This is a genomic window from Roseibium aestuarii (assembly GCF_008477545.1).
Lineage (GTDB): Bacteria > Pseudomonadota > Alphaproteobacteria > Rhizobiales > Stappiaceae > Roseibium > Roseibium aestuarii.
In genome coordinates this window covers 800380-915722 of record NZ_VORA01000001.1, presented here as the reverse complement: position 1 = coordinate 915722, position 115343 = coordinate 800380, and the positions used below count along the sequence as shown (strand labels likewise).

The 115343-nt window shown below is 63.7% G+C and carries 99 protein-coding genes, 2 tRNA genes and 1 pseudogene (2 of these 102 only partly in view); 54 read left to right on the top strand and 48 right to left on the bottom strand.

Features of this window, described 5'->3' with window-relative positions:
* The 4 genes in view from FR728_RS03930 to FR728_RS03915 are tightly spaced (at most 5 nt apart) and all read right to left on the bottom strand, a layout consistent with a single transcriptional unit that may run on beyond the window.
* On the bottom strand, positions 1 to 1105 hold the 5' portion of the coding sequence (locus FR728_RS03930) for a Na+/H+ antiporter subunit D (RefSeq protein WP_149891317.1). It extends 485 nt beyond the left edge of the window; the window shows 1105 of its 1590 coding nt (coding positions 1–1105); the start codon lies at positions 1103 to 1105; its stop codon lies off the left edge, out of view.
* A gap of 5 nt (positions 1106 to 1110) precedes the next feature.
* Positions 1111 to 1488, bottom strand: coding sequence for a Na+/H+ antiporter subunit C (locus tag FR728_RS03925; protein WP_149891316.1), 378 nt, complete (start codon positions 1486 to 1488; stop codon positions 1111 to 1113).
* Entirely contained in the window at positions 1488 to 1907 is a 420-nt protein-coding gene (locus FR728_RS03920; RefSeq protein WP_149891315.1) for a Na+/H+ antiporter subunit B, read from the bottom strand. Before FR728_RS03920 ends, FR728_RS03925 begins: the two co-directional genes overlap by 1 nt.
* Complete coding sequence (locus tag FR728_RS03915; RefSeq protein WP_149891314.1) at positions 1904 to 4321, bottom strand: putative monovalent cation/H+ antiporter subunit A; 2418 nt, start codon at positions 4319 to 4321, stop codon at positions 1904 to 1906. The genes FR728_RS03920 and FR728_RS03915 overlap by 4 nt, the downstream gene beginning before the upstream one ends.
* A 429-nt stretch (positions 4322 to 4750) precedes the next feature.
* Here FR728_RS03915 and FR728_RS03910 point away from each other — a divergent pair, with 429 nt between their 5' ends.
* Together FR728_RS03910 and msrB are read left to right on the top strand one after the other, a co-directional pair.
* Complete coding sequence (locus FR728_RS03910) at positions 4751 to 5725, top strand: diguanylate cyclase (protein WP_149891313.1); 975 nt, start codon at positions 4751 to 4753, stop codon at positions 5723 to 5725.
* A gap of 148 nt (positions 5726 to 5873) precedes the next feature.
* Positions 5874 to 6281, top strand: a complete 408-nt coding sequence (gene msrB / locus FR728_RS03905; protein WP_149891312.1) for a peptide-methionine (R)-S-oxide reductase MsrB — start codon at positions 5874 to 5876, stop codon at positions 6279 to 6281.
* Positions 6282 to 6361: 80 nt separating this feature from the next.
* Here the strand turns inward: msrB and FR728_RS03900 are convergent, their stop codons facing one another.
* Entirely contained in the window at positions 6362 to 8068 is a 1707-nt protein-coding gene (locus tag FR728_RS03900; protein ID WP_149891311.1) for a methyl-accepting chemotaxis protein, read from the bottom strand.
* Positions 8069 to 8204: 136 nt separating this feature from the next.
* The gene (locus tag FR728_RS03895; RefSeq protein ID WP_149891310.1) at positions 8205 to 8630 is read right to left on the bottom strand and encodes a winged helix-turn-helix transcriptional regulator; all 426 of its coding nucleotides are present in this window, start codon (positions 8628 to 8630) and stop codon (positions 8205 to 8207) included.
* A gap of 170 nt (positions 8631 to 8800) precedes the next feature.
* Between FR728_RS03895 and FR728_RS03890 the strand changes: the two genes are divergently transcribed.
* From FR728_RS03890 to FR728_RS03875, 4 genes are all read left to right on the top strand, one after another.
* Positions 8801 to 9655 (top strand): NAD(P)H-binding protein, encoded by an 855-nt coding sequence (locus FR728_RS03890; protein ID WP_149891309.1) that lies wholly within the window; start codon positions 8801 to 8803, stop codon positions 9653 to 9655.
* Positions 9656 to 9737: 82 nt separating this feature from the next.
* Complete coding sequence (locus FR728_RS03885; protein ID WP_149891308.1) at positions 9738 to 11825, top strand: S9 family peptidase; 2088 nt, start codon at positions 9738 to 9740, stop codon at positions 11823 to 11825.
* Positions 11826 to 11924: 99 nt separating this feature from the next.
* On the top strand, positions 11925 to 12308 hold the full coding sequence (locus tag FR728_RS03880; RefSeq protein ID WP_149891307.1) for a hypothetical protein: 384 nt from the start codon (positions 11925 to 11927) through the stop codon (positions 12306 to 12308).
* A 276-nt stretch (positions 12309 to 12584) separates the two neighbouring features.
* Positions 12585 to 14093 carry a succinate CoA transferase gene (locus FR728_RS03875; RefSeq protein ID WP_149891306.1) on the top strand — a complete coding sequence of 503 codons (1509 nt, stop codon included), beginning with the start codon at positions 12585 to 12587 and terminating at the stop codon, positions 14091 to 14093.
* A 349-nt stretch (positions 14094 to 14442) separates the two neighbouring features.
* On the opposite strand, the gene FR728_RS03870 is transcribed toward FR728_RS03875, so the two are convergent.
* On the bottom strand, positions 14443 to 15381 hold the full coding sequence (locus FR728_RS03870) for a cytochrome c (RefSeq protein ID WP_149891305.1): 939 nt from the start codon (positions 15379 to 15381) through the stop codon (positions 14443 to 14445).
* Positions 15382 to 15497: 116 nt separating this feature from the next.
* Positions 15498 to 15947 carry a c-type cytochrome gene (locus FR728_RS03865; RefSeq protein WP_149891304.1) on the bottom strand — a complete coding sequence of 150 codons (450 nt, stop codon included), beginning with the start codon at positions 15945 to 15947 and terminating at the stop codon, positions 15498 to 15500.
* A gap of 252 nt (positions 15948 to 16199) precedes the next feature.
* Between FR728_RS03865 and FR728_RS03860 the strand changes: the two genes are divergently transcribed.
* Positions 16200 to 17222, top strand: a complete 1023-nt coding sequence (locus FR728_RS03860; RefSeq protein ID WP_149891303.1) for a zinc-dependent alcohol dehydrogenase — start codon at positions 16200 to 16202, stop codon at positions 17220 to 17222.
* Between the two features lie 282 nt (positions 17223 to 17504).
* Here FR728_RS03860 and FR728_RS03855 read toward each other — a convergent pair whose 3' ends face one another.
* Positions 17505 to 18104, bottom strand: a complete 600-nt coding sequence (locus tag FR728_RS03855) for a superoxide dismutase (RefSeq protein WP_149891302.1) — start codon at positions 18102 to 18104, stop codon at positions 17505 to 17507.
* A gap of 220 nt (positions 18105 to 18324) precedes the next feature.
* Positions 18325 to 19194: a DUF6159 family protein gene (locus FR728_RS03850; protein WP_149891301.1), complete on the bottom strand. Its 870-nt coding sequence runs from the start codon at positions 19192 to 19194 to the stop codon at positions 18325 to 18327.
* A gap of 310 nt (positions 19195 to 19504) precedes the next feature.
* Between FR728_RS03850 and FR728_RS03845 the strand changes: the two genes are divergently transcribed.
* Both FR728_RS03845 and FR728_RS03840 read left to right on the top strand, forming a co-directional pair.
* Positions 19505 to 20167: a thermonuclease family protein gene (locus FR728_RS03845; protein WP_208998640.1), complete on the top strand. Its 663-nt coding sequence runs from the start codon at positions 19505 to 19507 to the stop codon at positions 20165 to 20167.
* Between the two features lie 146 nt (positions 20168 to 20313).
* Positions 20314 to 20646, top strand: a complete 333-nt coding sequence (locus FR728_RS03840; protein WP_149891300.1) for a hypothetical protein — start codon at positions 20314 to 20316, stop codon at positions 20644 to 20646.
* A gap of 129 nt (positions 20647 to 20775) precedes the next feature.
* Here the strand turns inward: FR728_RS03840 and FR728_RS03835 are convergent, their stop codons facing one another.
* Complete coding sequence (locus FR728_RS03835; protein ID WP_149891299.1) at positions 20776 to 21633, bottom strand: branched-chain amino acid aminotransferase; 858 nt, start codon at positions 21631 to 21633, stop codon at positions 20776 to 20778.
* A gap of 356 nt (positions 21634 to 21989) precedes the next feature.
* On the opposite strand from FR728_RS03835, the gene FR728_RS03830 reads away from it, so the two are divergent.
* The 3 genes from FR728_RS03830 (at position 21990) to FR728_RS03820 (ending at position 23703) form a co-directional block, all read left to right on the top strand.
* On the top strand, positions 21990 to 22418 hold the full coding sequence (locus tag FR728_RS03830) for a VOC family protein (protein ID WP_149891298.1): 429 nt from the start codon (positions 21990 to 21992) through the stop codon (positions 22416 to 22418).
* 126 nt (positions 22419 to 22544) lie between these two features.
* On the top strand, positions 22545 to 23207 hold the full coding sequence (locus tag FR728_RS03825) for a haloacid dehalogenase type II (protein WP_149891297.1): 663 nt from the start codon (positions 22545 to 22547) through the stop codon (positions 23205 to 23207).
* A gap of 115 nt (positions 23208 to 23322) precedes the next feature.
* Positions 23323 to 23703: a PilZ domain-containing protein gene (locus FR728_RS03820; protein ID WP_208998639.1), complete on the top strand. Its 381-nt coding sequence runs from the start codon at positions 23323 to 23325 to the stop codon at positions 23701 to 23703.
* A 9-nt stretch (positions 23704 to 23712) separates the two neighbouring features.
* Here FR728_RS03820 and FR728_RS03815 read toward each other — a convergent pair whose 3' ends face one another.
* Positions 23713 to 24480, bottom strand: a complete 768-nt coding sequence (locus FR728_RS03815) for an outer membrane protein (RefSeq protein WP_208998638.1) — start codon at positions 24478 to 24480, stop codon at positions 23713 to 23715.
* A gap of 189 nt (positions 24481 to 24669) precedes the next feature.
* On the opposite strand from FR728_RS03815, the gene FR728_RS03810 reads away from it, so the two are divergent.
* Together FR728_RS03810 and FR728_RS03805 are read left to right on the top strand one after the other, a co-directional pair.
* Positions 24670 to 25284, top strand: coding sequence for a DUF2975 domain-containing protein (locus FR728_RS03810; RefSeq protein ID WP_149891296.1), 615 nt, complete (start codon positions 24670 to 24672; stop codon positions 25282 to 25284).
* 32 nt (positions 25285 to 25316) lie between these two features.
* The gene (locus FR728_RS03805) at positions 25317 to 25526 is read left to right on the top strand and encodes a helix-turn-helix domain-containing protein (protein ID WP_149891295.1); all 210 of its coding nucleotides are present in this window, start codon (positions 25317 to 25319) and stop codon (positions 25524 to 25526) included.
* 182 nt (positions 25527 to 25708) lie between these two features.
* Here the strand turns inward: FR728_RS03805 and scpA are convergent, their stop codons facing one another.
* Together scpA and FR728_RS03795 are read right to left on the bottom strand one after the other, a co-directional pair.
* Positions 25709 to 27874, bottom strand: a complete 2166-nt coding sequence (scpA, locus tag FR728_RS03800) for a methylmalonyl-CoA mutase (RefSeq protein ID WP_149891294.1) — start codon at positions 27872 to 27874, stop codon at positions 25709 to 25711.
* Positions 27871 to 29727 (bottom strand): methylmalonyl-CoA mutase family protein, encoded by a 1857-nt coding sequence (locus FR728_RS03795; RefSeq protein WP_149891293.1) that lies wholly within the window; start codon positions 29725 to 29727, stop codon positions 27871 to 27873. The genes scpA and FR728_RS03795 overlap by 4 nt, the downstream gene beginning before the upstream one ends.
* A gap of 1267 nt (positions 29728 to 30994) precedes the next feature.
* Between FR728_RS03795 and FR728_RS03790 the strand changes: the two genes are divergently transcribed.
* A complete protein-coding gene (locus FR728_RS03790) occupies positions 30995 to 31696 on the top strand; it encodes a helix-turn-helix transcriptional regulator (protein WP_149891292.1) in 702 nt (233 codons plus the stop codon).
* Positions 31697 to 31902: 206 nt separating this feature from the next.
* Here FR728_RS03790 and FR728_RS03785 read toward each other — a convergent pair whose 3' ends face one another.
* Positions 31903 to 32310 carry a DUF4332 domain-containing protein gene (locus FR728_RS03785; protein WP_149891291.1) on the bottom strand — a complete coding sequence of 136 codons (408 nt, stop codon included), beginning with the start codon at positions 32308 to 32310 and terminating at the stop codon, positions 31903 to 31905.
* 44 nt (positions 32311 to 32354) lie between these two features.
* On the bottom strand, positions 32355 to 32747 hold the full coding sequence (locus FR728_RS03780; RefSeq protein ID WP_149891290.1) for a DUF2267 domain-containing protein: 393 nt from the start codon (positions 32745 to 32747) through the stop codon (positions 32355 to 32357).
* A gap of 276 nt (positions 32748 to 33023) precedes the next feature.
* Here FR728_RS03780 and FR728_RS03775 point away from each other — a divergent pair, with 276 nt between their 5' ends.
* Positions 33024 to 34631 carry a helicase HerA-like domain-containing protein gene (locus FR728_RS03775; protein WP_149891289.1) on the top strand — a complete coding sequence of 536 codons (1608 nt, stop codon included), beginning with the start codon at positions 33024 to 33026 and terminating at the stop codon, positions 34629 to 34631.
* 22 nt (positions 34632 to 34653) lie between these two features.
* The gene (locus tag FR728_RS03770; RefSeq protein WP_149891288.1) at positions 34654 to 35787 is read left to right on the top strand and encodes a helix-turn-helix transcriptional regulator; all 1134 of its coding nucleotides are present in this window, start codon (positions 34654 to 34656) and stop codon (positions 35785 to 35787) included.
* Between the two features lie 41 nt (positions 35788 to 35828).
* Here the strand turns inward: FR728_RS03770 and FR728_RS03765 are convergent, their stop codons facing one another.
* Both FR728_RS03765 and FR728_RS03760 read right to left on the bottom strand, forming a co-directional pair.
* Entirely contained in the window at positions 35829 to 37421 is a 1593-nt protein-coding gene (locus FR728_RS03765; RefSeq protein WP_149891287.1) for a pyruvate kinase, read from the bottom strand.
* A 278-nt stretch (positions 37422 to 37699) separates the two neighbouring features.
* Positions 37700 to 40138 carry a methyl-accepting chemotaxis protein gene (locus tag FR728_RS03760; protein ID WP_149891286.1) on the bottom strand — a complete coding sequence of 813 codons (2439 nt, stop codon included), beginning with the start codon at positions 40136 to 40138 and terminating at the stop codon, positions 37700 to 37702.
* A gap of 545 nt (positions 40139 to 40683) precedes the next feature.
* Here FR728_RS03760 and FR728_RS03755 point away from each other — a divergent pair.
* The gene (locus FR728_RS03755) at positions 40684 to 42072 is read left to right on the top strand and encodes a dipeptidase (protein WP_149891285.1); all 1389 of its coding nucleotides are present in this window, start codon (positions 40684 to 40686) and stop codon (positions 42070 to 42072) included.
* A 236-nt stretch (positions 42073 to 42308) separates the two neighbouring features.
* Complete coding sequence (locus FR728_RS03750; RefSeq protein WP_149891284.1) at positions 42309 to 42914, top strand: DUF1131 family protein; 606 nt, start codon at positions 42309 to 42311, stop codon at positions 42912 to 42914.
* A 68-nt stretch (positions 42915 to 42982) separates the two neighbouring features.
* On the opposite strand, the gene FR728_RS03745 is transcribed toward FR728_RS03750, so the two are convergent.
* Positions 42983 to 44017 (bottom strand): phytanoyl-CoA dioxygenase family protein, encoded by a 1035-nt coding sequence (locus FR728_RS03745; protein WP_149891283.1) that lies wholly within the window; start codon positions 44015 to 44017, stop codon positions 42983 to 42985.
* A gap of 155 nt (positions 44018 to 44172) precedes the next feature.
* Here FR728_RS03745 and meaB point away from each other — a divergent pair, with 155 nt between their 5' ends.
* On the top strand, positions 44173 to 45207 hold the full coding sequence (meaB, locus tag FR728_RS03740; RefSeq protein ID WP_149891282.1) for a methylmalonyl Co-A mutase-associated GTPase MeaB: 1035 nt from the start codon (positions 44173 to 44175) through the stop codon (positions 45205 to 45207).
* Between the two features lie 80 nt (positions 45208 to 45287).
* The gene (locus tag FR728_RS03735) at positions 45288 to 46700 is read left to right on the top strand and encodes a TIGR03808 family TAT-translocated repetitive protein (RefSeq protein WP_188318777.1); all 1413 of its coding nucleotides are present in this window, start codon (positions 45288 to 45290) and stop codon (positions 46698 to 46700) included.
* Positions 46701 to 46724: 24 nt separating this feature from the next.
* Here FR728_RS03735 and FR728_RS03730 read toward each other — a convergent pair whose 3' ends face one another.
* From FR728_RS03730 to FR728_RS03715, 4 genes are all read right to left on the bottom strand, one after another.
* Positions 46725 to 47525 carry a dimethylarginine dimethylaminohydrolase family protein gene (locus FR728_RS03730; RefSeq protein ID WP_149891281.1) on the bottom strand — a complete coding sequence of 267 codons (801 nt, stop codon included), beginning with the start codon at positions 47523 to 47525 and terminating at the stop codon, positions 46725 to 46727.
* Positions 47526 to 47561: 36 nt separating this feature from the next.
* Positions 47562 to 48605, bottom strand: a complete 1044-nt coding sequence (locus tag FR728_RS03725; protein ID WP_149891280.1) for an asparaginase — start codon at positions 48603 to 48605, stop codon at positions 47562 to 47564.
* Between the two features lie 165 nt (positions 48606 to 48770).
* On the bottom strand, positions 48771 to 49997 hold the full coding sequence (locus FR728_RS03720; RefSeq protein WP_149891279.1) for an aminotransferase: 1227 nt from the start codon (positions 49995 to 49997) through the stop codon (positions 48771 to 48773).
* 135 nt (positions 49998 to 50132) lie between these two features.
* On the bottom strand, positions 50133 to 50984 hold the full coding sequence (locus tag FR728_RS03715) for a LysR family transcriptional regulator (protein WP_149891278.1): 852 nt from the start codon (positions 50982 to 50984) through the stop codon (positions 50133 to 50135).
* A 484-nt stretch (positions 50985 to 51468) separates the two neighbouring features.
* On the opposite strand from FR728_RS03715, the gene FR728_RS03710 reads away from it, so the two are divergent.
* The gene (locus FR728_RS03710) at positions 51469 to 53070 is read left to right on the top strand and encodes a SulP family inorganic anion transporter (RefSeq protein WP_188318776.1); all 1602 of its coding nucleotides are present in this window, start codon (positions 51469 to 51471) and stop codon (positions 53068 to 53070) included.
* 79 nt (positions 53071 to 53149) lie between these two features.
* On the opposite strand, the gene FR728_RS03705 is transcribed toward FR728_RS03710, so the two are convergent.
* The 5 genes from FR728_RS03705 to FR728_RS03685 form a co-directional block, all read right to left on the bottom strand.
* On the bottom strand, positions 53150 to 53926 hold the full coding sequence (locus FR728_RS03705; protein WP_149891277.1) for an RES family NAD+ phosphorylase: 777 nt from the start codon (positions 53924 to 53926) through the stop codon (positions 53150 to 53152).
* On the bottom strand, positions 53886 to 54263 hold the full coding sequence (locus FR728_RS03700) for an antitoxin Xre/MbcA/ParS toxin-binding domain-containing protein (RefSeq protein WP_149891276.1): 378 nt from the start codon (positions 54261 to 54263) through the stop codon (positions 53886 to 53888). The genes FR728_RS03705 and FR728_RS03700 overlap by 41 nt, the downstream gene beginning before the upstream one ends.
* Positions 54264 to 54477: 214 nt before the next feature.
* On the bottom strand, positions 54478 to 55029 hold the full coding sequence (locus FR728_RS03695) for a GNAT family N-acetyltransferase (protein ID WP_149891275.1): 552 nt from the start codon (positions 55027 to 55029) through the stop codon (positions 54478 to 54480).
* Positions 55030 to 55060: 31 nt separating this feature from the next.
* Positions 55061 to 56191 carry a type III PLP-dependent enzyme gene (locus FR728_RS03690; RefSeq protein WP_149891274.1) on the bottom strand — a complete coding sequence of 377 codons (1131 nt, stop codon included), beginning with the start codon at positions 56189 to 56191 and terminating at the stop codon, positions 55061 to 55063.
* A 769-nt stretch (positions 56192 to 56960) separates the two neighbouring features.
* The gene (locus FR728_RS03685; RefSeq protein WP_149891273.1) at positions 56961 to 58106 is read right to left on the bottom strand and encodes an EF-hand domain-containing protein; all 1146 of its coding nucleotides are present in this window, start codon (positions 58104 to 58106) and stop codon (positions 56961 to 56963) included.
* A gap of 283 nt (positions 58107 to 58389) precedes the next feature.
* Between FR728_RS03685 and FR728_RS03680 the strand changes: the two genes are divergently transcribed.
* Both FR728_RS03680 and FR728_RS03675 read left to right on the top strand, forming a co-directional pair.
* Positions 58390 to 59115 (top strand): response regulator, encoded by a 726-nt coding sequence (locus FR728_RS03680; protein ID WP_149891272.1) that lies wholly within the window; start codon positions 58390 to 58392, stop codon positions 59113 to 59115.
* Between the two features lies 1 nt (position 59116).
* Positions 59117 to 60676 carry an ATP-binding protein gene (locus FR728_RS03675; protein WP_149891271.1) on the top strand — a complete coding sequence of 520 codons (1560 nt, stop codon included), beginning with the start codon at positions 59117 to 59119 and terminating at the stop codon, positions 60674 to 60676.
* Positions 60677 to 60688: 12 nt separating this feature from the next.
* Here the strand turns inward: FR728_RS03675 and FR728_RS03670 are convergent, their stop codons facing one another.
* The 4 genes from FR728_RS03670 to FR728_RS03660 all read right to left on the bottom strand — a co-directional run bounded on the left by FR728_RS03670 (position 60689) and on the right by FR728_RS03660 (position 64821).
* Positions 60689 to 61024 (bottom strand): antibiotic biosynthesis monooxygenase family protein, encoded by a 336-nt coding sequence (locus tag FR728_RS03670; RefSeq protein ID WP_149891270.1) that lies wholly within the window; start codon positions 61022 to 61024, stop codon positions 60689 to 60691.
* A gap of 129 nt (positions 61025 to 61153) precedes the next feature.
* Positions 61154 to 61984 (bottom strand): TolB family protein, encoded by an 831-nt coding sequence (locus FR728_RS03665; protein WP_149891269.1) that lies wholly within the window; start codon positions 61982 to 61984, stop codon positions 61154 to 61156.
* Positions 61985 to 62275: 291 nt separating this feature from the next.
* Positions 62276 to 62401 (bottom strand): hypothetical protein, encoded by a 126-nt coding sequence (locus FR728_RS19680; RefSeq protein WP_280115322.1) that lies wholly within the window; start codon positions 62399 to 62401, stop codon positions 62276 to 62278.
* A gap of 254 nt (positions 62402 to 62655) precedes the next feature.
* Positions 62656 to 64821, bottom strand: coding sequence for a malate synthase G (locus FR728_RS03660; RefSeq protein ID WP_149891268.1), 2166 nt, complete (start codon positions 64819 to 64821; stop codon positions 62656 to 62658).
* 370 nt (positions 64822 to 65191) lie between these two features.
* Between FR728_RS03660 and FR728_RS03655 the strand changes: the two genes are divergently transcribed.
* The 3 genes and pseudogenes from FR728_RS03655 to FR728_RS19770 all read left to right on the top strand — a co-directional run bounded on the left by FR728_RS03655 (position 65192) and on the right by FR728_RS19770 (position 68878).
* Positions 65192 to 66109 (top strand): DMT family transporter, encoded by a 918-nt coding sequence (locus FR728_RS03655; RefSeq protein WP_149891267.1) that lies wholly within the window; start codon positions 65192 to 65194, stop codon positions 66107 to 66109.
* 111 nt (positions 66110 to 66220) lie between these two features.
* A pseudogene (locus FR728_RS19775) lies at positions 66221 to 67408 on the top strand (cation:proton antiporter); the annotation flags it as partial.
* A gap of 741 nt (positions 67409 to 68149) precedes the next feature.
* Positions 68150 to 68878, top strand: coding sequence for a cyclic nucleotide-binding domain-containing protein (locus FR728_RS19770; RefSeq protein ID WP_425280844.1), 729 nt, complete (start codon positions 68150 to 68152; stop codon positions 68876 to 68878).
* A gap of 61 nt (positions 68879 to 68939) precedes the next feature.
* On the opposite strand, the gene FR728_RS03645 is transcribed toward FR728_RS19770, so the two are convergent.
* The 3 genes from FR728_RS03645 to mnmC2 form a co-directional block, all read right to left on the bottom strand.
* Positions 68940 to 69485 (bottom strand): SRPBCC family protein, encoded by a 546-nt coding sequence (locus tag FR728_RS03645; RefSeq protein WP_149891265.1) that lies wholly within the window; start codon positions 69483 to 69485, stop codon positions 68940 to 68942.
* A gap of 127 nt (positions 69486 to 69612) precedes the next feature.
* Positions 69613 to 69921, bottom strand: a complete 309-nt coding sequence (locus FR728_RS03640; protein WP_149891264.1) for an EthD family reductase — start codon at positions 69919 to 69921, stop codon at positions 69613 to 69615.
* Between the two features lie 167 nt (positions 69922 to 70088).
* Positions 70089 to 70844, bottom strand: coding sequence for a tRNA (5-methylaminomethyl-2-thiouridine)(34)-methyltransferase MnmC2 (gene mnmC2 / locus FR728_RS03635; RefSeq protein ID WP_149891263.1), 756 nt, complete (start codon positions 70842 to 70844; stop codon positions 70089 to 70091).
* Between the two features lie 136 nt (positions 70845 to 70980).
* On the opposite strand from mnmC2, the gene FR728_RS03630 reads away from it, so the two are divergent.
* A complete protein-coding gene (locus FR728_RS03630; protein ID WP_149891262.1) occupies positions 70981 to 72153 on the top strand; it encodes an NAD(P)/FAD-dependent oxidoreductase in 1173 nt (390 codons plus the stop codon).
* 29 nt (positions 72154 to 72182) lie between these two features.
* Here the strand turns inward: FR728_RS03630 and FR728_RS19295 are convergent, their stop codons facing one another.
* Complete coding sequence (locus FR728_RS19295) at positions 72183 to 72335, bottom strand: hypothetical protein (RefSeq protein ID WP_188318775.1); 153 nt, start codon at positions 72333 to 72335, stop codon at positions 72183 to 72185.
* Between the two features lie 233 nt (positions 72336 to 72568).
* On the opposite strand from FR728_RS19295, the gene FR728_RS03625 reads away from it, so the two are divergent.
* A complete protein-coding gene (locus FR728_RS03625) occupies positions 72569 to 73042 on the top strand; it encodes a YbaK/EbsC family protein (protein WP_149891261.1) in 474 nt (157 codons plus the stop codon).
* 179 nt (positions 73043 to 73221) lie between these two features.
* Here the strand turns inward: FR728_RS03625 and FR728_RS03620 are convergent, their stop codons facing one another.
* The 3 genes from FR728_RS03620 to FR728_RS03610 form a co-directional block, all read right to left on the bottom strand.
* Positions 73222 to 74532: a TRAP transporter large permease gene (locus FR728_RS03620; RefSeq protein WP_149891260.1), complete on the bottom strand. Its 1311-nt coding sequence runs from the start codon at positions 74530 to 74532 to the stop codon at positions 73222 to 73224.
* 1 nt (position 74533) lies between these two features.
* Positions 74534 to 75142 (bottom strand): TRAP transporter small permease subunit, encoded by a 609-nt coding sequence (locus FR728_RS03615; protein ID WP_149891259.1) that lies wholly within the window; start codon positions 75140 to 75142, stop codon positions 74534 to 74536.
* Between the two features lie 93 nt (positions 75143 to 75235).
* Positions 75236 to 76255 (bottom strand): TRAP transporter substrate-binding protein, encoded by a 1020-nt coding sequence (locus FR728_RS03610; RefSeq protein WP_149891258.1) that lies wholly within the window; start codon positions 76253 to 76255, stop codon positions 75236 to 75238.
* 359 nt (positions 76256 to 76614) lie between these two features.
* On the opposite strand from FR728_RS03610, the gene FR728_RS03605 reads away from it, so the two are divergent.
* Positions 76615 to 77331, top strand: a complete 717-nt coding sequence (locus FR728_RS03605) for a 3'-5' exonuclease (protein ID WP_244304371.1) — start codon at positions 76615 to 76617, stop codon at positions 77329 to 77331.
* A 105-nt stretch (positions 77332 to 77436) separates the two neighbouring features.
* On the opposite strand, the gene FR728_RS03600 is transcribed toward FR728_RS03605, so the two are convergent.
* Positions 77437 to 77511 (bottom strand) — tRNA-Gln (locus FR728_RS03600).
* Positions 77512 to 78141: 630 nt separating this feature from the next.
* Here FR728_RS03600 and FR728_RS03595 point away from each other — a divergent pair.
* Positions 78142 to 78218 (top strand) — tRNA-Pro (locus FR728_RS03595).
* Between the two features lie 216 nt (positions 78219 to 78434).
* Here FR728_RS03595 and FR728_RS03590 read toward each other — a convergent pair.
* The 3 genes from FR728_RS03590 to FR728_RS03580 are packed head-to-tail and all read right to left on the bottom strand — an operon-like array spanning position 78435 to position 85023.
* The gene (locus tag FR728_RS03590; RefSeq protein ID WP_149891257.1) at positions 78435 to 79754 is read right to left on the bottom strand and encodes an McrC family protein; all 1320 of its coding nucleotides are present in this window, start codon (positions 79752 to 79754) and stop codon (positions 78435 to 78437) included.
* Entirely contained in the window at positions 79751 to 81733 is a 1983-nt protein-coding gene (locus FR728_RS03585; RefSeq protein ID WP_188318774.1) for an AAA family ATPase, read from the bottom strand. Before FR728_RS03585 ends, FR728_RS03590 begins: the two co-directional genes overlap by 4 nt.
* Positions 81730 to 85023 carry a TM0106 family RecB-like putative nuclease gene (locus FR728_RS03580; protein WP_244304370.1) on the bottom strand — a complete coding sequence of 1098 codons (3294 nt, stop codon included), beginning with the start codon at positions 85021 to 85023 and terminating at the stop codon, positions 81730 to 81732. The genes FR728_RS03585 and FR728_RS03580 overlap by 4 nt, the downstream gene beginning before the upstream one ends.
* 103 nt (positions 85024 to 85126) lie before the next feature.
* On the opposite strand from FR728_RS03580, the gene FR728_RS03575 reads away from it, so the two are divergent.
* The 9 genes from FR728_RS03575 (at position 85127) to FR728_RS03535 (ending at position 95533) form a co-directional block, all read left to right on the top strand.
* The gene (locus tag FR728_RS03575) at positions 85127 to 86110 is read left to right on the top strand and encodes a helix-turn-helix transcriptional regulator (RefSeq protein ID WP_149891255.1); all 984 of its coding nucleotides are present in this window, start codon (positions 85127 to 85129) and stop codon (positions 86108 to 86110) included.
* 22 nt (positions 86111 to 86132) lie between these two features.
* Entirely contained in the window at positions 86133 to 86798 is a 666-nt protein-coding gene (locus FR728_RS03570) for a HEPN domain-containing protein (protein ID WP_244304369.1), read from the top strand.
* Between the two features lie 138 nt (positions 86799 to 86936).
* Positions 86937 to 87119 carry a hypothetical protein gene (locus tag FR728_RS03565; protein WP_149891254.1) on the top strand — a complete coding sequence of 61 codons (183 nt, stop codon included), beginning with the start codon at positions 86937 to 86939 and terminating at the stop codon, positions 87117 to 87119.
* Positions 87120 to 87207: 88 nt separating this feature from the next.
* The gene (locus tag FR728_RS03560) at positions 87208 to 87666 is read left to right on the top strand and encodes a hypothetical protein (RefSeq protein WP_149891253.1); all 459 of its coding nucleotides are present in this window, start codon (positions 87208 to 87210) and stop codon (positions 87664 to 87666) included.
* Between the two features lie 132 nt (positions 87667 to 87798).
* Complete coding sequence (locus FR728_RS03555) at positions 87799 to 88050, top strand: hypothetical protein (protein WP_149891252.1); 252 nt, start codon at positions 87799 to 87801, stop codon at positions 88048 to 88050.
* A 194-nt stretch (positions 88051 to 88244) separates the two neighbouring features.
* Complete coding sequence (locus FR728_RS03550; protein ID WP_149891251.1) at positions 88245 to 89762, top strand: ATP-binding protein; 1518 nt, start codon at positions 88245 to 88247, stop codon at positions 89760 to 89762.
* On the top strand, positions 89762 to 92503 hold the full coding sequence (locus FR728_RS03545; protein WP_244304368.1) for a Z1 domain-containing protein: 2742 nt from the start codon (positions 89762 to 89764) through the stop codon (positions 92501 to 92503). Before FR728_RS03550 ends, FR728_RS03545 begins: the two co-directional genes overlap by 1 nt.
* Complete coding sequence (locus FR728_RS03540; RefSeq protein ID WP_208998635.1) at positions 92490 to 93449, top strand: PD-(D/E)XK motif protein; 960 nt, start codon at positions 92490 to 92492, stop codon at positions 93447 to 93449. Before FR728_RS03545 ends, FR728_RS03540 begins: the two co-directional genes overlap by 14 nt.
* Entirely contained in the window at positions 93446 to 95533 is a 2088-nt protein-coding gene (locus FR728_RS03535) for an AIPR family protein (RefSeq protein ID WP_149891249.1), read from the top strand. Before FR728_RS03540 ends, FR728_RS03535 begins: the two co-directional genes overlap by 4 nt.
* A 56-nt stretch (positions 95534 to 95589) precedes the next feature.
* Here FR728_RS03535 and FR728_RS03530 read toward each other — a convergent pair whose 3' ends face one another.
* On the bottom strand, positions 95590 to 97125 hold the full coding sequence (locus tag FR728_RS03530; protein ID WP_149891248.1) for a DNA cytosine methyltransferase: 1536 nt from the start codon (positions 97123 to 97125) through the stop codon (positions 95590 to 95592).
* Between the two features lie 68 nt (positions 97126 to 97193).
* On the opposite strand from FR728_RS03530, the gene FR728_RS03525 reads away from it, so the two are divergent.
* Positions 97194 to 97682: a very short patch repair endonuclease gene (locus tag FR728_RS03525; protein WP_149891247.1), complete on the top strand. Its 489-nt coding sequence runs from the start codon at positions 97194 to 97196 to the stop codon at positions 97680 to 97682.
* A gap of 9 nt (positions 97683 to 97691) precedes the next feature.
* On the opposite strand, the gene FR728_RS03520 is transcribed toward FR728_RS03525, so the two are convergent.
* Entirely contained in the window at positions 97692 to 99629 is a 1938-nt protein-coding gene (locus FR728_RS03520) for an AAA family ATPase (RefSeq protein ID WP_188318773.1), read from the bottom strand.
* Positions 99630 to 99743: 114 nt separating this feature from the next.
* Positions 99744 to 100649, bottom strand: coding sequence for a hypothetical protein (locus FR728_RS03515; protein ID WP_149891245.1), 906 nt, complete (start codon positions 100647 to 100649; stop codon positions 99744 to 99746).
* Between the two features lie 89 nt (positions 100650 to 100738).
* Here FR728_RS03515 and FR728_RS19675 point away from each other — a divergent pair, with 89 nt between their 5' ends.
* The 13 genes from FR728_RS19675 (at position 100739) to FR728_RS03450 (ending at position 113698) form a co-directional block, all read left to right on the top strand.
* Positions 100739 to 100969 (top strand): helix-turn-helix domain-containing protein, encoded by a 231-nt coding sequence (locus FR728_RS19675; RefSeq protein WP_149891244.1) that lies wholly within the window; start codon positions 100739 to 100741, stop codon positions 100967 to 100969.
* A gap of 163 nt (positions 100970 to 101132) precedes the next feature.
* On the top strand, positions 101133 to 101501 hold the full coding sequence (locus FR728_RS03505; protein WP_149891243.1) for a hypothetical protein: 369 nt from the start codon (positions 101133 to 101135) through the stop codon (positions 101499 to 101501).
* A 252-nt stretch (positions 101502 to 101753) separates the two neighbouring features.
* Positions 101754 to 102185: a DNA-binding protein gene (locus FR728_RS03500; RefSeq protein WP_149891242.1), complete on the top strand. Its 432-nt coding sequence runs from the start codon at positions 101754 to 101756 to the stop codon at positions 102183 to 102185.
* Between the two features lie 233 nt (positions 102186 to 102418).
* The gene (locus tag FR728_RS03495) at positions 102419 to 103261 is read left to right on the top strand and encodes a tyrosine-type recombinase/integrase (protein WP_149891241.1); all 843 of its coding nucleotides are present in this window, start codon (positions 102419 to 102421) and stop codon (positions 103259 to 103261) included.
* A gap of 428 nt (positions 103262 to 103689) precedes the next feature.
* Positions 103690 to 105066 carry an MHYT domain-containing protein gene (locus FR728_RS03490; protein WP_149891240.1) on the top strand — a complete coding sequence of 459 codons (1377 nt, stop codon included), beginning with the start codon at positions 103690 to 103692 and terminating at the stop codon, positions 105064 to 105066.
* Positions 105067 to 105898: 832 nt separating this feature from the next.
* Complete coding sequence (locus FR728_RS03485) at positions 105899 to 106765, top strand: FAD binding domain-containing protein (protein WP_149891239.1); 867 nt, start codon at positions 105899 to 105901, stop codon at positions 106763 to 106765.
* Positions 106766 to 106778: 13 nt separating this feature from the next.
* Entirely contained in the window at positions 106779 to 107288 is a 510-nt protein-coding gene (locus FR728_RS03480; protein WP_377174963.1) for a (2Fe-2S)-binding protein, read from the top strand.
* Positions 107285 to 109705 (top strand): aerobic carbon-monoxide dehydrogenase large subunit, encoded by a 2421-nt coding sequence (locus FR728_RS03475; protein WP_149891238.1) that lies wholly within the window; start codon positions 107285 to 107287, stop codon positions 109703 to 109705. Before FR728_RS03480 ends, FR728_RS03475 begins: the two co-directional genes overlap by 4 nt.
* A gap of 144 nt (positions 109706 to 109849) precedes the next feature.
* Positions 109850 to 110731, top strand: coding sequence for an AAA family ATPase (locus tag FR728_RS03470; protein WP_149891237.1), 882 nt, complete (start codon positions 109850 to 109852; stop codon positions 110729 to 110731).
* Positions 110731 to 111948: a vWA domain-containing protein gene (locus FR728_RS03465; RefSeq protein WP_149891236.1), complete on the top strand. Its 1218-nt coding sequence runs from the start codon at positions 110731 to 110733 to the stop codon at positions 111946 to 111948. Before FR728_RS03470 ends, FR728_RS03465 begins: the two co-directional genes overlap by 1 nt.
* Before the next feature lie 11 nt (positions 111949 to 111959).
* Positions 111960 to 112826 (top strand): XdhC family protein, encoded by an 867-nt coding sequence (locus tag FR728_RS03460; RefSeq protein ID WP_377174966.1) that lies wholly within the window; start codon positions 111960 to 111962, stop codon positions 112824 to 112826.
* Positions 112827 to 112856: 30 nt separating this feature from the next.
* Positions 112857 to 113411 carry an SRPBCC family protein gene (locus FR728_RS03455; protein ID WP_149891235.1) on the top strand — a complete coding sequence of 185 codons (555 nt, stop codon included), beginning with the start codon at positions 112857 to 112859 and terminating at the stop codon, positions 113409 to 113411.
* An 80-nt stretch (positions 113412 to 113491) separates the two neighbouring features.
* Entirely contained in the window at positions 113492 to 113698 is a 207-nt protein-coding gene (locus tag FR728_RS03450) for a hypothetical protein (protein ID WP_149891234.1), read from the top strand.
* Positions 113699 to 113719: 21 nt separating this feature from the next.
* Here the strand turns inward: FR728_RS03450 and FR728_RS03445 are convergent, their stop codons facing one another.
* A complete protein-coding gene (locus FR728_RS03445; protein ID WP_149891233.1) occupies positions 113720 to 114421 on the bottom strand; it encodes a GntR family transcriptional regulator in 702 nt (233 codons plus the stop codon).
* On the bottom strand, positions 114418 to 115343 hold the 3' portion of the coding sequence (locus FR728_RS03440) for a formimidoylglutamate deiminase (RefSeq protein WP_377175299.1). The gene runs 478 nt beyond the window's last position; 926 of the gene's 1404 nt are visible here — the last part of the coding sequence; the start codon falls outside the window, past its right edge; the stop codon is at positions 114418 to 114420. The genes FR728_RS03445 and FR728_RS03440 overlap by 4 nt, the downstream gene beginning before the upstream one ends.

Sequence of the window (115343 nt, the reverse complement as noted above, 5' to 3'; positions counted from 1 at the left end):
CGGCCAGATAGAGCGCCGTCATGACGATGATCGAGTGGATGGCGTAGAAGATCGCGCCCGCCACGCCCTGGAGGGAGCCCACTGCGATGCCGGCCAGCATGGCGCCGATACCGACGATGACCAGATAGCCGAAGACGCGGCGCACCTCCGCCTGGGCAAGGGCCCCAAGCCCGCCGGTGATCATGGTCAGGATGGCGACGACGGCAATCAGATCGGCGAAATAGTCGCGCGCTCCAGGCATGATCAGCACGAAGACGCGGATCAGCGCATAGACGCCGACCTTGGTCAGCAGACCGGCAAAGACCGCCGATACCGCCACATTCGGCGTGTGATAGGAGGCCGGCAGCCAGAAGTTGACCGGGAAGGCCGCCGCCTTCATGGCGAAGGCAAGGAAATAGAGCGCGGCGACCGCCGCCAGCGGGCCGACGCTGCCGCCAGCCTCGAGTTCCCGCATCTTCATGGCGATATCGGCCATGTTCAGGGTGCCGAAGTGGCCGTAGAGCAGGCCGGTGGCGATCAGGAACAGGTTCGTGCCGATCAGGTTGAGGATGCCGTATTTCACCGTGCCGTCGAGCTGGATGCGGTCATTGCCTAGCACCAGAAGCCCGTAGGACGAGATCAGCAGCACCTCGAACCAGACATAGAGGTTGAAGATGTCGCCGGTGAGGAACGCCCCGCTCACCCCGGTCATCAGCAGGAGCAGGAAGGGATAGAAGCCGTAGCGCCGTCCCGTGCCGTCGATGGTGACGGCCCCGTAGAGCCCGGCGCACCAGGCCACGATCGAGGCAATGAGCGACAGGCTCGCGCCCAGCGCATCGGCGGTAAAGGCAATGCCGAAGGGCGGCAGCCAGTTGCCCATCACCATGGTGACGACGCCCTTCTGCAGCACATGCAGGAGCAGCGCGCCATTGGCGCCGACCAGCAGGGTGAGGAAGAGCATGGCCACCTTGGGCTGGGCATCGGTGTTCTTGCGCGCCATCAGGGCGATGGTGCCGCCCAGGATGGTGATGATGGAGGGCGCGACGATCAGCCAGTCGGCAGCCGAGACCGGCGCCGTGGTCATGGCCTGGGAAAGGTCGACGTGAGGTGCGTTGGATCCGGCCATGTGTGTCAGTATCCCTGGGGCGGCAGCGGGTCGTCCTCGGGCTCGGCGACGCGCATCTCGTTGGCGTCATCGGTCCCCAGCTCCTGATAGGCGCGGAAGGCCAGCACCAGGAGGAAGGCGAAGAAGGAGAAGGAAATCACGATGGCCGTCAGCACGAGGGCCTGAGGCAGCGGATTGGCCGTCTCGGTCACCAGCGTGTAGAGGTGCTCAGGGATGAGCGGCGGCACCTCGCGGGTCAGGCGACCGGCGGTGAAAATGAGCAGATTGACCGCATTGCCGAGGATGGCGATGCCGAGCAGGATGCGCACCAGATGCCGTGACAGCATCAGATAGACCGAGACCGCGAAGAACAGCCCGATCAGGACGGAGAGGCCGGTTTCCATCAGTCGCTCTCCCTTTCTTCCAGCGCCAGCGCAATGGAGGAGATGGCCCCCACCACGACGAAATAGACGCCCAGGTCGAAGAGCATCGGGGTCAGCAGGTCGATTTGCGTGCCGAAGGCATGAAGCTCCACGAACTGGGTCGTCATGTAGGACTGCTTCAGGACCAGGGACGGCAGACCGGCCAGGGCGGCGATGAAGAGGCCGAAGGCGGCAAGGCTCATGGGGTGTACGCGGATGGCCCGGCGCACCGAGGTGACACCGCAGGCAATGCCGTAGATCGCCAGCGCCGAGGCCGCGATCAGCCCGCCGATGAAGCCGCCACCGGGCTCATTGTGGCCGCGCAGCAGCACAAAGATCGAGAACAGGATCATCAGCGCGGCGAGATAGGGCGCGATGGTGCGGAAGATGATGGTGTTCATCCCTTGGCCTCCAGAACCGGAGCGTGAACGGCGCGATTGGACAGGTCCTGCGGCTTGGCGAGCGCCTCCTCCCCTGCCCCGTCGTCAAACTCGGAGGTGGTGCGGGTGCGCACGCGGATCAGGGCCAGGACGCAAAGCCCGGTCAGCACGACCACGGCGATCTCGCCGAGCGTATCGAAGCCGCGGAAGTCGACGATGATCACGTTCACGATGTTGCGGCCGTGGGCGATCACCCGCGAATATTCGGCGAAGAACTCGGAGAGCCGCGTGTCGAAGGGCCGCTGGGTGATCGACATGAGCGTCAGCATGAATCCGGCGCCGACGGCAGACGCGATGATCGCCGTCGCCACCTTGGCGGCAAAGGGACGGTGATCGGCGGGCGTCAGGTCGAGGCGGGTCATCACGAGGGCGAGGATCACCACCGACAGGGTCTCCACCATGAACTGGGTGAAGGACAGGTCGGGGGCGCCGAAGAGCATGAAGATCAGCGCGACCGCAAAGCCCTGGATGCCGAGCGAGACGATGGCGGTGAGCCTGTTGGCCGCCGTCAGCACGGCAGCCAGCCCCACCACGGCGATGGCGAAAATGCCCCACTCGTAGAACCGGAACTCGGGGAAGGACGGCATCTCGGGCAGGCCGTCGGCAAGGGCCAGCGGCAGCAGCAGGCTGAGCGCGGTGATGGCGAAGACGGCCGTCATGTAGGTCTGCATGCGGCCGCGCTGGACGCCGCGGGTCACGGCGGTCGCGATCATCACCAGACCGGCGACGAACTGGTCGAAGCCCTTGTCTGGGCCCCAGCCGATGGCGGTGAGCGCACCGGCAATGGCGCCGCGCACCCGGGCCAGCGAGAGATAGAACCCGACGCCCAGCGCCACGGTCACAAGCGACAGCAGCAGGGGCATGCCGACATGGGCCGGGACCAGGTGCAGCTCGACATGGGCGGCCTCGCCCAGCAGGGAGGACAGGGTCGGCGCGACGAAGAGCTCGCCTGTGGTGTGGGCCAGAAGGGCGGCCACAAGACCGGTCACCGACAGGGCAACCGGTCCGGCAAAGAGCAGCACCGGGCCTTCATGGGCGTGTTTCGGGGTCTCGACCTTGGGGCCGAAGAAGGGCTTGAGCACCACGGCGGCGGCGATGGCGAACATCAGTGCGTTGCCAAGGACGGCGACGGCCGTCACGACCAGGCCGCTGCCCACCTCAAGCGTTCCCTCGTAGAGGATTTCCTTGGCGATGAAGCCGATGAAGGGCGGCAGGCCGCACATGGAGAGGGCCGCGAGGCTGGCCGCGACAAAGGTCACGGGCATGGCGCCGCGAAGCCCGCCGAGCCTGGTGATGTCGCGGGTGCCGGCCTCGTGGTCGATGGTGCCGGCGACCATGAAGAGCGCGCCCTTGAACAGGGAATGGGCCAGAAGATAGAGCACCGCGCCTTCCAGCGCCTTGTTGACACTGGTGCCGGTGAGCATGACGAGCAGACCGAGGGAGGCCACCGTCGTATAGGCGAGCATCAGCTTCAGGTCGGTCTGGCGCATGCCGAGGATGGTGCCGACCAGCAGGGTCGCGCCGCCGAAGAGCGGCAGCACCGTGGTCCAGAGCTCCGTATCCCCCAGCACCGGATGCAGGCGCATGAGCAGATAGACACCGGCCTTCACCATGGTTGCGGAGTGAAGGAAGGCGGAGACCGGGGTCGGCGCCTCCATGGCGTTGGGCAGCCAGAAATGGAAGGGGAACTGGGCCGACTTGGTGAAGGCACCGCCAAGCACCAGAAGGAAGATCGGCAGATAGAACTCGCTGCCGCGCAGGGCTTCCGGATCGGAGAGCAGCTCGGTCAGGGACATGTGGCCCGTGACGGTGATGATGGTGACGAAGCCGGCAAGCAGGGCCAGTCCACCCCCGCCGGTCACCACCAGTGCCTGCAGGGCGGCCCGGCGCGAGGCGGCGCGCAGATGGTCGAAGCCGATCAGCAGGAAGGAGGTGATCGAGGTAAGCTCCCAGTAGATGAAGAGGGTGATCAGGTTGTCGGCCGTCACCACGCCCAGCATCGCCCCCATGAAGAGGAAGAGGAACGAGAAGAAGCGGCCCTGCTGGGGGTGCCCCTTCAGATAGCCGCCGGCATAGAGGATGATGAAGGTGCCGATGCCGGAGATCAGCAGGGCAAACGTCAGGGCGAGACCGTCGATCAGATAGGAAAGATCCACCCCGTAGCTCGGAACCCAGTGCAGGGCGGGCAGGATCTTCGCGCCTTCGGACACCGGTCCGATCATGGTCGCGAACTGGAGGAAGATCAGCGCCGGAACCACGGCCAGGAGCCAGGCCGCGTTGTGCTTCAGATATCGGGTCAGCACGGGGGCAATGGCGGCGGCGGCGAAAGGCGACAGAAGGGCCAGGATGGTCAGGTCGGTCGATGCAGGCGTCATTCGGGCTCGGTCACTTTGCGGGCTGGAAGGGCGTCAGGCAGGCATGTCGGCGGCCGCGCCGACCTCGCATCAAGGTTTCGCGACAGGAATAATTAGAATGATTGATAAGGGAAGAAGAGTTAGGAAACCCTTTCCGCATCACTCTTGTTGAGTGATCCAGTCTTGGGACCGACAAAGCGCGCCCGTGACAAAATGAAGCGCATAACTGACCATGCGCTTTTTCTACCGCACTGCAAAACAACTGCCCTCTTCGCTTTAGGACAGATGAACTTCGCCAGGTGGAGATCTCTCCCCGAGCCGCCATGAAACCCCTCCCCGGGCTCTAAGCACTTCTACTAGGAAACAGCTGAAATAGTGCTCTTTCCGTCTTTGTCGTTACCTCTTGGAAACGTTTTTCACTCTCACACTTGCAGTGAACCCGAGGGACACATGCCACACGATCCTGCAATCAGAGGTGCCTTGATGGCAACCGCCCGGACAAAACCTGAAGTCGACTACAAGGCTCTAACCGAGTGTTCTTCCGATGTAGTGATGCAAGTCGGCCCGGACAATGATCTGATTTACGTTTCTCCTTCGGCCCGTCCGGTTCTGGGGTGGTCGGCAGAGGAGTTGTACCTGCATTTCACCGAGCTTCTGCACGAGGACGACCGGGACCGGATCCTCGGAAAGGCCGAGGCCTTGCAGAGCGGGAGGACGGAGCGCAGCATGTCCGCGTTCCGGGTCTACCGGAAGGACGGATCCATCCTCTGGGTGGAAGGGGCGGCCCATCGCCTTGTCGATGCGCAGGGCAATCCCAACGGGATCGTCATCAACATGCGCGACATTTCCCAGCGCATGAAGCTCAAGGAAGATCTGGAAGCTTTGGCGCGCACCGACGGGCTGACAGGGCTTGCCAACCGGCGCAGCTTCGACGAGATGCTCGAGAAGGAATGGGCGATTGCCCGGCGCGAGAAAAGCCATCTGAGCCTGCTCGTCATCGATCTCGACTATTTCAAGTCGGTCAATGACAGCTATGGCCATCAGGTGGGCGACGAATGCCTGAGGGCGGTGGGCGACATCCTGCGCTCCACGGCGCGGCGCCCGGCCGATCTGGTGGCCCGCTACGGCGGGGAAGAACTGGCCGTCATCCTGCCGCGCACCCATGAGGACGGGGCCCAGACCCTGGCCGAATACATCCGCCTTGCCCTTCAGGACCTGAAGATCCCCAACGAGATGAACGAGGCGCACGGCCGGGTTCTGACCTTGTCGGTGGGGGTTGCCACCGCGCTCTGCCTGAACAGCGCCACCCACAGCACCAAGGAAAGCCTGATCAGTTGCGCCGATCAGGCGCTCTACAAGGCCAAGATGGGCGGCCGGAACCGGGTGGAATTCTCGCGGCTGATCATCCGCGAGACCGATCCGTAAGCGCCGGGTCCGCTCTGCCGCCTCCCCTCACACCCGATTGATTTCCCGTCGCGCAACGCTCTCTTGCCGACCTGCGCGCCCGTGCCTATCTAGGGGCCTGACCCGGGCCTGACCTTCGCGCAGGCGCCGCAAACCCCAGGAGATGGCCATGAGCGACACGTCCCCCAAGCTGCGCAAGTCCGACGCGGAATGGCAGGAGCAGCTGACGCCCGAACAATTCCACGTGACCCGCCGGTCGGGCACGGAGCGGCCCTTCACCGGCCCCTACTGGGACAGTTTCGACCACGGCCGCTATGACTGCGTGTGCTGCGGCCAGCATCTTTTCCTGTCCGACACGAAATTCGACGCGGGCTGCGGCTGGCCGAGCTTCTTCAAGGCCGCGTCGCCGGACGCGATCACCGAGATCGTTGACCGGAGCCACGGCATGGTGCGGACCGAGATCCGCTGCTCCAGCTGTGATGCGCATCTGGGCCACGTCTTCCCGGACGGCCCGCCGCCCACGGGCCTGCGCTATTGCCTCAATGGCACGGCGATGACCTTCACGCCGGAAGACTGAAAGACGCCAGAAGATCGAGAGCGCCGAACCGGCGCTCTCTTTTTGTGTGAGGTCACTCTCTGGCGGCCCTCAGGCCGCGCTCAGGCCGCGTTCAGGCGTTCGAGGAAGCTGTTCATGGCCTCGCGCAGGGAGCGGGACTGATCTGCCACGTCCTGCGAGGAGTGGCGCACCCGGCCGGTGCTCTGCGCCACGCTCTCGATGGAGCGGGCCATGTCCTGCATGTTGCTGGAGACCTGACGGGTCTGACGGGAGGTGTTCTGGGCGTTGGAGGCAATTTCTCCGGTCGCAGCCCCCTGCTCGGTCACGGCCGAGGCGATGGCCGAGGTGTTGGTGTCGATGGTCGCCATGGTGGAGAGGATCTTTTCGATGGCCTCCACCGCCTCGTCGGTCTGGGTCTGGATCGCGGTGATATGACCGCCGATCTCGTCGGTGGCCTTGGCGGTCTGGTTCGCCAGCTCCTTGACCTCGGCCGCGACAACGGCGAAGCCCTTGCCCATCTCCCCGGCCCGTGCCGCCTCTATGGTCGCGTTGAGGGCGAGAAGATTGGTCTGCTCGGCAATTTCCTGAATGAGGGTGACCACCTCGCCGATGCGCCCGACCGCGCCGGCGAGCGACGTGATCTTCTCGCTGGTCTCTCGGGTCTGGCCGGCGGCCGCCCCCACCACATTGGCCGTGGTGTCGACCTGCCGGTTGATCTCGCCGATGGAGGCACTCAGCTCTTCGGCCGCCGCCGCCACGGTCTCCACGTTGCTGGAAGCATCATCGGAGGCGCCGACCGTGGCCTCGACCAGCCGCTGGGACTGATCCGCCGCCTCGCTCATGGAGCCGATGACCTGCTCGAGATCGCGGGACGCCCGGTCGAGCGCCTCGAAACTGCCGGAGGTCGTCTGGCGCAGGTCCTGCGAGATCTCGCGCAGCACGCGGATCCTCTCGGATTTTGCCTCCTCGTCCTTGGCCGCCATGTCCCGGCTCAGCTTTTCCTGCTCCCGCAGGGACCGGCGGAAGCCTTCCAGGGCATCCTTCAGGTCTCCGAGCTCGTCCCTGGAGGTCCATTCCGGCAGGCGGGCACTGGTGTTGCCCGCGGCCAGTTCCCGTGCCGCGCCGGACAGAATGGCCGCCCGGACCGCGATCTGACGGCGGAAATAGAACCATCCGCCGATGCAGACAAGAATCACGAGAGCCGCGCCAGCCGACTGCATCTTGTTGATGAGGTCCCGGGTGTCCTGCAATTCGCGCAGGCCTTCGGCCATGTCGTCGTGGATGACTTCTTCGGCCTCATCGGCCAGTGAAATGAAGCTGTCGAAAGCAGCATCGAAGACCACGTCGGCGCTGGATCCGGCCGCTTGTGACCCGTCCGATGCCTGATCGAGCCCGGCATGGCGCTCCTGGGCGGAGGCGAGGAAGGCATCGAGCGACGCCTGTACCTTCTTCATGATGTCCTGGACCTCCGGCGACCGGGAGGCGACAAAGGTGCCTTCATCGTTCGTCCCGCCGCTCTGGATGGCCTTGATGTAGAATTGCGCCTCGTCGAGAAGGGTCCAGACTTCGTTGATGTCCTCGCCGGTGTCGCCGGACATGATCTCCTCGAATTTCAGATGAGCCGTTGTCGCCGTCAGCTTGATTTCCATGGCCGCATCGCCGAGCGGCGCAAGCTCTGCCCCGACGGTCTCGCCGAGTGCGCCCAGCCGGTCGGTTGCCAGGAAGGACCCGACCGCCAGCGCCGACGTAAATCCGATGATGACAAGAAAGACAAAGAGCAACTTTGCGGAAATTCTGAGATTCTTCACCGGGCAAATCCTCCGATTGACCGAATCGCAGACTATTGACCTTAAGTTTATTCGAACTTAATCGACATACTAGTCAGTTAAGACAAGTGTAAAAACTTGCAATGCCTCGACATACGCTTCCGAAAGACAGATTTTTCTAGTCCTGAAGCTCAGCCCGTTTCGCGCGCGCCTGGAGGATGCGGCCTGTATTGTCGGCCACCCAATCGGCAAAGACGCGCACCTGGTGGGCGGCTTCGCGTCCCAAGGGCGTCAGGGTGTAGTCCACATGGGGCGGAACGACGGGACGTGAATGGCGGTCGAGGATCCCGTCTGCCTCCAGCGTCTGAAGCGTCTGGGCGAGCATCTTCTCGCTGACCCCATCGACACGACGGCGCAGATCCGAGAAGCGCATGGAGCCCTCTTCCAGGGCCATGAGCACCAGAACGCCCCAGCGGCTGGTGAGATGACGCAGGATTTCCCGCGACGGACAGTTCTGGTCCAGCGGCTCGCCGCGGCGCACGAGATCGGAGAGCGAGCCCTCGATGGCGGCAACCGGCCGTTCCTTCACATCTGCGTCTTCCATGTCGAAGCCTCCTGCCGTGCGATCTGGCGGATGTCGTGTCCTTCCGTCTCCTGCCGTCCCGCGCCAAGGCAAAACGGCATCTCAAAACTAACCTTTTTGTATGTACTTACCAAACGAAAGTTTTCAAGCCATATGTCATTCATCGAAGCCTGAAGACAAGGAAATGTCTCATGATTGCCATCACCGGCGCCAATGGCCAGCTCGGCCGTCTCGTCCTCAAGAGCCTGGCGGAAAAGGGTGTCACCGACATCCGCGCCCTCGTGCGCTCCCCCGAAAAGGCCAGTGACCTCGCCTCCGCCACCGTCAGCGTGGTCGAGGCGGACTATGACCGGCCGGAAACGCTGTCGGCCGCGCTTGAGGGCGTGGACCGGCTGCTGCTGATCTCCGGTTCCGAAATCGGCAAGCGGACCGTCCAGCACGCCGCCGTCATCTCGGCCGCGAAGGCCGCCGGGGTCCGGTTCATCGCCTATTCCAGCCTGCTGCATGCAGACAGCTCGCCGATGATCCTTGCGGAAGAGCACAAGGCGACCGAGGCGCTTCTGGCCGAGGCGGGCATTGCCCACGCCCTGCTGCGCAACGGCTGGTATCTGGAGAACTTCGCCGGATCGATCGGCGGCGCGCTGGCCCATGGGGCCGTTGTGGGCGCGGCCGGCGAGGGCAGGATTTCGGCCGCCGGGCGCGCCGACTATGCGGAGGCCGCCGCCGCCGTGGTGAGCGGAGACGACCTGTCGACCCGCACCTATGAGCTGGCGGGCGGCCCCGCCTTCACCCTTGGCGATCTGGCCGCCGAACTGTCGCGCCAGACCGGCCGCGACATTCCCTTCCACAACCTGCCCGGCGCGGCCTATGCGCAGGTGCTCAAGGATGCGGGCCTGCCGGAAGGCTTTGCCGAGGTGCTGGCCGACAGCGATCTTGCTGCCGCGGGCGGCGCGCTGGAAGGCTCCCCGGATCAGCTGGAGGCCCTGATCGGTCACAAGACGCGCCCCTTGAGCGCGCTGGTGGCCGAAATTCTGGCTTCGGCCTGATGCAACGGGAGGGGCGTGCCAAAGCGCGTCCCTCCCAATGTCGCCCTTGCCTAAAGGCGACAAAAAACCTACCTCCTTGATCATGACGAACACGCCCCTTCCCCCCCGCGCCGAAGCGCGCCCCCTCACCCTCGAGGCCCACGGCATCCAGCGCCAGGACGATTACGCCTGGCTGCGGGCCGACAACTGGCAGGAGGTCATGCGCGACGGCCGCGCGGCCCTTGCCGACGACATCGAGGCCTATCTGGATGCGGAGAACGCCTATCAGGAAGCCGTCATGGCCCCGACCAAGGCGCTGCAGGACTCGCTGTTTGCCGAGATGCGCGGACGCATCAAGGAAGACGACAGCTCGGTGCCGATGAAGGACGGCGCCTATGCCTATGGCATCAAGTACGTGACCGGCGGCCAGCATCCGAAATATATCCGCACCAACCGGGACGGCGGCGACGAGATCGTGCTGCTCGACGGCGACAAGGAAGCCGAGGGCAAGGCCTATTTCAAGTTCGGCTCGGCCTCTCATTCGGACGATCACGCCCTGCTCGCCTGGGCCTATGACGACAAGGGCTCTGAATATTACTCCCTGCGCTTCCGGGATGTGGCCACGGGCACCGACCGGGATGTGGTGATCGAGGACACGGCCGGTGGCGGCGTCTTCACCCGCGACGGCAAGCACCTCTTCTACGTGCGCCTCGACGACAATCACCGGCCCTCGAAACTCTTCCGCCACGAGATCGGCACCGACCCGGCTAGCGACGTGCTGATCTACGAGGAAAAGGACCCGGGCTTCTTCATGGGCGTCGGCCGCACCCAGTCCGGCGACACGATCCTCATCGACATCCACGACCACGAGACCTCGGAAGTCTGGATGATCTCGGCCGACCGGCCGCTGGACGCTCCCGTGCTTATCGCGCCGCGCGAGACCGGCATCGAATATTCCGTCGAGGACAATGGCGACACGCTCTACATCCTCACCAACGCGGACGATGCGGAAGACTTCAAGATCGTCACGGCGCCCAAATCCGCGCCCGGCCGGGACAACTGGCGGGATCTCGTCGCCCACAAGCCGGGCTGCCTGATCCTCAGCCATGAAGTCTTCAAGACGTTCATGGTGCGGCTGGAGCGGGAAAACAGCCTGCCGCGCATCGTCATCCGCCGTCTGGTCGACGGGATCGAGCATTCCATCGCCTTTGACGAGGAAGCCTATTCGCTCGGCCTGTCGGGTGGTTACGAGTTCGACACCACCGAGATCCGCTTCTCCTATTCGTCCATGACGACCCCGAGCCGGGTCTATGACTATGACGTGGAGACCCGCGAGCGGAGCCTGCGCAAGGAGCAGGAAGTGCCGTCCGGCCACAACCCGGACGACTATGTCACCCGCCGCCTGCTGGCCAAGGCCGACGATGGCGAGACCGTGCCGGTCTCGATCCTCTATCACAAGGACACGCCCCTCGACGGGAGCGCCCCCTGCCTGCTCTATGGCTATGGCTCCTACGGCATCTCCATTCCGGCGAGCTTCAACACCAACTGCCTGAGCCTGGTGGATCGCGGCTTCGTCTATGCCATCGCCCATATTCGCGGCGGCAAGGACAAGGGGTTCCGCTGGTACAAGCAGGGCCGGCGCGAGCACAAGACCAACACCTTCACCGACTTCATCGCGGCCGCTAAGCATCTGGTGGCGGAGGGCTTCACCAGCCACGAGAAGATCGTGGCCCAGGGCGGCTCCGCCGGCGGCATGCTGATGGGCGCGGTCTCCAACATGGCGCCGGAAGCCTTCGGCGGCATCATCGCGGAAGTGCCCTTCGTCGACGTTCTGTCGACCATGCTGGACGATACCCTGCCGCTGACCCCGCCGGAATGGCCGGAATGGGGCAACCCGATCGCCGACAAGTCGGCCTATGACTATATCGCCAGCTACTCGCCCTACGATAACGTGGAGGCCAAAGCCTATCCGGCGATCCTCGCGGTGGGCGGTCTGACCGACCCGCGGGTGACCTACTGGGAACCGGCCAAGTGGGTGGCCAAGCTGCGCGCCACGAAGACCGGCGACAGCCTGCTGATGCTGAAGACCAACATGGAAGCCGGCCACGGCGGCGCTTCCGGCCGATTTGACCGGCTGAAGGAAGTGGCCCTGGTGCAGGCCTTTGCCCTGATGGTGACGGGCAAGGCCTAGCCGGCAAGGCGCAGGCTTCGCGGCCCGCACCGCACGCCTGAATGACAAGCGGCCGCGCGACCTCTCGCGCGGCCAACCCCAACCGCGAGGACGACTGACATGCGCTCACAGATTTCCAATGGCTCGCGCCTTTGCCGCGCAGGCGGACGGATGACCGCCCTGATCGCTGTCGCCCTGTCGCTCGCGGCCTGCCAGCAGACCAGCGTCGAAGGGGTCGCCGAGACGGTTCTCTTCGCCCCGACCCCTTATGCCGGGCGCACCATCCCCACCACCTGGGGCACGCCACACCAGTGCGCCACCTTCCGTCAGAGCCATGCCACGGGCTGGAAGGGGATCGTTGGCGGTCGCAAGTATGATTTCGACAAGAGCTATCCGGTCTCCGACGCGGGGTGCTTCGAGACCCGCCAGGAATGCGAAGCCTATCTGACCGGCATGACCCAATATGTGACCCAGCAGGTCTATCGCCGCTGCGATCCGTTCTGAGGCCGAGCCCGGAACACCCCCGCGTTTCCCGCATGCCTCGACACCCCGTCATGCGGTGGCGGGCAATCTGCTTTGTGCCGGTTGCGGATAGTCTGCCCGCGCCTGCTGGCGGAAACGGTCTGACGCATTTCCCTGCCCTTGTCCGTGAAGTCCTGCGCCGCGCCCTTGCACGGGGCCGCGCAAGCCCTCCCCTGCCGGTCTGAGCCAGACTCTCCCCGGGCCCCTGCCGGAGTCCGTCAGAAGGAGAGCACGAGGAAACGCGACGAAGGAGAGATCATGCTGGAAGACCGGATCAGACGCCCGGATCTCAGGAACCGGGTGGTGGATGCCGCGACGGCCGCTGCCCATATCAAGGACGGAATGACCGTCGGGATGAGCGGCTTCACCCGCGCCGGAGAAGCCAAGGCCGTGCCGCTGGCGCTGGCCGAGCGCGCGCTGCGCGATCCCCTCAGCATCACCCTGATCACCGGCGCCTCTCTCGGCAACGATCTGGACCAGACGCTCGCCAAGGCCCATGTTCTGGCCCGCCGCATGCCGTTCCAGTCGGACCCGGGCCTGCGCAAGGCGATCAATGCCGGCGAGGTCATGTTCATCGACCAGCACCTTTCGGAAACGGTGGAGCTGCTGCGCACCCGCCAGATCCCGCCGGTGGACGTGGCCGTCGTGGAAGCGGTGGCCATCACCGAAAGCGGCGGCATCGTGCCCACCACCTCCGTCGGCAATTCGGCCAGTTTCGCCATCCTGGCGGAGAAGGTGATCATCGAGATCAACACCTCCCAGTCGGCCATGCTGGAAGGTCTGCACGACATCTACATCCCCTCGCACCGGCCGAGCCGCATGCCGATCCCGGTGGTGAGCCCGGAAAGCCGGGTGGGCCTGCCCTATATCGACATTCCGGCGGAGAAGATCGCCGCCATCGTGCTCAGCGACAAGCAGGACAGCTCGTCGACCGTGTTGCCGCCTGACGAGGAGACCCGCGCGATCTCCGAGCATCTGACCGAGTTCTTCCTGGGGGAAATCGCCAGGGGCCGGCTGACCAACCAGCTTCTGCCGCTGCAGGCGGGCATCGGCACCATTGCAAATGCGGTGTTGCACGGCTTCATCGACACGCCTTTCCATGACCTGAAGATGTATTCGGAGGTGCTGCAGGATTCCACCTTCGACCTGATGGACGCCGGAAAGCTGGTCTTTGCCTCCGGCTCGTCGATCACCCTGTCGGCGGAGAAGTCGCGAGACATTTTCCCCCGCATCGGCGACTACAAGTCCCGCCTGATCCTGCGGCCGCAGGAGGTGAGCAATCATCCGGAAGTGGTGCGCCGTCTCGGGATCATCGCCATCAACACGGCGCTGGAGTTCGACATCTATGGCAACATCAACTCCACCCATGTGAACGGCACCCACATGATGAACGGCATCGGCGGATCGGGCGACTTCGCCCGCAATGGCTACATGTCGATCTTCGTGACCAAGTCGCTGGCCAAGGGCGGGGCGATCTCCTCCGTCGTGCCGATGGTCGCCCATGTGGACCATACGGAACATGACGTGGATGTGGTGGTGACCGAATGCGGCCTGGCCGACCTGCGGGGTCTCGCCCCGCGCGAGCGAGCGCAGAAGATCATCGCCAATTGCGTTCACCCGACCTATCGGGATGTGCTGGCCGACTACCACGACCGGGCGCTCACGCGCGGCGGACAGACCCCGCATGTGCTGGAAGAGGCCTTTTCCTGGCACGTGGCCGCCCGCGATCATGGCGACATGCGCCGGGCCTTCACCACGGAGATCTGACGCATAGTGGGCGCGCAGTGGGCGCTCTCCTCAAGCGGACCCACGAGTGCCGCCCCTGAGCAAGCGGCCGCGGAGAGCCGAGGCCCTTCGGGTTGAGCCGAGAGGCCTCCGGCTCACCGATCCCGGGTCAAGGATGACGACGGTGGGGGGGGGGGATGACGACGGTGGAGGGAGGACGGTGGAGGGAGTGGGGACGCAGCGCGCTCGCTTCCCGGTGCTGCAGTCCCGGCCCTGCGCCGCGAGTACGGTCCGCTGACACTGGGGTTCCCGGGTCGCGCTGGCGCTTGCCCGGGAAAGCACGGAGGAGAGGCTGGCGTTTCACCAGCTCCGGAAGGCATTGCCCTCCCCGCTATCGCCCCGGCAAGGCCTTGATATAGGCGGCGATCGCCTGTCGATCGCGCGGTTCAAGCCTTGCCATGTTCTCCTGCACCGACACCATCTCGCCCCCGACGCTGTCGTAGTCGGGGGTGAAACCGCTTTCCAGATAATAGGCGATGTCCTCGGCCGACCAGCCGTCCAGATCGTGACCGGGCGACAGGCCGGGGATCTTGCCCTCGCCTGTGGGCGCTGCCGCCCCGGAGAGCCACTGGCCATAGTCGAGGCCACCCAGCGCATCGCGCGGAGTGTGGCATTCGCCGCAGTGGCCGGGCCCTTCCACCAGATACCGCCCGCGCAGCAGCAGGGAGAGAACCTCCTCTTCAGCCGGACGCCCGAGGGCCTCCACGCTCACCACCGGATCGGAGGAGAGGTTGAGGCGCTTCCACAGCCCCAGACCGCGACGCAGGTTGAAGGGGAAGGCCAGCTCGTGATCCGCCGCCCTGCCCGCCACGGCCGGCAGGGTACCGAGATAGGCGAAGAGATCGCTGATGTCGCCCAGGGTCATGCGGGCGTAGGACGTGTAGGGAAAGGCCGGGTAGTAGTGGCGCCCGTCGGGCGATGTTCCGGTGAGCATGGCATTGGCGAAGTCGGCCAGGCTCCACGCGCCGATCCCGTCGGTCTTGTCGGAGGAAATGTTGGGCGCGACGAAGGTGCCGAAATCGGTCACGAGCTTCAGTCCGCCGGAAAGGAGATGCTTGTTTTGCACTGGGATGACGCCCTTTCCGTCAGGCTGCCCGTGGCAGGACGCGCAGCCGCCGGCGAAGAACACCGCCTCGCCGCGGGCCGCATCGCCGGGCACCAGCGCGGCCAGCTCCTCGTCCGGCAAGGTGCGCGGCAGTGTGGCCACCCAGGCAAGCGCCAGAAGCGCCACGACGAGCACGAGGCCCAGCGCCAGGGTTGATCTGCTCATGAAACGTCCTTCCTCCCAGCCGTTCGGCCCGATGAACCCAGGCCACGCGGCAGTGTGCATCCTTGGGGAAGCGACCTGCCCCGGTCAAGGCCGGGACAGGTGGACGCGTTGCCGCATCAGCGGGTGCGATAGACCTGATGGCAATCGCGGCAGGTGCCCAGGACCGGGCCGACGGCGGCCTTGAAGGCCTCGACATCAGCCGGACCATCCTTGCCGCTCGCCTGCATGGCGGCCCCTGCGGCATCCGCCAGCTTGGCAACAGCCGCCTCGAAACCGGCCCGGTCTTCCCAGATCTTGGCCGCCGCCGTGGTGTCGCCCGCCTGCGAGCCTTCCGGGAAATAATCGCCGAAGGTGTGCCCGGCTGCGTTGAAGCTGGAAATCGCCGCCTTGCCGGCGGCAGGGGAATAGGCGACCTCGCCCTTCATCATGGCGCCGCTCAGCCCGGCAGCGCCGGCGACCGACTGCATGATCGCCTTGCGGGTGGCCACCGGATCTCCGGCGGCCTGGGCCGCAACCGCGCCCAGAAGGGCAAGCGCCAGAGTGCTGGCGGCAATCGTCCTGACCATGGGTCCTCTCCTCTCACGTCATTGACGCATTCATCAAACCTGCGTGAGGACGAGAGGCAAACTCAACTCGCCGTGACCGCACCGGAAAAATGTAAGATTTTGTCGCCGTTGGCACCGCTCGCCCCCACTCTCCCCGCTCTGGTTGAGGTACATCAAGGACGCACGCCAGCCACGTGGCATGGTGACCTTGTCCATTCCGACGGCGTGCCAGACCCTTCCGAGGTCAGCCGCCGAACCGCAGGAGACAGACCCATGAGCCAGCAGATGAAAGCGGCGGTGGTGCACGCCTTTGGCGCGCCCCTCGATATCCGCTCCGTGCCGCGCCCCAAGGCCACCCCGGGCAAGATCGTCGTGAAGATCGAAGCCTCAGGGGTCTGCCATACCGATCTTCATGCCGCCAGCGGCGACTGGCCGGTGAAACCCAATCCGCCCTTCATTCCCGGCCACGAGGGCGTCGGCTTCGTCTGCGAGGTCGGTGAAGGCGTCACCTCCGTCAGGGAAGACGACCGGGTGGGCGTGCCCTGGCTCTATTCGGCCTGCGGCTGCTGCCGCCATTGCGTCGGCGGCTGGGAGACCCTGTGCGAGAGCCAGCAGAACACCGGCTACAGCGTGAACGGCGGCTTTGCGGAATATGTGCTGGCCGATCCCAACTACGTGGGCCATTTGCCGGCGGGGCTGGATTTCGCCCCCGCAGCACCCGTGCTCTGCGCCGGCGTCACGGTCTACAAGGGCCTCAAGGAAACCGATACCAAGCCGGGCGACACGGTGGTGATCGTCGGCATCGGCGGGCTGGGTCACATGGCCGTGCAATATGCCAAGGCGATGGGCCGGCACGTGATTGCGGTCGACATCTCCGATGCCAAGCTGAAGCTCGCGAAGGATCTCGGCGCGGATGCCACCTTCAATGCGGCTGAGCTCGATCCGGCGGCAGAAGTCCAGAAGCTCGGCGGCGCCAACGGGGTGCTCGTCACCGCCGTTTCGCCCAAGTCCTTCAGTCAGGGCGTCAGCATGCTGGGCCGCGGCGGCACGATGGCGCTCGTCGGCCTGCCGCCCGGAGACTTCCCGCTACCGATCTTCGAGACGGTGCTCATGCGCAAGACCATCCGCGGATCCATCGTCGGCACCCGCAACGACCTGCAGGAAGCCCTGCAATTCGCGGCGGAAGGCAAGGTGGCCTCCCACTACACGGAGGACCGGCTCGACAACATCAACGCCATCTTCGACAAGATGAAGGCTGGCGAGATCGACGGCCGGATCGTCATGCGGCCGAGCTGAGAGGTTCGGCCGGATGCCCCTCCGCCTTACGAAAGGGAAGATTTACCGGAGTGATGGGCTCTCCATTCATCACTCTTGATCATACGTAGTTTCCCTGATCTATTCATCAGGCCAATGCCTGAGTGAGGGGCTCAAGCAAGGACGGCGGGGGGTGGACTGCCCGTACCACCCCCCTTTTTTTTCGCCCGCAGCGCCCTCATCTTCCCGCCCTGCTGCCTCGCGAAACGCAAACGGGGCGACCCGAAGGCCGCCCCGTCGCATGAACCGGATGGAAAGCGCTGCTTACTTGGCGGCGGCTTCGTACATTTCCAGCACGTAGTCCCAGTTCACCATGTTGTCGATGAAGGCTTCCAGGTACTTCGGGCGGGCGTTGCGGTAGTCGATGTAGTAGGAGTGTTCCCACACGTCGACGCCGAGGATCGGGGACGCACCGTGGACCAGCGGGTTTTCGCCATTCGGGGTCTTCATGATTTCCAGCTTGCCGTTCTTGACGGCGAGCCAGGCCCAGCCGGAACCGAACTGGCCAACGCCAGCGGCGATGAAATCGGCGCGGAACTTGTCATAGCCGCCGAGATCGCTGTCGATCTTCGAGGCGAGCGCACCCGGAACGGCGCCGCCGCCGTCCTTCTTCATCCACTTCCAGAAATGGATGTGGTTGTAGTGCTGACCGGCGTTGTTGAAGAGCGGAGCGTTGGTGCCGTAGCTTTCCTTGACGATCTCTTCGAGGCTCTTGCCTTCCAGACCGGTGCCGGCGAGCAGCTCGTTGCCCTTGGTCACATAGGCCTGATGATGCTTGTCGTGGTGAAACTCGAGGGTTTCAGCGGACATGTACGGCGCCAGAGCGTCATAGGCATAGGGAAGATCGGGAAGTTCAAAAGACATGAGAAAACTCCTTGGGTCTCGAGACCGGCAGCGGACAAGCGCAGATGCTGCACCCCACGGGATTGCCCGTCACGCCCGCCGCGTCACGGGCAATTTAGGAGCCATTGAAGCGGACGGCAATCCGCCTCGGCGCAAATAAAGAAATATTTTTGTTGTTTTTTTCAGGAACCCGACGGAACTCCGCGCGTTTGGGCCGATCCCGCCCGTGCCGGACAGCGCATCACTTGGGCCCGAAGGCCTCTTTCAGCACCCGCTCATCCATCAGACCGCCGGGCATGTGGCCCTTGACCGCATAGATGTAGAGTGCGGCGCGGACAATGCCGTTGAGGGTGATGCCGACGAGCGTCACCAGAAACACCAGCGCAGCACTGAGGGCGAAGTTCCAGATGGCGCGGGGCGGATCGGTCTCGATGAATTCAGACCCCGTGAAAGCCGGAATGAGGCAGAGAAAGATCACGAGACCCTGCAGGGTGCCAAGCCCCAGATGGCTGGTCAGCGCCTCCCCCCAGGTCTTGCGGATGGTGGCGGCCGACTGGCGGATGGCGTCAATCGGGCCGACCTCCTCGATCACCAGAACCGGCACCGCGAAATAGGTGGCAATGCCCCAGGCCAGGTTCATGGCGCCGGCAATCAGGCGCGAGAGAAAGTCGGAGCGGCTGGCGACAAGGTCGATCAGCAGCTTCACGGTGGAGGCAAAGAGCGCCCAGGCAAAGATCTGGGGCAGCACCCGCCAGGAGGAGCGCAAGCCGTCCATCACGGTCGGATCGCCGCCATGCAGGCGGATCATGGCGCAGAAGATCAGCGCCGCATTGAAGAAGATGACCACGAAGCTGGTCAGAACGTAGAAGATGAAGAGCACCACCCAGTAGGCGGGATCGTTCATCAGGGCCTCCGGATTCTCGAAGCGCGCCAGGAAGGTCTCCATGCCGCCGGTCAGGAGAAAGGGCGAGAGGATCCCGCCATAGACGAGGGCGAGCGCGACCAGGCTCATCAGCGGGAAAAGCAGAAGCTCCTTGTCCAGCCAGAGTACCTTGAAGCTCATGCCTGCCAGGGTGAACCCGCGCGCGATCCTGTCGACAAATCCGAACATGTGCCTTCCCTGCCCCGATGGGTCGTCTTGCACCCAAGTCTCGTCCGGCCCCACCCTAAGGGGCGAGATCTTCCGGTTTTCTGAAGATTGATCGGCAAACTTGCGGAATTTCGCCCTGCCCGTCACGACACCGGCGGCCCTGCGTCCATCCACAGGTGGGTTGGTGCTGCGGCTTGCGTGCAACCGCAAGGCTCCCCACGCTTCGATTTCGACCCAACCGATTGATTCGGCACAGATTGAGATGATGATGCGCGACGGAGCATGGCGTTCCCGCAGCGGGCGCCTTCACGCCCTCACCCTAATGATTCCGGTGCTGCTTCTCTGGCTTGCCGCGCCAGCGCAAGCCGCGTTCCGGGTGGTCGACGGGGACACGGTCGAGCTCAATGGACAGAAGATCCGGCTGGTCGGGATCGATGCCCCCGAGGACGGGCAGACCTGTCTGGATGCGGCGGGCCAGGTCTATGACTGCGGGGACACGGCGACGCGCGCCCTGCAAATGCTCTCCACCGGGCGTAACATCATCTGTGTCGGCGAAGAACGGGACCGCTACGAGCGGCGTCTGGCAACCTGCTTTGCCGATGGCAACAACCTGAATGCGGCCATGGTGCGTCTGGGTCATGCGCTGGCCTACCGCACCTATTCGCGCCTCTTCGTCCGCGACGAGGATGCGGCCCGCCAGGCAAGCCGGGGCCTCTGGGCCGGGGTCTTCGACGAACCCTGGGCCTATCGCAAGGGCGAGCGCAAGGTCGCGGCCCTGGCCTCGGCCCGGGTTGCACAGGTGGCGGCCGCCGCAAAGTCCCCGCTCGGGCGGCCCCATTGCCCCATCAAGGGGAACATTTCCTCGAACGGCCGTCTCTATCACATGCCCGGCACCCTCAATTACGAGCGCACGGAGATCAACGAAGCGCGCGGCGAGCGCTGGTTCTGTTCCGAGATCGAGGCGCTGACCGCCGGCTGGCGCAAGGCACGCTGATCCGCGCGCGCGGCACAGGGCGATACCGGTCACGGCCCCATCACGGCTGAAACGCAAAGATGTGATCGGCGGCACAGTCGCCGAAATGCCAAACGCCTAATCCTTCCCTTACGGCAATGACGCCGCATCACAAGGAAGGAAACGACATGACCACGCTCAAATCCCTCAAGATCGCCCTGATCGCCACCGGCAGCCTGATCGCCGCCTCCAGCCTCTCCGCCCAGGCCGCCAGCGGCCCCGGCATGGGAGCCTCTCTGGGCAACTGCTACGACATCTGGATCAACTACTGCAACGAGAACACCAGCGGCTACCCGAACAAGTGCTATGGCGAGAGCCTGGACATGTGCGACGCCCATTACAAGAAGTCGTCCACCCCGCTGCCGCCGAAGACCATGAAGGATCTCAAGGCCGCCAGCCTGCGCCACGTCAAACCGGCGGCAGCCAAGACCAGCTTCGCACCGGTCAAGCCGACCCGCTGAGACCCCTCCGCCTCGGACCGACAAGAGACCTGGCGAGAAGCTGCCGCCAGATCACCTGACACACAAAAAGCCCTGCCGCGGGACGCCCGGCAGGGCTTTTGTCATGCTTGGGAGATTACGCGAGGCCGATCAGGCCCTGGCAAACTCGAAATAGAGCTCGCGGGCCTTGCGGGCCACCGGGCCGGGCTCCAGCACCCGGTCCTCGATGCGGTTGACCGGCACCACCTTGTTGTAGTTGCCGGTGGAGAAGAGCTCGTCGGCGCCCAGCAGATCCTCATAGCGCAGGGTCCGCTCGTGCACCGCATAGCCGGCCTTGCGCAGCAGCTGGATGACCCGCTGACGGGTGATGCCATTGAGGAAGGTGCCGTTGGGCACCGGCGTGTGCACTTCCCCGTCCTTGACGATGAAGATGTTGGCGGCAGTCAGTTCGGCCACATGGCCCAGCATGTCGAGCATGACCGCATTGTCGAAGCCGCGGGCCTTGCACTCGCGCACGGCGCGCGCGCCATTGGGATAGAGACACCCGGCCTTGGCGTTGACCGGCATGGTCTCCAGGCTCGGCCGACGGTAGGGCGACAGGGTCACGCTGATGCTCACGTCATCACCGGCCATGGGCGCGTCGAAGATGCAGAGCGCAAAGCGGGTGCTTTCCGTGTCGCCGGCGATCACGCCGGGGCCATCCATCTCGGCCCAGTACATGGGCTTGATGTAGAGCTGCTTGTCGGAGGCGAATTTCTGCACGCCCTCACGGGTCAGCTCCATGATCTCGCCCGCCTGCATCACCGGCTTGAGATGCAGGGCTCCGGCAGAGGCATTGAAGCGGGCGCAGTGGAGATCGAGATCCGGCATGACCCCGTCGAAATAGCGCGCGCCGTCAAAGACGCTCGACCCCTGCCAGAGGGCGTGGGTGCGCGGGCCAGCGATGGCCGGGTTGCCCTCGTGCCAGGTGCCGTCGATCCAGGTCCAGGTTTCGCTCCAGGCGGTCATGACCAAATCCAGTCCTTCAAGTTCCGTTCAGGGGCGCAGAGAACCTGCTTCGATGGGCGCGGTCAACCGGCCCGGCGCCGCAGGCGATCACAAAACGCATCACCGATTGCGCCCGAAAGTCCCGATCCCGAGCAGCAATCATCCGATGCGGACCCGAATCGCGCGCGGATCGGTGATTTTCCGGAGCTCTTCGCCCGGCGGCCCGATTTGGCGTCGCGATCGTCTTTCCACCGGAAACTGTCGCAGGCGAGCGTATCGGTATGGCTGGTCCCATGAGACAGGTCGGGCAGCCCTTAACACATACAACACTGTATTTATTCCCGATGCTCCGTTACACGTCTAGGTGGAGTACAGCCATGGAACAGAGACTGAGCCTCATCACGCTTGTGGTGGACGATATCGCGACGACCCGCCGCTTCCTCACGGACGGACTGGGCTGGACCGCGCATGGACCAAGCAACGACGAGGTTGCATTCTTCCCCCTGAACGGCATGGTCCTGGGGCTTTATGCCCGGCCAAAGCTGGAGGAGGAGCTCGGCCATCCGGCACCGGCGGGCGTGCACGGCCATTCCTGCTCGATCGCCTGGAACGGACGGTCCCAGGCAGATGTGGACGAGATGTTCGAAAAAGCCCACGCGGCCGGAGCCAAGGTGATCAAGCCGCCGCATGGCACCCATTGGGGCGGCTATTCCTGCTACCTCGAGATGCCCGGCGGACACATGCTGGAACTCGCCTTCAACCCCTTCTGGACCATTGCCGAAGACGGTTCCGTGCGGCTGGACTGAGGCTGCCGCGTCGCGCCAGGCCGACCTTCGGTCAAGTTCCGCCTTCCGTCGTCTTGACGCGGCCCGGCGGGTTCGATCTTCTGGGTGTCAGACGACTGACCGCGCTGCCCTTCCGGAGATTGCCCCATGGCTTATGCCGCCTATGTTTTCGACGCCTACGGGACCCTGTTCGATGTCCACGCGGCGGTGCGCAAGCATGCGGCGCGGCTGGGACCCGATGCGGATCTCTTCTCCGCCATCTGGCGCGCCAAGCAGCTGGAATACTCCTGGGTGCGCGCGCTGATGCACCGCTACGAGGATTTCTGGGTCCTGACCGAGCAGGCGCTCGACACGTGCTTTGCCCTGGTGCCCTCCGCCGACAAGAGCCTGCGAGCGGAGCTGCTCGACGCCTACTGGAAGCTCGACTGCTACGGGGAAGTGCCGCAGGTGCTGACGGAACTGAAGGCGAAGGGCGCCAAGCTCGCGATCCTCTCCAACGGCAATCCGGCCATGCTGGAGGCGGCCGCCAAGGCTGCCGGCATCAGCGATCTGCTGGACGAGATCTTTTCCGTCGATCCGCTGAAGACCTACAAGACCGACGAGCGGGTCTACGAGATGGTGACCACCCATTTCCGCATCTATCCGGAAGCGGTCTCCTTCCAGTCCTCCAACCGGTGGGACATTGCGGGCGCGACGGCCTTCGGCTTCCGCACCGTGTGGATGAACCGCTACAAGATGCCGGACGAATACCCGGACCTGTCTCCGGCCGCCGTGCTGAAGGATCTGAACGGGCTGACCGCGCTGGTGTGATGGGGCGCGCGGCGCCCCTCCCCTGCCCCGTCCTGCCCTGCGCTTTCGGCAAGCTCCGCGCAACCTGCCTTTCCTAGCCTCCCGCGAACGGACAGATCCGTCGGGAAAGGGATACATGATGCAGGCACAAGGAGTTGCCGTGTCCGAACAGAGGACATATCCGCGACGGCGGACCCGGCTGAGAAGCGGCAAGCTGACAAGCCTGAGTGACCGGTTCCTCACCGAATGCGCCATTTTCGACGTTTCCGATGGCGGGATCGGCATGATCGTGCCCGAGCGGCTGGACCTGCCGGAAGAGCTCATCGTCTATGACGACCGGGACAAGACCCTCGCTGAAGTACGGGTCTGCTGGCGCAAGGGCCGGCAGATGGGGGTGGCCTTCGAGATCCCGCCGACGCCGGTGCGCCTGTTCCACGCCCAGCGCCTGCGCCGTCTGCAGTTTGCCCGCTACGCGGTCGACCCGGACGACAGGGGCGACCCGTCGTCCGGCGTGTAAGCCCCGCCGTCAGAAGGCGTAGGACAGACCCAGCATCAGACGATGATTGCCCGACACCCGGCTGACAGATGCGCCGCCGAGCCGGTCCTTCGTGTCCATCACGCCGGTCAGGCTGTAATCGGCGCGCAGATGCACCCGGTCGGTGGCGGCATATTCGGCGCCAGCGCCCAGCACCAGACCGATGCCTGCGGCCGAGGCCTTTCCGCCATTAGCCTTGATCTCGTGATCGCTGACCGCGACGCCGGCGCTCAGGTACGGGAGCACCCGACCGAAGGCCATGCCGACCCGGCCCTTGACGGCTCCGGTCCAGGCGGCGCGGGTCTTCACATCGCCCAGAGTCGGATGAGTGCCCTTGGCCTCTCCGCCCAGATAGGCCGCATTGGCTTCCACCCCGACGACCACCCGGTCGAACTGCCAGTTGTGACCGGCAAAGAGGCCGAAGGCCGCATCCATGCGGTCGATCGCCTTCTTCGCGCCGCCGGACTTCACATCCGTCACGGTCTGGGAAGGGCCGACCTCGACACCGGCATAGGACCCGGCCCAGGAGAAGTTTTCTCCCGCATGGGCCTGCTGCTGGCCGGCAAGAGCCGTGAGGCCCAGCAGGATGAGGGAGACGGTGACCGGCTTCCAGCCCGCCTGCAGCAGACGCCGGCGGACCGGGAGCGCGCCCCCCGAGGCAAGGCGGCGACGCAGGGCGGGGCGCAGTCCCAGCTGGGAACGGAGGCAAGGGGCGGAAACCGGGGCGGCGCGAGACGAGGATTCAATCAGGTTTTTCAAGGACATGCTCCTTCATAGGGAAATTCGCTTCGCAAATTCTTATCGCAAAACAATAATTTTCATATGTTCTATGTTTATTTTTTTGTCAATCGCATTATTTTCTGATTGCGCAACCCGATGCTGAGCCGCTAAAGACGACCCTGAGGCCCTGCGCCGGCAGGCAAGCCACTTCACGAGAGGAGACAGGAGATGAACAGTGCCACTCTTGCGAGCGCCAGCGCGCCCGCCCTGGAGGCCGCAGAAGACCGCCCGGCCCGCCTGCGCCGCATCCGGCGTCTGTCGGCCGTGATGACATGGGGAACGACGGGTCTTGCCGTGGCGATGGGGCTGATCGTGACACTGGCCGTGATCTGGCTGGCCTGGCCTGCCCTCTTCCCGCAGCTGGCGGACGAGCTCTTCGAGATTGCCGAGACCGAGCGCAACCTGCTCGATATTCCCTTCTCCCAACGGCTGGGGCTTGCCATGCTCGGCGCGGTCGGCGGCGGGCTGATCACCCTGATCCTCGTGCGGCTGCGCCAGATCTTCGCGGGCTTTCAGCGCATGGAGTTCTTCGCCGCCCGGACGCTTGGCAAGGTGATCGCACTCGGCCGCACCCTGCTGGTCTTCGGTGTCTTCGACATTTTCCACGATCCGCTGGGAACACTGCTGATGACCCTGGATTTGCCCGAGGGACAGAGGACGATGGAGCTGTCGCTGGATGGGGGCGAGATCTTCGTTCTGATCTTCGGCGCGATCATGCTGACCTTCGGCTGGATCCTGCGCGAAGCGGCCCTGACCCACGAAGAAAACCAGCAGTTCATCTAGACCCATGCCACAGCCGGAAACCGAGACACCCCATGCCGATCATCGTTGAACTGGATGTCATGCTGGCCCGCCGCAAGATGCGCTCCAAGGAACTTGCGGAGCGCATCGGCATCACGGAGCAGAACGTGTCGCTGCTGAAGTCAGGCAAGGTCAAGGGCGTGCGTTTCGACACGCTGGAGAAGATCTGCGAAGCCCTGGACTGTCAGCCCGGCGAAATTCTGATCTATCAGCCGGAGGAATAAGGCGGCAGGGCTTGTGCCCTCTCACTCTCACTCTCACCCTGCCCTCTCCCTCGAGGGAGAGGGTCTGCTGCGGCGGGCCGAGAGTCTCTCCTCCCTGCCACCTCTCCCCGGGCCAGACAGAGCTCCGGGATGGAAAGAGGTCGGCGGGAAGCGCCGGATGAGGCTTTACGCCGCCAGAAGGTTCACTCCGCCGCCTGGGCCGGTTCGTAGCCGAGCGCCGCGTTGAGTTTGGCGATCAGATCGACGGCGGCCTCCGCGATGACCGTGCCGGGGGGGAAGATCGCCACCGCACCGGCCTGATAGAGCTCGTCATAATCCTGGGGCGGAATGACCCCGCCGACGACGATGAGAATGTCCTCGCGGCCTTCGTCAGCCAGCGCCTTCTTGAGCGCCGGAACAAGCGTCAGATGACCGGCGGCGAGCGACGACACGCCGACCACATGCACGTCGTTTTCCACCGCCTGACGGGCGGCTTCTTCCGGGGTCTGGAACAGTGGGCCGATGTCCACGTCGAAGCCGAGGTCGGCAAAGGCGGAGGCAATCACCTTCTGGCCACGGTCGTGACCGTCCTGACCCATCTTGGCCACGAGGATCCGCGGCCGGCGGCCGTCATTCTCCTCGAAGGCCTCGACCAGCTTCTGGACCTTCACGATGGTGCCCGACATGGCGCCTGCCTCCCGCTTGTAGACGCCGGAGATGGACTTGATCTCCGCCTTGTGGCGTCCGAATTCCTTTTCCATCGCCAGCGAGATCTCGCCGACGGTGGCCTTGGCGCGCGCGGCCTTGACGGAGAGATCGAGCAGATTGCCCGCGCCGGTGCGGGCGCATTCGGTCAGGGCGTCGAGGGCGGCCTGGCATTCGGCCTCGTTGCGCTCGGCCCGCAGGCGGTTCAGCTTCTCGATCTGCTCGGCGCGGACCTGGGCATTGTCCACCTTGAGCACGTCGATCGGCTCTTCCCGATCCGGCTTGAAGCGGTTGACGCCGACCACGGTCTGCGCGCCGCTGTCGATGCGGGCCTGGGTCTTGGCGGCCGCTTCCTCGATCCGGAGCTTCGGAATGCCCTTCTCGATGGCCTTGGCCATGCCGCCCAGTTCCTCGACCTCGCGGATGTGAGCGAGGGCCTTTTCCGCCAGATCGTGGGTCAGCTTCTCCACCACGAAGGAGCCGCCCCAGATGTCGATGGGGGCCGTCGTGCCGCTTTCCTGCTGCAGGAAGAGCTGGGTGTTGCGGGCAATGCGGGCGGAGAAGTCGGTGGGCAGGGCCAGCGCTTCGTCGAGCGCATTGGTGTGGAGGGACTGGGTGTGGCCCTGCGTTGCGGCCATGGCCTCCACGCAGGTGCGCACCACGTTGTTGAACACGTCCTGGGCGGTCAGCGACCAGCCCGAGGTTTGGGAATGGGTGCGCAGCGACAGGGACTTCGGGTTCTTCGGCGCGAAATTCTCCTGCATGAGCTGCGACCAGATCAGCCGCGCGGCGCGCAGCTTGGCCACTTCCATGAAGAAGTTCATGCCGATGGCCCAGAAGAAGGAGAGCCGCGGAGCAAAGGTGTCGATGTCCATGCCCGCAGCCACACCGGCGCGGGCATATTCGATGCCGTCCGCGATGGTATACGCCAGCTCCAGATCCGCCGTCGCCCCGGCTTCCTGCATGTGGTAGCCGGAAATGGAGATGGAGTTGAAGCGGGGCATGTTCGCCGACGTATAGGCGAAGATGTCCGAAATGATCTTCATGGAGGAGGCAGGCGGGTAGATATAGGTGTTGCGGACCATGAACTCCTTCAGAATGTCGTTCTGAATGGTGCCCGAGAGATCCGCCTGGGCCACGCCCTGCTCTTCCGCTGCCACGATATAGAGGGCCAGAACCGGCAGAACAGCGCCGTTCATGGTCATGGACACGCTCATCTTGTCCAGCGGAATGCCGGAGAAGAGGGTGCGCATGTCGTAGATGCTGTCGATGGCCACGCCTGCCATGCCCACGTCACCGGCAACGCGTGGGTGGTCGCTGTCATAGCCGCGGTGGGTGGCCAGGTCGAAGGCGACCGACAGGCCCTTCTGACCGGCGGCCAGGTTGCGCCGGTAGAAGGCGTTGGAGGCCTCTGCCGTGGAGAAGCCCGCATATTGGCGCACGGTCCAGGGCTGCTGCACATACATGGTCGGATAGGGGCCGCGCACGAAGGGGGCAAGCCCCGGATAGGTGTCCAGCGCAGCAAGACCGTCCAGATCCTCTCCATTGGCCACGGGCGCGACGGCAATGTCTTCCGGCGTGATCCACGGCTCGGCGGCGCCCGCATGGGCCTCGCTCAGCACATCGGCAAAAGGCAGGGTCGAGAAATCGGGAAAGCGGCTCATCGGGCGGCCTCCTGGGTCTGGGCGACAAGGCCAAGTCGCGCATGGGCTTCGCGCAGCAGGGCGAGCAGATCGCAGCCGGAATAAAGCGCCGTGTCGAGACCGGCGGCCGCGAAGGCTTCTGCCATCGGGCCCGGACGACCGGCGAGATAGACATGGGTGGCTCCGGCCTGTTTCAGGGCCGCGACCAGCGCCGGCCCCTCCTCGGCATAAAGCGCATCGGAGCCGACAAGGCAGGCCATGGTGGCACCCGACGCCTTGAAGGCGGCAACCTGCGCCTCGATGGCACCTTCCGCCGGATCGGCCGTGCGCAGGCCACCGGCCGCAAGGGCGTTGGTGGCAAAGGCAGCGCGGGCCGAGAACTGGGAGAGACGCCCGAGCGCGGCCAGGAAGACATGGGGCGCAGATGCTGCCGACGCGTCCGCCGCATCGCGCAGGGCCTCGAAGGGCGCGGCGAGACGTATGAAGCCGAGGGACTGAAGATCAGGGGCCGGTGCCAGAACCTTGACCGGCGCCTCACCCAGGTTGGGGAAGCTGCTGACGCCGACAAGGGGCTGGGCCAGTTTCGCCAGTTTTGCCGCGCGCCGCGCGTTGGCCTCCTCCAGCATGGCCTTCGCCTTGGCAAGGCCTGCGGAACTCGCCAGTCCGCCAGCGGCCTCGATCTGCTGGAACAGGCCCCAGGCGGCTTCCGCCAGATCCCGGGTGCGGGCCTCGAGCGCGCCGGATCCGGCGGCCGGATCGCTGATCCGCGCCAGATGGCTCTCGTCCATGAGGATGGACTGGGTGTTGCGGGCGAGCCTGCGGGCAAAGCCGTCGGGCAGACCGAGGGCCTGGGTGTGGGGCAGGACGCAGACACTGTCGGCGCCGCCCACGGCGGCAGAGAAGCCGGCCACGGTGTTGCGCAGCATGTTCACAAAGGGATCGCGCTGGCTGAGCATGCGCCAGGAGGTTTCCATGTGCAGGCGCAGAGGCGCGGTTGCGAGGCCGCAGGCTTCCACCAGACGCGCATCGAGCAGACGGGCGGCGCGGGCCTTGGCCAGCGTCTCCTGCTGGTCCGCATCGGCGGCAAGGGTCAGGGTCGACAGGGACGTCCAGCGGTCCTCGGCGACACCGGCGGCCTCAAGCGCGCGGAACTGCGCGAGCCGTGTCGCCAGGGTGAGAGCCAGTTCCTGACCGGCGGTCGCGCCAAGATCATGCCAGACCCGGCCATCGGCGGCAGCAACCGGCCAGCTCACACCGGCGGCGGCACAAGCCTTCAGCGCGGCCGCAAGCTGCGCCTTCAGGCTCTCCGACAGGGCATCGCCCCCCTCGCGATCCGCTACATAAGCCTGGGCAAGGGTGTCCTGCACCAGGGCCACATCCAGATCACCGGCGGAAAGGCCACGCTCTGCGGCGAGCGCGGCAAGGGCCGCGATCCCGTCGGCGAGGGTCGCCGTGGCGCCTGCGGGCAGCTCAAGCCGCAGATGCACGAGGTCGAGATAGACATCCCGGAGAACGGTCGCGAGGGTTGCCTTCAACCCTTCCGCGCCCGCGCCCGTGGTCAGGCCACCACCGCGCGGGTCATCCTTGCCGGCGAGCACCAGGGAAAGACCATTGGCGCCGCCGACGAGATCCTCCAACGCCTGGGCATTGGCGGCCTCGGGCTGCGGCAAATCGATCCGGGACACCATCACCCAAGGCTGACCGACAGGGCGCAGGGAGAGCGGACGGGCCTCGCGTGCGCGGGGATAAAGCGGTGCGATCACCGCCCCATCCTCGCTGCGGCGGGCGAGGGTCTCCCGCGCGGCGCCCTTGAGGGCCTTGTCCACCTGCGCGAGCCAAGCGGCTTCGTCCGGGGTGAAATCGGTGTCAGCCATGATCGTGTTCCTGCATTCTTGTCCTCCCGGCGCCCGGTCTCGGTCGGAGGCGCCTCGGGGGCGGTGCCCCGGCGCAGCCTCCGCGCTCGAACGGGCGCGCGGTCCGGCATCGCGCGCGCGGTCCAGACCGACAGGTGTTTTAGTCCCTCGGCGGCGGCCCTTGCAACTCAACACAATGGACTAACGGCACGAGGAGCCGCGCTTCTGTCGCAGGGCCGGACGGGATGTGCCCCTCCCCCGTCCTTCGGCTCCTCTTCCAGTCCCAAGGTCAGGGCATCGCGCCGTCAGCGGGCAAGGCTCTCGGCCATGATCCTGCCACAGAGACGATGCCCAGGATGCTTCTGGCAATCAGCCCTGACAGAACTGCAGGTTTTTCGTCCTTCCCCTGCGGATCGTCCGCGACAAGACGCCATACCGCGAATCATTGGCGGAGATGCCGAGGGAAGAGGTCCGGAAATATTACCGGGCCCTGACAAAACTCCGTAATACCCCCCATCAGAACCCCATGGGAAAATCCGCGAATGGCCCTTTGGACAGGGTCAATGAAACCATTTGGCAATATTCAGACAACTAATTGGCGCGATCCGCCAAGTTTAGACACATTCTCAGTTGGTCCCCCGCATATTTCTCATGTAACTTATACAAGCTGCCGTATGGGCACCTTCAATTTCCTGCAAGGTAGGGGATCCGGAAACATCCCCACCCCATAGGGAGGAGAAGGTTCCGGTGAAAGCTGACGCAGAGACGGTGTCTCTGGTCCGCCGATCCGGAACCGCCGGAACGCTGCCGATTGCGAGTTGCCCCACTCTCCGCTCCGTCTCGGGAGGTGAGACCGGAAGGGGCTTCCTCCAGCCGACAGTCACCCGGCGCTATGGGACAGAAGAACCGAGGTTGACGGCAAGGGAAACACTTCCGCACCCCCGGCGCTCTGAGGCACCTGTAACTGGATCGCGCAGGAAAGGAGGAGTACACGCGACGCGCCATCGCCCCGCACCCGAAACAGAGTTCATGAACTCCGGTGACGCCGGTCTGGCCTCGGTTTTCTGACCGAAACAGCACCTGCTTCCAGCGGCTTCATGAAAGATCAGCGGCTTCGGGACGACGCTTGCCGCAAGGACCCTCTCGCACGGTCTCCCGGTACGGAACTGCCTCCCCATCGGCAGTCGGATTGGCCAAGACAAAAATTACAGGCCCGTCCGAAACGCAATAAAGGACCGACCAAGCCCCTCAAAAAGACAGGTCGCGTCCCAAATAACGGATGTGCACAATGCTTGATCATACTGAATTGAAGAACAAACTGAGAGCAATCTCGGAAGCCAATGCCGCTCACCACGTCCTGGACATTCTGGAGTCCAACCTGCGACGCATGGGGGCCACCCACATTCTCGTCACCGGCCTGCCCATGCCCAACCGGCCGATCGACAGCCTCGTGCATCGTTTCCGCTGGCCCGACCAGCGCAATGACGGGATCGAAAGCACGTCCCTTTCGGCAAATGACAGCGCCCTCATGCTCGGTCTCACGTCAAACCGTGCCCGCGTGTGGACGATTACCGAAGGGGATGCCCAGCACTCGGAACTTCTCGCCGCTGCCGGCGCCGGATCTGAAATGGTGATCGTTCCCGTGACGGAACTGCATCCGTTCCAGGCCTTCGTCTATGCCGCCGGCCCGTCCCTTCAGGCCAGCAAGCTCGACCTGTCCGGTCTGGAAGCCCTGTCCGCCGCGGCCTTCGCCCGGCTTCGGGATCTGGGCATCATTTCCGGTCAGCGCCCGGGGGCCCTGTCCAACCGGGAACGGCGCGTGCTGGAGCTGACCGCCTTCGGCAAGACCGCCGGGGAAATCGCGGAAGTGCTCGACATTTCCCAGCGCACGGTGCACGCCCACCTGCAGAACGCCAGCGTCAAGCTGAACGCCTCGAACAAGACGCATACGGTCGTCGAGGCCCTGCGCTACGGGCAGATCCGGGTCTGACACGGGTCTGACACGCGATGCCCCTCAGCAAGCATCCGCCAGCCCCGCGTCGAGGCTGGCGGGTTTTTTGTGAGCACCGGAACCCGATAGAGTGTGCGATCAGGCCGCTGGCAGCAGGCACCATCCAGCGCTTCGGCTGCGTGCAACGAAAAACGGCCGCCGGATAAGCCCCGACGGCCGATGGAATTGATCGCTGCTGACGCGGCTCAGTAGGAGAGCATGGGCTCGAGGCTCTTGGCCTGTTCCACCCACTTGATCACCTGCGCCTCGCCGGGCACCTGACGCACGAGCTTGCGCTCGGCGTTGACCTCTGCCATGCGCGCTGCCAGGTTTTCCGGCTTGCGCATCTTCAATTCCTTCACCGTGTCGACGCCAGCGGCCTCGAGCAGCTCGGAATATTCCTCGCCCACGCCGCTGATGCGCATGAGATCGGCCATGTTGGCCCAGCGCAGGATTCGCGACTTGTCGATACCCGTCGCCTCCTCCAGAGCCTTGCGGCCCTTGGGATCCTTCGCCTTTTCCAGATAGGCCTCAGTGGTCTTGATCCCCTGCTCCGCCAGCTTGGCAGCATAGGCAGGGCCGATCCCCTCGATTTCCGAAATTGAATAGCTCATGACATCCATCCTTCCCCAGGGTCAGAGGAGGTCATTAGGCAAGATCAGAGGATCTGTTTCAAGATCGGGATGGAGGAAATCACTTCGTCGACTGCCTCATCGCCGGCCTTCTCGCGGGCCACGCCCACCAGACGCTTGATGATGCGCTGAACGTCGGCCATCTCCAGCCCGGCGGAATTGAGTTCCCCGAGCACCGCCATGGCGCCCATGCCCGGAACCATTCCGGCCAGACCACCGAACAGGCCCTTGCCGGAGGATTTGGTCGCCAGATACTCGGTCACCGCCTCGCGGGTGCCCGGAAGCGCGTCAAAAACCTCTTGCATCCGCTCCGCCGGGGCTTCCTTATTGAGGAAATTGAGAATGATCGTCACGCCCTTGCGCGCGGCATCCTCGTCAATTCCCGTGGTGGCTACGATGTGCTGGATGAGGTCTTCCATCTCTGGCTCCCGGATCTCGATGTGGCTGTCTCCCGCGCTGCGGCAGCGGCGTCGCGCCCCGATCCGTCGCCGGAAATTGACGAGGGCAGGCAGCGACCGGAAGGTGTGGTGCAGCAATACAGGGAAATGCTGCAGCGCGACAGGGGAAAGACCCACCTTCCGATGGGGGATGTCGACGAAAGACTAAGTCGCCGGCCGTGCAGCCTGCCCGGCCCCGGAACCACACCGCGCCGCCCCGCTCCGGGAGGCGAGACTCAACAGCCAGGACAGGACGCAATGGACGAGCCGCAGCACATTTTCATCGGTCGCAGCTTTCTGGGCGAGGACAGCCGGGCGGAAACCCTGACCCTGAAGCTTGCCAACCGGCACGGGCTGATTGCCGGAGCCACGGGCACCGGCAAGACCGTCTCCCTGCAGATCCTGGCGGAAGGGTTTTCCGCTGCCGGCGTCCCCGTCTTCTGCGCCGACGTGAAGGGGGATCTCTCCGGCATCGCCATGCCCGGCGTCTCCAAGGACTTCCTGGAAAAGCGCGCCCGCGACATTGCGCTGGAAGACTATGGTTATGACGCCTTTCCCGCCATCTTCTGGGATCTCTTCGGGGAACAGGGCCACCCCATCCGCACCACCGTGTCCGAGATCGGACCGCTGCTGCTCTCGCGCCTGCTGGAGCTGAACGAGACGCAGGAAGGCGTGCTCACCATTGCCTTCGAGCTGGCCGACGACGAAGGTCTCCTCCTCCTCGACATGAAGGATCTGCGCGCGCTTCTGGCGCTGGTTGCCGAGCGGGCCGACGAGCTGACCAACACCTATGGCAACGTGTCCAAGGCCTCCGTCGGGGCAATCCAGCGGCGGCTGCTGATTCTGGAACGCCAGGGCGCGGAAGCCTTCTTCGGCGAGCCCGCCCTCGACATCCGCGACTTCATGCGCACCAGCCGGGACGGCCGGGGCGTCATCAACGTGCTGGCAGCCGACAAGCTGATGATGTCGCCCAAGCTCTACGCCATCTTCCTGCTCTGGCTGCTGTCAGAGCTCTTCGAGGAGCTGCCCGAGGTGGGCGATCTGCCGAAGCCGAAGCTGGTCTTCTTCTTCGACGAGGCCCATCTGCTCTTCAATGACGCTCCGCCCGCGCTGGTGGAGCGGATCGAGCAGGTAGTGCGCCTCATCCGCTCCAAGGGAGTGGGTGTCTATTTCGTCACCCAGAGCCCGTCGGATGTGCCCGACACGGTTCTCTCCCAGCTCGGCAACCGGATCCAGCATGCGCTGCGGGCCTTCACCCCGCGGGACCAGAAGGCGGTGCGTTCGGCCGCCCAGACCTTCCGGCCCAATCCGGCCCTCGACACGGAACAGGTGATCACGGAACTGGGCGTCGGCGAGGCGCTGGTCTCCACCCTGGAGGGCAAGGGCGCTCCATCCATTGTCCAGCGCACGCTGATCCGCCCGCCCGCCTCGCGGCTCGGTCCGGTTACCGTGGAGGAACGGCAGGAGATCATGGCCTCCAGCCCGGTGGGACATCTCTATGACCGGATGACCGACCGGGATTCCGCCTTCGAGATGCTGGCGCGCCGCGCGGAAGACAAGCTGCGGCTGGAGGAAGAGCAGCGGGCGCGGGAAGAGGAGATGAAGGCACGGGAGAAGCAGGAGGCCGAGGACGATCGTCGGCGAACCCGCACCGGCTTCCAGCTTCCGGATTTTGACGACCGCTCGTCCGGGCGCAGCCGTGGCGGATCGGTGCCCCGATCGGGCAGCCGCAGCCGGACAAGCCGGTCCAGCCGCAGCGACAGCGTGATCGAGGCCGGCATGAAGTCGGCCGCCCGCAGCCTTGGCTCGTCGCTGGGCCGGGCGCTGGTGCGCGGCATCCTCGGCTCGATCAAGCGCGGCTTCTGAGACGGCAAGACGCGACGGACCGATGACCACCGCACTGGAAGATCACGAACAGGGATTGCGAGACGGCTTCTTCGAGGCGGCGCTCGATGCCGACCAGTGGGAAGGTGCGCTGGCAAGGTTTTCCGAACATCTGAACGGCGGCGCGGTCAATCTGATCCTGCTGGAGAAGGCGGGCGCCCTGCCCGTCGACCTCCATTACGAGCGGGTGGATGAACATGCCTATACCCGTTACATCAGCGACTATATCGAGACGGACCCGCGCGTTCCGCGCGTCCTGAATGCGCCGGTGAACACGGTGCTGCTGGAGCGGGACGTGCTGACGGAGGGGGAGCGGCGTCACAGCGCCATCTACAACGACCTGATGGCCCGCAGCGGCATGCGCAACCAGGCGATCTCGCTACTGGCCTCCGACACGCTCTTTGCCGGTTTCGGCATCGCGCCGCGCGACGACAGCCAGCCCTTTGCGACAGAGGACCTCGCCCGGCTGACCCGGCTTCTGCCGAGCCTCAAGCAGGCGGTGCGCCTGCATACGGCCAACCAGAGCCTGCAGATGCAGCGCAGCTCGCTGGGCGACCTCTGGGGTCTCTCCGGCAAGGGGATTGTGCTTCTGGGGGCAAGCCGGCAGTTGCTCTATGCCAACAGCCTGGCGGATGACCTCCTGCGCGCAGGTGTCTTGCGCCGGGTCCATGGACAGGTGTCCTTCGGGGACCGGGCGAGCGAGCAACGCTGGCAGCACGCCTGGCAAGAGCTGCGCAAGCGCGGCGGAACCAGCAGCGACCAGTTTCTGACTGAGCCAACGCCCGGTGGCACGACCTTCGGCGTGCGGCTCTTTTCCTCCCCCGGCATGCTCGGACGCCTGGCCTGGGCCGGTGCGCCGGCGGTGGTGATGCTGCTGACCCCGCTCAGCGACATGACGGTGATTTCGGCGGCGGAGATCCAGCGGTTCTGCGCGCTGTTTTCCATCACCCCCGCAGAGGCGCGGGTCGTGGAAGCGGTCTGCCAGGGCCAGCAGCTTTCCGATCTGGCGCAGGAGCGACAGGTCGCGGTGGACACGCTGCGCAAGCAGCTCAAGTCCGCGATGGCCAAATGCGGCGTCAGCTCCCAGAAGGATCTGATCTCCCGGCTGGAGCGCTTCTGCTTCCTGACGTCAGGCTGACACTCACGTCTGGCTGAAACTCAGGACGCGTACCCGCGCGCCTACCAGCTTGTGAGGGCCCGCAGGGTCGGCGCCTTCTTGTAACCGTGGTCCTGCATGCGGGTGAGCAGCCGGTCGAGGGTTTCCACCCCATCCAGCACGGCGGGGCCCTTGTTCAGCATCACGCAATCGGCCCGGGCCGACATGGCGGCATCGGTCATCTCGCCCCGCGAGGGGGTGCCGCGCTTGACCAGGGTCTCCAGCACCTGGGTCGCCCAGATCACCGGCACGTTGGCCGCCTCGCAGAGCCAGAGCAGCTCTTCCTGCATTTCCGCCAGACGCTCAAAGCCGATTTCGGCCGCCAGATCGCCACGGGCGATCATGATGCCGAAGGGGCGGCGATGGGCGGCGCGGGCAATGAGCGCCGGCAGGGCACGCACCGCCTCGGGTCTTTCGATCTTGGCCACCAGCCCGATGGGCTTGTCGGCCGCACCGATGCGATCCAGACAGGTTTCCAGAAGATCGATGTCCTCCGGCTGGCTGACGAAGGAATAGCCGATCATGTCGGCGCATTCGATGACGCAGGCCAGATCGTCCTCGTCCTTGGCGGTGAGCGGGGCAAGTCCCAGTTCGGTGTCGGGCAGGTTCAGCCCCTTCTCCGGGCGGATCTTCGTGCCGCCCTCCTCCGTGCGGCGCACGCGCAAGACGGCTTCCCCGTCCGCCACAGCGTCGACCACAGCCTCAAGGCGTCCGTCGTCATAGAGAACCCTTTGGCCGGGCCGCAGGCAGGACACGAGCGTGCTCAGGGTCGACGTTGCCGTGACCATGTCCTGACGCCCGCTCCGCTCCCCCGGGTCCTGCACGAGGCGGACGCTGTCGCCGGCGGCAAGGCGCCGGCCGTTCGGCCCCTTCAGCACCTCGGCCGTTCGGATCTTCGGCCCGGCAATGTCCATCAGGATGCGCAAGGGGCGCCCGGCCTCAAGGGCGGCCTGACGCAGATGGGCGGTCATGGCGCGCCATTCGTCCGACGTGTCATGGGCGCAGTTGATCCGGGCGATGTCCATGCCGCGAGCGATCAGGGCGCGCGCCAATTCGGGCGTGCGGGCGGCGTCCGAGGGCATGGTGACCATGATCCGGCTCTTGCGGGCGGCCGCACCGCCACGACGCGACGTGGCCGGGCCGAAGAGACGCTCGGACGCCCGCGCAAGCCGCGCCTCGCCTTCGAAGAAGGCGGTTCGGGGAAGCCCGCTGATCCGCTCGGGCTGACCGGTGAGGGCTGCCAGCACCTGCTCCACGGCCGCAAGGGTCGGCATGACCCGGCTCTCCAGACGCCCGAGGGAGGAGAGGCCGCAGGCCATCAGACGCCGTTGCAGGGGGCGAATGTCGTGGTGACGCAGGGCGAGATAATCCGCCAGATTGCGCAGACCCTCGGTGGCATCGGCTGCCAGAAGATCCAATTCGGCGGCCGGCTTGCCGAACCGTTCGGGCAGAATGCCGCCATGCCAGGCTTCCAGCAGCACGCGGGCCTGTTCGCCCAGCTCCAGACGCAGGGTTGCGACTTCGCCCAGCAGACTGTCGAGCGTGTCGGCAGCATCCGGACCGGATGCGGCCTCAGCTGCGGAAAGGCTGGGGCTTGCAGAATTGGCAGGGGTCATGATGCAGGATCTCCGGCGACTGGTCGCGCTCATGGAGCGGACTATCGCCGGATTGTGCAACGGCGCCATGACGGCGTGTGAGAGAGACACCCCGGTGCCGCGTGCGACCGTGTCCCCTACCCCCGGTCATGCTCGGGCTCGTCCCGAGCCTCCAGTGCACCGAGCCTCGCTGGAAGAAGGCTGGATTCTCGGCACAAGGCCGAGAAGGACGGCGCACCCGGGCGGTTGATGACGGCGCCCCATGTGCGGGTCCCCGAGGGCACCCGCAGGGTATCGCATCAGGCAGCGATCAGGGCGTCGGCCTCGGCAAGCCGGGTCGGGAAGGTCAGGTCATAGCCGTCCTCGGTCGCGGCGGTCACCTTGGCGATGAGTTCGCGCTTGTCGGGCAGGACGAGGGTCACCGTGCTGGACACCTCGAGCCCTTCGGCCCCCAGCAGCTGACCGCCGCTGACGGTGACGCCGAGGAGGCGCGCAGGCTGGCGCCGGCCGTCTTCTGACTTGGCCAGAACCTCGTGGTTCACCGCCCCGCGCAGGCTCTGGCGGCGGGCTTCAACGTCGGCGACGACGCCTTTCAGGAAATCCTCCACCTCCGAGGTCAGGCCCCGGCTGGCGATGGTGACCAGATCGGCGACCGAGTTCACGGACCCGGCCTCCCGCGAGGTGTGGCGCACGGAATCGGCGATGCTGTCCATATTGCGGGTGACGGCGCCCGTACCATCGGAGGCCGAGCGGGCAGACTGGGCGATCTCGCTGATGGCTGCATGCTGCTCTTCCACCGCACCGGCCACGCTGGAGGTCAGGGTCTGAACCTCGGTGATGCGCTCGGCGATCTCGGCGATGGAATCGGCGGCGTCGCGCACAGAGTCCTGAATGCCGGCAATCTGGCTGGAAATCTCGTCGGTCGCCCTGGAGGTCTGCTCGGCCAGCTGCTTGACCTCGGAGGCCACGACCGCGAAGCCCCGGCCCGCTTCACCGGCGCGCGCGGCCTCGATGGTGGCGTTGAGGGCCAGGAGGTTGGTCTGTTCGGCAATGTCACGGATCAGGTTGATGACCGAGCCGATGTGCTCGGCCGCCTGGGACAGGGCCGCCACCTTCTCGTCGGAGGCGCGGGCGGTCTCTGCCGTCCGGTCAACGATCTCGCGGGCGCTGCCGGTTTGCTTGGCGATCTCCTGCACCGTCGCCGTCATCTCCTCGGTGGCCGAGGCAACGGTCGCCACGTATTGCGAGGCCTCGTTGGTGGAAAGCGTCGCCTCGCCGGACTGGGTCGCAGCAGAACTCGCCACATCCTCCAGGGTCGCGGCGCTGTCCTTCATGCGCGACATCTGCTCGTTCACCGTGTCGAGGCTGGAGGCCATGGTTCCCCGGAAGCGGGCGATCGTTTCTTCCATGGCTTCCTGACGCTTGCGCTCTCGCGCCCGCTCCTTCGTGGCCACGGTTTCCAGAAGCTCGCGCTGGACCGCATTCTGCCGGAAGATCTCGACGGCCTGGAACATCTCGCCGATTTCGTCGTGGGTCCGGTTGAGATCGAGCGCCACGTTCACGTCGCCCCTTGCCAGGTCCCCCATGGCCTTGACGATGCGATTGATCGGGCCGGTGATGGACCGGGACGCCCAGAGGCCGATTGCCGAGGCGATGACGAGGAGCAGCGCGCCCACGATGAGCATGCGATTGCGCAGGTCGACGACAGGGGCCGCCATTTCCTCAAGGGATTCAGAGGCGACAAGCGCGTAGGTATGACCGAAATAGTCAAAGGTCTCCACGTCCATGAGAACTTCGGTTCCGCCGAAGAATACGGTCTCTCCGACCGCCTTGCCCTTGGCGAAGGCTTCGCTGACAATCGGATCATCGAGCTTGGTCTTGAGAACGTCGCCGTCCGTGCCAGAAGACCTGCTCTCGGAGCGCAGATATCGGTCCTGACCGACAAGCAGCAGCTCGCCGGACGCGCCCAGGCCGCTGACCTGCGAAATCACGTTGTTGATCCGATCCACCGGCATCTGGAAGGCCAGAACACCCACCGTCTCGCCGTTGCCATTGGCAACCCGGGTCGCCATGAAGCTGGCCGGGGCATCGTTGCTGGGGCCGTAGAAGGCGAAGTCGGAATAGACCACGTTGCCAGGCTCCGACATCTCCATCGCTCGCCGGTAGACATCACCGAGGCCGGTCATAGCCCAGGGACCACCGCCGTCCGCGTTGAAGTTCGTCGCGAAGTCGGTCTCCTTGAAGACGCTGTAGATCAGGTTGCCCCTGGCATCGAAAAGGAAGACGTCATAGTAGCCGCGTGTCTCCTGCAGGCTGCGGAACCACGGGTGATACTTGGCGTGAATGGCGTCATAACCGGACCCGGTGTTGCCCTTGTCGAGCTTCTGGCGCTCGCCGACGGGGAACGGGTTCTCGGTGACATAGCCCTTGACCAGCTCGACTTCCGGATTGCCGCCGAACTGAGCCCACAGGGTCCAGGCACCGGTCAGGTCGCCGATGGCAGATGCCGTGCCCGGATTCTCCGCCACGAGCAGCAGGTCCTGCCGGATCGCGTCGAGATACTCCACCAGGTCGTCGCGCCCCTGAACCGCGGCCGATTGCAACCGGCTCTTCGTCAGGCTGACCACGCTGGACGCAGAGGTCAGATAGCTGGCCGCGCCGATGCCGACAGCCACGAGGGCGGACACGGCCACGAACAGAATCGGAACCTTGCGGGATAGTCTCAGGGCTGGGAGCATTGCGGACTGCCTTCGGTATCAAGACCTCTTTTGTCCAAGACTTAATCACGCGAGACTCTATAAAACCTTAAGATATCATATCGGTATGACCTCCTATTTATTGCAGTGCAACGTAGGGGCGCAATCTGTCTTTCCAAACAAAAGGATCGTCAATTCTTGCAGGTCACAGTTGCAGAGCATAACCTCTTCCATCCGCTGCTCCGCAGTGCCGCAAGACACGCCTTCCGTAAACGAGACGCAGAACGGAAAATCGGCGATTCGCGACGGCGGAAAGGGAGAAGGCTGCGCGCGCGTCAAAAGGCGGCGGAGGGCCTGACCCAAGCGCGAGACCGCCCCCGTGAGGCTCAGTCCAGACATGCGCATCCATCGGGACCTGTCCCCAATCCATTCCGGATTTGAATTTGCGCTTTCACCGCCGATATGAACAATGGCGACAGCCTTGGCAGCAGGTGCGCCGGCGACAGCCCGCCTGCCCAGCCCCGCTGCCCCGTCATTTTCCAGGGCCCCGCGCACCGGCGCCGGGCCCCCAGCCCCAAGGACGCCCGATGAGCACCATCGACAAGGTTCTGGCCCGGATCGACGCCGATCTCGACCAGTCCCTCGACCGCCTGTTCGATCTTCTGAAGATCAAGAGCATCTCGACCGATCCGGCCTACAAGGCCGACTGCGCCGAAGCCGCCGCATGGCTGGCCAAGGAACTGACCTCCATCGGCATCGAGGCCAGCGTGCGCGAGACCAAGGGACATCCGATGGTCGTGGGCCATCGCAAGTCCGGCAAGCCCGGCCCCCATGTCCTCTTCTACGGCCACTATGACGTTCAGCCGGTCGACCCGCTGGAGCTGTGGAACCAGGATCCGTTCGAGCCGACCATCGTGACCAGGGCCGACGGCACGAAGATGATCGTGGCCCGGGGCTCGGCGGACGACAAGGGTCAGCTGATGACCTTCGTCGAGGCAGCGCGTGCCTTCATCGCAGAGACCGGCGACCTTCCGGTCGACGTGAGCGTGCTCTTTGAAGGCGAAGAGGAAAGCGGCTCGCCGTCCCTGCGTCCGTTCCTGAAGGCCAATCACGACGAGCTGGCCTGCGATCTGGCGCTGGTCTGCGACACGGGCATGTGGGACGCGGAAACCCCGGCCATTTCCGTCATGCTGCGCGGCATGGTGGGCGACGAGATCATCGTGAAGGCTGCCAGCCGCGACCTTCACTCGGGCATGTATGGTGGCGCGGCCCAGAACCCGAACCACATCATCGCCAACATCATCGCCGGACTGCACGACGAAGATGGCCGTATCACCCTCCCCGGCTTCTACGACGGGGTCATCGAGGTTCCCGCTGAAGTGACCGCCATGTGGGAAAAGCTCGGTTTCTCGGCCGAAGCCTTCCTCGGCGAGATCGGCCTGAAATATCCGCGCGGGGAAAAGGGCCGTCTGCCGCTCGAGCACATCTGGACCCGTCCGACCTGTGAAGTGAACGGCATGTGGGGCGGCTATCAGGGCGCCGGCTCCAAGACCGTCATCCCGGCGGAAGCCCACGCGAAGTTCACCTTCCGCCTCGTGGGCGATCAGGATCCGGTCAAGGTGCAGGAAGCCTTCCGGGCCTATGTCCGCTCCAAGGTTCCGGCCGACTGCACGGTCGACTTCATCGCCAAGGAAGGCTCCCCGGCCCTGCGCCTCGACTTCGACCATCCGGCCCTGAAGAAGGGCGAGAAGGCCCTGACCGACGAGTGGGGCAAGACCGCCGCGCTCGTGGGCTGCGGCGGCTCGATCCCGATCGTCGGCGACTTCAAGCGCATGCTCGACATGGACAGCCTGCTGATCGGCTTCGGCCTGGATGACGACTGCATCCACTCGCCGAACGAGAAGTACAACCTGACCTCGTTCCACAAGGGCATCCGCTCCTGGGCCCGTGTTCTGGAAGAGCTGGCCAAGGACTGAGCCGCGCAAGGCGCCTCATGACGCGATTGCAAGGGCCCCGGAGGACACTCCGGGGCCTCTTGCGTTTCACTCCCCGCTCACCACAGGCCATCCCCATGATGCCGCAACGTCAGGAAAGCGACCTGCCGACAAGGCCTTAACCATTATTTGCAGGCAAACCTCACCGGTGGTATCAGCAATTCCTGCCTGCACCGCCCGGTGCGCCGAAGACATGAATTCCGGAGTTGATTGGTCTCATGGGTTTGCCGCTGAACGGCCTGAACGTCGCTTGTCTCGCCCTCGCCGCCGGTCTCGTTGCCGCCTGCTCCCCTTCTGCCGATTTCCAGAGCGCCTCGGGCAGCTCGGCCGCTCTCGTCTCGAATGTCACGCTCATCCAGATCAGCAATGATGCGGTTGGCGGCATCACGCCCGACACGCCCTACAATGCCAAGGCCATCGAGGCCGCCCTGCCGGGCATGACCACCGAAGGCGTCCAGACCGCCGTGGAAAGCAACACGGAATGGGTGACGGCCGCCTTCAACTCCGACGGGTTCCAGGTGCTGCAGGTGTTCAAGGGAGCCGACGGCAAGGTGCGGGAAGTGCATGGCGTGACCCACCATCTGGCGGGCCCCAATGGCGAGCGCATTGGCCAGAGCTTCTACCAGATCGGCATGAACCGCCGGGATTGCCGGGTCGGCAAGGATCTGTGGCGCGGCATGGCCATCTGCAACGCGAAGAAGGCGCCGAACGTGAAGCTGGTCTTCGCCATCCCCGAGTACACCGGCCCCTGGGACCAGCTTCCGCCGGATATCGCCCTGCAGGATTCCCAGCTCCAGCGCATCCTCTGGCAGCCCCAGGGCTGACGGGGGAAACACTCCCCAATCCTTAACTGATCGTCTGCGCCAGGCCCTCGGGGCCCGGCGTCGCATGCTCACACGTGGGCTTGCGAGCGCAGGGCGACCGCTCCCACATCCCTCCAGATGTGCTGCTGACGGAGATAGCGCTCCTGCAGGTCCGAGATCGCGAGGAAGAGGTTCATTTCCCTCTCCCGCAGGCCCGGCAGGGCGATCGGATCCAGCCCCGTCCAGGGCAGGAAGGGATTGCGGCGGTGGTGCCAGTGCACCTCGGCGCGGATCGTGGGCCGCTCGCTCGGCGTGCGGCCGTGGAAGGCGTGGGTGTCGGCGACGATCAGCGTGTTGCCCTTGACCGCCATGCGCACCGGGGCCGGCAGACCCAGACCCGCCAGTGCATCTAGCCCGATGCGGAAGGAGCCTGAGGCATGATGCCCGTCCTTTGCCGAGCTGGCCGAAAGGGATTGCTCGTATTCCCAGGCCAGCCGTTCGGGCGTCATGCGGTGGGAGCCAGGCACGAAGCAGAAGGGACCATCCTCCTCGCCCACATCCTGCAGGAAGAGCCAGGCCTTGGCGGTAGCGTGGAACGTGTCGGAGTGGACATCCGTCTGGGGATCCTTCGCCTTCCGGCTCGGCTCGGCGATCACGGTCTGCAGGAAACAATGGGGCTGGCCGCCCTGGCTCGCCGCATAGCGGATCATCGCCTTAGCGCGCGGATCGCGGGCGGCGGCCGCAAGGCCAGGATTGTGGTCGAGCACCTCCGGCGGCAGGGGCGTCATGCGGGTCACCGTCTGGCCCTGGCGCATCTCGCGGGCCGGAAAGATCTTTTCCGAGGTCTCGCGCAGGAGCGCGGCATAGGTCTCGGGCTCAAGGAAATTCTCGATCACCATGTAGCCGTTGGCGTCGAAGAAACTGCGCTGCTGCGGGTCGAGGCTGGCCGCCAACCTCTGCCGGCGGAAGGCGGCGAGCGCCTCGGCGATCTCCACCCGCTTGCGATGGAGGCCCCAGCGGTTGAGGGTCGGCGATCCGAGGATCGGGTTCTTGCGATAGGATTTCTCGGCTCCGAACACGCCGAGCACCCAAAGGGGCGCGTTCAGATAACTCAAGGCCTTCATTCCCGATCTTCCCCGACCTGCTTGCGATGCCAAAGGGTAGCACGGCGCGGGCTGGCTCCAAGCCCCTTCTTGCATGCCGGCTTGAACCAAAGTGTCATCGCGCACCGGTCTGTTCCGGGTGACAAGCGCATCGCGGATCGGCTAAGTCTCGGGTCATGCAGGAGACACCAGCGACCCCCGCCAGACCATTGCCCGCCACCGCTCGCCCCAGGGGCCTGCCGGACGTGGCGACGCTTGCCGCAGGCATCCGGGCCGGCGACAGGGCGCTGCTCGCCCGCGCCATCACGCTGGTAGAATCCCGCAAGGCCGAACACCGAGCGCTGGCCCGCGAACTGGTGCAGGAGATCCTGCCACTCACCGGCAACGCGCATCGCATCGGCATTACCGGCGTGCCCGGGGTCGGCAAGTCGACCACCATCGACACGTTCGGCTCCAATCTGACGGCCGCCGGCCACAAGGTCGCCGTGCTGGCGGTCGACCCGTCCTCGACGCGCACCGGCGGCTCCATTCTGGGCGACAAGACCCGCATGGCGCAGCTGGCGGTGGACCGGAACGCCTTCATCCGCCCCTCCCCTTCGGCGGGCACGCTGGGCGGGGTCGCCGCCAAGACCCGCGAGACCATGCTCCTGTGCGAGGCGGCGGGCTTCGACGTGATCCTGGTGGAGACGGTCGGCATCGGCCAGTCGGAAACCACCGTGGCCGATATGGTGGATTTCTTCCTCGTGCTCATGCTGCCGGGCGCCGGAGACGAGCTTCAAGGCATCAAGAAGGGCGTGCTGGAAATCGCCGACATGATCGCCGTGAACAAGGCCGATGGCGACGGAGCAGTCCGGGCCCGCTCCGCCGCGTCCGACTATCGCGCGGCGCTGCATATTCTCGCACCGCGCTCGCCCGACTGGTCGCCCCCGGTCATCACCATCTCGGGGCTCGCCAACGAGGGGCTCGACGTGATGTGGCAGCAGATCTGCCTGCACCGGGACCGCCTGACCGCGACGGGCGCCTGGCAGGAGCGGCGCGCCGGACAGCAGGTCGCCTGGATGTGGGATCTCCTGCGGTTGCGCCTCACCGAAGCCCTCACCTCCACGCCCGAGCGCAGCGCCCGGCTGCACGCTCTGGAAGACGCCGTGCGCCGGGGAGACATGGCCACCTCCACCGCAGTGGAGGATATCGCCGCCCTGATCGGGCTCTGACGCGCTTCAGGCCGGCCGCCCCAGATCACAGCCCCAAATCACGGCCCCAATGACGGCATGGCGCTTGCTCCGATTGGGGCATGAACCGGATCCTGCCCCTTCTGCGCACCGCCCGCGCGTCCGACCGTCCCGCCGTGAGCCGGCGTCTGTTCCTTACCGGGACAGCCGCGTGCCTTTTCGGGACAGGCCTCTCCGCCCCCGCCGGAGCCGCCTTCCGGATCGCGGATCTGCGCGGCTCCCTGGATGCGCCGGATCTCGGCCTGGAGCCGGATCGCAGTGACGACCAGACCTCCGCCTTCCAGCGGGCGCTGAACACGGCGGTGCAGAACGGCAAGGCGCTATTCCTGCCGGCCGGCTCCTATCCGGTCGCCAACTTGCGCCTGCCCTCGGGCACGCTGATCGTCGGGGTTCCGGGGCGCACGCGCCTGATCTATCAGGGGGGTGGCGGCGTACTCGCAAGTGCGGAGGGCGTCTCCGACATCAGCCTCTCGGGCCTTGTCTTCGACGGCGGCAACCGGTCGATCGGGGATCAGGCCGACGGGCTGCTCGACTTTTCCTCGGTCACCGGGCTGACCATGACCGACTGCGCCGTCTCCGGCTCGGCGAAATCGGCGCTCGTCCTCACCCGCAGTTCCGGTGCGATCCGCAACTGCCGCTTCAGCGGCGCGGCGGAAGCGGGGATCTGGTCCCGCGAGGCGACCGGCCTGTCGCTCACCGACAATGTGGTGGAGGATTGCGCTGCCGGCGGCATCTGGATCCACCGCTGGTCCGACGGCGAGGACGGCACGCTGGTGTCGGGAAACCGGGTCGAGCGCATCGCCTCGCGCCATGGCGGCACCGGCCAGTGGGGCAATGGCATCAATGTCTTCCGCGCCCATGGGGTGGTCATCAGCGGCAATCGCATCGCCGACTGCGCCTTTTCCGCCATCCGCGCCAATTCCGGCTCCAATGTGCAGATCATCGGCAACTCGTGCCTGCGCTCGGGCGAGGTCGGGATCTATTCGGAATTCGCCTTCGAGGGAGCGATTGTCGCGAACAACATCGTCGACGGCGCGACCACCGGCATCTCCATCGCCAATTTCCTGGACGGCGGACGCATGGCCGTGGTGTCCGGCAACATCGTGCGCAACCTGTCGTCCATTGGGCCCTATCCGGCGGAAATAGCGGGCTTCGGCATCGGCATCTCGGTGGAAGCCGACACGACGGTCACGGGCAATGTGGTGGAAGCCGCGCCGCAGTTCGGCCTGATGCTCGGCTGGGGGCCGTATCTGCGCAATGTGGTCGCGTCCCAGAATGTGCTGCGCGCCTGTGGCACCGGGATCGCCGTCACGGTGGTGGAGGAGGCCGGCAGCGCCGTGCTTCAGGGCAACATCATCGAGGCATCGCGGGACAAGGCAATTGCCGGTTACCGCTGGACCGATCAGGTCACGCAAGATCTGGCTGAGGCAAGCGACTGGGCGCATCTGGCAATCAGCGGCAACATCGTCCGCTGATCGCCATCACGCTTCTGGCGCGGCTCAGTTCAGACTGAACCGCAGGGAGAGACAGGAGAGACCGCCGTCCACCTTGCGCGGCTCGCTGACCGGCATGAGGCGGGTGCGGAAGCCGGCGGCCTGAATGTTGGCAAGCGTTGCGGGATAGCCCTCGGGCACCAGCACCACGTCATTCACCCGGATGACATTGGCGCAATAGTCCTCCCCATCGGCCACGGCCACGACCTTGCGATCGCCGAAGAGACCGCTCTCGATCATCGGCCGGGTCGCGAGAATGACATCTTCGCCGAGGGTGGAGCAGGCCGTCTTGAAATGCAGGACGCCCGCCGGTGTTTCGACGATCCGTACCGAATAGCCCCATTCGGCCAGCAGGGTCGCGAAGGCCTCGGCCCCATCCCTGTCGGTCCGGGCGGACAGGCCGATCAGGATCTCGTCATCGAGGGTGAGGATGTCACCGCCGTCCACATGGCCGGTGCCTGGCAGATCGAGAACCTTGCGGAACCGCTTCTCGAGCGCAAAGCGGATCTCGTCCGGTTCGTCCATGCGGGTGGGATGGCCCGGCCGCAGTAGGATGGCCCCTTCCGGCAGGCAGAAGGCGGGATCCTCGACGAAGCAGCTGTCGGGGAAGGCCTCCAGCGAGGGTAGAACGTCCACCATCAGCCCCGCCTCTTCCAGCGCCGAGACATAGGCCGCGTGCTGGACGCGGAACTCCTGCGGATCCGGGTTGCCGGTGTCCTCTGCCCTGAGGCCATGGGCCACGCTTTCGGCCGGAACCCGGGTGATGGCGTGGGTGAACCTCCAGGACAGGCCGGGATGTTTCGACATGAATGCTGCCTCTCGTCTTTCGGCTTGCGTCCGGTCTCAGGAGAGCTGGGCGTAGAGGTCGGCGACGAAATCGGCCGCCGGGCGCACCTCGCCCGCAGTCACGTCGCGACGGGTCAGAACGGGAGGATTGGTGTAGCGCTGGAGCACCTTCGACTGTTCGTCGTTGCGGTCCTGCATCAGGACCTCCAGCAGCGCGCCCATCATGCTTTCGGCGGCGCGGTTGGCTCCGTCTTCCGCCTTCAGGGCGATGCCCAGCTCCAGCTCGGGGATCGCGGCGCAGAAGACGCCCTCGGCTCCGGTCTTGACGAAGACACGGCCCTCGAAGGCCGCCATCACGTCGGAGCAGAAGCGGTCGGTGCCGGCCACCATGAAGGGTTCGCTGACGCAGGCCTCATAGAGCTTGTCGCAGGCGGCGAGACGATCTTCGTCCAGCCCCTCGCCCGTGCCGAAGATGGCGAAGGCGCGGGCCCAGGCCTTCAGCGGCACCGCATAGGTCGGGATCGAGCAGCCATCGGTGCCGCAGACATCGGTGGTGACTTCCTCGCAGGTGAAGGCCTCGATTACGGCCTTGATCTCCTGCTGCACCGGATGTTCGGGCAGCACGTAGCCCTTGGTCGGGGCGCCGAGGGCGCGGGCCAGACCGAGGAAGCCGGCGTGCTTGCCGGAGCAGTTGTTGTGCAGGGCGCTCGGTTCCTCCTCGGCCCGCACGAGGGCCGCGATGTCTTCCATGCGCTTGGGCCAATGGCTGCCGCACTCCATGTCCTCGACGCTCAGGCCCGCCTTGATCAGCATGACCCTTGCGGTCTTCACATGGGTGTCCTCGCCGTTGTGGGAGGCGCAGGCCAGCGCCAGCTCGGCGTCATCGAGATCCAGCGCATCGGCCGCGCCGCTTTCGACCAGCGGCAGGGCCTGAAGCACCTTGATGGCGGAACGGGGGAAGACGCGGGTCGAGGTGTCGCCGATGGCGCAGACTTCCTCGCCCTGGGCGTTGACCACGGAGACGAGGCCCCGGTGGAAGCTTTCCACCAGATCGCCACGGGTGACTTCGACGGTGATGGGCGCCGTGACAGTGTCGGACATTGTTCGTCCCTTCGTTCCTGAAACAGTGAAAGGGCCCGGCCCGAAGGGGGCAAGGCGCGTGGGGGTCATTTAGAAAGGCAAAGCCCCGGGCGGCAAGACTGCCCGAGGGTTTTCCGAAGGGAATTGCGACCGGCGCAATGCTACCGGTCAGGATCGGCCCGTGCTTCAGCCCTGCATCTGGCCGCGCGCCTGGGCGGCAGCCATCATCTGGGCCTGAGCCTGTCGCTGTTCGGGATGCTGCAGCCAGACGGCCAGACGGGCGATGGCCTCTTCCAGCACGTGATCCTGCTTGCAGAAGCAGAAGCGGATGAAGTTGACCGGGGCATCCGCCCCGTAGAAGGCGGAAACGGGCACGGTGGCGACACCGGCCTCTTCCACCAGCCGACGGCAGACCTCCACGTCCGTTGCGCCCAGCCCCATGTCGGAGATGTCGACGGTGAGGAAATAGGTCGCATCACAGGGCAGCACGTTGAAACCGAGCGCCCGCAGGCCGTTGCCCATGCGGTCGCGCTTGGACTGGAGATCGCCCGCCAGCCAGTCGTAATAGCTGTCGTCCTTGGCGAGACCAAAGGCCACGGCGCGCTGCAGGTTGGGCGGCGTGGTGAAGGTGACGAACTGATGGGCCTTGGCCACCGGCTCGATCAGGTTCGGTGCCCCGGTGATGTAGCCGATCTTCCAGCCGGTGAGCGAGAAGGTCTTGCCGGCCGATCCGATGCGCAGGGTGCGGGTGTCCATGCCCGGATAGGTCATGAGCGGGCGATGCTTCAGGCCTTCAAAGACCAGATGCTCGTAGACCTCGTCGCAGATGGCATAGACGTCATGTTCGACACAGAGCCGCGCCAGCTCGGACAGCTCCTCGTCGGAGAAGACCTTGGCGGCCGGGTTCATGGGGTTGTTGAGCAGGACGGCCTTGGTCTTCGGGGTGAAGGCCGCCGCGAGCGCGTCGAGATCCAGCTTCCACTCCGGCGGCGTCACCCGCAGGCGCACCGGGGTGCCGCCCGCCCGCTGGACCAGCGGCAGGTAGCAGTCATAGAGCGGCTCGATGAGGATCACCTCGTCGCCCGGCTGGACGAGAGCGAAGATGCAGTCGGCCAGAGCTTCCGTTGCGCCCGAGGTTACGATCACCTGGGTCTGCCAGTCGACGTCGAGCCCGTAGAAGCGCTTGTTCGCCTCGGCCACCGCCTGGCGCAGGGCCGGGACGCCGAGCATGGGCGGGTACTGGTTCGGCCCGTCGATCAGGCCGCGTGCGGCTTCCTGGCGGATATCCTCCGGCCCGTCCACATCGGGAAAGCCCTGGCCGAGATTGACCGCGCCATGGGCCATGGCCAGACGGGACATGGTCTCGAAGATGGTGGTTTCCAGACCGGTAAAGACGGGATTGGTCGGCTTCAAGGGAGGCTCCAGCGGCGAAGCAGGCTCCGCCTTTCAGGGAAAACGCATGTTGAAACCGACTTCTAGCCCTCCGCATGGTCGGCGTCGAGATCGTTTTTCCCAAGCTGGCTCAGGGATGGGAAATGCTTTCGCTCGTCACACTGAAGAAGGCCGAAGGCGACGGTCGGTCAGAATAGCGGCAATGGCATCCAGTGCGGCACGAACCGGTGGATCGTGACGCCCGTCATGATGGCAGACAAGCCACTCCCCGCGGGTCAGCTCGTCGATGACGGGACCGACTTGCTGCAGCCCGGGGAGGCTCGCTCCGGCGAAAACCGGCAGCACGATACGGCCGACGCCCGCCAGCGCCAGATCGGCAGCCAAGCGGGCGCTGCTGGCCGTGGTGACGATCGCGTCCGAGCGGTTGTCCAAAACCCATCGCTCGCTGCCGGCCGGCGTCTCGTTGCCGCTTTCCGATCTCAAGACATAACCGGCGATATCAGGTGAGACAGCGAATTCGGCGAAATTCAGCACATGGGTCTGTCGCCCCGCAAGCCAGGGCTGATCCGGCCGGCGGCTGCGGATTCCGATATCGGCCTCCCGGCGGGCAATATCCACGGTGCGCACCCCCTCGACAAATTCGGGCACCCAGGTGGCGTCCGGCGACCAGTAGCTCTTGATCGCATCCACGAGAAACCGAGCGGTCCAGTGTCCCGTGGTCACCCGCACCCTCACCTGCCGGTCCTGCTGCGCAAAGCTCCCCAGGCGGGCCGAAAGCCGCCGCAAGTCCTCTGCTTCCGCCAGAAACTGACGTCCGCGCGCCGTCAGACTGTAACCCCGTGCTCCACGCTGGAAGAGTTTCTCACCGAGAACCCTTTCCAGTTCGCCCATGCGGCGACCCAGGGTTGGCACGCTGACACCGGTCCTGCGCGCCGCGCCCGCAAGCCCTCCGGCATCGGCAACGGCCAGAAAGAGAGATGCGTCATCCAGGGAGAGTCTTCGTTTCATTCTTGAAACACGCCCTTCGACCTTACCAACTTAAACGCGGCTTCGGGTTCGGTGCACATTGAGCTTATCACGTTAAAAATGAAAGGACTGACGATGCATGTCCAGCCATCCCGGCTCCATCCGGACCTTCGGTATCACCCTCCCTGGAACGACACCACACTGACGGAGGCCGAGATCATCGAACAGCGGATGGCAGCTGCGGCCCGCGTCCGAAGGAAACGCTGGCTGCTAGGTGCCGGAATTCGAGCCTGGCGCAGATGGCGCCGGCGCCTCTGTCGCCCTGCCAGCCGGTAGCCCGCAGGGCCGGACGGCGCTCGATGAGCCGGACCCTCCGGGCCTGCGGTTGCCGCGCGGGTCAAATGCGGCTAAAACACGGCCAGTTCCGCGAAAAGGTCTGCGTCGTGCGCCCCTCCCGTTTGGCGAAGCGGCAGACCTTGCAACCTCAATCCCAGTCATTTCGACGCCAGACAAATTGGAGACATCCTTGTCCGGACGTGCCGAGGCGCTTGCGCCTGTTTCCGTTCAACTCACCCCGTCGCGGATCAAGACCGAGCTGCTGGCCGGTCTGACCGTGGCGCTCGCCCTCGTTCCCGAGGCGGTCGCCTTTGCCTTCGTGGCCGGGGTCAATCCGCTGGTGGGCCTCTACGCCGCCTTCTTCATCGGCATCATCACCGCCTGCCTCGGCGGTCGGCCGGGCATGATCTCGGGCGCCACCGGGGCGCTGGCCGTGGTCATGGTGACGCTGGTTGCCCAGCACGGGGTGGAATATCTCTTCGCCACCGTGGTGCTCATGGGGCTGATCCAGATCGGCGTGGGCGTGCTGCGCTGGGGCAAGTTCATCCGCATGGTGCCCCATCCGGTGATGCTCGGCTTCGTCAACGGTCTGGCCATCGTCATCTTCCTGGCCCAGCTCGGCCAGTTCAAGCTGGCGGACGGCTCGTGGCTCGCAGGCGCCGACCTCTTCGTCATGCTGGCGCTGGTCGCCATGACCATGGCGGTGATCTGGCTCTTGCCGAAGGTGACCACCGCCTTCCCCGCACCGCTAGCCGGCATCCTCGTCTGCTCGGCCCTGGTGCTGGGTCTGGGCATCGACACAAGGTCGGTGGGTGACCTGGCCTCCATCGCAGGCGGCCTGCCGGAATTTCACATTCCCATGGTGCCGCTGACCTGGGAAACCGTCGAGATCATCCTGCCCTATGCGGTGATCCTGTCGGCCATCGGCCTGATCGAAAGCCTGCTGACCCTGAACCTGGTCTCCGACATGACCGGCACCAAGGGGGGCGCCTCGAAGGAATGCATGGCACAAGGCATTGCCAATGTGGTGACCGGCTTCTTCGGCGGCATGGGCGGCTGCGCCATGATCGGCCAGTCGATGATCAACGTGAAGTCGGGTGCGCGCACCCGCATTTCCGGCATCGTCGCCGCGCTCTTCCTGCTGTCCTTCATCCTCTTCGCCTCGCCGCTGATCGAGCGCATCCCGGTGGCCGCCCTGGTCGGCGTGATGTTCATGGTTGTGATCGGCACCTTCGCCTGGGCCAGCCTGAAGATCATGCACAAGATCCCGCTCACCGACGCGCTGGTGATCGTGATCGTGACCTGCGTGACGGTCTATTCGGATCTCGCCGTGGCAGTGGTCGTAGGCGTGATCATCTCGGCGCTGACCTATGCCTGGAACGCTGCGGCGCGCATCAGTGCCCGCATCGGCACCTCCAAGGAGGGCTGGAAGGTCTATCGTTTGTCGGGACCGCTGTTCTTCGGCTCCACTTCCGGCTTTGCCGATCTCTTCGACGTCGACAACGACCCGGAAGACGTGGTGATCGACTTCATCGACAGTCGGGTGGTGGATCATTCGGGACTGGAAGCCATCGACTCGCTCGCCTCCAAATACGAGGCCGCCGGCAAGCGCCTGCATCTGCGCCACCTGTCCAAGGACTGCCAGCGCCTGCTGGACAAGGCCGGCAGCCTGGTCGAGGTCTCAGTTCTGGAAGACCCGGATTACGAGGTCGCCGTGGACTATGGCCACAAGTTCGACGGCCAGAAACTGGATGGCTCGAAACTCGACGGCCCGACGCCCGCCAAGGGCTGAGGGACCGGCGTATGGACGATCATGAGGGGCGGCTTCGGCTGCCCCTCTTGCGTTCAGGGGACGAGAAAGGCGGTGAGGCTCAGACCTCGGGCCTCTCCCATTGGAAGTCTGAAAGCCGCGGATCGGCGGCGAAGCTATCCTGCCCGAAGGCATAATTCTCAGCCCCATGATCGGAGAAGGCGATCACACCGGCAGCAGAAAGATGCAGACGCCAACTCTGACGGTCCGTCGGTGCAGGCCTTGCGAAGGCGGCACAAGCAAGGACAGCAAGGTTTGCACCCTGCGCAGGGTCCCGGACGGATTCATAGCGGATCACCTGGCTTCCTGCCCCGCGCGCCTTTTCCGCAAGATCCTGTGTCGAAGAATAGTCGGTGAGGTCCGTCCACTCAGACCTGCTCCCGGCCAGGGGCGATACCGTCAGATCAAGGGCCGAGGAAGTGGCAATCTCAACCCGAAACGCCGTCAGCTCCTGTGGATTGACCGGCCATGGCAGACCGGGAGCGTCATGAAAGAAGAGAAGGCGGTAGAAGGCTGTTTCTGCGAAGGCCGTTCGGAGATTCTCGGACGCATAGAAGACGCCCTCGGTAAAACCGGCCCGGCGAAATCGTGATCCGTGGGGGTATGGCGCGTCATAGCGAAACGGAGTGGACAGAAGGTAGTTCAGCCCTGAACAGTCAGCCGGAACCGGAGGCTTGCTGGCCTCCAGCAGCCCCTCCAGCAGTGCCTGTTCCTCAAGATCATCCACGAGCTTGAGGGTAGAGACCCTGTGCTGAGCCTCCACGACACGCCAGCCCGATCCCTCATACGGGGAAAGCTCAGAGGCGAGCGCGTCGACTGTCCACATAGGCAAGGGCATTCGTCAATCCGGAGATTTTGGCAATGAGATCCCGAGGGACGCCCCCTAAGGCGGTGTTCGGTGTTTCCATCCACCGGCGCAACACCCGCTCGTCTCCTCCCACCAATGCATCCAGTGAGCGGAACAGGCGAATGAGAAGCAGCGACAGCTCGAAGGCCTTGTCCTTACCGCTGAGCTTCAACTCACCATGATAGAGCCGTGACACGGACGCTTCCGAAAGTCCCAGCACACGGGCAAGTGCTGCCTGGGTCAAGCCCAGTTTCACGGCGGCGCGGACCACAGCCTTGCTGACCACAGCATCCGGCTCGACCGCTACGGCTTCCTTTGGTTCAAGCATCCCAGATCTCCAGTCAGAGATTTCTGATGAAATACAATATAGCTATGCTTTCGGTAGAAATCCACTCGGTGTTGAGGACCAACCCCATCTGACGAAATGGATCCCTTTGTGGGATGGAGAAGAGTGACGAAAACCCGCCGCCAAAATGCAAGGGCTCCGGACCGGTCGGTCGCGGAGCCCTTGTCTGCGTTGAACTGGAGCTTATGCCGCGTCTTCAGGCGACCATCTTGACCCAGTCGGAGGCATCGTCTTCGACCATGCAGGCGCCGAAGTCGATGTCGCCGGTGGCATGGAGGCAACCGGAGAGCTCCGCCACCACGCCGGGGCGGAATTCGAGCGCCAGGAAGCGCGCGTAATCCACCGGGCCCGGCAGGCAGACGTCGTCGAGGCGGTCGGCCTCGAAGCCGAAACGCTGGTAATAGGGCAGATCGCCGACAAGCAGCACGCAGCCGTGACCGGCGAGAGCGGCCTGGTTCAGCGCATGGCGCATCAGGCGGCCGCCGACAGCCTGGGACCGGCAGCTGGAATCGACCGCAAGCGGGCCGAGCAGGAGGGCCGGGCGGCCGGCCTCGTCGGTGACATGCCACAGGCGCACGGTGCCGACGAGAGTGCCCTCGTCGTCCAGCGCCACATAGGCGAAGGCCGGAAGACGGCCGGTGCGCAGACGTTCGGAGGTCTTGAGAAACCGGTCCGGACCAAAGGCGAGGTCGAGCAGGGCCTCGCGGGCGCCGACATGGGTCGGTGCTTCGTCAACGATATCGATCATTGTCGTCAGTCCCGAAGAGTTCGCGCGGAACTCAGATGACATGGGAGGCGAGCGGCGCGAAGCCGTTGAAGCCCACGGTGGAATAGGTCGTCGTGTAGGCGCCGCAAGCCTCGATCAGCACCTTGTCGCCGATGGCGAGGGACAGGGGCAGCTCGTAGGGCGTCTTCTCGTAAAGCACGTCGACACTGTCGCAGGTCGGGCCGGCCAGAACGCAGGGCGCGGTCTGGTCACCGTCCTTCGGGGTGCGGATCGGATAGCGGATCGCCTCGTCCATGGTCTCGGCGAGACCGTGGAACTTGCCGATATCCAGGTAGACCCAGCGGATCGGATCTTCCGCCGACTTGCGGGAGATCAGCACCACTTCGGCCTCGATCACGCCGGCATTGCCGACCATGCCGCGGCCCGGCTCGATGATGGTGGCTGGCAGGCGGTTGCCGAAATGGCGGGTCAGCGACTGGAAGATCGCCTCGCCATAGCTCGGCACGCCGGGGACGTCCTTGAGGTAGCGGGTCGGGAACCCGCCCCCCATGTTGACCATCTTCAGCTCGATGCCGCGTCGGGACATTTCGCCGAAGACGTCGGCAGCCATGGCAAGCGCGAGGTCCCAGGCGCCGAGGTTGGCTTGCTGGGAGCCGACATGGAACGAGACACCATAGGCTTCGAGGCCGAGGCGGTGGGCGTGCTCAAGCACGTCGGACGCCATGGCCGGTTCGCAGCCGAACTTGCGGGAGAGCGGCCATTCGGCCCCAACACCGTCGCAGAGAACGCGGCAGAAGACACGGGCGCCGGCTGCGGCACGGGCAATTTTTTCGACTTCTTCGACGCTGTCCACGGCGAAGAGACGAACTCCAAGGGCATACGCGCGGGCAATGTCACGTTCCTTCTTGATGGTGTTGCCATAAGAAATGCGGGAAGCATCGGCGCCGGTGGCGAGCACCATTTCGATCTCGCCGACGGAGGCGCAGTCGAAGGAGGAGCCCAGCTCGGCGAGCAGGTTCAGGATCTCAGGGGCCGGATTGGCCTTCGCCGCATAGAAGACGGAGGTGTCGGGCAGGGCTCCGGCAAAGGCGGCGTAGTTCTCGCGCACAATGTCCAGGTCAACCACCACGCAGGGGCCATCGCTTTTGCGGCGGCGGAGGAAGTCAAGAATTCGATCGCTCATCGGGAGGCTCCCAATCAAGTCTCAACACACGTCGCAGGAAGCCGGAGATGCAGATCCTCGTTCCCCCGGGTGGAACCGGAAGGCGGAAGAGCAAATCAGGCGACGGTTGGGCAGTGGCGACCGCGCTCAGGCGGACACGTCAAAGCTTTCCCGCAAGGGAATGCCGTTGATTGGATCGGGAGAACCGAACCGCACGTCGGGCAATGATGTAACAAGTGCCTCGTCAGTAACCCCGGAGGATGGAACCCCGGCAGAGACCAGAAAGGCCCTCTTACGTCGTTGCTTTAAGTCGTCCGGTTTGCTGCGACCGCTCCGGAGATCCGGAGGTGAATATCGGCAGCGGCCCCGTCTACAGATGGTGGACGACCACGGGCACGTGCGAATTTGGGCTAGTGCGTATTTGCTCTCATTCGGGGTGCAGATCAAGAATTTTTTTGACCCCGTCCGAGCTTTTTTCGGGCAAGGCGGAAATGCAGTTAACACAAGGCTTTCCCTGGGGTTTTCGTGCCTTTATGTGATCACAAATCGCGTCGGGGAGAGAGGCTGTCCAGCAGGCGGCGCAGAGGCGCGGCGAGGACTTGGCGGAGCGTGCGCAGGGGGCTCTTGGTCGATGGGGCCCGCCTGCGCTTCGTGCACTCGCATTAAGATCAGATCTGCGTCTGATTAAACTCAATATGCGCCTGTCATCAGGCACCCGCCATTGGGGACAACCCTAGGCAGGTGTTTTGCGGACCCCGGCGCTCCTGCCGGGGTCAAGACCCTCAGAGGGTCAGCCGCGGAACCAGCGGGGACCATGGCCCTCGCCGCGGCCTTCACCGCGACCGTCGTCCTCATCGTCATGGCCATGGCGGCCTTCGCCGCGCTCGTGGTCACCGTGATGGCCCTTCATGCCATGCTTCTCACCGCCGTGCTTGCCCTTGCCGAAATCGGCCTTGGTGATCACACCGTCGTCGTTGCGGTCTAGATGCTTCATCAGTTCGGCTTCGCGGGCATTGAACTCGCTGACCGTCAGGCCGAGGCTTCCGTCCTCGTCCATGTGCTGGAAGATCCGCACGACTCGGCCGTCGTTGAGGTCCATCCAGATGGAGCCGAACTCGTCCAGAGAGACGCCGCCGGACTTGTCCGCATCGGCCTTGGCAAACATCTCGGCACGCTTGGCATCGAATTCGGCGCGGGTCACCTTGCCGTCGTCGTCACCATCCATGTCTGCGAACATCTGCATCATGCCCATGCGGCCGCCCATCGGGCCTTCACCGGGATGCCCCATGCCACGCGGTCCATGCTCGCGGTCGTCGTCCTGTCCCTTGCGGGCCTGACGCTCGTCGCCGGGCTTGCCTGCGCCCGGGCCCTTGCTCATGCCCTGGCCCTGGCCCATGCCTTCACCGCGCTTTTCGCCCTTCGGGCCGCGCGGGGTCAGCTCGCCATCGCCGTCCCGGTCCATCCGGTCGAAAATCCGCTCGGCGATCTTGTCATATTCGGCCTGGGTCACCGTGCCGTCGCCATCGGCATCCAGCCGCTGGAAGGCACGCACCTGCATCGGCTTGCTCATTTCGGCAAAGCCGGCCTTGAACTCGGCAAGGCTCACCTCGGAGCTCTTGTCCGCATCGGCCTTGGCGAATTTCTCCGCGATGACGGCGTCGATCTCGGACTGGGTGATGACCCCGTCCTTGTTGGTGTCGAACGTCTGGAACATGTGCTTGGCGTGAGCACCTCGGCCGGGGCCCATGCCCTTCTTTCCGAAGCCTTGGCCGAAGCCCTGGCCGAAGCCATGACCGTATCCATGTGCCATTTCCATCTGACCCGGGTCCTTGTCCCCACCGCGCCAGAACTTGCCCCCCTCGGCGTGTGCAGTCACCGCGCCCCCGGCCACTCCAGCAGCCAGAAGTGCCATGGTCAGGGTCTTGATCGGTTTCATGCCAGTCTCCTTTGGGCATCGTTGCGATGGCCTGAAGATAGGAAGCACCTGTCTCAGAACTACGCCGGGAATCGCCGGAAGTGTGATCGTCTGTCCCGCTTCTCGGCGGCCGTTACACCCTGTTACAGTTTCAGCCGATTGCGCGGTGTTTCCCGATCTGTACAAAGATGATGCGGATCGTCACCCTTGGGGAAGACGATGGATCGGCGCCGTCCCGGTACCCGATCCCAGCCCCCCGGAGCGGCCGCAAGAGCCTGCCCCCCCAAAGACGGAGACCTTCCCCGTGAACGTGCCGAGCCCCCATATCCTGATCGTTGACGACCATCGCGACATTCGCGAGACGCTCGCCCGCTATCTGGTCAAGAACGGGCTGCGGGCCACCACGGCGGAAAATGCCGCCCATGCCCGCAAGGCCATGAAGGCGGCTGCCATCGATCTGGTGGTGCTCGACATCATGATGCCCGGCGAGGACGGGCTTTCCCTGTGCCGGCATCTGGTGGAAACCGGCTCAACCCCGGTGATCCTGCTGACCGCCATGGCGGATGACACGGACCGGGTGATCGGGCTGGAGATCGGCGCCGATGATTACGTGACCAAGCCCTTCAATCCGCGTGAGCTGCTGGCCCGCATCCGCGCCGTCCTGCGGCGCACCGGATCCCAGCCGAAAGAGCGCGATCCGGTGGAACAGGAAGTGCTGCGCTTCGAGGGCTGGGAGCTGAGCGTGCCCAAGCGCGAGCTGACCGACCCGGACGGGGTGGCCGTGCCCCTGTCGAGCGGCGAGTTCACCCTGCTCTGCGCCTTTCTGAAGCGCCCGAAGATGGTGCTGAACCGGGATCAGCTGCTGGACCTGACCACCGGCCGGGCGCCGACGGTCTTCGACCGGTCGATCGACAACCAGGTCTCGCGCCTGCGCCGCAAGATCGAGGTCGACAGCAAGGACCCGAAATTGATCAAGACCGTCTGGGGCGGCGGCTACATGTTCACCGCCGACGTGGCGACGGAGGCCTGACGTGCACTTCACCTCCCCTCCTGATGGCGGCGCGCCCGAGGCGACGCCGCCCCCCGCTTCCCGCTCGCGCTGGAGCCCCGCGCGGCTCTGGCCGGCGAGCCTGTCCGGTCAGCTGATCACCCTTCTGGTCCTCGCGATCCTGGTCGCCCAGGGCATCAGCATCTGGATCTTCCACGACGAGCGGCGCCTGGCGCTGGCGGAAGTGGCGCGGGACAACATCCTGTCGCGCTCGGTCGCCATGGCGCGGCTGGTGGAAGACATGCCGAAGGATTTTCAGGCACGGGTGCTGGAGGCCGGCCGCAGCCGCTTCTCCAATTTCTGGATCGCCGATGCGCCGGCTGCCGATCCGCGCGAGCCGAGCAAGACGGAACGGCGTGTCGTCGCTTGGCTTCAGGGCGAGTTCGACGAAGCGCGCGACATCCGCCTCGACATCAACCGCAAGCGCGAGGACATGAGCGCGGAGGAGCGCAGCTTCAAGGACCAGCAGGTGCAGAGCTGGCGCGAGCGGCAGATGCGCGAGCACTCGGACGACGAGCACGAGCGGAAGACCTCCCTTGAAAAGGCCCTGTCCGGCAAGGGCGACGTCGCCAAGGATCTGGACGAGGACTTCCGGCCGCGCAAGTGGCACAAGGATGTGGCGCTGTCGATCCGGCTCAAGGACGGGCGCTGGTTCAATATGACGACGGATTATCGTCCGCCGGACCGCTCCATCATCCCCTTCCTGGTGCAGCTTCTCCTGACCATCGTGGCGACCAGCGTCATCGTCGCCTTCCTGATGCGGCGGCTCTCGCGCCCCTTGCGGGATCTGGCCGGCGCGGCCGAGCGGCTCGGCCGGGGCGAGACCGTCGAGGCCCTGCCGGAGAGCGGACCGGGCGAGGTGCAGGCCCTGACCCGCGCCTTCAACGACATGCAGGACCGTCTGACCCGCTTCGTGCAGGACCGGACCCGCATGCTGGCCGCCATCAGCCATGACCTGCGCACGCCCATCACGTCCCTGCGCCTGCGGGCGGAGTTCATCGACGATGACGAGAACCGGGAGAAGATGATCGCCACGCTGGACGAGATGAGCCAGATGACCGAGGCCACCCTTGCCTTCGCCCGGGACGAGGCGACCCGCGAGGAGGCGCAGAAGCTGGACCTCGGCTCCCTGCTGCAATCGCTGGCCGACGACCAGCAGGACATGGGCCATGACGTGAAGGCGGAGGACCACGGCCGTCTGGTGGTGCGTTGCCGGCCTCTGGCCCTGAAGCGGGCCCTGCGCAACCTGATCGAGAACGGGGTGCGCTACGGCGCGTCTGTCTGCCTGTCCTACGCTCAGGATGCCGGCAATGCGGTGATCCATGTGCGCGACAAGGGCCCCGGGATCCCGGAGGACCGGCTGCGCGACGTGTTCGAGCCCTTTGTCCGGCTGGAGGAAAGCCGCTCGGAGGAAACCGGCGGCATCGGCCTCGGGCTCTCCATCACCCGCTCGATCATCCACGCCCATGGCGGCACGGTGACCCTGGCCAACCACCCGGACGGCGGGCTGGACGTGGAAGTGCGCCTGCCGCTGGGGGGGTGAGGGAGGGCGCCTCTAGGCCTTGCTGTCCGCCGGGGCCTCGTCCCGGTCGGTGAGGCCGTAGTCACGCAGGACATGGGCAACACGCAGGCGGTAGTCGGCAAAGAAGCTGGCGCGGCCGGCAGACTGGGCGCGGCGGTGCTCCATCAGGTTGCGCCACTGGTCGAGGGCGGCCTCGTCACGGAAGAAGGACACGGAGAGCAGCTTGTCCGGGTCGGTCAGGCTCTGGAAGCGCTCGACGGAGAGAAAGCCGTCAATCTCTGCCAGATGGGGCCGCAGGCGCGCGGCCATGTCCAGATAGTCCTGCTTGTGTTCGGCCTTCGGCCAGACCTCGAAGATCACGGCAATCATCCGGCACCCTCCCCTTGCGGCTCGCCTCGGCGAGCCCTTGTCCTCCGCCCCAGAGTGACCGGAGTGCGGCGGGTTTCTCAAGGGCAGATCGCGCGGATCCCGGCGCGATCCACGGTTTGCACGCGGTCCTCAGCGCTCATAGGCCACATAGGCGAAGGCCGCCCCGTCGGGTGCCCAGGAGGGCACGTTGATCGTTCCCTGCCCGCCGAACAGACGGACAAGGGACTGCTTTTCTCCGCCTTCCGGATCGATCAGCCGCAGTTCGACCTCACGGTCGCGGGGATGGCCGAGGGTTCCGGGCTCATAGGAGAGATAGACCACCCAGTCGCCACAGGGCGAGGGATGGGGAAACCAGTTGACCCGCTCGTCGTCGGTCATGCGGGTCAGGCCGGTTCCCGCTGTCGTCATGCGCCAGAGCTGGGCGTGGCCGTCCCGGTCGGAGTTGAACCAGATGTAGCGGCCGCAGGCGCTGTAGTCGGGACCATCCGCATGGCCGGAGCCATCGGTGAGCCGGCGTTCGGGGCCCCCGTCGCGGGGACAGGTGTAAATGTCGAAGCGCCCGCCCCGCTCGGCACAGTAGGCCAAGGTGCTGCCATCGGGCGAGATGCCATGCCAGTAGGAGGGCTCGAGCGGCGTCACCTCCACCGGCGTCCCGCCCTCGATGGGCAGGCGGTAGATGCGCGAGGCGCCGGTCTCGCTCTGATCGGAGAGCAGGATCTCCCGGCCGCAGGGGGAAATCCCGTGGTCATTGTTGCAGCGAAGGGCGAATTCCGTGTTGATCGGGTCGAGCTCGGCCACCGCATCCTCGTGCAGGTCCACCCGGAAGAGCAGGCCGTCGCCATTGACGATGAGCGCCGAGCCATCCGGCATCCAGTTCGGGGCCTCGATCAGGCGATCGGTGGCCAGAACCTCCCGACTGTCGCCACTGGCCATGTCGAAGATCATCAGACGGCTGCGCATGAAGGTGATCCTCCGTGGTCTGGCGGACCGGATCTCCTCCCGGTTCGCTCCGGGAAATATACTGCAATTCGGCGCAAGAGGGGACGCCTGGACCCGCGCCATGCTCAACGGATGGCAAAGACGCTTGCCCCAGGACGGCGCAGCACGGCTTTCGGGCAACAAAAAACCCGGCGGTGGGGCCGGGTTCTTTTACAGGTCGTGCACAGATCGGAGTCTTTTTTGGTGCTCCTTATTCGGAAGGCCCGTGGTCGCCGGTGAGGCCAGCGGGGGCCTTTTCTCGAATGGGGTCGGTTAGGAATAGACCTTCTTCACCTCGCTCAGGAGGCGATAGAGGGAGCCTGGCAGCCAGGGCAACCGGTCACGGTTGAAATCCTGCCGGTGCCGGACAAGGAGGGTGCGGGCGACGAAGACATTCATGGGGGATCTCCGATGACATCTGCGTTGAAAGTCGATGCTTAGAATTTAGCGCACCCAGTGCGCCTTTCAAGACCTCATTCTTCAGATTGACGCAAAAACTCTAATTTTCCCCTACGTCATTTTTGAGCCGAGCCCACCGACATGAGAATGCTCCTCGGTTGTCCTGCTCGGGCGCGATCCGGGTTGCTGCGGCACAAGTAAAAACCCCCGGAGCCTGCGCCCCGGGGGTTTCAGTCTCAGTCAGCTAGCCAGTCTCAGCTGGCCGCGCGGGCCTTGAACTCGCGGCGGCGGGCATGGAGGACCGGCTCGGTGTAGCCGTTGGGCTGGCTGGTACCCTCGAAGACCAAATCGCAGGCCGCCTGGAAGCCGATGGAGGCGTCGAAATCGGCGGACATGGCGCGATAGGCCGGGTCGCCGGCGTTCTGCTCGTCCACCAGACTTGCCATGCGCTTCAGGGTTTCCATCACCTGCTCCTTCGAGCAGACGCCATGGCGCAGCCAGTTGGCAATGTGCTGGGAGGAGATGCGCAGGGTGGCACGGTCTTCCATCAGGCCGACATTGTTGATGTCGGGCACCTTGGAACAGCCGACGCCCTGTTCGACCCAGCGCACCACATAGCCCAGGATGCCCTGCGCATTGTTGTCGAGCTCGGCCTGAATGTCGGCGGGGGCCCAGTTCGGACGCTCCGCCACCGGGATGGACAGAATATCCTCGAGCTTCGCCTTGGCGCGGGTCTTCAGCTCGGCCTGACGATCCTTCACCGAAACCTGATGGTAATGCAGCGCATGAAGCGTGGCGGCGGTGGGGGACGGCACCCAGGCGGTGTTGGCGCCGGCCTTCGGATGGCCGATCTTCTGCTCCAGCATGGCCTGCATCAGGTCGGGCATGGCCCACATGCCCTTGCCGATCTGGGCGTGGCCGGGCAGACCGCAGGCGAGGCCCACGTCCACGTTGTTGTTCTCGTAAGCCGCGATCCAGGGAGCCGCCTTCATGTCGCCCTTGCGGATCATCGGGCCCGCTTCCATGGAGGTGTGCATCTCGTCGCCGGTGCGGTCCAGGAAGCCGGTGTTGATGAAGAACACCCGGTCCTTGGCAGCACGGATGCACTGCTTGAGGTTGACCGTGGTGCGGCGTTCCTCGTCCATGATGCCCATCTTGAGGGTGTTGGCGTCCATCCCCAGGATCTGCTCGATGCGACCGAAGAGCTCGTTAGCGAAGGCCACTTCCTCCGGGCCGTGCATCTTGGGCTTCACGATGTAGATCGATCCGGCGCGCGAATTCAGGCGCTTGCCGTTCGGGCCGATGTCATGCAGGCCGATGAGAGAGGTCACCAGACCGTCAAGGATGCCTTCCGGGATCTCGTTGCCCGCTTCGTCCAGCACCGCGTCGATGGTCATCAGGTGACCGACATTGCGCACCAGCAGCAGCGAGCGACCATGCAGGGAGACGGAGCCCTGTCCATCCGGCGCGGTGTAGCTGCGGTCCCCGTTGAGCTTGCGGGTCACGGTCTTGCCGCCCTTCTCGAAGCTCTCGACCAGATCGCCCTTCAGCAGGCCCAGCCAGTTGCCATAGACGACAACCTTGTCCTCGGCGTCGACGGCGGCAACAGAGTCCTCGCAGTCCATGATGGTGGAGAGCGCGGATTCCAGGATCACGTCGGCGATGTGGGCCTTGTCGGTCTTGCCGATCGGATGCGCGGCATCGACAACGATGTCCAGATGCAGGCCGTTCTTCACCAGCAGCACGTTGGTCGGCGCGCTCGCCTCCCCCCGGTAACCGGCGAACTGGGCGGCGTCCTTGAGCGCGACCGGCTGACCGGAAACGGTCACGGCGAGGGCGCCATCGACGACGGCGAGGCCTTCCGCATCGGCCCAGGAGCCGGAGGCAAGCGGGGCGCTCTCGTCCAGCACCTTGCGCGCATGGGCGATCACCTCCGCGCCACGGGCAGCGTCAAAGCCGCCGCCGGCCGGCAGAGAGCCCATGGCATCGGTGCCATAGAGCGCATCATAGAGCGAGCCCCAGCGGGCATTGGCCGCGTTCAGCGCGTAGCGGGCGTTCATCACCGGCACGACGAGCTGGGGCCCGGCGACGGTGGAAATCTCCGGGTCCACATTGGCGGTGGCGACGGCGAAGTCCTCGCCTTCCGGCGTCAGATAGCCGATCTCGGTCAGGAAGGCCTTGTAGGTGACCATGTCCGGCGTGCCCGGATTGGCGCGGTGCCAGGCGTCGATCTGCTCCTGCAGCTGGTCACGACGGGCCAGAAGCTCGCGATTGCGGGGCGCGAGATCGCGGACAAGGGCGGCCAGACCGGCCCAGAAGGCTTCCTGGGTCACGCCGGTTCCCGGCAGGGCCTTGTCGTTCACGAAGTCATGGAGCTCCTTGGCCACCTGAAGGCCGTGCGTGCTCACTCGCGTTCCCATTGTCTCAACTCCTGTCTGTCCCCGGGCCCGGATGGCGCAGCCCCGCTCTCGCGGCGGCCTGCGGGCGCAAGGGTGTCGATTGTCCCTTTCCTTGTCGCGGGTTGCGGCCCGCGGGTCAATTCGTCGCTGCCACAATTACTTTTTCCAAAACGGAAATAATCTCAGAAACTTTCAACGCGTATAAGTAAGCAAGACTTACGATCCAGGCCCAAACCGTCCTTGCCAGCGGGCAAGCCATGCGCCACAACCAACTGACAAGACAGGCGTGCGACCGGTTCACCGTGGAGGCACGCCGGTCCCGTTCACTCACCCGGAGCCGCAAGCCGCGCTCCACGCGGTTTCCCCGGCCGCGCCAGTCCAGGACCCTTTCATGATTGCAGCAAGCCTCCGACAGGGCGGCCGCGCTTACGGCAATGCCTATGTCCTCCTCATCCTGACCGCGCTCTTCTTCGGCGGCAACACGGTGGCGGGCAAGCTGGCGCTCGGCGAAGTGTCGCCGATGGCGGTCGTGATGCTGCGCTGGATCATCGTCTCCGGTGTCCTGACCATCGCCCTGCGCAAGCGGATCGCCCGGGAATGGCCTCTCATCCGCCGGCATCTCTGGGTCATGGCCGCGATGGCGATCGTCGGCTTCGTCGGCTTCAATTCGCTGTTCTACGTCTCGGCGCGCTACACCAACGCGGTCAACATGGGCATCATTCAGGGCTCGATCCCGGTGCTCGTGCTGCTGGGGTCGGTCGCGGTGTTCCACACCAGGGTCGCCGCACTTCAGGGGCTCGGCATTCTTGCGACCCTCGGCGGCGTGGCGCTGGTCGCCTCGCACGGGGACCTGTCGAGCCTGGCCAGCCTGGCGCTGAACCCGGGCGACGGCATCATGCTCATCGCCTGCATCTTCTACACGGGCTACACGCTCGCCCTGCGCAACCGGCCGCCGATCTCCGGGCTGGTGTTCTTCACCGTGCTGTCGATCTTCGCCGCCATCGGCACCCTGCCGCTGATTGCCTATGAGATCGTCACCGGCACCGTGCAGTGGCCGACGCCCACCGGCTGGCTCGTGGTGCTCTATATTTCGCTCTTCCCCTCGTGCCTGGCGCAGATCTTCTTCATCCGGGGCGTGGAAATGATCGGACCGGCCCGAGCCGGGGTCTTCATCAACCTGGTTCCGGTCTTTGCAGCCATTCTGGCGGTGCTGATCCTGGGCGAGGATTTCCAGCTCTTCCACGGCATCGCCATGGGGCTGGTGCTGGGCGGGATCTGGCTTTCGGAGCGGTTCAAGGCGACCGGTTGAGGCCGGGGGAGCGCCGCTTCCCCACCCCTTTCCCGAACTCGTCAACACCTTGCCAAGCTTCTGCCCGGGCAAGACCTTGGCAATGCCTTAGAGCCTTGTAAGATCGGCAGAATGGAAACACCCTTCGTCCTTGCCGCATTTGCCGGATTGCTCGTCGTCATCGCCCTGGTCCAGCCCCTGGCGCGACGGCTCGATCTGTCGCCGACCGTTCTTCTGGCGACCTTCGGCACGCTGATCGGCATTGGCGCGACCTATCTGCTCTACACGCCGCGCACGGACGTCTTCAACGAGATCGCCGTGGTCTTCGTCGACGTTCCCCTCGACGCCCAGCAGATCCTCTACATCTTCCTGCCCCTGCTGCTGTTCCAGACCAGCCTGACGCTCGACGTGCGCCGCAGTCTGGAGGACGTGGGGCCGATCCTCGTCATGGCGGTCGTAGCGGTGTTCTTCGCCACCGCCTTCATCGGCCTGGCGCTTTACCCCTTGAGCGACGTGCCGCTGATGGCCTGCCTGCTGCTTGGGGCCATCGTGGCGACCACGGATCCGGTCGCGGTGGTCGCGATCTTCCGCGACATCGGCGCGCCTGCCCGGCTGGTGCGCATCGTCGAGGGGGAAAGCCTGCTGAACGATGCGGCGGCCGTCGTGCTCTTCGTGCTGCTGCTCGGGCTTCTGACGGGCACGCGCGACATGACCATGGGCGATGCGGTGATTGCCTTCTTCCGCGCCTTCACCGGCGGCATGCTGACGGGCATCATCATCGGCCGGCTCTTCGTGCTGCTGCTGCCGCTGCTGCGGGGCATGCGACTGGCACAGGTCACCCTGTCGCTGGCCCTGCCCTATCTGCTCTATGTGATCGCCGATCAGGTGGCGGATGTGTCGGCGGTCGTGGCGGTGGTCATGGCCGGGATCGTGTTCAACCTCTATGGCCCGGCCCGGATCTCGCCGGAGGCCTGGACCTTCCTGCAGGACATCTGGGAACAGATCGCCTACTGGGCCTCGTCCCTCATCTTCATTCTCGCCGCCATCCTGATCCCCCAGCTCGTGCAGGGGTTCGAACCCATCGACATCCTGCTGCTGGTGGTTCTGGTGGTCGCCGCCCTTGCGGCGCGCGCCGTGGTGATCTTCGGCCTCTTGCCCTTGCTGACAGCCATGCGCATGGGGCAGGCGGTCGACTTCCGCTACAAGACCGTGATGCTCTGGGGCGGCATGCGCGGCGCGATCACCCTCGTGCTGGCCCTGTCCGTTTCCGAACACCTGTTGCTGGACGATGAGGTCGTCGGCTTTGTCACCAAGCTGGCCACCGGTTTCGTGCTTTTCACCCTGCTGGTCTACGGCCCGAGCCTCAAGCCGCTGATCAAGGTCTTGCGGCTCGATCAGCTCAGTGCCCGCGACCAGGCGCTCTCCAACCAGTTCCTCGCCCTCGTGCTGGCCGATGTGCGCCAGGAGATCGCCGACACGGCCCGGGCCTACAACATTCCACCGAAGGTCGCCCGCGAGGTGATGGCGGACTATGAGGCGCGGATCGAGGAAGTGAACGCGCGCACCACGTCCATCGAGGACCTGAAGGACCGGGAGCGGGTCACCCTCGGCCTCATCGCGCTGGCCGAGCGGGAACGGGAACTGGTGCTGGAGCACTTCCGCGAGAAGACGATTTCCGGCCGCTCCGTCGCCCTGCATCTGGCGGTCGCCGGCCGCATCGGCGACGCCACGCGCCAGGATGGGCGCATCGGCTATAACCGGGCCTCGCGCGCGCCCTTGCGCTTCGGCCTGCGTTACCGCGTCGCCCAGCGCCTGCAGCGGACGCTCAGGATCCAGAGCTTCCTGGCGCGGCTGATCGCGGACCGGTTCGAATATCTTCTGGTGTCCGACATCATTGCGGACGAGCTGGTCGCCTTCAACCGGCGCCGGGTGCGTCCGCTGGTGGGCGACCGGATCGGCGACATCCTGCATGACACGCTGGTCAACCGGCGGGACGAGATCAAGGCCGCGCTGGAGGCGTTGCGCCTGCAGTATCCCGACTATGCCGAGACCCAGGAGCGCATGTTCCTTCATCGCACCGCCCTGCGGCTGGAGGATACGGCCTATCAGGAAGCCCATGACCACACGCTGATCGGGTCGGAGGTGTTTTCTTCCCTGCGTGAGGAGATCGACGCGACCCGCCGCCGCACCACCGTGCGCCCCAGCCTCGATCTCGGCCTCAACACGACCGATCTGATCACCAAGCACGCGCTCTTCGCGGACATGCCCGACGACCGCAAGCGCCAGCTCGCCAAGCTGATGAAGCCACGGTTTGCCACGCCCGGCGAACGGCTCATCACCCGTGGCGAAAAGGGCGATGCCGCCTTCTTCATCTCCTCTGGCGCGGTGGAAGTGCGCACGGGCACCGACGTGTTCCGTCTGGGCCGTGGCGACATGTTCGGCGAGATCGCGCTCATCACCGGCAAGCCGCGCACGGCGGATGTGGTGGCGCTCGGCTATTGCCAGCTGCTCGTGCTCTCTGCGGCCGATTATCTGCGTCTGGTGGAAACCGCCCCGGACATCAAGGCCCAGATGGACGACATGTCGAGCCGGCGCGAGAGCATGAATGCCAACGGCACGGCCGAGGATGAAACCCCCGAGGTCGGCACGTCTCAAGACAGCACTTCGGCGAACACGCCGCTGCTAAGCCAGGAGCTCTCCCAAGGCACAGACGCTATGGAAGAGGCTGCGGTTTCCCCGGAAGGCGATGCGGATCCGGACCGGCCGAAGGTGACGGCGGAGCCCTCCTGAGGAGAGATCCGCTTAAAGGCTCCGAAGACCGCGTCCGGCAGCCCGGCCCCGGAGCGAACCGTCAGGCATCCGCCTTGTCGGTTGCATCTTCCTTGCGGCCGAACATGCCACTCAGCCAGCCGCGCCCGGTCTTCGCCGCAAGCTCCTCGCCTTCCGTCTCCCCCTCGGCGCTGACGGTTTCGGAAAAGGTCTTGAAGAACTCGCCGGCCAGCCGCTTGGCCGTGCTGTCGATGAGCCGCGATCCGAGCTGAGCAATCTTGCCGCCGACCTGGGCATCGACCTCATAGTGAAGGAGGGTGATATCGGGCCCCTCTTCCTCCAGCCGGACGAAGGCCCCGCCCCGTGCAAAGCCGGCGACGCCGCCGCTCCCCTCGCCGACGATGCGATAGCTTTCGGGCGGGTTCAGATCCTCAAGGGTCACCTTGCCCGCAAAGCTCGCCTTCACCGGCCCCACCTTGAGGCGCACCGTCGCCTCCATCTCGGTGTCGGACGTCTTTTCCAGGGCCTCGCAGCCGGGAATGGAGAGGCGCAGCACCTCCGGGTCGTTGAGTGCGGCCCAGACCGTCTCTCGCGGAGCGACGATCCTCTGGCTGTCCGCCATCTTCATGGCATGCCTCCTTCTCGTGTCTATTCCTGTCCGGGAACGGCTCTTCCGGCGGGGCCTTCGAAGGATGAGGGCCCGTCCGCCCGTATCCTTCGCCCCGCTGCCGGTCAGTCCCGTTGCCCGGGTCGGGTCAGGCGATGATCTCGCCGATCAGCATGTTCGGCGTGATGTCGGTGAAATGGGTGATGTCGGCCAGAGCGGGCGCGGCGGCGGCCATGCCCTGCCGGTACATGTCCTCGTTCTCGAAGACGAGCGTCGCCACCGCGACATAGGGAGCCGGGGTGTCGGGACCACCGGAGACGCCGCGCACGATCAGGCGCTGCTTCAGGAACGGGCCCATGTGCTCGTCCACGATGGCCATGTGCCGGGTCGTGTAATAGTCGAAATCGAATCGACCGCCTTCAACGGCCGGATAGATGACCTGCAACGTGATGGCCACGGCGGCTTCCTCCCCTTCCCTGTCCGGTTACCGAACCGGAGCGTACGCCCAGTCGAACGGGTTCGCGCCCCACGGTCAAGTTAACGTTGGTCGAATGGTGCCTCTGATTGCACCAATCCCCAGGACAAGGATGAAGAGCAGGGTCTTGCGGCGCTTCAGGAACCCGCTCAGGCCTTGCGGCCGACCACCATTTCCCGCTTGCCCGCAAAGCCACGGGTCTTCTCGATGGCAAAGCCTGCTGCCGCCAGATTGCGCCGCACCCATCCGGCGGACGTGTAGGTGGCGAGCGTTCCGCCGTCGGCGGTGAGCTCTGCCACATGGGCGAGAAGGCCCGCATCCCAGAGCTCCGGATTGCGCGAGGGGGCGAAGCCGTCGAGGAACCAGGCATCCACCGCCGCACCGGCCTGGGCACTGGTTTGGGTACTGGCCTGCCGGATCAGCTCGCGCGCGTCCCCGATGCCGAGGAGCAGCTCATGCGCACCGAAGGACAGGCGGTTCCAGCCGGGCTCCGGGACCCAGCATTCCAGCAGACTGGCCGCCTCATCGGCAAGCTCGGGCCAGGCGGCAAGAGCCGTGGCGAGCTGGTCGCGGTCGAGGGGATAGAGCTCGAAGGAGAGAAAGGTCAGGGCCGGTGGCGAGACGATGTCTCCCAGCGCGTGCAGGGTCGTCAGGAAGTTCAGGCCGGTGCCAAAGCCGAGTTCGCCGATGACAAAGCGGCTGCGGCCGTGCCAGCGCTCCGGCAGACCGTTGCCGGCCAGGAAGACATGACGGGTCTCCGCAAGTCCTCCCGCCTTGGAGAAATAGGTGTCCGAAAAGCGCGTCGACCGGGGGATGCCGCCCTCCAGCCACTCAAGCTCCGGCGCCTGTGGAAGAGCCTGCGCGGTCCCGTCCTCCCGATCGGCTGCGTCCGGTCCGTCGCACATCGTCGCGCCCCCTTGAGCTTGCCCCGCGATGGGGCTATCCCGGACGCCGACATGCGCGCCCCTCGCGTGCCGCTTTACCCGGGCCGGAGCGCTCTGCCAAGCCTCCCCGCCCCTCACGCCCAGACGGATCCCGATCATGCTCGCTTCCTCGTCCCGCACCTTCGACCTTGCCGTGGTGGGCGCGGGCATCTTCGGCCTGTCGATTGCCCGCGAGGCCATGGAGGCAGGCCTGCGGGTGGTGGTTCTGGAGGCCGGAACCCTCGGCTCGGGAGCCTCGGGCGGACTGCTCGGCGCTCTCATGCCCCACATGCCGGCCCGCTGGAACCCGAAGAAACAGTTCCAGTTCGACGCCCTGACCTCCATCGGTGGCCACCTGGCGCGTCTCGAAGCGGAGACGGGCCTGTCCGCGGGATACCGCGCCTGCGGCCGCATTCTGCCCATCGTCAGCGAGGAGCGCCTGGACCATCACCGGGAGAGATCGGCGGAAGCCGCGGAGCGCTGGGTGCTGCAGGGCCGGGAGCTGCGCTATGATCTGGAGCCCTGCGGGGCGCGGGCCGACTGGCTGGCGCCGGAGGCCGCGCCCTTCGGTCTGGTGCACGAGACCCTGGCCGCCCGCGTGGCGCCGCGCGCCTATCTGGCCGCCCTCGCCGAGGCGCTGCGCCATCCCGCCCCCCAGTCGACGGGTGGTGTGCCGCTGACGGCAGCGATGCTTCTGGAAGATCATGCGGTCACCGGGTTCGATCCGGCGAACGGGCAAATTCTCGTCGACGGTCGGGAGAGCGGCATTGTTGCGGAGCAGATCGTGCTCACAGCGGGGTTCCGCAGCTTCCACCTGTTGCAGCAGGTCACCGGCCAGGCAATCGGACGGGGAGAGAAGGGTCAGGCGCTGCTGCTTGACGGCCAGGGACTTGAGGACCGCCCGGCCGTCTATTGCGACGGTCTCTATGTGGTGCCCCATGACGATGGCACGGTTGCCGTGGGCAGCACGTCAGAGCGGCACGAAGAGACCACGCATGTGGACATGGCCGCGACCGACGATCTGCTGACGCGGGCAAGGGCTTTCTGCCCGGCGCTCGAAGGGCGGCAGGTTCTGGAACGCTGGGCGGGGGTGCGGCCGCGCTGCAACAAGCGCGATCCGCTGGTGGGCCGGGTACCGGGGCAGGAGCGGATGCTGGTGGCGACCGGTGGCTTCAAGATTTCCTTCGGCATCGCCCACCGGATCGCCGAGGCGCTGGTGGACACGGCAACGGGGCGCTCCGGCCGGATCACCCTGCCGGACAGTTTCCGTCCTGAACATCATTTCGCGTGAAGGACAAGCGGGCTCGCGCGCCTGAAAGCCTAGCCGAGAAGCCAGGACCCCAGGGCATAGAGACCATAGAGGCTGAGGGCGATGGAGCCCCAGAAAAGGACATTCTTGAGGATCAGCCCGGCCAGACCGGACTGACGGCGGGCAGAAGCGCGCGTTGCGGCTTCCTGGGTGCCTGTGGCCATCTTGCGGCGCTCCCGAATTGCACGGACATCTGAGGCCATCGTGACCGGGAGTCCTTTCCCGCCGGTTAAGACAATTCTTCCAATTCTAGGCATCTGCACGATTTGCCAATGGCCTTGCCCCATCACGCGTTTTTTCCTAAGTCCCTTTCAGGATCCGCCCTGGTCAGGCCCCTCCGCCTGGGCAGGCCACGGCTCCCCTTTCGCCCTGCCTGAAACCGATACCGGGAATTCCCATGAGCCTGGACAGCGTACGCGCCCATCTGGCAGCCGCCGCCCCCGACCTGACCATCCTGATCACGCAAGAGAGCAGCGCCACCGTGGCCGAGGCCGCCCTCGCCCATCTGGTGGAGCCCGCCCAGATCGCCAAGACGCTGTCCTTCCGGGTGGGGGATGAGGTCTGCCTGCTGGTGGCCCGCGGGGACGCGCGCCTGGACAACAAGAAGGCCAAGGCCGCCTTCGGCACCAAGGTGAAGATGCTGGCGCTGGACGAGGTGCTGGAGCTGACAGGCCATCCGGTCGGCGGCGTTTGCCCCTTCGGCCTTGCCACGCCGCTGCGGGTCTATTGCGACGAGAGCCTGAAGGCCTTCGCCGAGGTGATCCCCGCCGCCGGCGCCATCAACGCCGCCGTGCGCATCGCCCCGGACCGGATGGCCGAGATCACCAACGCCACCTGGGTGGACGTGTGCCAGGAACCGGCGGCGGCCTGAGGCTTGATGCCTGACAGTGACCAGATCCTGAGGACGCACTTCGCCCCGGCCGCGCCCTCACCACAACGGTCATCCCCGCCCCCGAGCGGGGATGACCGCTGAGATCAACGACAAAAGGCCCCGGAGCCGATGCCCGGGGCCTTGTCGTGAGCGGATCCGTCTTCCTCAGTGCATCCAGCCTAGAGCATCCAGATGGAGAGCTGAGGGAAGAAGAGCAGCAATGCCAGAACCATGATCTGCAGCACGATGAAGGGCAGCAGGGACTGATAGATCTGGCCGAGGGTGATGTCCCGTGGCGCGACGCTCTTCAGATAGAAGGCCGCCGGCCCGAAGGGGGGCGTCAGGTAGGACACCTGCATGTTCACCGCGAAGAGAATGCCGAACCAGATCGGGTCGTAGCCAAGCTGGCGCACGATCGGCACGAAGATCGGCAAGGTCAGCAGGGCGATGCCGATCCAGTCGAGGAACATGCCGAGCACGATCAGGATCAGCATCATCACCAGGATGATCACCACCGGCGCCGCATCGAGGCCGAGAATGGCCGAAGAGACGAAGCGATTGCCGCCCATCAGGTTGTAGACCCCGACAAGGACGGCGGCGGCAATGCCGATCCAGATGATCATGCCGCAGGTCTCCAGCGTGTGCACCAGACTGTCCTGCAGCATCCGGAGGTTCAATTCGCGCCGGAGCAGGGACAGCACCAGCACGGCCGAGACACCGAGCGCGGCCGCTTCCGTCACCGAGGCGACACCGCCATAGATCGACCCGAGCACCACGAGGATGATCAGGAAGGGCTGGAACAGGGCCCTCAATGCGCCGAGCACGGTTTCCTGCGCTCGCTCTTCCGCCGACATGGGCGGCCCCATGTCCGGGTTCCTGAGGCAACGGAAGAGCACATAGGCGATATAGGCGCCCAGCAGAAGCAGGGCCGGCGTGACGGCGGCCACGAAGAGATCGGCAATGGATACGCCCGCCACCAGCCCGTAGATGATCAGCACGATGGACGGCGGCATCATGGTGCCGAGCGATCCCCCCGCGCAGACCACCCCGATGGAGAGGTTGCGGTCGTAACCCAGACGCAGCATGTGCGGCAGGGCCAGGATGCCGAGCAGCACGATCTCGCCGCCGATGACCCCGGACATGGCGGCCATCAGGGTGGCGACGATCAGCGTCTGCACCGCCACGCCGCCGGGAAGGCGGCCGGCGAGGATCCTCATGCCGTTGAACAGGTCCCTGGCGATGCCGGAGCGATCCAGCAGGGCCGCCATGAAGACGAACATGGGAATGGCCACCAGGGAATATTCGGTGATGAAGCCGAAGATGCGCGAGGTGACCAGCGGCAGGGCCATTTCGCCGAACCAGCCGTAGGTGAAGACGAGGGCCACCAGGCCGGTGACCCAGGCGAGCGGCAGGCCGGTGACCAGAAGCATGAAGATCGCACCGACCAGCACATAGGTGCCGTATTCGATGCCGAGAGCGTTCAGTCCCATGTCAGCGCCCTCCCCTGACCGGTTCCACCGGCACCCGGCGGCGGATCGCCTCGAGCAGATGCAGGAGCGACTGCACGAACATCAGGCAGACGCAGAGAAAGATGATGATCTTGAGCAGCGCCGGGGTCGGCGGGTTCCAGGAGGTTCCCGTCCCCTCGAAATGGATCGCCCCGGTCGGCGTGTGGGTGGCCTTCCAGGCGATGGTCCAGCCGGCGTGGCCGAGCCCGGCGAAAAAGATCATGGCGATGATCGAGTTCACGATGTCGAGCCAGCGGCGGGTGCGGTCGGAGACGGCGTCATAGAGCACCCGGACGCGGATGTGCTTGTCGCGGGATAGTGCGATCGGCCCACCGATGAGAAAGACGGCGGCAATCAGGAACGTGGTCGATTCATGGGCCCAGTAGGTCGGGCTGTCGAAGACGTAACGCGCGATCACCTCGTAGACGCTGATCGCGAAGGCCAGAAAGATGATCCAGGAAAAGGCCCGCGCGGTCATGGCGATGGCGGCATCGAGCGGCGAGCGGATCTCGCCCCCCTCTCCGTGCGGTTCGTGAAGCGGATCGCGCGCCTGGGGCACTGATGGATCCCCTGGACGTTGAAGGTCGGTCATTGGTCGGTTCCCCTCCCCGGGATGCGACACTCTCGTGCAGAAGCGAACGCCCGGCGGAGACCGCCGGGCGCAGAATGCGGGGGAAGCAGGGCTTCAGAGCAGGTTGCGGCCCTTCAGATAGGCAACGACCGCATCATAGTAGCGCTGGGTCATGTCGTTCTTGGCAGCCCAGGTTTCCCATTCGGCTTGCGCGATGCGGCGGAACTTGGCCCGTTCGTCGCCCGACCAGTTGATGATCTCGATCTCCGGATTGGCCTTCGCCTTGGTCACGGCCTCGGCGTCAAGCTTGCGCACGGAATAGACGTGCTGGAAGATGAAGACATCGACGGAGGCCTTGAGGACGGCCTTCAGATCGTCCGGCAGGCCGTCCCAGATCGCCTTGTTCATCGAGATGTCGATGAGCGGCAGGGAGTGGAAGCCCGGATAGAGCGGATAATGGGCAATGTCGTTCATGCCCTGGGCCTGGTTGGTGGCAAAGACCGTGTAGTCGGCCGCATCCACCACGCCCTTGTCGAGAGCCGTGAAGACTTCCGATCCCGGCAGCGCCACCGGCGCGGCACCGGCCTTCTGGAAAATCTCGTAGACCATGCCTTCCGGCGCGCGCAGCTTCACGCCCTTGAGATCCTCGACCGAGCGGATCGGCACCTTGGCAACGAAGGCTTCCGGCTCGGTTGCCGCTGCGCCAAGGAACTGCACGCCGTAGGGCGCCACCAGCTCGGCATAGAGATCATTGCCGCCGCCGGACTGCATGAAGCCCAGAAGCTCGAAGGGGTCGGACCAGGCGCCCACCAGATTGCCCATCATGGCGAAGGCGGGATCCTTCCCGGCAAAATAGCTCGGGTCCGTGAGATGGCCCTGAAGAATACCGGCGCCGACAGCCTCCAGCGTATCCGTGTGCGGCACCACTGCGCCGAGCGGCAGGATCTCGATCTCGATCCGGCCGCCGGACATGTCCTTCACCGCTTCCGCCCACTTCTGCTTGTTGACGAAGCCCGGTTCGCCGGCGGTTTCCGAGGTCTGGAATGTCCAGTTGTAATCGGCAGCATTCGCGGCCGCGCAAAGCACCAGCACCGATGCCGAGGTGGCAACGGCTTTCAACATTGACTTGAACATGAAAGATTTCCTCCCGAGAAATACATGGTGAGACAGGTTTCAGCGCCTCCCACCGACATGGAGGTACGTACCTCAATTCGGCTCACCAAAACCCTGTTTCCCCTGCAGAGGATCATTCCTCGTCAGCTCTGACAAGGGCGGGGCGGCGAAAAAATACCTGAAGAGGGCGTGTAAACTGATCGCAAGGGGGCGCGACCGCAGGCAACGCCTGCTAGGATGGCACGGCAACCGGGACCTCCATCTTGAGCTGCTCTGCCCCAGAGTGAGCGGTTTCAGACCTGTCTCTCTCCGATCCCGCTGCGGGAATCACTCGCTAACCGGATCGGGTTCCGCCTGTTCCTCAACCGCAAAGCCCGCCCATGTCCGAAGATCACGATATCCGCCGCTCCTCCCTCCTCCGCGCCCTTGGCGACAATCAGGCCGGTCTCGAGCGCGAAGGGGCGAATTGGACGTCAGGTCCGTCGACGGGGAGCATGGCCCACGGGCAGCGCGACCTTCCCCAGGGCCCCTTCCGCTTCATCGCGCTGGATGTAGAAACGGCCAATTCGGACCGCTCGAGCATCTGTCAGGTGGGCATTGCCTGCGTGGACGAGACCCATCGCATCAGCACCTGGTCGAGCTACATCGACCCTTGCACCAGCGACTGGAGCTGCACCTGGGTGCATGGAATCACCGCGCGCACGGTGCGCGGCGCACCGGATTTCCCCTCCGTGCTTGCCCTGCTCGACCCGCTTCTGTACGGCCACACGATCTTCCAGCATTCCACCTTCGACCGCAGCGCCTTCAGTGCGGCCTGTGCCCTGCACCAGCTCGATGCGCCCGCATGGCAATGGCAGGACAGCGTCAAGGTCGCCCGGGTGGCCTGGCCGGAGCTCAAGGGCAATGGCGGCCATGGGCTGGCCTCGCTCAAGTCCCATCTAGGGCTCGATTTCCGCCATCACGACGGGGAGGAAGATGCCCGCGCCTCGGCGGAAATCGTCGTGCGGGCAGAGACCCTGACGGGTCTGCATTTCAGCACTCTGGCGCTGGGTCCCCAGACGCCCTCGCGCAAGCGCCGGCTGCAGTCAACCGACTGACCGCGCCCTGCGCGCAGACAGGCTTCCGTACACGAGGGATCAGCACCGCTGAGCCATCGCGCCGACGGTCTCATGCCGTCGTCGAAAGCTGTCAGGAAGAGGGGGTGGCTGGGGTGCCAGGATTCGAACCTGGGAATGGCGGTACCAAAAACCGCTGCCTTACCGCTTGGCGACACCCCAATAACCCACGCGGGAGGCAAAGCCCTCGAACCGCGTCGATGGGAAGGGTGTATAGCCAAGGGCTTGAGAAGTTTCAAGACCGGGACTGGACAGGTCTTGCGGCGCTTTCCTCCGTTATCCCCAGAGGATGCGTGGCCAGGAGAAGGCTTCCCCCAGAAGCACGCCCGTGGCTTGAGCCCATGGCCTGCCTCTGCTTGGGGATCGGCGCGCCATCAACCCCGCCCCCACGCGCTTGGCATCGCGATGACGCAGCCTCTCCCCGCACCGCGTGCTGAACGGGCCTCCCGAGCTCCTTTCGATCAGCCGGCTCATTTTTTTCAAAGCAGCACGGGAGGTTTGCCGGGACATAGATCCCTCCCCGCGCTCGCGCTGCAAAAAATGCTGCGGCGAGGCACCAAAAAGCGGGACATCCGGTTGCCGCAAGGGCTTCCGCCAGCTTTCGGATCCCGCTTGCGGAAATGGGCCGGCGGCGGCCTGTGGATGACTTTCCAGCGCCTGAAACTTTCCACAGACAGGGTGACAAATCCTCTTGCGGGGTCCGGGGAGCGGTGCTAATAGAGCGCCACATCAGCGGCGGCAACGCCTCACCGCTGTTCCCGACAAGCTCTCAAGTGCTTGTAAATATTGTGTCGGAGTGTAGCGCAGCCTGGTAGCGCACCTCGTTCGGGACGAGGGGGTCGGAGGTTCGAATCCTCTCACTCCGACCATTCTTTCTCTCTCATAAATCACTGATCTGAAAGAGCCTTTCGCCTTGTGGCGAGATGCGGCGCTTTCGCCAATTTTTCAGGTGCCAATGAAACTGCCAATGAAACCCGGCGGATTTGTTGACTTGAGCTGGCCGATCCTTCCGTCCGGACAAGGCTCATCGCTCGGCACGAGCGAAGGACGGCAATGCGAAATCACCGTCCCAATCCTGTCATCTCTTAAGCCCCGGCCATCTCTGTGACAGATGCGTTTCCAACGGTCATCAACGCTGCTAGCTGACCCGACTTGCGATCAAGAAGGTCAACGGTCGCGACTTCGATCCGGCTGACATTCTCCGAAATCCGGAAGGACGTCTGCAGTCCGCTTGCCTCTCCAAGCCCGAAATGATGGGGGTAGAGCAACGTCACCTTCGGGGCGCGATAGAGCTGGGCATAGGCCATCATCTGATAGACATCGGCCTGGGAGACGCCGTGGGTCGGCTCTGAAGCTGCCGGACTGATACGCTTCCACTTGGTGTCGAGGATATGCACCACTTCCCTGCCCCGTTTGACGAGAATGTCCGGCCTGGTCTGGAACCGCCCCTTGCCGGTTTCGTCGTGCTCCAGGCAGAACAGGCGCCCGCCCTGCAGGGACACGTTGAGGCCCGTGCCCGCAAGTTCCCGCTGAAGACGGCGGCCGACATAGTCCTCGAACAGGGCGCTCATCTCGAACAGCAGGCAGAAGCCGGAGCCCTGGCCCGACGTGGTGGTCTGATAGCGGCTTGTCAGGAACAGCCGCGCCATCTCCAGAAGCCCCTGCCAGCGCCGGTTGGTGCGGTCGAGCCGGACCTGATCCCAGGGCAGCATGGAGACCGGACAGTCGCCGACATCGCCATAGACGAAGCTCAATTCCTGCAGACGCCGGGCGAGGCCGCTGTTGCGCGTTGCCTTGCGCAGGTAGACGACGGCCGCCTTCATGATGCGGTTGAGCGGGATATCCTCCGACAGCTCGTCGAAGCGGCAGGCAAGGCGGGACGGATTGGCGGCATGCACCGTGAACTGGCGGGTGACATCGAGGCGACCGCGCAGGGCCGGCAGGTCCTCCTCCTGCCGGACATAAAGACGGGGCCTTCCGCGCCGAACCGCCTCCTCCAGCTTCTCGCAGAAGATGCGGATCAGGATGTCGAGCAGCGTATCTCGCTGCCAGTGCAGCTCGGTCAGGGCGCCGACATCAATCTGCACGTTCAGGGCAACGGCCAGCATGCGCACCAGATGCTTGCGGATGGCGGCGTTGTCATCCTGACCATCCGTATGCGGCACATCGATCTTGGGCAGGATTTCGAGAACTGCCCCCTCGGCAGCGACCACCCCGACAATGCCCTTTGACTGAAGCGACTTTCGGCCATGATAGAGGACACCATCCCCCTGTTTGGCCAGGGCGGAGCCGGCGGCAACCGCCGCCAGCCGGTCTGCGGCCGCTTCGGGGATCGTGCGCGGATTGTCCGGATCCTCGCCATAGGGGAGCTTGCTCCACTCCAGCATGGTGCGGCGGATGGTCATGCGGCGAACTCCGAAAGATCGAAGTTTTCGTTCACTCTCCAGCGCAGGCGGGGGGCATCGAGGTCATCGGCTTCGAGGCCCGGAGGCGGGGTGAGAACTTCGGCCGTGAGGAACCTGCCCTCCCCGACGCTGTTTTCAAAGCTGTCGCCAAGCACCATCGCAACCCTGGACCAGTCCTCGTAGAAATATTCGGCGAGCAGCGGGATGACCTTTTCGCGGATCACCGCTTCAACGTCCGCCCGGGTGCGGCAGCCAGTGAAATAGGCGTGACCAATCTGGTGTTCCCGGTCGAAGAGATATTCGATGCGGTCGTTTATCGTCTTGAGCAGCTTGCGCAGGTTGAGGCCATCCAGATTTGTCGGCAGCACTTCCGGGCGCGGCATGAGCTCGCGGAACGTGAAACGGCGGCGCAAGGCTGTGTCGAGAAGCGCAATCGAGCGGTCGGCGGTGTTCATGGTGCCGATGACATGGAGGTTTGCCGGCACGCCGAAGCGCTGGCCTGAATAGGGCAGCTTGAGGCGGATCTCGTTCTCCATGCCGATGCGCTTGTCCCCTTCCAGCAGGGTGATCAGCTCGCCAAAGACCTTGGAGATATTGGCGCGGTTGATCTCGTCGACGATCAGAACGTGGGGGCGTCCCACAGTATCTATGCGGACTGCCTTATCACCAAAGACGATGGCCTCCAGGGCCTCCCAATCGAAGGCGCTTGAAAGTCGGCAATAGGGATGATGGCTGAACCTTTTGCCAGAAACGGCTTTCCATGATCCATTCTCGACACCGGTTCCAAACCATTCGATCTGACGCTTGTGCGGCGTTTCCTCCATGAGGGGATCGAACTCATAATCGCTTATTACCCGCCCTATGGCGATGAACCGGTCGCTTGCGTCCGCAAGGAGGACATAGTTGCCAATCTGGGTCCGGGATCTGAAGGAATAAGTCAGCTCGATGTTTGGATCCTTGCCTGTTGCCTCTGGATCGCGCTCCTCATTCCAGTGATCCTTAATCGCCATCAGCACTTTTTGGCGAACGGCAAATATGGAACCGGGCGCCAGATCAAATTCGTTGCTCGACCAATCAAGGTCGCCTCCACAGGCGGTTGCCATGAAGCCACCGTCGATCATCTGCTGCGCCCAATTGCGCCCCGCCTCGTCATTGGAGACCTGCAGTTTGAACAGGAGTTGATCCCGATCCAGGCGCAAACCCTCTGCGCCCTCTCCCGCATCAAGGCGTGCCCTTTCACTGATGCGCTTGAAGACGCCGTCGTGGGGCTGGAGCGAGAAACCGCCTGAAGAGGTTTCCTCCCCATCGTCGCTGGTGGTCGGGCGCAGGCCCTCGACAAAGTCCTCGTAGGAAAAGGACTGGTGGAAGGTGACGAACTCGATGCGACCTTTCTTGCAAAGCTCATGATAGGCCTGCATCAGTTCGCTGCGGCCTTGGGCGTCCAGATCCTGGGCCTCCATTTCGCCGAGGCAGAGACGGACCGCTTCAAAGGCCGTCGCATAAGTCTTGCCGGTGCCGGGAGGACCAAAAAGGATCAGGTTGGTAGGCTCTTGGGTGGCATTCGGAGCTCCCAATGCTTCTGTTGGCACATTTTGGCGAGAGTTCAATCCAGCGGAGCTTTCAAGCATGTATATATCTACGAGCCTTCGAAGTATTTCTTCTGAATTGACCTCTACGACCCTCTGGCGCCCGTACGATAGTGCCCGTGTGTCCTGGGTGGTGAACCCTGAAGTACCCAATTGCTGATCCGAAACGGTAAGCCTCAATTCGGAGAGGATCATGTTCCAGTCAAGCGGCTGCCCATTCGGTTCATTCTCAAAAACCAACTTTCCAGTCGCCGCCTCGGGAATGACACCAAAGATACGCCTGTTCGGACACCGATAGATAACCGCTTTGGTCCTGCCCGGTTTACTTAGACGCTCCAGCTTCTTTTCCGCCACGAGTACGTCCAGAACTGTTTCCACTTGTTGTCCGTTCATTCCCCACCCCATTCCTTCAACGCACAGAGCGTGTTCACCTGTTTCATCTGTGCGATGGTCTCGCATTTGGCCTCGCACAGCCGATCACTGCCGACCACCAGCGCCAGGCCCTTGGCGCGGGAGACGGCGACGTTGATGCGGTTGAGCGAATAAAGAAAATCCATGCCGCGCGGTGCGTCCTCGGCGGAGGATGCCGTCATGGAGACGATGCAGACCGGGGCTTCCTGGCCCTGGAACTTGTCGACCGTGCCAACCCGGATACCTTCCGGCAGTGCCTCGCGCAGGGCATTCACCTGGGCGCTGAAGGGCGCGACAATGATGATGTCCTCGTGGGTCAGGGGCCGCGTGCGACCGTCCTTGCCGGTCCAGATTCCGTCCACCAGCGTGGAGATGATCTGCCTGATCTCCGCCACTTCCTCGCGGGCGACCTGGGCATTGCCCTCATGCTCGACCGGAACCCACCAGGCCCCGGCCTCGGGCAGACCGTCCGCAACCACGTCCTGCAGGGCGGTGTCGTGGTGGCTCGTCAGGCGATCCTCATAGACCTGCTCGGAAATGAAGGAACAGACGTCCGGATGCATGCGGCGGCTGATGGGGAGGAAGATGCCCTGCTCGGGCGGGACTGTCTGATGGTCGCCGAGCATGTATTCGAGGCAGGAGAGATTGGCCGGTTCCGGATGAGAGCCCTGAATGACCTGCGGCAACTGGCAGGGATCGCCAACCAGCACGATGTTGCGTGCCGCCCGGCCCATGGCCAGCATGTTGGCAAGGCTGACCTGCCCGGCTTCATCGACAAAGAGCCAGTCGAAGGCCTGGATGTTGTTGGGTCTGGCAAAGAAGAAGGCCGTGCCGCCGACGATGGCGCCATTTTCCTCCGCTTCCTCGTTGTCGGTCACCGCCCAAATGACGCTTTCATCGGGATATCCTTGGCTGCCCCTTCCGACCTTGTGCAGAATTTTAGGCTTGCGCGGGAACGAGAATTCTCCCATGGCCGTTTCACAGCCCAGGAGAACATTGCGGATGGCCTCGTGGCTGTTGGAGGCAACGCCGACCCGGTAGCCAGCCTGCACCAGAGACAGGATGGCGCGGGCGCTGACATGGGTCTTGCCGGTGCCCGGAGGCCCCTGGATAGGCAGGACGGTCTCGTCCATTCGTGTCACCGCAGCAATGGTTCCGGCAACCGTGTCCTCGCCCTTGAAGATGTCGCCTGTCCAACCCTTCAGTCGGGGGTTGGAGCGGGAGAGCAGATCCTCGACCGCGCGATAGGCCTTGTCGTCACACTGATCGGCAATGACATTGCGGAGGGCCGAGGCGATCACATCGGTTTCCAGCGGCCAGTCCGGATGCAGAGACAGGGTGTCTTCCAGAAGATGCGCCAGCTTCGGACCGCCCTTCACGGTCACCAGTCGCCGCTCGGGGTCCATGTCCTCGATCGTGACCCGAGCCGGAGCGCCATCGATCACCGGTACAGTGGCCTGATCGCCCTTGCGCAGCTTGGTGTCCTGTTCCGGATATTGATAGGTGCGAGCGAAAGAACGCTTGACCGGGATCGCCTCGCCCCAGGCCCGCAGGCCACCGAGGGTGTTGAGGTCTTCGATCAGTTCATCCTCCTCCCGGCTGGTGCTGTCGAACACCGCCCATTGCGCAGGCTTCTGCTCGCGCCCATGGAAGAGGCCGAGATTGAACAGAAGCTCCTGGCGCTCGGGTGATAGATCCGAGGCTTCGAGGCGGGCCCGCAAGGCTGCCACCTTCTCATCTTCCTCGGCCTGTTTCGGGGCGGCATTCGCCTCCAGAACCGACCAGTCCTCGTCCGGGCGGATGCCGACCAGCCAGTCGCGCAAGGCTTCCGTTGAGACACAATCGATGCGGTTGTAGTCCTCGATCTCGTCGAGGATCTGCTGGTCGGCGTTCTCGCGCCAGGCCTCGTAGGCGACGACGGAGCCACCGGCGGTCTTCACCTCGCCGGAACGCTCGATGCCATAGAAGACCTCCAGCGACTTGATGGAATAGTTCGGCTCGGAAATCTGGATGCCGCCGCGCACCACCGCATAGAGATCGACAAAGCGGCTTTCCCGCTGCAGGCGATCCAGGAAGGCTTCGCCAATGCCGTATTTTGTGGTGAGGCGGCGGAGTGCCGTCACCTCGTAAGGGGCATAGTGATAGATGCGGGCCTGCGGGTACTGCTCCAGCCGCTTTCGGAAGAATTCCAGCAAATCGCGCAGGGCTTCGGCTTCGGCCTTGTGATCATGGGCCCAGAAGGGCTTGAAGGTGCCGTCGAACCAGAGGCCGTGCAGGTATTCCAGTCCGCCCTCATAGTGCGGATCGCCCTCGATATCATAGAAGAGATCGCCCGGCTGGGGATGCGGCAGGAGCGCAAAGCCCTTGCCCAACTGGCGGGGGCGCAGCTCGAAGGCCGGCTCGCCGGTCTTGCGGGCCTGCTGCAGGCGCGCCTGCCCCTTCAGCCGGTCCAGGGTCCCCTCGCCGATGCCGCGCACCCGGCCGGTCACTTCCGACAATTGTTCAAGGGTGCGGATGTCGGCGCGCTCGAGCTTCTTGACTTGGGTCTTCATGATGTTGGCGACCTGGAACAGGCTGTCTTCGGCCTTCCAGGTTGCCGCACAGTGGTCGCGCCAGCGGCAGAGGCCGCAATCGCTGCAGGGGATCGGCCGCGTGGCGGACGGCTCTCGCACGAAGGCTTCCAGCCGCTTGCGGGCGCGGCGGGCATAGTAGCGATAGTCGGCAAGGCGCAGGGTGGCGCGGCTGGCGTCGCCGAGCTCCACATGGGCGAAGTCGGGTGCCCGGCCCTGAAGATCGGTCAGGAGATCGGAATAGAGGACAAGCTGCAGCACATGCTTCGGGTGAGCGCGGCGCTTCAGCTTGGTGTCGCTGACCTCATAGCTGAAAGCACCGAGATTCGAAGGCGTCTCTACCCGCTCCAGAAAGTCGGACCAGCCGCCCCAGGAAATCCCCGGCAGGTCGGCAGCGCCAAAGAAAGCGCCCTGGAAGATGACACTTGCACCCGTGCGAAGAGCTGCCTTCGTCTCTTCCGCCTTGTCGGCAAGGTTTCCTCGCTCGATCTCGATGACGTCCACATGGCGGGTCTTGAGTTTCGCCAGATGGGCGGCCTCATGGGCATCGCCATGGCGTTGCAGGAGCTCGGCATCCTCGCTGTCGGCACAAGGGACGAGATCTGCGCCGCCACCATAAGCGAGATCCAGAGCAGTCGCGTGGCGACACCCCATGAAACGCATGAGATCCGTAGCGGAAAGCAGGATTTCTTCGCCCGACATTTTCATATGCACACCAAAATTCTACAACCAGAATGCGAATCACCTCAATAAGAGGCATAATCTTCAATAGGTTAGAAGGGTGTCAATTTCTGACAGGCTGCGGATGTCATTCTCGAAAGCACAAGAACTGATCCGTTTGGCAAGGCTCGCCCAGAACCGGCGGCGCGGCATCAGTCTTGAGGAAATCTGCGAGGAATTCGACGTGTCGCACCGCACGGCCCAGCGCATGACCGAGGCGCTGGAGACTACCTTCAACAATGTGATCAGCGAGGATGGCGACGACCGCAAACGCCGCTGGCGGATCACCGGCAATATTCTCGATCCGCTCGCCACACGTCAGGAAACAACCCTCGAAGCACTGGAAATCGCCGCTCGAAATGCTGCCGAACAGGGACGGACCCGCCACTCGCAGGTTCTCACCGACCTGCAGGACGAGCTGCTTGCGCGGCTGACACCCAAGGATGCCTCTCGCAGCGAAGCTGACGCCGACGCCGTGCTGGCCGGCATGGGAAGGATCATGCGGCCAGGCCCGAAGGTCGCGCTCGCAAGCGGTGTCTTTGAAACCGTTGCGGAAGCACTGAAGGGCCCCTTTCAGATCAAGGTTCGATATGGCCGTGCGGAGAAATGCGACCGCATTCTGGAGCCGCATGGGGTTCTGCTCGGCCACCGCACCTATCTCGTTGCCCGTGACCCGAAGCGGCCTGAGACAATCCTGAATTTCCGGATGGATCTGATCCGGGAAGCGGAATGCCAGGAAACCAGCTTCCCGATGGCTGAAGACTTCGATCTGGAGACTTATGCGGCCCGCTCCTTCGGGATCTGGCAGGACCCGGCGCAGTACCGGGAGAATGTCTGGCGCTTTGCGCCGGAAGTGGCGGATCGGGCGGCCGAATTCATCTTCCACCCGGACCAGAGCCTGACCCGCGAGCCCGACGGCAGCCTTTCCGTGCGTTTCACCGCCGGCGGCTGGAACGAGATGGTCTGGCACCTCTACCAGTGGGGCGACAAGGTGGAGGTGCTGGCACCAGACGAAATGCGCGAGATGGTCCGGGGCCACCAGCGCGACGACTTTACGGGGCTGCCATGAGCAAGCGTTGGGGGCAAGGATCATGACCGGAATACTGGATTTCGACACGCTGAAGGCGAAACAGCGCGCTGTCCGCTCCGGCTTTCCCGAAACCATGGGTCTGCGCGTCCATCGCTCGATAAGCTGGATCGGGCGGGCTGAAGCCTGCGGCGACGACGAGGATGCACGCTTTCTCTTCCTCTGGATCGCCTTCAACGCGGCCTATGCTGAGGAACGGGATTTCGGCGCGATTGCTCCCAGCGAGCGCAGCCGGTTTCAGGAGTTCTTCCGCAAGCTGGTGAAGCTCGATGCGGGACGGCGCATCTATGACGCCATCTGGCAGCGGTTTTCCGGACCGATCCGGATGCTGATGGACAACCGCTATGTCTTCAGCCCGTTCTGGATGCACCAGAATGGCGTCGAAGGCTTCGAGGACTGGCAGGCGCGACTTGACCGGGACCGGGCGACTTTCGCCCGGGCGCTTGCGGCAAGCGACACGGCGCAGATTCTCAGCATGGTCTTCGACCGGCTCTATGTTCTCCGCAACCAGATGATGCATGGCGGCACCACATGGGCGAGTTCCGTCAACCGCACCCAGGTGCGAGACGGCAGCGCCATCCTGGCCTTCCTCATGCCGGTCTTCATCGACCTGATGATGGACACTCCCGACCGCGACTGGGGCCGGGCTTTCTATCCGGTTGTGGAGTGAGTGGAGACATGCCGGTTTTGCCCGCCGAAATGACCATGACAGGATTTGTCACCCTGCTCGCTTATCTCTGGCGTGAGAGACATCGGCCCCACACGCCGCCACGTCTTCCCGGACCAGAGACCTTGCGGCAGGAGCCCCATGACCGATCCGATCACATATGGACTGGCAGACCAGATCAGGGACTGGATTTCCCTCTCCCTCCCCTGCGCGATGCTCTTCGGCATCCTGTCCTGCCGCGCGTTTCGAAAGGAGCGCGACCTCGCCTTCCTGTTCTGGCTGATCGCGGCGCTGAAGAGCTTCTTCAGCGTGCCGGCTCGATGAGCAGACGGACCGGCAGCGCAGTCATGGGAGCGAGCAGGACGACTGGCGTCACTGAACACGGCTTGATGGCCGCCACAGGTGATCGGGCATGACCGGGTACTATAACGGCTACAGCCCCCGGCAACGGGGAAAGATCGCACCCGCCTTCAGAAGACTGACCGGCAGACCTGCTCCCTTCGAAGGCGAGCCCTGTGCAATCTGCGGCGATCCCGACCGGGCGCCCAATGAATGGCATGCCGAAGACTATTCGGAACCCTTCGACTTCACGCTCACCGGGACCTGCCCGATCTGCAAGCCCTGTCACAGCCGGTTGCACAAGCGCTTCAATGCCCTGCCGGGAGAATGGGATCTTTTCTGCCGACACCTCGCCAGTGGCGGGTATGGCCGCGAATTCGTTGCGCTGTTCAGCATTGCCGAGCGGATGCGCCTGTGTGCGGACATTGCCGCAGGGCGATCCATCTCACTCGCAAGGGGGCGAGACCGGGAGGCCCTGCCCGCATGGTGGCTGAAGCTGACGCTGGACAGGGAGTCGCTTGAAGCCCCCTAAGCGCGACCGCGCCCCTTGCGGCCCAGACCGAGCCCCGAAGCCTATGCGAGGGCTTTCCGCAAAGCCGGCCTGAGCGACAAGGAGGCAAGCCTGCTGAAGGTCCATGCGCACGCACCGAAACGGACCGCCAGCATGCGGACCCTTGCAGACCTCGCTCTCACGAGCGACCAGCCGAAGACGGCCAACCTGATCTACGGCAGCCTTGCCCGGCGCCTGACGGCGCTCCTAGACTGGGTGCCGGACAAGCGGGCCGACGGCTCACCGATCTGGATGTCGCTGCTTGCAGAGGGATGGACACCACCGGGGCGCGAGTATGAACTGACGATGGTGCCGGCTGCGGTGGAGGCGGTGGCTGTATTGATCGAAGAACAGGCCCGTGTTTGAGTTCAACAGCAATACTTATCAATTTGGTGTCCGCCTACTTATACGCGTATCTAATCAAAGTTTTTTAGGCTTAGCCGGGCCCCGTCTGGATGCGCCGCCGTTCCAATACCAGAGGCCAATGCGGACCTTGCGAGACGGCTACCATTAGGCTCTGATATATTTAATATTTGCGGATTCCTCGTGTGACAAATTCAATGCTGCCAACATCCATTTCGTCAAACTCAAACAAGGTATTGCAAACCAGAAAGGTTGATGCAACGCCGTATGCTTCCGCCCTCATCGAGGGCCATCGCGACTTTGGATACAACCTGGAGACAGCATTGGCAGATATTATCGATAACTCGATTTCCGCCAATGCTTCCGAGGTTAAGTTGGTTGCAGAAACAACTTCAGAAACTCCTTGGCTTGCAATCATCGATGATGGCTGCGGTATGACCGAGCATGATCTCGTTGAGGCAATGAGACTGGGCGCCAAGAACCCTACCTCGATGCGCACGCCCCGCGACCTTGGACGGTTCGGCCTCGGGATGAAAAGTGCGAGTTTCTCGCAATGCCGATGTCTAACCGTTATGACACGTCATCGTGACGCTTTGGCATGTGCCCAATGGAATCTCGACAGGATCGCGAGAGAAAACGACTGGACTCTCGAACTCATAGATGACCCGGACCCCTTGGGAAGAAGCTACCTTCTGGCATCTAGTGGTACCGTTGTGTTTTGGGACAACCTGGACCGGATGATGGGCGGTCACGCCGATGATCCGGTCAAACGTACGGCCACCCTCAATTCTGAACTGTCGCGCGCTGAACGACACCTCAGGTTGGTGTTTCATCGCTTTCTTGAGGGAAACAACCCCCGGCTCAAGCTCTTCCTGAATGGAAGACGGTTGACGCCGATCGATCCAATGGCAAAGGATTCAACATCTGGGCAATGGGACCCGCCGGACGAGATTGTTCTAGAGCAAGGTGTTGTGAAAGTTCGCTGCAGGACGCTCCCGCACCACAAGATGGTCTCAAAAGAACAGTGGAACGAACTTGGTGGTCCCGAAGGTCACCTAAAATCCCAGGGTCTTTATGTCTATCGTGAAGACAGACTAATTATTGCCGGTAGCTGGCTCGGCCTCGCGAAACAGACCGAGCTAACCAAGCTCTGCAGGATTTCTGTCGATATACCAAATACAATGGACGCGGACTGGAAGATCGACGTCAAAAAGGCCTCAGCCCAGCTTCCTCCCGTGGTGCGTGAACGACTGAAAAAAGTTATCGAGCGCTTTGTCGGAACGTCCAAGAGAACATACCAGCGAAGAGGACAGAAGCTTGTTGATGAAACCAGACTTCCTGTCTGGAACCGGGTACTCAAAGACGGCCATGTCATTTTTCGACCGAACCTCGAGCATCCGGTTTTTCAGACATTCTCCGCGCAGTTACCCGAGGAGTTGCATATAGACTTCCAGCGTTGTCTGCGCCTGATTGGTTCGTCTCTTCCGATCGAGACACTGCATGCGGAACTTGTAGGAAACGCCGAAGCTGTCGTCGCCGATGCGGCAGACAAGGCAGATCTCGAGCTGCTCGTTCGCGCCATAGGAGAGGCGCTCACTGCAGGCGGCGCATCGCCTGAAAGCCTCTCGGAAATCATGCAAAGTCATCAACTTCTGCGCGACAATTGGGCCGCAGCAGAACCCATTATTAAAGAGTTCATCCGGGAAATATCATAGTGACCAATTCATACGATCAGTTGCGAAGCGTTGTGGAATCCGCCCTGTTCGACCAGCCGCGCAAAACCGAAGCCGAACTTCGAGCGATGATAGGACAACTCGCTGGGATTATCGCACCAGGGCTTGATGAAGAAACCCTCGAAGCCCTTGCCCGTGAAATCGAGGTTAAGCAGGGAATCAAGGCCGGACTGGGAGCTGTCGTTGATGCCGAGGACTTCGAACCCTGGCTTGATGATGCCAAACCCTCTATCGATCCATTTTACTGGAGCCGCTACAGAAAGCTTCTCCTACAGAATGGACTTCCGAAAGATGTTGTGCTCGCAACCGATACGGTTACAGACAAGATTCTCGGGCGACTTGGAAATCCGAACAAGCATGTTCCCTGGGACCGGCGAGGCATGGTCGTTGGCCATGTCCAAAGTGGAAAGACTGCAAACTATACTGGCCTTATCTGCAAGGCAGCCGATGCCGGTTACCGCCTGATCATCGTGATTGCGGGTATTCACAACAACCTTCGCAATCAGACACAAGCCCGGATCGATGAAGGCTTCATAGGCCGGGATACCGCCAAGTCTCAGGACAGGAAAAAGAACGGCGCCAAACATGTCATTGGAGTCGGACATTTTGATCCCAACAACACCCCTGTCAGTCTGACAAATACACTTCGGGACTTCAACAAATCTACGGCATCCACCAATACGAGCGAGATCGAATCCTACAAGGTCCCGGTCGTTCTGGTGATCAAGAAAAACCATCGCACCCTTGCGAATCTACTTGACTGGCTTCGCGATAACAGCGCCCGTGGGGATATGGAGATGATCGATCAGCCCATGTTGCTGATCGATGATGAGGCCGACAATGCGTCCATCAACACCAAGTATGGCAAGAAGCTCGTCACAACGATCAATGGCCAGATTCGCGATCTCCTGAACATGTTTCATCGGAGCTGCTATGTTGGATACACTGCGACGCCGTTCGCGAATATCTTCATCGATCCTGATCAGGACGATGAGATGTACAGCGAGGACCTATTCCCGCGCGACTTCATCATTGGTCTAGATGCACCTACCAACTACTTTGGCGCCAAGAAGATTTTTATCGATGGGCTTCCCGAAGACGGCATGCCAACATGGCTACGTTACATTGAGGACAATCAAGACGTACTGCCAATTACTCACAAAATAACCCATGTACCAGAGGTGCTTCCGGAATCGCTCCTAAGGGCCCTTCAATGTTTTCTCCTTGCGCGAACAATCCGAAATCTCCGAGGTCAAAAGGCCTCTCATTGTTCGATGCTCGTCAATGCCAGCCGCTTCACTGCTGTTCAAAGCCATCTTCGAAACCGGCTGCACGATGCACTGGATCAAATCCTTGATTCAATTAGGATTAATGGGAGCAAAGGCAGCGCGGCACTGGCTGACCCCGAAATACGAGCTCTCAAATCCGTTTGGGAAGAAGAGTACTCCCAGGATGAACCCAATTGGGAGCCTATTCAGAACATGCTTCTCGACGCCTGCGCATCCGCACGAGTTGTCGAGGTCAATAGCCGGGTAAATGATCTGGACTATTCCGCTTCAGGGGACAACGGCCAGACAGTTATCGCTGTCGGCGGGTTCTCCCTCTCGCGGGGCCTCACACTGGAAGGCCTCACAATCACGTGGTTCCTTCGAAACTCCATGATGTACGACACGCTGCTCCAGATGGGCCGGTGGTTCGGGTATCGAGGTGGTTATGAAGATCTCTGCCGCATCTGGATGCCAGATGATGCCATAGGCTGGTATTCCTACATTGCCACGGCAGCCGAAGAACTCCATCGCGAGCTTCGGACTATGGAAAAGGCAAAGGCTACACCCAAAATGTTCGGACTCGCAGTACGGAGCCATCCTGCATCATTGCTTGTAACAGCGAGGAACAAGCTTGGTTCAGGCAAGAAGGTGACAACGCTTGTCGGCCTTTCGAACAAGTTCGTTGAAACCTCAAGGGTCAGTTCCAGCGAAGCTGATCTTAAGGCAAACAAGGAACTGGCAATTCGCCTTGTGAATACCGTTTCCAATGGCGCCTTCAACGAAATTCCTGCCTCAGCCGGCTTCTGCTTCACCCACGTCCCGGTCGAGATTGTCGACCAGTTTCTTGCTGGTTGGCGAAATGCAGAGGAAAGCGTCACGACTAACCCCGGTCCAATTAGAAAGTACATAGATTCCAGGAAGCTCGACGAGCTTAAAAGCTGGGATGTTCTGATAACCAGCAAGAGCGGCAATACCGAAACCGAGGAGTCGATAGGTCTTCCAATCAAACCGATTACCAGAACGATCGCCCCTAAGGATTTGCGAAAAGGCTTCATCGCATTTGGTGGCAAACGAATGCGCATAGCCGATTCTAGTTTCGAAAAGGCAGGTCTCGGGCAGGGTGAAATCGCGTTAGCCGAGGAAGACTATCTGGCCGGGTTTGAAGCCAGCGATAAAAAACCCAACTTCCCCGGCAGGATCTATCGAGAGAAACGGGCCCGTCCACTCCTCATCATCATGCTTGTCAAATTGCAGTATCCGGATGCGGAAGAGCTGGATTTGGAAAGTCCGGAACAGGTTTCCGAGGATTCCGTAGTAGCCTGGGGTATGAGCCTTCCGATTTCAGCCCGACCTCAGGAACGGGTGGAATATATCGTCAATACGGTTCGGTACCTGGAGCTGTTTGGCGAAGAGGATGAAGACGAAGATTTGGAGGCCGAACTTGAAGCCTCTTGATCCATGGGAAAAACTCGAACCCGGCGATGCTCGTCGAGTGGACAGTGCCGGAAAATTCGACTTCTTCTGGGCCCTGCCAGAATTGGGCATGCCGGGGTTGATGCTACGCTTGGCCTCCCTTCCTCGGCCTCTCCCCCAACTGCCGAAACTCAAGGATCTGCAAATATCCTTCAGGTCCCTGACCGGAGGTGCAGCACTTTTCGTCGGTCTCAAGGATCTGAGCCAGCTAGAAGTTTTCCAGATACTCTGCCGGGATGTCGTTGCCGCGGGAGAAGTGGGTGTCAGTCTGGAGGATGCGCTTTCCCGAACAATACGCCGGCTGCTTCGTTGGCACCGGCTAATGCGAGGAGGAAGAGCGTCTAGCCTTACGCTGGAGGAACAACAAGGACTTGTCGGAGAGCTCACGTTCCTCCGTGAAGTCGCTTTGTCACTTGGACCTCAGATAGCTATCAACGCATGGACAGGCCCCAGGGGAGCGCCAAAGGATTTCGAATTCACAACATCATGTGTCGAGATCAAGACGAAGCGTGCGGCCGCCCGCCCCTTTGTCTCCATTTCCTCCGAGCATCAGCTTGCGGATGTACCCGGCTGCCGACTGTATTTGAGAGTTACCAATATAACGTCAGTTGTATCACCCGAAGGCGAGAACCTTCACGACCATGTTCGCGCAACTTCGAAGTTGTTTGAGAACCCGGGCTCCATTTTTGACATGTGGGAAGAAACCCTGTTTTCGACGGGATACGACCCAGACGACGCCTATGACGAGCGACGCTGGGTAGTCGGCAATACAACTGTCTACGAGGTCAGAGATGGCTTTCCCCGAATTGCCGCCGATCTGCCACACGGGATAGAGAACGTAAGGTACCAACTCGCACTTGATGCCTGCACGCCTTTTGAAATTAGCCAAAGCCTGACAGAACTGGTCCGGGAGGGGCCTGAGCAATGAGCGAGCTGGAAGAATTTCACCACCAACTGATTGCCGACATTCAGGGAGATGCAGATGCATTTGGACTGATAACTTCGGAAGCCTTTTTCGAGAAGATCGGAGAGCTCATTACGGAAGCTGGTGAGATCGACAGCGCCTCGCGTGCCTACTTCGATAACAATGCCCTTCAAAAGCGGATCCAACTTGATGGCTATGGTGGCGATCCTAGGGACTGCGACGGTATTTTGAGCCTAATATTATGCGACTTTGAGCTAGGCAAACAAATACGGACCATTGACAAGGCAAAGATCGAAAGACTTGTAAACCGCGTCTATCGTTTCCTGGAAATGTCACGGAAACATAACTTTCGAGAGGAGCTTGAGGAGACAAGCGCTGCCTTTGGAGTTGCAGATCTCATCGCATCAACTTGGAAGCAGGTCGAGAAAGTTCAACTTCTAATCATTTCGAATGCAGATGCGCGCGGCAATGCAGATGCGATCAAGATTTCTGAGATCAATGGAGTGCCTGTAACCTTCAGTCTCTGGGATCTCAAACGCATTAAGAAATACATGGATCAAGGCCAGGCACGCGCCAACCTGTCTATCAATTTCGAGAAAGACTTCGGCGGCGGCATTCCTTTACTCCGCGCCTCAGGTGGGGACGGCTCCCTGGAAAGCTATCTCGCCGTCATACCAGGTCAGCAGCTCTCCAAGATTTACGACAAGTGGGGTCCTCGACTTCTCGAAGCGAACGTGCGCAGTTTTCTGCAAGCGAGGGGCAAGGTTAATCGCGGGATACGTGACACAATACGCGATGAGCCGAAAATGTTTTTCTCGTACAACAACGGCCTGAGTGCCACCGCTAGCAATGTAGAGATCAGGCAGACTGAAAACGGTCTTGAACTCCAGCAGGCCGAAAACCTGCAAATCGTCAATGGCGGACAAACAACTGCATCCATCCATGCGGCTCGAAAGACGTTGGCTGAGCAGATTGGGCAGGTTCACGTCCAGATGAAACTGACAATTGTCCCCCCGGAACAGTCCGAAAGGATTGTTCCAAAGATCTCGGAGTTCGCCAACAGCCAGAACAAAGTGAATGCCGCAGACTTTTTCGCGAACCACCCCTTCCATATCAAGGTCGAAGAGCTTTCACGGCGAATCCTTGCCCCGGCCCGCACCGATAACTATCGGGAGACCAAGTGGTTCTACGAGCGGGCACGCGGACAGTTTGCCGATGAAAGAAGCCGCCGTACCGACGCCGAAAAAAAGAAATTCGACGCGGAATTTCCTCGCTCGCAATTTCTCACCAAAACAGACTTGGCAAAATTTGAGAACACGTGGTCCGGTTTGCCTTACATCGTAAGTTGCGGGGCTCAAAAAAACTTCGGAGAATTCGCGAAAAGCCTTGAAAAGCGGTGGGGGGAAGAGGGGACGTCCTTTGACGAGCTATGGTTCAAACGGTTGATCGCAAAAGCCATCGTGTTCAAGCGGACTGAAACTCTTATCTCCAATGCCGAATGGTACGAAGGAGGATACAGGGCCAACATCGTCACCTATTCAATCGCAAAACTGGTTCATGATGCCGAAAAGGCAGGCATGGTGCTGGATCTCGATCAAATCTGGCGACGACAGGAAATTTCTGACGACCTAAGGTCCGTCCTTAGCGTGGCGGGTGAACAAGCTCAGGAGACAATACTCAATCCACTTGCAGGTGTACGAAACCTGAGCGAATGGGCGAAAAAGCAAGCCTGCTGGAATCAGCTTCGGAGCAAGTCCTTCGACTACCCTGAAGAGCAGGAACATGTCCTTGTCCCGATCGAGATTGCGAAGGAAACCGAAAGGGCTGCCCGTGCGAGCAAAGCCGTTGATGCGGCTGCCAATGCCCAAATTCTGGTTCATCAGTATGGGGCGGATTATTGGGCAAGTGCAGTCACCTGGGCACGACAACATGGGCTCCTGACACCTAGGGATATCGGCATCCTCGAAACCTGTGCTGCAATCCCACGAAGAATGCCGACTGACAAGCAATGCGCACTGGCAATAACGGCCCTTACGGCGCTATTGAATGAAGGTTTCTCCCAGCCCTCACTTGAGAAGGTCGGTTAACTGAATCCCATTGTTAACAGCATAGAGTTCAACCGTCTTCAAGAAAACGGCAGATCTCAGTTCCCTAGCGCCCGCACAAGCAGCCTTGCAATCTGTCGGGCCAGGAACGGAGGAACGGCATTGCCGACCTGGACATACTGTTGTGTCCTGTTGCCCAGGAAATAGTAGTCGTCCGGGAAGGTCTGCAAGCGTGCAGCCTCGCGCACCGTGAGACTGCGGCACTGGGTTGCATCCGGATGGATGAAATAGTGGCCATCCTTGGAAATATGGCTGGTCACCGTGGTGGAGGGCTCACCTGCAATCTGGACCCGGAAGCGGTCGTTGAAGACGCCGCTTTTCCAGTTCCGGTGTTCCGGGCTCAGTTCCTCCGGGAAATCCTTCGCCTTCGGACTGAAACCTCTTTGCGCTCCGAAGACGGCAGCGAAAAGGTAGCGACCGAGATCCGAGACCATATGCGCACGCGTCTCATGCTGGGCAACAGCCTCCAGTTCGGAACATTCCAGCCAGTTCAGCAATTCATCACGCGATTGGCCATATGAAACAGGCAGGGAACGGGAAGATCTGTTAAGTGCCTTCACCTGATCGAAACCGGATTCCAGTTGCCCGAAGGATCCTGCCAGGTGCTTGTCCCCATTTGCGTTGAACAGGTCGGCAAGAGTTGCTGCGGCGTTCGCAGCATGCGCCCGCCACAGGGGAAGCGCATCCAGCTCCCTGCTCAATCCGCTGCGAAGCCGAGGCAGATTGCCGATTGCCTCGGCCACGGTGCGGGGCGATCTGGCGACCTCAATGCTGCGACCGGAAATGCCGGACTCAAGGTCTGCGCGGATGCCGACGATGATCACGCGATGGCGGCGCTGGGGAACACCAAACTCTTCCGCACAGACGATGAAGTCCGATGGTTTGGAAAAGTCCTGCAAGCTCGCCCGACCGTCCTCCAGACGGATAGCCTTCAGTTCATAGAGATGGCGTCCGCCGGTGCCTAGAGAGGCGAGATCTTCCACCAGCATCTCGAAGACGCGCCGGCTTTCGACCGTGGAAGAGAGCATGCCCTTGACGTTTTCCATGACAAATGCCGCCGGACGCAACCTGTCGAGCACGCTGATGTATTCCCGGAAAAGATAGTGGCGCTCGTCCTCCTCCGGCACATAGCCGATCTTGCCACGGGCGCGGGCTCGTCCGACCAGGGAGTAGGCCTGACAGGGAGGCCCGCCGATCAGGATGCTATCGTCGAAATTCCTGCGAAGGGACGGGATCACTGCATCGATTGCGTCGGTTGCCGGCTGGGTGCCTAGCTCTAGACAGCGGGCCTCGGCGGTCGCATGCTGCCACGCGGTCTTGCCTACGGTCTCCCAGTCCGGTTCCGAAATCCTGCCGGCATGGAAGTCGACAAACTGGCGTGGCAGAAGCCCATGACGGTCCCTGTAGTTGCGCAGAAAGGCGCGGAGGGTCAGCGTGCGATGGGCCGAGGCTTCACGCTCTACTGAAATGCCGATATCGAAAGGCTTCCGACCGCCTTCGCGCAGGGACGCAAAGCCCTCGCCAAGCCCCCCCGGACCCGCAAACAGGTCGACAATTCCAAAACTTGCAGGCAATTCGCTTTCTCCAGAAATGTACCAGGACGTGTATACAGTGTTGCCATGCAATTGCCAGGCTGAAGACGATGGACGTTGTAGACAAGACCACGCGGTCACGCATGATGGCCGGGATCCGGAGCAAGGACACAAGGCCCGAGATTGCCCTGAGGCGGGAACTGCATTCGCGCGGCCTGCGCTACCGGCTGCACGGGAAGGACCTTCCCGGCAAGCCGGATCTTGTTCTTGCCCGGTACAAGGCCGTGATCCTCGTGCATGGCTGCTTCTGGCACCGGCATCAGGACTGTCGCTATGCCTCGACACCGTCCACCCGGCCGGAGTTCTGGCAGGCCAAGTTCGAGCGCAATATCTCGCGCGATGCCGAAGTACGCGACCAGCTCGGACAGGCCGGCTGGCGCGTGGCCACTGTCTGGGAATGCGCCCTGAGGAAGCCGCAACAGGTCATCAGGTCCGCCGACATCCTTGAGACGTGGCTCGCCTCAGGCGAGCCGGAGCTCACGATCGGCGAGGAAAAGGTGGCAGTCCGCCCCTCGCCGTTTCCTGGTATCGGCTCCTAAGGCTCCCGGTCAGACCCGGCAGACCATCCTCCCCTGCTCTCTTGTCGTGCACCCCTCGATGAGCCGGGCAATCTCTACGTTCCTGAGAGCTCGCTTTTCCAACAGTTCCTCGACCAGCCGCTGGTGCAATCCCGCCTGCTGCCGGATGAGGCTCCTGGCCCGTTCAAAAGCGTTATTGAGAAGCTGGTCAACTTCAGCACGGACCCTCGCATCCCCCATGAGCATACGACGTCCTGCGAGTTCTCCAGGCGTCGCCAGATGCAGCCAGCTTTCCCCAAAGCCCATGCTGGTTACCATCTCCGTGGCCAGTTGGGTTGCACAGGACAGGTCTGATCCCTCACCTCCTCCGCCACCATCGCTGATGTTTCCCAAAACTACCTCCTCTGCTGCCAGACCGGCCATACGGACTGCAAGCATGGCCTCGTAGTCGCCCTTCGTGCGGCATTGATGGGAGAGGATCTCAACCGAGACGCCACCGGCCAACACAGAGTTAGCCGTTTCAGGAACCTCATCATTGATCCGTATGCTCCCGATCGGCTCCGGTCTTAGCGCGAGATGAACCACAGCATGTCCAGCTTCATGAACTGCGATGCGACGCAGATCCTCATCACTTAACTTTGTGGTTTTCGGAAGCCGTTGGAGCAGATCCGCGAGGTCCATGGCACGTCTCGCGCGTCGGGCAGAGCGACGTGCTTCGCGGGCCATCAGCTCGATGTCAGCACCAGTGCGACCTTCCATTTTCTTGGCGACGTTGGAGAGATCGCTGTCTGCGAGGTCAGCGTTTAGGTGGAAACGCAGGATTTTCTCTCGCGCCTCTGCATCAGGCAGCGGCAGCTCGATAATGCGCTCCATCCGACCCGGTCTCAGGATTGCCGGATCGATCATATGCGCGTGATTGCACGCGCCGAGGACCACGACACCCTCCCGGTCCTGGACCCCATCCAGACACTCCAGCAGACCGTTGATCACCTCGATCTGATAGCGGGCGTGATCGCCTCGTGCCGTGTGGCGGGCACCGACGGCGTCCAGCTCGTCCAGAAAAAGGATGGTCGGCGCGGACTTTTTAGCCTCGGCAAAACTTCGTCTCATCGCCCTGAGCATATCTCCGAGATGCCCTCTCGACTGCCATTGGGCCACCGAGGTCGCTTCCAGATGACACCCTGCAGAGCGCGCCAGAGCCTGGGCGTAGGTAGTCTTTCCTGTGCCAGGGGCTCCAACCAGCAGCGCGCCGCCATCGACATCGGCCCAGCCGATCTTTCCCGCTCGCCAGTCAGCGAGATCCTGACAGAGATCACGCCCCCACAGGCCCGCGCCTGCCAGACCCGGTATGTTGTCCAGATCCAGCTCGCGTTTCGCGGGGGCAGTGAGAGGTTGTGGTTCGCTCCTCTGGGCATCATAGGCTTCGAAGACAGACCGCCATTTGCGGCCTCGATTGAGAATGAGAGCCAGGTCACCGATCGGGAGATCACTCAGCTTCTCGGCGTCCGCATCGGACAGGAGGACCCGATTGCAATGGCGTGCTGCGGCCTGGATATGCCGGACAGTCGGACGTTCGAGAACAAAAACTCCATCAGAGGCCGCAACCAACAGCTCCGGCAGATTGGCGGTGCATCGAGCCATTGCGATCACAGCCCGCCGTGACCCCAGGGCGGACCGGAGCTCCTCATCCTCCACGCGGCCCTCGCCGGAATAGTCGAGGAGGCGGATGCTCCGGTCGAGCCGCATGCCGGCAATGTCACCGTAATCCCGGAGCATCTCGACGCCTAGCGCCGTATGGACATGCGTGACGGGCACCCCAAGATCATCGGCAACGATGCCGACGACGGGCCACGCCCCCCGGGGTGTGTTGTGTAGCGTTCGAAGAGCGCGCCGCACAATGCAATGGGCTAAAAACAAGAGAAAATCCGGGCGCTCACGGCGATAGTAGCTGCGATAAAATGAAGTCATTACTTTGCTCATGGTTGCCGACGTCAGGTCTGGCGTCGGTGAAATAAATTTGGTTTCGGAAAATTCTTGGATCCGGACCGGAGCGAGAGGCCGCCTGCCCCACGTCTTGCGGCTCTAAGCGGCCGCAATCACGGCCCGCATCTGGCGCCCCTGACGGCGGGCTGGCAGGACGGCGAGGCAATCGGCAAGGGTGGCCGTGGGCCTGGTGAATTCGGGAGCGTCATCAACGGAGATCAACCGAGCTACTGTGGCCTCTTCAGCAGTCTTGCTTTCAGGCTCTGTTTGCGGAGAACTTGGATAAAGGGCTGCTCGCAGCAGCGGCTGCATCCGGCTCGTGATCCCCGTAGACAGCCGTTCGGACATCCCTTCTACATAGACCCGGATCGGGATGCCGAAATGGCCATCGATCGAGTGCCGATTGATGGATTTACGCGCCACGACACCGGATTTCCCATACCAGTCGACCATGATCTGCCGAATATTTCGCACAGGGAGGCCTTGGCTAAGCATCAAGAACTTCAGCAGCAGTCCGGCAGCAGCCAGATCCTTGCGAGCCTCCCGAGCGGCCTGACCGCTCTGGGCGCCCCCACCCCGCTTGACCGAAATCACATGCAGATCGCCACTGTCCCGGTCGAATACGACGATGTCGATGATGACCCTACGCCCGCTGGCATCGATTGGCGGTATATGGATGCCGTCGAGGCTTGCCTCCCCATTGGCCTCGATCAAAGCTTCGACAGATTTGGAGACGGTTACAGGGACCTGGGTCTGCACCTCAAAACGACCATCGCCGGCATTAGCAAAAGCTGCGGCGATCGCATGTTCGATCAGAATCCCATGCCTTTTGCAGAGGCTGTCCAGCGGCCCACGGACCTGCGTCAGGGCCTCCCCAAAAAGCTCATCATTCGCAAAGGTTTTTGAGAACACTTCATCCAGAGCGGTATCGACCGCCTCACATAGTTCTTCCGGGATCTGGAATTTATCGGCGGAATCGGTGTACTCAAGATTTGAAATATTCATTTTTAATGCCTTTTTGCAATTTAACGACAGATGCAAAAGAGCATTTTTAATGCAATTTAGCAAGTTAAGATGAAGATCATGGTAAATATATGATTAATGCAAAACAGTGCCGTGCGGCGAGAGCCTGGCTCGGCTGGTCCCAGGAGGACCTGTCAAAGGCTTCTCTGGTTTCAAAAAGGGCGATTGCCTCTTTTGAGCTGGAAAAGTCGGTTCCCCATGACCGAACGCTTCACGATCTCAAGCGGGCGATAGAGGATGCGGGCATCGAGTTTCTGATGTCCGGGGCCATAGGCATTGGCCTCCGCGAGGGCGAGAAATAACACTCGATCCATTGCCGAAAACCTTGAGCAACCTGCCTGTAACCTTGAACAAATTGCGGGATTGCGATTCAGTCTCCTGGTTTTCCGATTCAAGATAGAACGCCGTTCCTTCCTCTTTCCGCCGACAGTTTTTCATTGCACCATCAAGGAAAAAGGATGAGCAATGAGAACTTCGCAGGCGGAAATAGCGAGAAGACACAAATCAAAGCGGAAAGCCGCGTATCAAGCAGAATACAGGGCAAAACAACGGGCCCTGAAAAGACCTGACTTCCAGGTGATCTCAGAAACTCTTTTTCATCATCTCGTCAGTCAGATCCTGAAAGCCGAGAACTGGAAGGCCCTCAATTCTTTGGCAGACGCGACTATCAGAGAGCTGTCAAAACGCGGTTACGACCCAATCCAATGCGAGAAAGCTTTCGACGCCATCACCGATCGCATTGAGGATGGCTGGACACTCAATCGGAAAATCCGCCCAACTCCGCCACCAGAAATAAAAGCTCTACTAGATGGTCCTCCCCCCGTTACATCTTAAAACACCGTTCCGTTTTGAATCGGAAATCTGAAGACGTGAATCGGGAGGTGGGGCTGGCTGCATTTGGGGGAATGAGCTTTTCGCGAACCACTGCGGGAACACTTCAACGCGGCGTCTCCAAGTAAAAAACGGAACACCAAATTGAACTCGCAACCAAAAAATGCGGAATACTTAAAATTTTAATTATTTTTCTTCTTACAATTACTGAAAAAACCGGCACATACTCGATCATCACTACCGATTGATGGATTAATGGTGAACCAAAACAGAATACAAGACCAACAACTGAAAATCGCCAATTCCGAAATTCCAGAACTATTTTATCCCGAAAATTTTGATACCCCGATGTCGCTCGAGACGGCTCTTTATCTTCCCGAGCTTGGCGGCACTCCTCCTCACAAAAGCAGATGGGTGACAGTCTCCACGCTGCGTTCCGCTGTGAGCCGTGGAGATCTCATGTGCGAGCGCCATGGCCGCTACATCAAGGTCACTCGCAGATATATCGCCGAATGGAGAGAGAATTGTCGCGCCCATCAAAACCGGCCCGCTTGTGGCTCCGACCTGCCCGCAAGGCAAAAGCTGGCAGCCCGCAGCGGCCGGCGACCTGGGTCATCCTCGACGGCAAGCAGCAACTTAGCACCGGATGTACTGCAGACGATGCTGCTGGAGCTGAAGCAGCACTGAACGCATACCTGGCGGAGAAAAGCCGCCAGGAAACCACCCGTTCAACACGCCGGCGCACGGCAGAGAACCTCCTCATTGCCGAGGTTCTCGCCCGTTACCTGGAAGTATAGGGGCGCAAGATTGCCCGCCCCCGGGAGCTCGGTCAGCGCGTTGAAAAGCTCGCCACGTTCTGGGGGCACGAGAGCTGCGATTATATTTCCTCGGTCACTTGCAAGGACTATGTCGAGACCCGGATGCGCCAGCAGGCCATCGCGTTCCCCTCGCGAACGCCCACACCTGCTGGTGCAAGGCGCGAACTCGAAGACTTGCGCGCGGCCATCAGGCTGGCCATGGCAGACGGCATCCTGAGCGAACCTGTGACCGTCTTTCTTCCGCCTGCCAATCCAGGCCGCGAAGGGTGGCTAACGGAGGCAGAAGTCGAGCTGCTTTGCCAGATTGCGCGCAACACAACCGAGATACAGACAATCCATAAGGGCCTACGCAAAGGTCAGAAGGTCTCCACATCAAAGCGGCCCCTGGCTCATGTCGAAAGATTCATTCGCGTCGCGGTCATGAACGGGTCGCGCAGCTCGGTCGTATGCGAAGCAAGCTTTGTCCGGGAAGAAGGACGCCCCTGGGTCGATCTCGAAAACGGCCTGTTCTATCGCCGTCCACCGGGAGCAATCGAGTTCAAGAACAAGCGGAAGCCGACCATTCCCCTCGCCAAGGCTCTGGTTGAGGAGATGAAGGAATGGCGGGATGCGGGTGCCCGCTACGTCGTCGAGTGCAATGGCAAGCCTCCAGACTGCAAGAAATCGTTCAAGCGTGTCGTCGACCTGGCGGCAATCGACAAGAAGATTGTCCGGCACACCCTTCGGCATACTGCCGCCACCTGGATGATGCAGGACGGCGTGGACCTTGCCGAGGCTGCCGGCTATCTCGGGAAGTCCCTCGAAGTGCTCGAAAAGCGATATGCCCACCATCACCCAGACTACCAGAAGACCGCTGCCAACAAGCTGGCGGAACGGGCAAACCGGCAGACAACAGACAGACAACATGCCAATGAAATGCCAATGAAACTGGCGGAACAAGGGTGAACAATCGCCCATGAGGCATACGAAAAACTGAGGTTTTTCAAGGTTTTCAAGATGAGAATACCTCGTTCGGGACGAGGGGGTCGGAGGTTCGAATCCTCTCACTCCGACCATTCTTTCTTCTGAAGTTCATGTTCGAACGCTCGCAGGGTCGCCCCTTCGGGCGTTTTCTGTTTGCGCCGACAGCCAGCGCTGCGTTGCAGGACAAGGCGGGCGGATCACGCGGTGCGCAGGGGATGACCGCCCGGTCTGGCCTTCTGCCGGAACCTGGGCACGCTGCCCATCACAACGCCCCCCCGCAACGCCCCCGCAACCGATCGCAAGTGACGATGGGGCATTGGGTATTTGCCGCGCCGGAAGGTTTCTTCTATCATGCGCCCGCAAGAGCCGATCCTGGGGAGAGGAACGGTTTTTCGGGAGGATCGGCACGGATGATGGTGGCGCACGAGCCTTGGCTCGTTGCACTTTCCCTGATCGTGGCATTTCAGGGCAGTTTTGTCGGCCTGAGCCTGGCGGTTCAGGTGGTGGATGCCTCGCGCACGCGGCGGCGCTTTCTTCTAGCGAGCGCGGCCCTGACCCTGGCGCTTGCCATCTGGTCCATGCATTTCGTCGGGATGCTGGCCGCCCGGTTGCCGGTGGCCATCGACTTTCTCGTCCTGCCCACCCTGCTCTCCTTCCTCGTCTGTGTCCTGGTCGTGGGCGTTGCGGTGCTGGCGGCCAGCAACGGACGCCTGACGCACCTGCGGCTCGGCTCCTCGGCGCTGGTCATGGGCGCGGGCATCTGCATCATGCATTATCTGGGCATGTATGCCCTGCATGGCTCGACCCGGATGACCCACGACCCGGCGCTGGTGCTCACGGCCTTCGTTGTGGCCTTCAACGCGGCAGGACTTGCGCTCTGGCTCAGCTTCGGGACCGGGCGCCGGCCACCGCTGGTGGTTTCGGCGGTGGTTCAGGCGCTCGCCGTGGCAGCCATGCATTACACGGCCATGGCAGGCATGGAGATCACCGCCCTGCCGGATGCGACCGCTTCCGACGCAGCCCTTGCCACCGCCCCGGCCGTGGGTGCGGGAACGCTGGCCATCATCGTCGCTTGCGTCGCCTTTCTCGTCTCGGGCCTGTTCCTGCTCACCCTAGTTCCCGCGCAGGATGAAGCGGAGGAAGCGGCTGTTGACGCGGCAACCCCTGCCGAGCTTTCCGAAGAGATGACCGCCCCTGCCGAGCCCCCATCCGCAGCCCGCGAGGCCGTTGCCACACGCGGGTCGGCCGGCCTGCAGGCCGCTCCCACCCAGCGCAGCGGGACCGGGGCCATCCGCCACGCCCTGCCGGTGGAGCGTGACGGGATGAAGGGGCAGATCAGCCCGCTGGAGCTGGTCGCGATCCAGGCAGACGCCCATTACACCCAGCTGCATGACGGCCAGCGCACGATCTTCTGCCCGCTCAACATCACCGAGGTGGAGGCCAAGCTCGATCCGCGCCATTTCAGCCGGGTGCATCGCAGCCACATCGTCAACATGGACCGGGTGACCGGATGCCGGCGGGTGGGCGATGCCGGGTTGCTCATCATGGCCACGGCCGACAACCTGCAAGTGCCAGTCAGCCGTGCCCGCTGGTCCCATGTGAAAGCGCGGCTTGCCCGGCAGGGCCAGGACCGGAAGCAAGGTCAAGGTCAGGGAAAAGAAACGCCCCCGGCCCCTTCCGCACCGGCCGCTGCAGACCCGGCGCGCACTCCCCTGAGAGACCCGGCACCGGCACGCCAGGAGCTTGAGCCGCAGACCCCGCTTGCGGTGTCCTCAGCGGCCGAGTAGCGCCCCGAACCGTCATAGCGGAAAGCCGTCAGCTGGGCGGATCTCAGGCAGCTTTGGCAGGGGCCGACAGGCACCGCCCCCCTCCCCCCCTTGCTCGTCCGGCCCCTCCGATGGCTTCTTGGAACGTTCCCCCTCCGCCGGACCGCATACAACCAAAACGTGCTTTCGCAGCGCAGCAGAAGCACCCCGACGCCCTGTTCCCGGCGGCAGTCTCAGTCCTGACGTCTGATCTGGCCTCTGCACGCCATCGGAGAGGCGAAAAACCGGCAATACGCCCCTAACCTGCAGATTTTAAGATGTCTTTCCGCCTTAAGCCAAAGCCTTGAGGGCCCGGATCAGCCTCGAAATACGTCAGTATCTCTGTCGTAATTCATGCGCAAAAGGCCGTCATCCGTGCAATTTTCCGGTTCTCCGTGCAGGGACGATTGTCTGTGCACTGCACTCTTCCCGAGCATGGATGTGTCGGGCGTCGTGGAGGACGCGCCGACCTGCTGTTCCGATCCATCCGGCCGAGAGCGCCTGGTTCGGACCACCGTCGCGGAGGACACCTGCCTCCGGAAGAGGGGGCATCCGCGAGGGGCCCTGGGAGAAATTGCCGGTCGTGGACCTGCCTGCAGGGCCATGGGAGATGCGAGACCGGCATGGAACATGGCAGCGGAGGGCATGGCGCCTCTGGGCCAAGCGTCCCTTTTCCCCCTTCCGAGGGTGCCCCGGACCGTCCGCTTCCGCTGTCGCGGCGAGAGGAACGGCAGGCCGAAGTCGAGCGGTCCGGATGACCCGGTCCAGTTTCGAGGCGGCGGCCCGATGGGACCGACCGAGGGAGGAGAACGACGTGATTCCCGGAGAATTCATCTATCACCGGCCATCGTCCGTGGCGGAAGCCCTGGCGATCCTGGCCAGCCATGGGGACGAGGCGCGGCCTCTTGCCGGTGGCCACAGCCTGATCCCCATGATGAAGCTGCGCATGGCGGCCCCCGAACACCTGATCGACCTGAGCGGCGTGGCCGACCTCAAGGGGATCCGGGACGAGGGCGGCAGCGTCGTCATCGGCGCGATGACGACCCAGCACGAGCTGATCGCCTCCGAGCTTCTGGCGGCAAAGCTGCCGATCATCCGGGAAACCTCCCTGCTCATTGCCGATCCGCAGATCCGCTACATGGGCACCCTTGGGGGCAACGTGGCCAATGGTGACCCGGGCAATGACATGCCGGCGCTGATGCAGTGCCTGAATGCCACCTATCTGGCCGCCGGGAATGGCGGCGAGCGCGAGATCGCGGCCCGCGACTTCTACGAGGCCGCCTATTTCACCGCCCTGGCCCCGGACGAGCTGGTCACGGCCATCCGCATCCCGGTGCCCGCCGCCGGCCACGGCTTTGCCTATGAAAAGCTGAAGCGCAAGGTCGGCGACTATGCCACGGCGGCCGCTGCCGTGATCCTGACCCGCGACGGCTCGACCGTCACCGGCTGCTCCATTGCGCTGACGAATGTGGGCGACACGCCGCTGCTGGCCTCGGAGGCCGCCGAGATCGTCACCGGATCCGGCCTGGATGCGGCGACGGTCGACCGGGCGGTCGCAGCAGCAGAAGCCATCACCAACCCGGCCGCCGACGGCCGGGGACCGGCCGAATACCGCACCAAGATGGCGGGCGTCATGGTGCACCGCGCGCTGGCGCGCGCCTTCGAGCGCGCCGGATCCTGAGGGAGGAGATTTCATGAGCGACATCGACCAGATGCCGGTGACCATGACCGTCAACGGCAAGAAGGTGCAGCGGTTCGTGGATCCGCGCACGCTTCTGATCCACTTCCTGCGGGAAGACCTAAACATCACCGGGCCGCACATCGGCTGCGAGACCTCCCATTGCGGGGCCTGCACCGTTGATCTGGACGGCAAGTCCATCAAGGCCTGCACGCTGTTCGCGGTTCAGGCCAACGGGGCCCAGATCACCACGATCGAGGGCATGGCCAATGCGGATGGCACCCTTTCGGCCCTGCAGGAAGGCTTCCGCCAGATGCATGGCCTGCAGTGCGGCTTCTGCACGCCGGGCATGATCACCCGCGCGCACCGGCTGCTGCAGGAAAATCCGAACCCGACCGAAGAGGAAATCCGCTTCGGCATCGCCGGCAACCTGTGCCGCTGCACCGGCTACCAGAACATCGTCAAAGCGATCCAGTATGCAGCCGCCAAGCTGCAGGGCCGCGAGTTTCAGGAGGCCGCAGAATGAACGACATGACCCCCACTCGCGAACAGCGTGAAGCCGCCCTTGAAGGCATGGGCTGCAAGCGCAAGCGCGTCGAGGACATCCGCTTCACCCAGGGCAAGGGCAATTACGTCGACGACCTGAAGCTGAACGGCATGCTCTTCGGCGACTTCGTCCGCTCGCCCTATGCCCATGCCAAGGTCACGCGCATCGATGCCAGCAAGGCACTGGAGCTGCCGGGCGTGGTGGCGGTGCTGACGGCGGAAGACCTGAAGGGCGTGAACCTCGCCTGGATGCCGACGCTGGCCGGTGACGTGCAGATGGTGCTCGCCGACGGCAAGGTGCTCTACCAGAACCAGGAAGTGGCCTTCGTGATCGCGGAGAACCGCTATATCGCCGATGACGCGATCCAGCTGGTCGAGGTGGACTACGAGGAGCTTCCCGTTCTCGTCGATCCCTTCAAGGCGATGGACGCGGATGCGCCTGTCCTGCGTGAGGATCTGGCAGGCAAGACCGAGGGCGCCCACGGCCCGCGCAACCACCACAACCACATCTTCAACTGGTCGGTGGGCGACCGGGAAGAGACCGACCGGGCCTTTGCCGAGGCCGAAGTGTCGATCAAGGAGATGATCTCCTATCACCGCACCCATCCCTCGCCGCTGGAAACCTGCCAGTGCGTTGCCTCGATGGACAAGGTGTCGGGCGAGCTGACGGTTTGGGGCACCTTCCAGGCGCCGCACGTCATCCGCACGGTGGCCTCCCTGCTCTCCACGATCCCGGAACACAAGATCCACGTGATCGCTCCGGACATCGGCGGCGGCTTCGGCAACAAGGTGGGCGCCTATCCGGGCTATATCTGCGCCATCGTGGCGACCATCGTCACCGGCCAGCCGGTGAAGTGGGTGGAAGACCGGATGGAGAACCTCTCCACCACGTCCTTTGCCCGCGACTATCACATGACGACGGAAATCGCCGCCAAGAAGGACGGCACGGTCACTAGCCTGCGCGTTCACGTGCTCGCCGACCATGGCGGTTTCGACGCCTGCGCCGACCCGTCCAAGTGGCCGGCCGGCTTCATGAACATCGTCACCGGGTCCTACGACTTCCCGACCGCCCACCTGTCGGTGGACGGGGTCTATACCAACAAGGCTCCGGGCGGGGTCGCCTATCGCTGCTCGTTCCGGGTGACGGAAGCCGCCTATTGCATCGAGCGGGGCATGGACATCCTGGCCAAGAAGCTCGGCATGGATCCGGCGGATCTGCGGATGAAGAATTTCATCCGGCCGGAACAGTTCCCCTATCACTCGGCGCTCGGCTGGGAATATGACAGCGGCGACTATCACACGGCCATGCAGAAGGCGATGGACACCATCGGCTACCGCAGCCTGCGCGAGGAGCAGAAGGCCAGGCAGGAAGCCTTCAAGCGCGGCGAGACCCGGGAGATCATGGGGATCGGCGTGTGCTTCTTCACCGAAATCGTCGGGGCGGGACCGTCCAAGAACTGCGACATCCTGGGTGTCGCCATGTTCGACAGCGCGGAAATCCGCGTCCATCCTACCGGATCCGTGATCTCGCGCATGGGCTCCAAGAGCCAGGGTCAGGGTCACGAGACCACCTGGGCCCAGATCATCGCGACGGAAATCGGCATTCCCGCCGCCGACATCATGGTGGAGGAAGGCAACACGGACACGGCGCCCTATGGTCTTGGCACCTATGGCTCCCGCTCCACGCCGGTGGCCGGTGCCGCCATCGCGCTCGCCGCGCGCAAGATCCGCAACAAGGCGCAGATGATCGCTGCGCACATGCTGGAAGTGTCCGAATACGATCTCGAATGGGACGTGGACGGGTTCCAGGTGAAGGGCAATCCGGGCCTGCGCAAGTCCATGAAAGAGATCGCCTGGGCCGCCTACAACGCCCCGCCCCCCAATCTGGAACCGGGGCTGGAAGCGGTGAGCTACTACGATCCGCCCAACATGACCTATCCGTTCGGCGCCTATTTCTGCGTCATGGACATCGACGTGGACACGGGTGTCGCCAAGATCCGCCGCTTCTACGCGCTGGATGACTGCGGCACCCGCATCAACCCGATGATCATCGAGGGTCAGGTGCATGGCGGACTGACGGAAGCCTTCGCCATCGCGATGGGTCAGGAGATCCGCTACGACGAGATGGGCAACGTGCTGGGGGCGTCCTTCATGGACTTCTTCATTCCCACCGCCGTCGAGACGCCGCACTGGGAAACCGACCACACGGTGACCCCGAGCCCGCATCACCCGATCGGGGCCAAGGGGGTGGGCGAAAGCCCGAATGTGGGCGGCGTGCCAGCCTTCTCCAATGCGGTCAACGACGCCTTCGGCTTCCTGGGCTCGACCCACATCCAGATGCCGCACGATGCCTGGCGCATCTGGAAGGCCGCCAAGGAGCTCGGCGCCCACGGCTAGGCTCAGACCTCAAGGATCCGGGGGCAACAGACGCCCCCGGAGCCCCGGCCCGACGGCCATGACAAGGCACGTCGGACTGCTTGTCACCCAATGCCTCCCGCGTGACGGAGATCGCGCGCGGAACGTGTCGCCGGAACCCCTGCCATGACCCCGACCAAGACAGATCTGGCCAAGGCCCTCGCAGACACCGGCTACATCGCCGATGACGGGCTCGCCATGGCCCTTGTCCTGACCGAGATGCTGAAGCGTCCGCTCCTTCTGGAGGGCGAAGCCGGGGTCGGCAAGACGGAAGTGGCCAAGGCCCTGGCCCGCCTGCACGAGACCGATCTGATCCGGCTGCAATGCTACGAGGGGCTGGACCGCTCCGACGCCATCTACGAATGGAACTATCAGCGCCAGCTTCTGGCCATCAAGGCGCATGAAGGGTCGGGTGAAAGTGCCGCCCAGATCGAAGATGCGATCTTTTCCGAGAAATACCTGCTGGAGCGGCCGCTTCTGGCCGCCATCCGGCGCGAGCGCCCGCCCGTGCTGCTCATCGACGAGATCGACCGGGCGGATGAGGAATTCGAGGCCTTCCTGCTGGAGATCCTCTCCGACTTTCAGGTCTCCATTCCGGAGATGGGCACCATAGAAGCCCGCTCGGTGCCCCGGGTGGTGCTGACCTCCAACGGCACGCGCGAACTCTCCGACGCCCTGCGCCGCCGTTGCCTTTATCATTATGTGGACTACCCCACCCCGGACCGGGAGGCGCGCATCCTGCTCAGCCGGGTCGAGGGGCTGGACGCGGCCCTGGCGCTGCAGGTGGCCCAGCTCATGGGCACCCTGCGCAAGGAGGATCTCGCCAAGGTGCCGGGCGTCGCGGAAACCATCGACTGGGCGACCGCCCTGCTGGGGCTCGGCACCCGCAACCTGCACGAGGACCGGGAACTGGTCTTCGAGACGCTCTCCTGCGTGCTCAAGACCCGGGAAGACAGCACCCGCGTGACCCGCGAGGTGGCGGACCGGCTGCTGGGCAGGGTGGCGTGATGGCCTTTGCCGCTCCCCGCGCCCTTCACACCATCGAGACCCGGGACGACCTGGGGGCCGCCCTGCGGCTGCGCCTTGCCGGTTTCCTGCACAGCCTGCGGGACAGCGGCTTCAAGGTCGGGCTGGCGGAGAGCCGGGATGCCCTGTCGCTTCTGCTCTCCCCGCAGGCGGCAAGCGCAAGGGACCTGAAGGCCGGTTTCCGCGCCCTGTTCTGCGGTCGCCTGTCGGACTGGCGCGCCTTCGACGAGATCTTCGACGCCTATTGGCTCGATCGCGGCGTGAAGGGGGTGATCAAGACCTCCGGCACCTCGACCAAGACGGGCGGCAAGACCCTGCGCGAGATGGCCGAGCAGCAGGGCACGCGGCGGGATACGCTGGCCAATGACGTGGACCGCCAGCCCGGCGAAGAGGACGAGCCCCAGGACGAGGAGGCCACCGGCCGCCGCGAAGGCGCCAGCCTGGCGGAAAACCTCGAGCGGGTCGACTTTCGCAAGATCAGTGATCCGGAGCAGCTGGAAGCCGCCCATGCGCTGGCCGAAAGACTGGCGCGGGCCATGCGGGTACGCCTGACCCGCAGGGACCGGCAGATGCGCAAGGGGCCGCGGCTGGACCTGCGACGCACGATCCGCCGGTCGATTGCCCAGGGAGGCACGCCGCTGTCCCTCGTGCGCAAGGGGCCGCGCGAGAAGCAGCTGCGGCTGGTGATCCTGCTCGATGCCTCCGGCTCCATGAGCAATTACACCGGCGTCTTCACCCGCTTCGTGCACGGGCTTCTCGACAGTTTCCGCGAGGCGGAAGCCTTCCTGTTTCATACGCGCCTCGTGCATGTGTCCGCCGCCCTGAAGGAGCGGAATGCGGGGCGCGCGCTGGATCGGCTCGGCCTGATGGCGCAAGGGGTGGGCGGTGGCACGAAGATCGGCGAGGCCCTGACCCAGTTCAACGCCTGGCATGCGGCGCGGGTCATCCACTCCCGCACCTGCGTGATCATCCTGTCCGATGGCTATGACACGGGCGAACCGGAGCGCATGGGCCGGGAAATGGCCGCGCTGCGGCGCCGGTGCAAGCGCATCGTCTGGCTCAATCCCCTGATCGGCTGGGACGGATACGAGCCGGTGACCGGCGGCATGGTGGCCGCCCTGCACCATGTGGATCTCTTCGCCCCGGCCCACAATCTGGCGAGCCTTGCCGCCCTTGAACCCTATCTGGCAACCTTGTGAGAGTGATGTCCATGTCTTCCCGTTCCATCGAGATGCCGTCTGCCGCTACCGAGGAAGATCTGCACGAGCTGATGAACCGGCTGCGCCGGCTGGGGCGCCCCTTCGCGCTCGCCACGGTGGTGCGCACCATCTCCGTCACCGCCGCCAAGGCCGGGGCCAAGGCGGTGATCGAAGCCGATGGCAGCATCGCCGGAGGCTGGATCGGCGGCGGTTGCGCCCGGGGCGCGGCGCTGCGCGCGGCGTCGCAGTGCCTGGAGGACGGCCAGACCCGGCTCATCTCCATCCAGCCCGAGGATCTGCTCAAGGATCTGGGGGTCACGCCCGGCGAGGAGAAGAACGGCATCCGCTTTGCCCGCAACATGTGCCCCAGCCAGGGCACCATGGACATCTTCATCGAGCCGGTGCTGCCGCGCCCCAAGCTGGTGATCCTGGGCTCCAGCCCGGTGGCCGTGGCGCTGGCCGATCTGGCCCCGCGCATCGGCTTTGACTGTGCCGCCTGCGCGCCGGCCGACGAACAGCCGGCCTTTGCCCGCGTCGGCGAGCGGATCGAAGGCTATGCCCTGCCCGTGGAGGCCCCGGCCCAGCGCTATCTGGTGGTCTCCACCCAGGGCAAGGGCGACCTCATTGCCCTGAAGGCGGCGCTGGCGGTGGATGCGGCCCATGTCGCCTTCGTCGGCAGCCGGCGCAAGGCCGAAAGCCTCAAGGCGCGCCTTGCCGAAGAAGGCATGTCGACGGAGCGGCTGGCGCGGATCAAGGCGCCCGCCGGCCTCGACCTCGGAGCCATCACGCCGGAAGAAATCGCCCTGTCCATTCTGGCCGAACTGCTGCAGCTGCGCCGCAAGGGCCAGCGTGGCGATCTGCCCGGTTCCCCCGCCTGACGGCGGCCCAATCAAACGGAGACCCCCCTCATGAAAATGTCCGAAAGCCAGCGCATCGAAGCCCCGCGCCAGAAGGTCTGGGAGGCGCTGAACGATCCCGACGTGCTGAAGGCCGCCATCCCCGGTTGCCAGGAGCTGACCAAGAGCTCCGACAGCGAGATGGAAGCCAAGGTTCTGCTCAAGGTGGGGCCGGTGAAGGCCACCTTTGGCGGCAAGGTGTCGCTGGAGGATCTCAACCCGCCGGAGAGCTACCGCATCGTCGGCGAAGGGTCGGGCGGGGTTGCGGGCTTCGCCAAGGGCGCGGCCGTGGTCCGGCTGGAGGAAGACGGGCCGGATGCGACCATCCTCCACTATGATGTGGACGCCCAGATCGGCGGCAAGCTGGCCCAGCTTGGCGCGCGCCTGATCGACAGCACCGCCAAGCGGCTGGCCGGGGAGTTCTTCTCCACGTTCGGCGAGATCGTTGCCCCCTCGGCTCCGACCGAGGCCGATGCGGCCGCACCCGAAGAGGCAGCAGCGGAAGGCGAGGCCAAGAAGGGCTGGCTCGGCGGGCTCTTCGGCAAGAAGGACGAGAAGGTCGGCTGAGCCGCCCTTTGGTGCGCAAGGCCATTTCAGATCACGGGGGGCCGGACATGCGGACGGCCCGCCCTCAAGGGAGGAATGACATGACCCGGATTTCTGGTTCTTACGGCCGACAAGCGCAGGAGCAAGGGGTGCTTCAGGAGCTTTCCGCCGATCCCTGGCTGCTGACGGCGCTTGGTCTCGGCACGCTTCTGACGGCCTTCCTGATGGCCGCCCATGCCTGCTGCGTCGGGCTGTCGACGCCCCATCTCAGCGCACTGATCAGCATCTGCTCTTCCGCCGGATTCTGATCCGGGCGGACAGGCCCTGCTTCAGAATCTGGTGCGCAAGCGATAGCCGGGCTGATAGCTCATGCGGACGTGGGTGATCGGCACCTTCTGGTTGGCGGTCGCCCGCTCCATGACGAAGAGCGGGGTTTCCTGCGCCACCTCGAAGAAACGCGACAGGCGCTCGCCCGCGTTTGCGGCGTAACAGGTCAGGTCGCCGGAGGTATAGGGCGCGTTCTGGACCAGCCATTCATTCGGCGTGATCAGGTCGAAGGCGATGGTGCCGAACTCCGGTACCGCGTCCAGATTGGTGTAGCGCTCCTCGAACATGAAGGGCCGGTCGTCGGCGAAATAGACCGTCTCGGTGAAGAGCAGCCTTGCGCCCTCGCCCACCGGAAAGGCGGCATGGAGCTGGGGCGGAAGGCCCGCCTCGACCCGTTTCAGCAGGGAATGGCTGTAGGCCGCGCCCCGTGCCTCCACCTCCTCGCGGATGATCGGAATGGTGAAGGTGGCCTTGTGCGGTGGGTTGACGGCGACCCGGGTGCCGGCCTTGCGGCGACGGGTGACAAGGCCCGCTTCGGCGAGGGCCCGCAGAGCCCGGCTCACGGTGGTGCGGGCACAGCCGAATTCCTCCGCCAGATCCGCTTCGCCCGGGATGGTTTCCCCCGGTTGCCAGATCCGGTCGTTGATCCGCCGATGCAGCTCCTCGCGGATCTCCGTCCAGCTGTTGAGTTCCCTGACCGTCAAAACCGTTGCCTCAGCCCCTTCATGGTGGCGCGATAGCGGGCGCGAATCCCGTCCGCATCCACGTGCCGGCCCTGTTTAACCAGATGCCGCCCGGCAGACCAGACATCGCTGACCATGCGGTCGTCGCCGGCAAAGATCCAGGTGTCGAGGCAGGCATCACCCTTGCAGCCCTCAAGGTCCAGGGCGCTGGCGTCCAGCGCCAGAAGATCGGCCCAGAGACCGGGTGCCAGCGCGCCCGAGGCGCGTCCCGCCGCCTGCGCCCCGCCCGCCAGAACCGCATCATAAAGCACCCGGCCGGTGGAACGGTCCGGGGTCGCGACGGTTGCCCGGCAGCGGTCGCGCAGGCGCTGGGAATATTCCAGCGTGCGCAGCTCTTCCGACAGGGAAATGCGGATGTTGGAATCGGAGCCTATGCCAAGCCGACCGTCGGCGGCCAGATAGTCGACCCCGTTGAAGATGCCGTCGCCGAGGCTCGATTCCGTGATCGGGCACAAGCCCGCCACGGCCCCTGTTGCGGCCAGACGGCGGGTCTCGTCACCGGTCATCTGGGTGCAGTGGATCAGGCACCAGTCGGGGGTGACCTCGTGATGGGCGAGCAGCCATTCGACCGGGCGCAGGCCATAGGCGACCTGCACCTCCTCGACTTCCTTCACCTGCTCGGCCAGATGCATGTGCAGCGGCCGCCCGGCGGCCAGCTCGATGCAAGGCGCAATGTCTTCCCTTCGCACCGCGCGCAGGGAATGGGGGGCTGCACCGATGGTGCAGTCGCCGGTCAGGCGCGCCACGGCTCGGGACGCCGCGGCATGGAGGTCGACGAACCGGTCGATGTCATTGCCGAAGCGGATCTGCCCCGGCCCCAGCGCCCGGCCGTCGCAACCGCCCTGGCTGTAGAGCACCGGAAGGAGGGTCAGGCCGACGCCGG

Coding starts and splice junctions, on each gene's coding strand:
- FR728_RS03920 (WP_149891315.1), bottom strand. CDS start 1,907: ATGAACACCATCATCTTCCGCACCATCGCGCCCTATCTCGCCGCGCTG.
- FR728_RS03885 (WP_149891308.1), top strand. CDS start 9,738: ATGACGAACACGCCCCTTCCCCCCCGCGCCGAAGCGCGCCCCCTCACC.
- FR728_RS03750 (WP_149891284.1), top strand. CDS start 42,309: ATGGGTTTGCCGCTGAACGGCCTGAACGTCGCTTGTCTCGCCCTCGCC.
- FR728_RS19770 (WP_425280844.1), top strand. CDS start 68,150: ATGTTCCTTCATCGCACCGCCCTGCGGCTGGAGGATACGGCCTATCAG.
- FR728_RS03745 (WP_149891283.1), bottom strand. CDS start 44,017: ATGAAGGCCTTGAGTTATCTGAACGCGCCCCTTTGGGTGCTCGGCGTG.
- FR728_RS03565 (WP_149891254.1), top strand. CDS start 86,937: ATGACCGATCCGATCACATATGGACTGGCAGACCAGATCAGGGACTGG.
- FR728_RS03670 (WP_149891270.1), bottom strand. CDS start 61,024: ATGATTGCCGTGATCTTCGAGGTCTGGCCGAAGGCCGAACACAAGCAG.
- FR728_RS03915 (WP_149891314.1), bottom strand. CDS start 4,321: ATGACGCCTGCATCGACCGACCTGACCATCCTGGCCCTTCTGTCGCCT.
- FR728_RS03810 (WP_149891296.1), top strand. CDS start 24,670: ATGAACAGTGCCACTCTTGCGAGCGCCAGCGCGCCCGCCCTGGAGGCC.
- FR728_RS03525 (WP_149891247.1), top strand. CDS start 97,194: ATGGACGTTGTAGACAAGACCACGCGGTCACGCATGATGGCCGGGATC.
- FR728_RS03560 (WP_149891253.1), top strand. CDS start 87,208: ATGACCGGGTACTATAACGGCTACAGCCCCCGGCAACGGGGAAAGATC.
- FR728_RS03725 (WP_149891280.1), bottom strand. CDS start 48,605: ATGTCCGACACTGTCACGGCGCCCATCACCGTCGAAGTCACCCGTGGC.
- FR728_RS19675 (WP_149891244.1), top strand. CDS start 100,739: ATGATTAATGCAAAACAGTGCCGTGCGGCGAGAGCCTGGCTCGGCTGG.
- FR728_RS03450 (WP_149891234.1), top strand. CDS start 113,492: ATGACCCGGATTTCTGGTTCTTACGGCCGACAAGCGCAGGAGCAAGGG.
- FR728_RS03455 (WP_149891235.1), top strand. CDS start 112,857: ATGAAAATGTCCGAAAGCCAGCGCATCGAAGCCCCGCGCCAGAAGGTC.
- msrB (WP_149891312.1), top strand. CDS start 5,874: ATGAGCGACACGTCCCCCAAGCTGCGCAAGTCCGACGCGGAATGGCAG.
- FR728_RS03705 (WP_149891277.1), bottom strand. CDS start 53,926: ATGCCCTTGCCTATGTGGACAGTCGACGCGCTCGCCTCTGAGCTTTCC.
- FR728_RS03470 (WP_149891237.1), top strand. CDS start 109,850: ATGACCCCGACCAAGACAGATCTGGCCAAGGCCCTCGCAGACACCGGC.
- FR728_RS03860 (WP_149891303.1), top strand. CDS start 16,200: ATGAGCCAGCAGATGAAAGCGGCGGTGGTGCACGCCTTTGGCGCGCCC.
- FR728_RS03805 (WP_149891295.1), top strand. CDS start 25,317: ATGCCGATCATCGTTGAACTGGATGTCATGCTGGCCCGCCGCAAGATG.
- FR728_RS03515 (WP_149891245.1), bottom strand. CDS start 100,649: ATGAATATTTCAAATCTTGAGTACACCGATTCCGCCGATAAATTCCAG.
- FR728_RS03570 (WP_244304369.1), top strand. CDS start 86,133: ATGACCGGAATACTGGATTTCGACACGCTGAAGGCGAAACAGCGCGCT.
- FR728_RS03910 (WP_149891313.1), top strand. CDS start 4,751: ATGCCACACGATCCTGCAATCAGAGGTGCCTTGATGGCAACCGCCCGG.
- FR728_RS03535 (WP_149891249.1), top strand. CDS start 93,446: ATGAGCGAGCTGGAAGAATTTCACCACCAACTGATTGCCGACATTCAG.
- FR728_RS03490 (WP_149891240.1), top strand. CDS start 103,690: ATGATGGTGGCGCACGAGCCTTGGCTCGTTGCACTTTCCCTGATCGTG.
- FR728_RS03665 (WP_149891269.1), bottom strand. CDS start 61,984: ATGCGCAGCCGTCTGATGATCTTCGACATGGCCAGTGGCGACAGTCGG.
- FR728_RS03585 (WP_188318774.1), bottom strand. CDS start 81,733: ATGAACGGACAACAAGTGGAAACAGTTCTGGACGTACTCGTGGCGGAA.
- FR728_RS03770 (WP_149891288.1), top strand. CDS start 34,654: ATGACCACCGCACTGGAAGATCACGAACAGGGATTGCGAGACGGCTTC.
- FR728_RS03700 (WP_149891276.1), bottom strand. CDS start 54,263: ATGCTTGAACCAAAGGAAGCCGTAGCGGTCGAGCCGGATGCTGTGGTC.
- FR728_RS19680 (WP_280115322.1), bottom strand. CDS start 62,401: ATGAATGTCTTCGTCGCCCGCACCCTCCTTGTCCGGCACCGGCAGGAT.
- FR728_RS03505 (WP_149891243.1), top strand. CDS start 101,133: ATGAGAACTTCGCAGGCGGAAATAGCGAGAAGACACAAATCAAAGCGG.
- FR728_RS03630 (WP_149891262.1), top strand. CDS start 70,981: ATGCTCGCTTCCTCGTCCCGCACCTTCGACCTTGCCGTGGTGGGCGCG.
- FR728_RS03660 (WP_149891268.1), bottom strand. CDS start 64,821: ATGGGAACGCGAGTGAGCACGCACGGCCTTCAGGTGGCCAAGGAGCTC.
- FR728_RS03925 (WP_149891316.1), bottom strand. CDS start 1,488: ATGGAAACCGGCCTCTCCGTCCTGATCGGGCTGTTCTTCGCGGTCTCG.
- meaB (WP_149891282.1), top strand. CDS start 44,173: ATGCAGGAGACACCAGCGACCCCCGCCAGACCATTGCCCGCCACCGCT.
- FR728_RS03460 (WP_377174966.1), top strand. CDS start 111,960: ATGTCTTCCCGTTCCATCGAGATGCCGTCTGCCGCTACCGAGGAAGAT.
- FR728_RS03715 (WP_149891278.1), bottom strand. CDS start 50,984: ATGAAACGAAGACTCTCCCTGGATGACGCATCTCTCTTTCTGGCCGTT.
- FR728_RS03625 (WP_149891261.1), top strand. CDS start 72,569: ATGAGCCTGGACAGCGTACGCGCCCATCTGGCAGCCGCCGCCCCCGAC.
- FR728_RS03775 (WP_149891289.1), top strand. CDS start 33,024: ATGGACGAGCCGCAGCACATTTTCATCGGTCGCAGCTTTCTGGGCGAG.
- FR728_RS03655 (WP_149891267.1), top strand. CDS start 65,192: ATGATTGCAGCAAGCCTCCGACAGGGCGGCCGCGCTTACGGCAATGCC.
- FR728_RS03830 (WP_149891298.1), top strand. CDS start 21,990: ATGGAACAGAGACTGAGCCTCATCACGCTTGTGGTGGACGATATCGCG.
- FR728_RS03785 (WP_149891291.1), bottom strand. CDS start 32,310: ATGAGCTATTCAATTTCGGAAATCGAGGGGATCGGCCCTGCCTATGCT.
- FR728_RS03755 (WP_149891285.1), top strand. CDS start 40,684: ATGAGCACCATCGACAAGGTTCTGGCCCGGATCGACGCCGATCTCGAC.
- FR728_RS03605 (WP_244304371.1), top strand. CDS start 76,615: ATGTCCGAAGATCACGATATCCGCCGCTCCTCCCTCCTCCGCGCCCTT.
- FR728_RS03730 (WP_149891281.1), bottom strand. CDS start 47,525: ATGTCGAAACATCCCGGCCTGTCCTGGAGGTTCACCCACGCCATCACC.
- FR728_RS03690 (WP_149891274.1), bottom strand. CDS start 56,191: ATGAGCGATCGAATTCTTGACTTCCTCCGCCGCCGCAAAAGCGATGGC.
- FR728_RS03685 (WP_149891273.1), bottom strand. CDS start 58,106: ATGAAACCGATCAAGACCCTGACCATGGCACTTCTGGCTGCTGGAGTG.
- FR728_RS03500 (WP_149891242.1), top strand. CDS start 101,754: ATGGTGAACCAAAACAGAATACAAGACCAACAACTGAAAATCGCCAAT.
- FR728_RS19295 (WP_188318775.1), bottom strand. CDS start 72,335: ATGGCCACAGGCACCCAGGAAGCCGCAACGCGCGCTTCTGCCCGCCGT.
- FR728_RS03865 (WP_149891304.1), bottom strand. CDS start 15,947: ATGGTCAGGACGATTGCCGCCAGCACTCTGGCGCTTGCCCTTCTGGGC.
- FR728_RS03890 (WP_149891309.1), top strand. CDS start 8,801: ATGATTGCCATCACCGGCGCCAATGGCCAGCTCGGCCGTCTCGTCCTC.
- FR728_RS03615 (WP_149891259.1), bottom strand. CDS start 75,142: ATGACCGACCTTCAACGTCCAGGGGATCCATCAGTGCCCCAGGCGCGC.
- FR728_RS03880 (WP_149891307.1), top strand. CDS start 11,925: ATGCGCTCACAGATTTCCAATGGCTCGCGCCTTTGCCGCGCAGGCGGA.
- FR728_RS03790 (WP_149891292.1), top strand. CDS start 30,995: ATGCTTGATCATACTGAATTGAAGAACAAACTGAGAGCAATCTCGGAA.
- FR728_RS03795 (WP_149891293.1), bottom strand. CDS start 29,727: ATGGCTGACACCGATTTCACCCCGGACGAAGCCGCTTGGCTCGCGCAG.
- mnmC2 (WP_149891263.1), bottom strand. CDS start 70,844: ATGTGCGACGGACCGGACGCAGCCGATCGGGAGGACGGGACCGCGCAG.
- FR728_RS03760 (WP_149891286.1), bottom strand. CDS start 40,138: ATGCTCCCAGCCCTGAGACTATCCCGCAAGGTTCCGATTCTGTTCGTG.
- FR728_RS03475 (WP_149891238.1), top strand. CDS start 107,285: ATGAACGACATGACCCCCACTCGCGAACAGCGTGAAGCCGCCCTTGAA.
- FR728_RS03820 (WP_208998639.1), top strand. CDS start 23,323: ATGATGCAGGCACAAGGAGTTGCCGTGTCCGAACAGAGGACATATCCG.
- FR728_RS03620 (WP_149891260.1), bottom strand. CDS start 74,532: ATGGGACTGAACGCTCTCGGCATCGAATACGGCACCTATGTGCTGGTC.
- FR728_RS03825 (WP_149891297.1), top strand. CDS start 22,545: ATGGCTTATGCCGCCTATGTTTTCGACGCCTACGGGACCCTGTTCGAT.
- FR728_RS03765 (WP_149891287.1), bottom strand. CDS start 37,421: ATGACCCCTGCCAATTCTGCAAGCCCCAGCCTTTCCGCAGCTGAGGCC.
- FR728_RS03780 (WP_149891290.1), bottom strand. CDS start 32,747: ATGGAAGACCTCATCCAGCACATCGTAGCCACCACGGGAATTGACGAG.
- FR728_RS03575 (WP_149891255.1), top strand. CDS start 85,127: ATGTCATTCTCGAAAGCACAAGAACTGATCCGTTTGGCAAGGCTCGCC.
- FR728_RS03480 (WP_377174963.1), top strand. CDS start 106,779: ATGAGCGACATCGACCAGATGCCGGTGACCATGACCGTCAACGGCAAG.
- FR728_RS03875 (WP_149891306.1), top strand. CDS start 12,585: ATGCTGGAAGACCGGATCAGACGCCCGGATCTCAGGAACCGGGTGGTG.
- FR728_RS03870 (WP_149891305.1), bottom strand. CDS start 15,381: ATGAGCAGATCAACCCTGGCGCTGGGCCTCGTGCTCGTCGTGGCGCTT.
- FR728_RS03590 (WP_149891257.1), bottom strand. CDS start 79,754: ATGACCATCCGCCGCACCATGCTGGAGTGGAGCAAGCTCCCCTATGGC.
- FR728_RS03855 (WP_149891302.1), bottom strand. CDS start 18,104: ATGTCTTTTGAACTTCCCGATCTTCCCTATGCCTATGACGCTCTGGCG.
- FR728_RS03695 (WP_149891275.1), bottom strand. CDS start 55,029: ATGATCGATATCGTTGACGAAGCACCGACCCATGTCGGCGCCCGCGAG.
- FR728_RS03895 (WP_149891310.1), bottom strand. CDS start 8,630: ATGGAAGACGCAGATGTGAAGGAACGGCCGGTTGCCGCCATCGAGGGC.
- FR728_RS03835 (WP_149891299.1), bottom strand. CDS start 21,633: ATGACCGCCTGGAGCGAAACCTGGACCTGGATCGACGGCACCTGGCAC.
- FR728_RS03850 (WP_149891301.1), bottom strand. CDS start 19,194: ATGTTCGGATTTGTCGACAGGATCGCGCGCGGGTTCACCCTGGCAGGC.
- FR728_RS03495 (WP_149891241.1), top strand. CDS start 102,419: ATGCGCCAGCAGGCCATCGCGTTCCCCTCGCGAACGCCCACACCTGCT.
- FR728_RS03520 (WP_188318773.1), bottom strand. CDS start 99,629: ATGACTTCATTTTATCGCAGCTACTATCGCCGTGAGCGCCCGGATTTT.
- FR728_RS03550 (WP_149891251.1), top strand. CDS start 88,245: ATGCTGCCAACATCCATTTCGTCAAACTCAAACAAGGTATTGCAAACC.
- FR728_RS03465 (WP_149891236.1), top strand. CDS start 110,731: ATGGCCTTTGCCGCTCCCCGCGCCCTTCACACCATCGAGACCCGGGAC.
- FR728_RS03735 (WP_188318777.1), top strand. CDS start 45,288: ATGAACCGGATCCTGCCCCTTCTGCGCACCGCCCGCGCGTCCGACCGT.
- FR728_RS03555 (WP_149891252.1), top strand. CDS start 87,799: ATGCGGACCCTTGCAGACCTCGCTCTCACGAGCGACCAGCCGAAGACG.
- FR728_RS03580 (WP_244304370.1), bottom strand. CDS start 85,023: ATGTCGGGCGAAGAAATCCTGCTTTCCGCTACGGATCTCATGCGTTTC.
- FR728_RS03645 (WP_149891265.1), bottom strand. CDS start 69,485: ATGAAGATGGCGGACAGCCAGAGGATCGTCGCTCCGCGAGAGACGGTC.
- FR728_RS03610 (WP_149891258.1), bottom strand. CDS start 76,255: ATGTTCAAGTCAATGTTGAAAGCCGTTGCCACCTCGGCATCGGTGCTG.
- scpA (WP_149891294.1), bottom strand. CDS start 27,874: ATGAGCCGCTTTCCCGATTTCTCGACCCTGCCTTTTGCCGATGTGCTG.
- FR728_RS03840 (WP_149891300.1), top strand. CDS start 20,314: ATGACCACGCTCAAATCCCTCAAGATCGCCCTGATCGCCACCGGCAGC.